This window comes from Bradyrhizobium sp. F1.4.3, assembly GCF_040548375.1.
In the GTDB taxonomy this organism is placed as follows: Bacteria; Pseudomonadota; Alphaproteobacteria; order Rhizobiales; family Xanthobacteraceae; genus Bradyrhizobium.
Genome location: NZ_JBEPRN010000021.1, coordinates 1 through 115343 on the forward strand (window position 1 = coordinate 1; position 115343 = coordinate 115343).

Genomic DNA, 115343 nt, shown 5'->3' on the forward strand with positions numbered 1-115343 from the left:
GCCAATCCATCATCGCCAGAGAATCACATTCCACCAGCATTCGGACAGATTTACCTGGCACGCTGCCAAAAAAATCACACGCTCTGAGGTGCGAGGTCGGCGGCGACTTGCGCCGCCGAGCGAGCCTCGAAGGATAGGCCGCGGGCGCTACTTCGGCCACGGACATCACTCCGCCACCAGCGCATTCATGTGCTCGACGGCTTCGGCAAACTCTTCCTTGAATTCCTGCACCACGGCACCCGCCGACTTGACGCTGTCGATCAGGCCGACGCCCTGGCCGACGAAATAGCTGACGAGGTCGCGCGCTTTGGCGTTGCCGCTCGCCGCCGCGCGGTCGATCGAATTGAAGGCGTCGCGGCTGATGATGCTTTGCAGCGGCATCGGCAACGCGCCCGGGCTTTCCGGCGCACGGTCCCAGGCATCGGTCCAGACCGAGCGAAGCTGCCGCGCCGGCTTTCCGGTGCGGCCCTTGGAGCGGATCGCGTCACGCGAGGAGGCCGCAATCATTTTCTCGCGAAAGATCTCCGTGGTCTCGGCTTCTACTGTCGCGAGCCACACCGAGCCCGTCCAGGCGCCGGCCGCGCCCATCGCCATGCAGGCGGCCATCTGCCGCCCCGTCATGATGCCGCCGGCCGCCAGCACCGGCACGTCGCGGATCGGCTTGATCGCCTTGATCACCTCCGGCACCAGCACCATGGTCGAGACCTCGCCGCAATGGCCGCCAGCTTCGGTGCCCTGCACCACGAGGATGTCGACGCCGGCCGCGACCTGGCGCAGCGCATGCTCCTTGGCGCCGACAAGGGCTGCGACCGGCACGCCGTGCGTCTTGCCCATCTCGATCATCGCTTTCGGCGGCACGCCCAGCGCATTCGCGATCAGCCGGATCGGATGATTGAAGGAGACCTCCAGCAGCTCCAGCGCGGTCTTCGCGTCAAACGGCTGCGGCTGGTTGTCGGCGACGTTGGTCGTCGTGAGCTCGATGTCGTACTTCTTCAGGAGATCGCGAGTGTAGTTGCGGTGCTCTTGCGGCACGCGCGCCTCCAGGCTCTTCCAGGTAACGTCCTTCTCGCCGGCGGTCGACATGTTTTCGGGAATCAGCACGTCGATGCCGTAGGGCTTGCCGTCGACGTGGTCGTCGATCCATTTCAGCTCGCGCTCGAGCGTCTCCGGCGTGTGCACGGTGGCGCCCAGCACGCCAAAGCCGCCGGCGCGGCTGACGGCGGCAACGACGTCGCGGCAATGGCTGAAGGCGAGCAGCGGGAACTCGATACCCAGCATGTCGCAGATCGGCGATCTCATGGCTCTCTCCCGGCGGCGGCCGTCGCGTTGCTGTTGTTGCTTTGCATTGTTGTTTTCTTGGCGAAGGCCGCCCGACGCTAGCCCATCGTCGCCTGCGATGCCAAGCCGGATTTGGTCGCGCATCTTGCGTGCAGGCGCCACGTGCCGCGAGGAGCCATTCCGTCGCGCAAAATAAGCGGAGCAGGGGCGGCCGATAACCTCTTGCGCTTTCGCGAGCGTCAGAGAATGTTGGTGCACAACAATAGAAAACAACGAGGGAGCGCCAGTCGATGTCGTCAGCGCAAGCGAGTCCGGCCCCAACCACGGAAGCGTACGACGTGGTCGTCGTCGGCGCAGGCTTCGCCGGCATGTACATGCTGTATCGCCTGCGCGGGCTCGGTTTTTCGGCACGCGTGTACGAACAGGGCGGCGGCGTCGGCGGCACCTGGTACTGGAACCGCTATCCTGGCGCACGCTGCGACGTCGAAAGCATGCAGTACTCCTATTCGTTCTCGGAAGAGCTCCAGCAGGAATGGGACTGGAGCGAGCGGTACGCGCCGCAGCTGGAGATTTTGAAATACGCCAACCACGTCGCCGATCGATTTGATCTGCGCCGCGACATCCAGTTCAACACCCGCGTCGAGCGCGCCGTATTTGACGAGAATGCCAATAGCTGGTCGGTGACGATCTCTGACGGCAACACGGTTCAGGCGCAATTCATTGTGCTGGCCACCGGCTGCCTGTCCAACGCGCGCAAGCCGGACATCAAGGGTCTCGAGAATTTCAAGGGGCCGATCTATCACACCGGTAACTGGCCGCATGAGCCGGTGGACTTCACGGGTTTGCGCGTCGGCCTCATCGGGACTGGGTCATCGGGCATCCAGTCGGCGCCGATCATTGCCGAGCAAGCGAATCATCTCACCGTATTTCAGCGCACCGCGAACTTCTCGATTCCCGCCCGCAACGGCGCGCTGACCGAGGAGGAGCGCAATGCGTTCCGCAAGAACTATCCGGAGATCCGCCGCTTCGCCCGTGAGGTCGCGCGCAACGGTATCTATGCCGAACAGCCCGATCGCGGCGCTCTCGACGACAGCGAGGATACCAGGCGCTCTAAATTCAAGGCGCGTTGGGATCGCGGCGGGCTCACTTTCATGTATGTCTACAACAATCTTGGTCTGGATCTGGCCGCGAATGACACCGCTGCCAACTACGTGCGCGGCAAGATCACCGAGATCGTCAGGGACTCCGCGACTGTCAAATTGCTCCAGCCGAACAGCCATCCGATCGGCACCAAGCGCATCTGCATCGATACGGATTACTTCGCGACCTTCAACCGGCCGAATGTCTCGCTGGTCGACATCAAGACCAATCCGATTGAGGAGATCACCGCGAACACCGTGCGTGTCGCGGGTACGGACCACGAGGTTGATGCGCTGGTGATGGCGACCGGCTTCGATGCCATGACCGGATCGGTCGCGAAGATCGACATTCGCGGCCGCGGCGGGCGGACGCTGAATCACAAATGGGCGGAGGGCCCGAAAACCTATCTTGGCTTGATGACCGCAGGCTTTCCAAACCTCTTTGTCATCACCGGGCCTGGCAGCCCGTCGGTGCTGTCGAACATGATCGTGTCGATCGAGCAGCATGTCGACTGGATCGCCGATTGCCTCACCCACCTGCGCCGGCACGGCCTCGCCACCATGGAGGCGGACGGGGACGCCGAAGACAAATGGGTCGCCCATGTCAACGAGGTCGCTCATGGCACGCTCTATCCGCAGGCCAATTCCTGGTACATGGGCGCCAACGTTCCGGGCAAGCCGCGCATCTTCATGCCCTATATCGGCGGCGTCGGCGTCTACCGGCGGATCTGCGACGAGGTCGCGGCGAAGGGTTATGAAGGGTTCGTGTTGGAAGCAGCAGTGCAGCCACGCAAGGTGGTGACAGGCTAGATCGCAGACACCACCGAAACGCGACCCTGGATACATCGGCAAAGCGCGCCGGCATCGATGCCGCGCGCTCAACATTTCAGCGCTCTTGTCCGGCGAAACGTAATTATTCGGTAAGCCGCCTCCATTACAACGAACGCGCGCAGGCGCGGAATGACTATCTGGAATGGAGAGTGCGATGGCTTGGTTCAACAACATGTCTGTTGGGCGCAAGCTGCTGCTTACATTTTCAGCAGTCGTGCTGCTGGTCGTGGTGCTCGGCACCTTTGCCCTGAGATCGCTGTCCGACCTGCACGGCGCGGCGCGCGAGCTGTCCGGCAACTGGCTGCCGAGCGTCGACAAGGCGCGTGGGCTGCAATACCAGATCGCCCGCATCCGGACCAACCAGCTGTCGGTCCTGATGGCGAAGGAGGGCGATCGCGAGGAGATTCGCCAGACGCTGCGCAAGATCGAGCAGACCGTGACCGACAGCCTCAAATCCTACGAGGCGTTGGTGACCTCGCCGGAGGAGCAGGCCGCGCTCAAGCGCCTCAGCGCGCACTACGCCGCCTTCCTGGAATCGGACAAGGCGCTGGATATGCTGGGCACCAATCCCGACGGCGCCAGGGACGTTTTTTTCGCCGGTAGAAATCAGTTTCGCGAGCTGCTCGAGGACGCCGACAAGCTCGTGAAGGTCAACACCGATGGCGCCGGTCGCTCGGTCGCCACTGCGGAATGGACCTACGACAATGCGCGCGCCGTCATCATGATCGTACTGCTGGTCATGATGGCGCTCGCGGCTGCGGCGGGTTTCGTGCTGCGCTCGGCGATTGCCAAGCCGCTGCTCGCGCTCGACAAGGCGATGGGGCGCCTCGCCCAGAACGATACCACGGCCGAAGTGCCCGCGACGGCGCGGCGCGACGAGGTCGGTGCCATGGCCCGCGCGGTGCTCGTGTTCAAGGAAGGTATGATCGCGGCCGATCAGATGCGCGCGCGTCAGGAGGAGGAGCGGCAGGCGAAGGAGCGGCATGCTGCCTACATCATGGAGTTGGCGCAGGAGTTCGATGCGGCGGCAAGCTCCGCCATCGGCGGCGTGGCCGATGCGGCAGGCCGCATGCAGGTGACCGCGGACGGCCTGTCGTCGACGGTCGGCCAGACCGGCCAGCAGGCCATGACGGTCGCCGCGGCCGCGCAGCAGGCCTCGGCCAATGTGCAGACAGTAGCCTCGGCGGCCGAGGAGTTGACGTCCTCGATCCACGAGATTTCCCGGCAGGTCGCGCTCGCTTCCCAGGTCAGCCACAAGGCGGTGGAGCAGGCCAACCATACCAATAACATCGTCGGTGGCCTCCAGCAGGCGGCACGCCGCATCGGCGAGGTGATCGACCTTATCAACCAGATCGCCAGCCAGACCAACCTGCTCGCCCTGAACGCGACCATCGAGGCCGCGCGGGCCGGCGACGCCGGCAAGGGTTTTGCCGTGGTCGCCAACGAGGTGAAGAGCCTTGCCGCGCAGACCTCGCGGGCGACCGACGAGATCAGCCAGCAGATCAATTCGGTGCAGCAGGCGACCGCGCAGGCGGTCGACGCGATCACCGCAATCGGCGGCACGATCCAGGAGATCAGCCAGATCTCCACTACGGTCGCCTCGGCGGTGGAAGAGCAGGGCGCGGCGACACAGGCCATTGCGCGCAGCGCCGAGCAGGCCTCCGCCGGCACCGGCACGGTGACGCAGAACATCGAAGGGGTGAGCCAGTCGGCGCGCTCCGGCGGCGGCGCTGCGCAGGAGATGCTGTCCGCGGCCACGTCGCTGTCGCGCGAGGCGCAATCGATGCGCTCGCTGGTCCAGGACTTCCTCGGCAAGGTCAAGGCTGCATGACGCCGGGCTGAGGCCCGCGCCCCGCGCAGACCGGGCGGGCCTTGTCATTGGCCGTTTGCGGGCTAATTAATGCACACGCATCTTCCCGCCGGAGCCCCTCGCATGACCGACACCCCTTACGTGCCGCCCAAGGTCTGGACCTGGAACAAGGAGAATGGCGGGCAATTCGCCAGCATCAACCGTCCGATCGCCGGCCCCACCCACGACAAGGAACTGCCGGTCGGCAAGCATCCGTTCCAGCTCTACTCGCTGGCGACGCCGAACGGCGTGAAGGTCACGGTGATGTTCGAGGAGCTACTGGCCGCCGGTCACAGCGGCGCGGAATACGACGCCTGGCTGATCAAGATCGACGGCAACCAGTTCGGCAGCGGCTTTGTCGGGGTCAATCCGAACTCGAAGATTCCGGCGCTGATGGATCGCAGCGGGCCGACGCCGATCCGGATCTTCGAGTCGGGCGCGATCCTGGTGCATCTTGCAGAAAAATTCGGCGCTTTCCTGCCGACGGGCGGCCAGGCGCGGGCGGAATGTCTGTCCTGGCTGTTCTGGCAGATGGGCAGCGCGCCGTTTCTCGGCGGCGGCTTCGGCCACTTCTATGCCTATGCGCCGACCAAGATCGAATACGCCATTAACCGCTACGCCATGGAAGTGAAACGGCAGCTCGACGTGCTCGACCGTCGTCTTGCCGATAACGAATATCTCGGAGGCTCCAACTATACGATCGCCGACATGGCGACCTGGCCCTGGTACGGTGCGCTCGCCAAGGGGCTGGTCTACGGCGCCGGCGAATTTTTGTCGGTGCAGGACTACAAGAACGTGCAGCGCTGGACCGACCAGATTGCCAAGCGTCCCGCCGTGAAGCGCGGCCGCATGGTCAACCGGGTCTCCGGCGATCCCGCCAGCCAGCTCCACGAGCGCCACGACGCCAGCGATTTCGAAACCAGGACGCAGGACAAGATCGGGGAAGCAGCCGCGTCATAGGCGGTGCCGCTTCACCTCGCCCCGCTTGCGGGGAGAGTTCGGAATTCAAGCGTAAGCTTGAATTCCGGGTCAGAGGGACTCTCCGCGCGTCCAACTGTCGCCGTCCCTGCGGAGACTCCCCCTCACCCCAACCCTCTCCCCGCAAGCGGGGCGAGGGAGCGCACCTACGCCGTGGCGCGATCTACTTTCCCTTGGCCCCTTCCGCCGCGGGAAACACCACGCGGTCATCGGTGCGGCAGTAGCGGTCGGCGAACATGCGGCCGATCGGGTGGTAGCGGTCCATGTGTACTCGCATCGCCTTGTCGTCCCACAGTTCGTCGCGGATGTAGAAGTGCAGGCCTTCGCCCATGATGAGCTGGCGGTCGCCGTTGACGTTGATGATCTTCCAGGTCTTGCACTCCATCGCCCAGGGCGTGTCGGCAAGCCGCGGCACGGCGATCGTCCTCGACGGCGCAAGTTTTAGTCCGAGATAGCCGGGCTCGCCGATCTCGGGCGGGAAGTCGCCGCTACTCTCATGCATCGCGCGCGCCAGCGGCTCGTCGGCGATGTTGACCACGAACTCGGAGGTCGCCTGGATGTTGGCGAGCGTATCCTTCTCCTCGCCGTTCGGCTTCCGGTTGACCGCGAACATGCAGAGCGGCGGATCCTCGCAGAACACGTTGAAGAAGCTGAACGGCGCGGCGTTTACCACGCCGCTCGGGCCGACCGACGTCACCCATGCGATTGGCCGCGGCAGCACAAAGGACGTCAACACCTTGTAGCGCTCGCGCGGCGTGAGGTCGCTCGGGGTGTAGTCCATGGTGACTCCTGTGAGGTCTTCGCCTTTCCCCGCCTGCGGGGAGAGGCCGACGCGCGGAACGCGCGGCGGGTGAGGGGGAGTCTCCACGAGTCCAGTTGTCACCGTCCTCGCAGAGGCTCCCCCTCATCCCGACCTTCTCCCCGCAAGTGGGGAGAAGGGGAAGAAAGACCTTACGCCATGCTCAGCTCGTGGCGACCCACCACCATCCAGTGCACCTCGTCCGGACCATCCGCAAAGCGCAGATGGCGGACGTCCTGATACATCTCCGCAAGCGGCGTCCAATGCGAGATGCCGGTGGCGCCGTGCATCTGAATCGACTGGTCGATGATCTTGCAGGCGCGCTCCGGCACCATGGCCTTGACCATGGAGACCCAGACGCGAGCTTCCTTGTTGCCGAGCACGTCCATGGCTTTCGCGGCCTTGAGCACCATCAGCCGCATCGCCTCGATCTCGCAGCGCGCCTGCGCGATGATCTGCATGTTGCCGCCGAGGTGGGCGATCTTCTTGCCGAAGGCTTCGCGGGTCAGGCCACGCTGTACCATCAGGTCGAGCGCCTTCTCGGCCTTGCCGATGGTGCGCATGCAGTGATGGATACGGCCGGGTCCAAGGCGGAGCTGCGAGATCTCGAAGCCGCGGCCTTCGCCGAGCAGCATGTTCTCCTTCGGCACGCGCACATTGTTGAATCGCATGTGCATGTGGCCGCGCGGGGCGTGGTCCTGGCCGAACACGTACATGGGGCCGAGCACCTCGACGCCGGGCGTATCGCGCGGCACCAGGATCTGAGACTGCTGCTTGCTCGGCGCCGCATCCGGATTGGTCTTCACCATCACGATGAGGATCTTGCAGCGGGGATCGCCGACGCCGGAGATGTAATACTTCTCGCCGTTGATGACCCACTCGTCACCGACGAGTTTTGCGCTCGTCGAGATGTTCTTGGCGTCGGAGGAGGCGACGTTCGGCTCGGTCATGACATAGGCCGAGCGGATCTCGCCGTTCATCAGTGGCTTCAGCCACTTCTCCTTCTGCTCCTTGGTGCCGACGCGCTCCAGCACTTCCATGTTGCCGGTGTCGGGCGCCGAGCAGTTCATGCTCTCCGATGCAAGCGGGCTCTTGCCTAGCTCGGAGGCGATATAGGCATAGTCGAGATTCTTCAGGCCCTGGCCGGTCTCGTCATCGGGCAGGAAGAAGTTCCACAAACCTTCCTGCTTGGCCTTGTTCTTGGCCTTCTCGAGCACCTCGAGCTGCTTCGGCGTGAAGCTCCAGCGGTCTTCCTTGGTCTCGCCGGCCTTGGCGAACTCGATCGACATCGGCTCGACGGTGTCGCGGATGAACTTCTTGACATGATCATAGAGCGGCCGGACCTGGTCCGACATGCGGAGGTCATTGAGCTCGTCGCCAGGATTGAGCGTGTAGTTGGTGGTGCGGGGTATGTAGGCGTGTTTCATTGTTGTTCCTCCCGTTTCGGATCAGCGGCGTTGCCGTCAAGAATAGACGCAGCGCGGTCAAAGCGCGAGCGTGCATTTTTCACGCGATCTATGCCATGCGATGGAATATCGCGAGGGCGTTTGAAATGTTGTTTGAACGGCCCGGCTGACCGCTGCAATTTCCGCTGTCATCTCCCGACTTGATCGCGCGATCCAGTACTCCGAGGCGTCAGTCCATTGAGAAGCCGTGGCGTACTGGACCCACCGCGCATCGCGGGGAATGACGGCGGTACGTGTGGCTAGTTCGACAGCCGGCGCATCGCGCAGATACCGAGGTCGCGGAGGTACGCGAGATAGAGCTTGCCGCCGGTCTATTGCTCCTCTTGCCGGTTCCGGACTGATTCAGCCTATTTCCGGGGGATATTGGGACTTTTACGTCGCGCCCTAACCGGCTAACCTGCTGCTCGCGCAAAGGGAGAGTATCCATGAGTTCTTCCGTCGTACGCGAGGTGCAGTTTCCAAAGCAGCCGGCGCTGCAATTGATCTACGACACGGCGCCGATCGGGCTTGCCTATCTCTCGCCGGACTGCCGCTATTTGCAGATCAACCAACGCCTCACCGAGATTTGCGGTATCTCGGTCGAAGGCCATCTCGGGCGTACGGTGCAGGATTGCGTGCCCGGGCTCGCGTCCGCCGTCGAGGGCATCGTTCGATCCATCATGGAAACCGGCGACCCCGTCACCGGGGTCGAGGTCTACGGCCAGCGTCCCGGCTACAACGACGAACGCTGCTGGATCACTCATTGGCATCCGCAGCGCGGACCCAATGGCAACATCGTCGGCGTCAATGTTGCGGCGGAAGAAATCACCGAACGCAAGCGCAGCGAACGGGAGCTCCGCAGCGCGCGCGACGCGGCCGAGGCGGCGTTGCAACGTCTGAAGGAGGCTCAGGATTCGCTGGTGGAGGCGGAAAAGCTTGCGGCTCTCGGACGCTTGGTGGCGGGCGTGGCACACGAGATCAACAGCCCCGTCGGCACCAGCCTGACGGTCACGTCGGCGCTCGAACGCAAGAGGGTAAAGTTTGCCGCGGAAGTCGCGCGCGGCGGCCTGAAGCGGTCAAGCTTGAATGAATTTCTCGCAGTCGTTCAGACGGCATCGTCGCATCTGGCCGACAATCTTGCCCGCGCGGCGGAACTGATCCAGTCGTTCAAGCAGGTCGCGGTCGATCAAGACTATCTCGAGCGTCGCAGCTTCGATCCGGGTGAGCTAACGCGACAGGTGGCCGCGAGCCTGCAGCCGGAATTGGGGAAGAGCGCTTTGGCGCTCAATGTCGAATGTCGGCCCGGTCTGGCAATGAACAGTTATCCCGGTCCATACGTGCAGGTGATGACCAATCTGCTCATGAACGCGGTTGTGCACGCGTTCCCGCACGGCACGAGCGGTACGATCAACGTCGAGATTCGCACCAGCGGCCAGGATGATATCGAGATCGCCATTTCCGACAATGGCTGTGGTATGAGCGAGGAGCTTCGCCGGCAAGCCTTCAATCCGTTCTTCACGACGCGTCGTAGTGAAGGCAGCATCGGCCTCGGCCTGCACATCGTCCATAACATCGTCTTCAATCGGCTGGGCGGACGTATCAGCCTCGAAAGCGCGCCGGGCGAGGGGACACGGATTTGGATGATCGTGCCGCGAGTCGCGCCTGAGGCAAGCGATACCTGATGAGCATGTTGCGCGTCGATGACCGGGACATAGGCGAGCGGAATCGACGCCGTCCTTCGGACGGCCATGCCCGGCCATGACGGCGCTGTGAGTGCTCCGCTCACACCATCCGATGCATCGCGCAAATCTTGTTGCCGTCGAGGTCGCGCAAATAGGCGAGGTAGAGCTTGCCGGCCGAGCCTTCGCGGATGCCGGGCGGGTTCTCGCAAGTCTTGCCGCCGTTGGCGAGGCCTGCCGCGTGCCACGCGTCGACCTGCTCCGGCGAGTTGCAGGCAAAGCCGATGGTGCCGCCGTTCGCTGGCGTCGCTGCTTCGCCGTTGATCGGCTTCGACACCGAGAACACGCCGGTCTTGGTAATGTAGAAAATGCGATGGCCGTCGACCCTGGCCGGCCGCACCTCGAGCGTGCTCAGCAAATTGTCGTAAAAAGCCTTGGCCTTGTTGAGGTCGTTGGTGCCGATCATGACGTGGGAAAACATCTGCCCTGTCCCCTTTTGCGCTTACGAAATCAGATATCGTAGGGTGGGCAAAGCGCAGCGTGCTCACCACGATAATCGAAAATGTCGTTGGTGGGCACGGCGCAAGAGCGCCTTTGCCCACCCTACAAAAAATCAAAACGCTGTATAGCCGCCATCGATCACGAACGTATCCGCGGTGTGATAGGACGACGCCTTGCTCATCAAATACACCGCGATGCCGCCGAAATCGCTGGCCTCGCCGAAGCGCCGCATCGGAATCCGCGGCATCACGTTGGCGACGAATTTTTCGTTGGCCATGATGCCGGCGGTCATGTCGCTCTTGATCCAGCCGGGCAGGATCGCGTTCGCAGTGACGCCGTGGCGCGCCAGTTCGACGCCGAGCGCGCGCACCAGCGCGTTGATGGCGGCCTTGGTCGCGGCATAGTGCTCGTTGCGCGCGGTGCCGAAGATCGAGGCGAGGCTCGAGGTCGCGACCAGCCTGCCGAAGGGATCGCCGGCATTGGCGCGCTCGGTCATGTGTTTCGCGGCGGCCTGGAACGCGTGGAACACGCCGTCGAGATTGGTCGCAAACATCGTGCGCCATTCTTCTTCGGTGCGCTCGATGAAGGAGCGGCGTCCGCCGCCACCGATGCCGGCATTGGCGAAGCAGCCGTCGACCCGGCCGAAAATGTCGAGCGTCGCCCTCATCGCGGCATTGACCGAGGCCGGATCGGTGACGTCGCAGACGCGGCTGTCGACCTTGCCGGGCAGGCCGGCCATGCTCGCGGCAGCGGTTCTGTTCTTGTCAGCATTGCGGCCCCAGATCGAAACATTGCACCCCTGGCCGGCGAGCGTCTGCGCGATGCCGAGCCCGATACCGCCATTGCCGCCGGTGATCACGGCGACGCGGCCGGAGAGGTCGAAAAGGTTCATGGCGCGTTTCCTGTTCTCGGCATGACGCGCGTCAGCCGGTGCGCGCAAGATCATGCGATATGGCGGTGGGGTATGCTTGCGCCACCATGGACAAGACCGCGCCAAAAATCAAATATGCGCCCCGGCAAACAAATTCCGGTCTGCGAAACTGACGCTGGCCGCAACCGACGAGGAAACGATGCAGTTCAAACACGTCACGCTCGAATTCGACGGACCGGTGGCCGTCCTCAAGCTCGACCATCAGGAGGTCATGAACGCGGTCTCGATGGACATGCTGGGCGGCCTGTCGGATGCACTCGATGCGATCGAGGACAAGCGCGACGAGGTGCGCTGCCTGGTGCTGACCGGCGCGGGGCGCGCGTTCTGCACTGGCGCCAATCTCCAGGGCCGCAACAACCAGACGTCGGGCCGCAGCAATGCCGGCCAGTCGCTGGAGATCGGGTTTCACCCGTTCCTGCGCCGCTTGCGCCGGCTGCATTGCCCGATCGTGAGCGCCGTCAATGGTCCGGCCGCCGGCGCCGGCATGAGCTTCGCGCTGATGGGCGACATGATCCTGTGCGCGCGCTCGTCCTATTTCCTGCAAGCGTTCCGCCGTATCGGCCTCGTGCCGGATTGCGGCTCGACCTGGCTGCTGCCGCGGCTGATCGGCAAGGCGCGCTCGGTCGAATTGTCGCTGATGGGTGAGCGATTGCCGGCCGAGAAGGCGCTGGAATGGGGCCTTATCAACCGCGTCCATGACGACGGCGTGCTGATGGAGGAAGCGATGAAGCTCGCGCGCGATCTCGCCAATGGTCCGACCATCGCGCTGTCGCTGATCCGCAAGCTCTATTGGGACAGCGAGGAAAATTCGTTCGAAGAACAGCTCAACCTCGAATATGAATCGCAGCGCATCGCGGGCTCGACCACGGATTTCAAGGAGGGCGTGACTGCGTTCCTGGAGAAGCGGCCGGCGCAGTTCAAAGGCAAATGATCGACGCGGAGCTTTCCCGCAGCGTCGCGCGGTGGTGCCGGGGCTCAACCGGCGTCGCCAGCACGGCAAGATTGTCGGGCGGCGCCAGCCAGGAAACCTGGCGCTTCGATATCGTGCATCCCGACGGGCCGATCGGCGCGATCCTGCGCCGCTCACCCAAGGGCTATGGCGCCGCGCCGACGCGCGCGGCGGGTCTTGCGGCTGAAGCTCAGCTGATGCAGCTCGCATACGAGGCCGGCGTGCCGTCGCCGCGTGTGATGCACGTGCTGACGGGCGAGGACGACCTCGGCACCGGCTTCATCATGCAGCGGGTCGAGGGCGAGACCATCGCCCGCAAGATCCTGCGCGACGACGAATTCGCCGCGGCGCGGCCGCATCTTGCGCGGCAGATCGGCGGCGTGCTGGCCGGCCTGCATAAGCTGCCGTTGTCGAAATTGCCCGAGCTGCGACGCATGACGGCGATAAAGGAGATCGGTGAGTTCGAGCGTGACTATCGTAGCCTGAATTGGCCAAAGCCGGTGTTCGAGCTGGCGCTGCGCTGGCTGCGCGACCATGATCCCGGCCCGTCGGTCGAGGAGACGCTGGTGCATGGCGACTTTCGCAACGGCAACCTTATCATCGGCGCCGATGGCGTGCGGGCGGTGCTGGACTGGGAGCTCGCCCATCTCGGCGATCCCATGGAGGATCTCGGCTGGGTCTGTGTCAACTCCTGGCGTTTCGGCGAGATCGACAAGCCCGTCGGCGGCTTTGGCTCGCGCGAGGAGATGTTCGCCGGCTACGAGGCCGCTGGCCGCAAGGTCGATCCGTCGCGCGTCAAATTCTGGGAAGTGATGGGGACACTGCGCTGGGGCATCATGTGCGGCGGCATGATGCAGCGTTTTCGCGAAGGGCCTGACCATTCCATGGAGCGCGCGATGATCGGCCGCCGCGCGTCCGAGACAGAGATCGATCTGCTGCGGCTGCTCGCGCCGCGCGGGAGGTGACACATGCAGGATGAACCGACCCCGACCGAATTGACCAAGTCGGTCGCCGATTTCCTCCGCAACGACATCACGCCGCTGATCTCCGGTCACCAGGCGTTCAAACTGCGCGTCGCCATCAACATCCTCGATCTCGTGACGCGGCAGTTGACGCTGGCCGAGGGGAGCGATGCGAAGGAGGTGGAACGGCTGCGTGCGTTGCTTGGCATGGATGGCTCGGTGGGAGATTTGAACGGGGCGCTGGCAGAACGCATCGCCAAGTGTGACGTCGACCTCACAACGCCGGGCCTCGCCGCACATCTCTGGCAAACCACGATGGATAAGCTCGCCGTCGATCAGCCGAACTACGCCTCCTACAAGCGCGAGCTGTCGCGAGGCGAGTAGATGCCGCCACACTGTCTGTCATGGCGAGCGCAGCGAAGCAATCCAGAGTCGTTCCGCGGGTGCAGTCTGGATTTCTTCGCTGCGCTCGCAACGACGGTGTTGAGGCAGGCGCGCTACTCTCTCCACCGTCATTCCGGGGCGTCGCGTAGCGACGAGCCCGGAATCCAATTATCCGCAGTCTCTGAAGCCCGATGGATTCTCAGATGCGCAATTGCGCATCATAGTTCGCGCCAAGTGGCGCGCCCCGGAATGACGAGGGGAGCTACTTTCCCACCCATTTCGGCGGACGCTTCTCCGAAAACGCCTTCGGGCCCTCGATGTAGTCCTGCGAGGCGACCATCGCCTTCACCGCCGGATATTCCCGTTGCTCCTCGATCGCCTGCTCGAGCGCCACGGCGAGGCCCTTCTGGATGGTCTGCTTCGATGCCCGGATCGACATCGGCGAGTTCTTGGTGATCATCTCGGCCCAGCGCAGCGCGCCTGCAAGCGCCGCGCCCTGTGGCACCACCTCGTTGACGAAGCCGAGCTCTTGGCCTTCCTTGGCGCTGACGTGGCGCGCGGTGAGGATCATGCCCATGGCCCGCTTCAACCCGATTTGCCGCGGCAGCCGGTGTAGGCCGCCGGCGAGTGCAGCGAGGCCAACGCGCGGCTCGGGCAGGGCGAAGGTCGCATTCTCCGAGGCAATGATCAGATCGCAGGCGAGCGCGATTTCGAAGCCGCCGCCCATGGCAACGCCGTTGACCGCGGCGATGATCGGCTTGTCGCAGTCGAAACGGGACGTGAGGCCGGCAAAGCCACCCTTGTCCCAGCCGCGCTTGCCGCCCGCCGCCTGCCACTTCAGGTCGTTGCCGGCGCAAAACGCCTTGTCGCCCGCGCCGGTGACGATCGCGACCCACTGCTCCGCATCGGCGGAGAAATCGTCGAACACCTTTTGGAGCTCAAAATGCGCGTCGGTGTGCAGCGCGTTGTAGACCTCGGGTCGCGACAGCGTGACGATCGTGATCGGCCCCTTGCGTTCCACCCTTGAAAATTTCAGCTCCATGGTCGCTCCCGCATTTGCTCGTGAAGGAATATTGAGGCGCATACTACCGCGCGGGCGTCGTTCAACACCATCGAATTGCGCAACGTGCCTTGCGCGCTTCACACGCCTCGGCTTGCTTGACTTGGCCGTGCTCTTCTCACCTTAATCGCGCGAAGCAAAAGCGCGCGTAGCGCCTTAACGCAAAACGATAAAATCATCCGGGAGAGACTCGTGGATTTCTCATTGCCTGCCGATCTCGTCGCCTATCTCGGAGAGCTCGACCGTTTCATCGACCGCGAGATCAAGCCGCTCGAAGCGGCCGACGACAACATCCGTTTCTTCGATCATCGCCGCGAATGGGCGCGTACTGATTTTGAGAATGGCGGCCTGCCGCGGCATGAATGGGAGGCGCTGCTGCGCAAGGCAAAGGACCTTGCCGACGCCGCTGGACATTTGCGCTTTCCGGTGCCGAAGCAATATGGCGGCAAGGACGGCTCCAACCTTTGGATGGCGGTGATCCGTGAACACTTCGCCGCAAAGGGTCTCGGCCTGCACAACGATCTCCAGAACGAGCACTCCATCGTCGGCAATTTCCCCGTCGTCACCATGCTCGACCGCTACGGCCGCGACGACCAGAGGGCGATGATCGACGGCTCGATCAAGGGCAAGTACCGCATCACCTTTGGTCTCACCGAGCCAAATCACGGCTCGGACGCGACTCACATGGAGACGCGCGCGGTGCCGGCGACCCGCGACAACGTCAAGGGCTGGATCATCAACGGTGAGAAGATGTGGACGACCGGCATGCATGTCGCCACGCATTGCGCGCTGTTCGCGCGCACCAGCGGCAATGACGGCGATGCGCGCGGCATCACCTGTTTCCTGGTGCCGGCCAAGAGCCCCGGCGTCAGGATTGAGGAATACATGTGGACCTTCAACATGCCGACCGACCATCCCCGCGTCAGTTTTACCGATGTGTTCGTGCCCGAGGATGCGCTGTTCGGCGAGGTCGGCCGAGGCCTGTCGCTCGCGCAATGCTTCGTGCACCAGAATCGCATCCGTCAGGCCGCGAGCTCGCTCGGTGCGGCCGTCTACTGCATCAACGAAAGCGTCAAATATGCGCGTGAGCGAAAACCGTTCGGCAAGGCGCTCGCCGAAAACCAGGCGATCCAGTTCCCGCTGGTCGAACTCGCCACGCAGGCCGAGATGCTGCGGTTGTTGATCCGCAAAACCGCGTGGGAGATGGACAAGCTTAACGAAGAACAGATCGAGCGCACGCTCTCCGACCGCGTCTCGATGTGCAACTACTGGGCAAACCGCCTCTGCTGCGAATCCGCCGACCGCGCCATGCAGGTCCACGGCGGCATGGGCTATTCGCGCCACAAGCCGTTCGAGCACATCTATCGCCATCACCGGCGCTATCGGATCACCGAGGGCAGCGAGGAGATCCAGATGCGGAAGGTGGCGGGGTTTTTGTTCGGCTATATGGGGCCGGGCAAGCATTGAGGAGTCGCTACGCGTTATCTCTCCCCAATGTCGTCCCGGCGAAGGCCGGGACCCATAACCACAGGGAGAAGTTATGGCGTAAGGTCGGAGTTGCTAGTCTTCGCCAAACCCAATGCTGTGGGTATGGGTCCCGGCCTTCGCCGAGACGACGATGTGGATAGGGCGCGCCTTTACCCACTCACGCCATCAATTCACCCTTCGGTCCTTCCCCGCCCAATACGGCTCGCGCAACTGCCGCCGCAAGATCTTGCCGCTTGGATTGCGCGGCAGGGCCGGCAGGAACTCCACGCTCTTCGGCGTCTTGAAGCCGGCGATGCGCTCGCGGGTGAAGTTGATGATGTCGATTGAGGTCGCCTGCTTGCCCGGCTTCATCACCACCACGGCCTTTACCGCCTCGCCCCATTTGTCGTCGGGCACGCCGATCACGGCGGCTTCGGCGACATCAGGGTGATCGCACAGCGCGCTCTCGACCTCGGCGGGATAGATGTTCTCGCCGCCGGAGATGATCATGTCCTTGATGCGGTCGTGGATGTAGAGATAACCGCCCTCGTCCATGTAGCCGGCGTCACCGGTGCGCAGCCAACCGTCGCTGCGCAGCGTCGAAGCGGTCGCCTCAGGCAGATTCCAGTAGCCCGCCATGTTGGAGCCCGAGCGCGTTGCGATCTCGCCGACCTCTCGTGGCGGCAACGGTGTGCCGTCCGCGTCCAAAATCGCGATCTCGACGCCCGGCAGCGCCTTGCCGGCCGAACGCATCCGCTCAAGCCCCTCGACGTGATCCTCCGGCGGCAAGGCGACGATCGTGCCGGTGGTCTCGGTCATGCCGTACATCTGCACGAAGCCGCATTTGAAGACCTCGATGCATTCCTTCAGCAGCGCCGCCGGGATCGGCGAGGCGCCGTAGAGCATGTATTTCAGGCGCGAGAAGTCGACCGTCTTCGCGCGCGGCTGCCGCACCACGAACTGCATCGCCGCCGGCACCATGAACAGTTTCGTGATGCCTGATAGCTCGAAGAAATCCAGCACCTTGGTCGGATCGAACTCGCGCGCGATCACGCCGCGGGCGCCGTGGTAGAGTCCCATCACGCCCCAACCGGAGCCGCCGATATGGAAGATCGGCATCGCCACCAGCGACACGTCGTTGGTCGACCACCGGTTCCAGTCCGGCTTGTCCTCGGCGTTTCCGGTCTGCACCAGGTTGAGAAAGTTCGCATGCGACAGCATCGCGCCCTTCGGCTTGCCCGTGGTGCCTGATGTGTAGAGCTGGATCGCGATGTCCTTGGTGTCGATCGGTATCCTGGGATCGTCGCCGCTCTGCGCGTCGCGCCACGCCGTAAAGTCCTGCCATTCCGGCGCACCGCCTTCGGTGGTGATGATGGTGCGGACGCCCGGAATCTGATCCTTGATCTGCTGAACCTGCGCAACGAACTCCGGCCCTACGAACAGCACCGGCGCCTTGCAATCGGCAACGATGAAGGCGACCTCGGGCCCGGCGAGCCGCCAGTTCACCGGCGCCATCACCACGCCCGCCTTCATCGCGCCCATCAAGAGCTCGAAATAGATGTCGCTGTTTTTGCCCAGATAGGCAATGCGCTCGCCCTTCTCGACGCCCATCGCGATCAGCGCATTCGCGACCTTGTTGGTGTTGACGTCGAATTCGGCAAAGCTGCTGACGCGGCCCTCGAACTCATAGGCGGTCGCGTTGCGGCGGCTCTTCGCGCGCTCGCGCACCATGTCGGCGAGGTTCGCCAACGGCTGTGTGGTGGACATGTCTCTCCCGTGGGCGTTTTGTTTTTGTGCCGCGGAGTGTGGCGTCATCCGCGGGCAAAGACAATACGAGAGGGGGACGCCGCTCTCTCAGCGCCGTCGTCCCGGCGAAGGCCGGGACCCATAACCACAGGAGCTAGTTTGACGAAGACTCGTGGTTACCTCCCTACGCCACAACTTCCCCTCGGGGTATGGGTCCCGGCCTTCGCCGGGACGACAGCAACTACCCCCGCGCAGCACGATCCTTCTCGTTCTGCGCCTTGATCGAGTCCCGTGCCTTGGTCCAGTCGTCGTCGCTCCAGTCGCGCAGCTGGTAGAAATTTCCGCCCATGGCGAGCGCCTGGGCGCCGTCCATGGCGATGGTCTCGCCGGTGATCCAGTCGCAGCCGCCGGAAATCAAAAACACCGCGAGGTTCTGCAACTCCTCCATGGTGCCGACGCGGCCCATCGGATTCATCGCCTTGGTGCGCGCGCCGGCCTCGTCGCCGGGCTTGATGCGCTTGCTCATGCCTTCGGTCGGGATCTCACCCGGTGCGATCGTGTTCAGCCGAATGCCGTAGCGGCCCCATTCGGTCGCGAGCGACATCGTCATCGCATGGATCGCCGACTTGCTCATCGCCGACGGCACGACGTAGGGCGAGCCGTTGCGCACCCAGGTCACGGTGATGGAGACGACATTGCCGGGCTGCTTCAAAGCGATCCAGCGCTTCCCCACCGCATGCGTGACATAGAACGTGCCGTGCATGACGATGTTGGCGACCGCGTCGAAGCCGCGCGGCGACAGCTCCTCGCTGCGCGAGATGAAATTGCCGGCGGCGTTGTTGATGAGGTCGGTTAGCGGCGTCTCGCGAAAGATGTTCTCGACCATCTCCTCGACCGCCAGTGCGTTGCGGATGTCGACGCCGTGGCTGGTGACGCGGCCGCCATACTGATCCATCAGCTCGGTCGCGGTCTCGTCGCAGACGATCTTGCGGCGTCCGCAGATGTGCACCTCCGCGCCGAGCTCAAGGAAGCGCGCCGCCATCGACTTGCCGAGCCCGGTCCCGCCGCCGGTGACGAGGATGTTGCGGCCGGCCAGAAGGTTTTCCTTGAACATGGCTGTTTCCTCCGCAGGGATTGTCAGTTAATTGGTCGATTGACTAAATCCGGCCGCCGTCTTCCTGTAAAGCGGCACTGAACAAGAACAGGGGAGAATTCGTCCATGGAAGAGCGCGTCTCGATCTCGATCTCGGAAGGCGTTGCCGACGTGCGCCTGGTACGCGCGGACAAGATGAATGCGCTCGATCAGGCGATGTTCGAGGCCCTTGTTGCCGCGACGGACCGGCTTTCGAAGGACAAAAGCGTGCGCGTCGTCGTCCTGTCCGGCGAGGGCCGCGCCTTCTGCGCTGGTCTCGACATGGGGCGTTTTGCCGCCATGAAAGAAAAGGGCGGCAATGGAATTCCGGCTGGCGAAAATCGTGACCTCGCGGCGCGCACGCACGGCCAGGCGAACTTTCCGCAGCAGGCGGTGTGGGGCTGGCGCCAGCTCCCGGTGCCGGTGATCGCCGCGATCCACGGCGTTGCCTTCGGCGGCGGCTTTCAGCTCGCGCTGGGTGCCGACATGCGCTTCCTCAGCTCAGATGCGCGGATGTCGGTGATGGAGATCAAATGGGGCCTCGTGCCCGACATGGCGGGCACGCCGATCCTGGCTTCGCTCGTGCGCGACGACATCTTGCGCGATCTCACTTACACCGGCCGCATCTTCTCCGCGCAGGAGGCGATGACGTACGGCCTCGCCACGCGCATCTGCGATGATCCGCGCGCCACGGCTCTCGAAGTCGCACGCGAGATCGCCGGCAAGAGCCCCGATGCGATCCGGGCCGCGAAGCGTTTGCTGAACAATCTCTCGGTCGATCCAGGGCCGGCGCTGCTCGCCGAGTCCGTCGAGCAGCAGAAGCTCATCGGCAGTGCGAACCAGACCGAAGCGGTGCGTTCCAATCTGGAGAAGCGTGCGCCGAAGTTTGCGGATTGATGTGTCTTCCGTCATGGCCGGGCTTGTCCCGGCCATCCACGTTCTTGGTCCGATGCGGCGAAGCAAGAACGTGGATCACCGGGACAAGCCCGGTGATGACGACTAATTGGCACCGTCGCTAAACAACAAAGAAAAACAACAAATGAGCGAAACGTCCCAATTCCTCGGCATTGTCTCCGGCGAGCGCCGCCGCGCCCACGCGGAGGTCGCCGGCCGTGCCGACCGCATTGCGAGTGGCCTCAGCAAGATCGGCGTCAAACAAGGCGATTGCGTCTGCATGTTGATGCGCAACGACATCGCGTTCCTGGAGGCCGCTTACGCCGCGATGCGGCTCGGGGCCTATGGCGTGCCGATCAACTGGCACTTCAAGCCGGAGGAGATCAACTACATCCTAGAGGATACCGGTACCTCCGTGCTGATTGCGCATGCCGACATGCTGCATGGCCTGCGCAATGCGATCCCTGAGGGCGTCACCGTGCTCAGCGTGCCCACGCCGCCGGAGATACTTTCCAACTACAAGATCGATCCGGATCATCTGGCGACGCCGGACTTCGCGATCAATTTCGAATCATGGCTCGCGCAACACCAGCCTTATGACGGTCCGGTCGTGCCGCAGCCCATGAACATGATCTACACCTCGGGCACGACCGGCCATCCCAAGGGCGTGCGGCGCAATGCGCCGACGCCGGACCAGCAAGCGGCCGGCGAGCGCATGCGCGCGATGATCTATGGGCTGAAACCCGGCGCCCGCGCGATCCTGCCCGGCCCGCTCTATCACTCCGCACCGAACTCGTTCGGCATCCGCGCAGGAAAACTCGATGGCGCGCTGGTGCTGATGCCGCGCTTCGAGGCTGAAGGGTTTCTCGAACTGATCGAGCGCTACAAAATCGACACCATCTTCATGGTGCCAACCATGTTCATCCGCCTAATGAAGCTGCCGGAGCTGGTACGCAAAAAATACGACGTCTCCTCGCTGCGCCACATTATCCATGCCGCCGCGCCCTGTCCGGCGGATGTCAAGCGCGCCATGATCGAATGGTGGGGGCCGGTGATCTACGAATTCTACGGCTCGACCGAATCCAGCGCCGTCACCTTCGCGACCTCGGGGGACGCGCTGAAGAAGCCCGGCACGGTCGGCAAGATTTCGCCGGGTGCGGAGCTGCGCTTCATCGGCGAGGACGGCCGCGTGCTGCCGGCGGGCGAGATCGGCGAGATCTACTCCCGCATGGCCGGGATGGCTGATTTCACCTACCACAACAAGCCGGAGAAGCGCGCCGAGATCGATCGCGGCGGCTTCATCACCTCCGGTGACGTCGGTTATATCGACGAAGATGGCTACGTATTCATCTGCGACCGCAAGCGCGACATGGTAATTTCGGGCGGCGTCAACATCTATCCCGCCGAGATCGAATCCGTGCTGCATGCCGTGCCCGGCGTCCATGATTGCGCGGTGTTCGGCATCCCCGATGCCGAGTTCGGCGAAGCGCTGATGGCGGTGGTCGAGCCGCAGGCCGGCATCACGCTCGATGCGTCCGATATCCGTGCCCGGCTGAAAAGCTCGCTCGCCGACTACAAGGTGCCCAAGCACATCGAGATCCGCACCGGGCTGCCGCGCGAGGACTCCGGAAAGATTTTCAAGCGCCGCCTGCGCGATCCCTATTGGGAGCAGGCCGGGCGGAAGATCTGATGTGAATGTAGGAGATCGAGATGGATGACCGGGCCAAGCTGACAGCGCTTCAGCGTCATTGGGATGCTTCGGACGCAAGCGATTTCGAGGTCGAGCACGAGATCTATCTCGAAGAGGCCGTGCTGGATTATCCGCAATCGGGCGAGCGGATCCGTGGCCGGCGCAATATTCAGGAGAGCCGTACCGTACAGCCAAACAAGAAGCGCTTTACGGTTCGGCGCATGATCGGCGGTGGCGATCTCTGGGTCAGTGAGCTCGTCCTGACCTATGACGGCGTCCCTTCCTACGTGGTGAGCATCATGGAGTTCCGCGGAGAGCAGGTGGCCCACGAAACGCAATATTTCGGCGATCGGTTCGACCCTGGGTCCTCGCGTGCGCATCTTGTCGAGCGAGCGGTCTAGATCGCCACGGCTCTATCCCGGCCGGCCGAATTTGGGATGCACGCTGGGGTGGCAATGATCGATCGGCTCGGCTAGATTGCCGGTCCCGCACGAGCCGCTTGCGTTCATTCATGCCATCATACCGCACCAGTTTCTTCGAAGTCCCGCATGCCGCGGTCTATGCATTGATGACGGTGACGGTTCTCGCGTCGGGACTTTGCTTCATCCAGTCCGGCGGCCCGGCGGCGCCGGCCGAGTTGCTGTATCGCTATGGCGGGATGTATTCGGGCGCGTTGCCGCGGCACGAATACTGGCGCCTGTTGGCCTATGGCTTCCTGCACGTCAATTTTGTCCACCTCACGATGAACATGTTGTGCCTCGTGCTGTGGGGCGGGCACCTCGAGAGGCGGGTCGGACCGGCCTACTTTCTCATCCTTTACCTCTGCGCCATGGTGTTCGGCGCCATCATCGGCAACGCCATCCATGCCACGCCCTATCTGACAGTCGGCGCATCCGGCGCCACGTCGGGCATCCTCGGCGCGCTGTTTTGCCTGTGGATCCTCGGCAAGCTCGATCTGAGGTTCGACTTCTTCGCCATCAACATCGGGTTGAATATCGCCTTTGCATTCGGCAATTCTCGGATCGATTGGGGCGTGCATCTCGGCGGCTTTTCCGCCGGGTTGATCGCTTGCGCGTTACTGGACCTCGTCGAGAAGGCGAATGCTTACGCGCTTCGCTGCAAGTTTCCGGAAGCCGTGAAGGTCAACCTTACCTTGCTCGGCTGTGTCGCCGCGTTGTGGGGGTGGGCCGGCCAGGCACTGGCAACCGCAGGGCTTCCCGCATGGGGTGCGGGCATCGTCTTTGCGGGCGCCTGCTGTGCCGTGGTGAAAATGGTCGACCTTGCCCTTTCCATGAAGAAGGGGCTGGCGATTGTGGTGACTGTACTGGCCGGCGCGAACGCTGCCACCGTGATACTCGGCGGTTGGGCCATAGCGTCCTCGGCTTGCGGGTCGCGCTGGCCAAGCGGGTCGATTCCGCTGGATAATTTGCTCGCTACATTCTGTTCGAATCCCGTTCTCGTGTCCGGACTGGCCGCGATTGGCGTCGCTGCGCTGACGTTGTGGCTCTGTTCGAAGGAGATGTCTCGCGGGATCGAGGATGTCGGGTTCGTCGGCGCGTCGCTGCGCGCCGAACGCAGCCGGCGCCACGGACTTTGATGCCAGGGCTGTCTTCGCAGAGACAGTTTTCGAGCTTATACAAGCTGGGTCATTGAAGGCGGAAAATCCCATGGCTCCGGTTTCCATCCTGCTCAACCTGCTCTGGATCCTCATCGGCGGTGCCTGGATGGCGTTCGGCTGGCTGGTGGCTTCCGTCATCATGGCTATCACGATCATCGGCCTGCCCTGGGCGCGGGCGGCGTTCAACATCGCCGTCTACGCCCTCCTGCCGTTCGGCTCGAAAGCGGTGCGGCGCGACGAGGTCACCGGCATGAGCGATATCGGCACCGGCCCGTTCGGGATGCTCGGCAATATCGTCTGGTTGCTGCTCGCCGGGTGGTGGCTGGCGCTCGGCCACCTCGTGACCGCGCTGGTCCTGGCCGTCACCATCATCGGCATCCCCTTCGCCTGGGCCCATCTGAAGCTCGCAGGCATCGCGCTCTGGCCGATCGGCAAGGTGATCGTGCCGGCGTAGGGCGTGGGCCTGTTAATGTTGGCTTCCGGACGTAGAGCGGAAGTCGCCCGGCTTGGCTATCATTGGCGGGTTATGACCCGAAGTCGACTCCATGTGTCCAAACTATCCTCGATCCGCGCGAACAGTTAGCCATTCATGTGTAGGCTCTAACACGCGTAGGAACTTGGGATCGTGCAGATGATACAGCATGTGGCGAAACTCTTCCCGGACCTCCAGAAGGAGATCCTCTAGCCGTTCGCCTCGCAAGGATGGATCAGCAATTTTTGGAAGCTGCTCATTCAAAAATCTTCGCAGCGATACTTCGAGATCGGTGAAAGCGTGCGCCAACGTCGCTGCTTCTGCTTGACCGTAGCGGGCGATAACCGGCGCGGAGCCGAGCCTTTCTATCAAATCACGAACGGCCTCATTTGTTTGTAAGAGACACATTGCACACCCATATCGTTGCACCGGAACCAAGTTTCAGTTTCCTTCAATCCAAATTCCAGCTTCGCTCAGGGCGTTGAGAATACGTTCGATGTCTTTGGGATCTAGTGTCCTGAACCAGAAGTTCGCAACATCGCGTCGTCTTTTGCCGGGGCATTGTATCGGCAGAAGCGTTCGATGGAAGCAAGGATGTCATCGGCGGACTTGGTCCATCGGAACGGCTTTGGATCGGCGTTGTGTCGGTCGATGAACGAAGTGATGTCAGCCCTGAGGGCGGCGACGCTACGGTAGATGCCGCGCCTGATCTTCTTATCGGTGAGGAGCGCGAAGAAGCGCTCGACCTGGTTGAGCCATGACGAGCTGGTCGGAGTCAGGTGCACGTGCCAACGTGGCCTTTTAGCCAGCCATCTTTGGATCAAAGGGGTCTTATGCGTGACGTAGTTGTCCATGACGAGATGGACGTCGAGGTCGCGCGGCACGGCGGCCTCGATCTCGTCGAGGAACTTGCGGAATTCGGCGGCACGGTGGCGCCTATAGCACTTGCCGATGACCCGTCCGGTCGCGATGTCGAGGGCGGCGAACAGCGATGTGGTGCCGTGCCTCGTGTAGTCATGGCTTCTTCGGGCCGGCTGGCCGGGACGCATCGGCAGCATCGGCTGACTGCGGTCCAGCGCCTGGATTTGGGACTTCTCGTCCACACACAGAACGATGGCGTGCTCCGGCGGCGAGACGTAAAGGCCCACGACGTCGCGCACTTTGGCCACGAAGTTTGGATCGGTTGAGAGCTTGAACGTCTCCATTCGATGCGGCTGGAGCCCGAAGGCCCTCCAGATGCGTTGCACCGTCGACACCGACAGGCCGCTGGCCTTCGCCATGCCGCGGGAACTCCAATGGGTGGCGTTCTCGGGGCAACTCTCCAACGTCCTCACGATCACGGCTTCGATGTGGGCATCGTCAACTGTACGTGGCGCCCCGGAGCGCGGCTCGTCATGCAGCCCGTCCACACGCCGCTCCACAAAACGCCGCCGCCACTTGCCGACCGTCGCCCGGTCCAGGCCCAGCTTGGCCGCCACTTCCTTGTTCTGACCGCCTTCCGCGCAGGTCAGCACGATCCGCGCTCTCAGAGCCAGCGCCTGCGCCGTCTTCCGCCGCATCGTCAGCGACTTCAGTTCGTCACGCTCTTGATCGCTCAATGTCAGGGAGGCAAGTTGCCGGACCGCCATCAGATACTCCGTCGCTGCTGCAGCCTCCATCCTTGGCACAGCGACGCGAATCTACTGCGAATCTACGATTGCGAACTTGTGACTCGGGACACTAGAACCTCACTGTCACACAGTTGATTCAATTCATCGAAGCCAATCTTGCCGTTCCGTTCACCGATTTCGATGGCTCGTCGAAGGATTTCCGGCACGCTCATGTTATCTCCATTTCAGCAGCCCTACTATACGGGGAGAGAGTCGGGTTGTGGCCCATCAGCGCAGTGGCACGCGAGCCTCAGCAGGAGGGAAAAATGAGCGATTGAAGCGATTTTGAACATTCTTAGTAGTGAGGAGATACGGCAAATCTGCTATCGTCGTCACCCCATCAGCGAGGCAGTACGCTCATGTTCAAGGTGCTGGACTGGTTTAGATCGCATCCCGTATTGATCGGCCCTGCTCTGCTGCTGACGTCAATCGCGGCGGTTCTGTATTTGTTTATTGACCCCATCACCGTCCTGTTTGTCGCGGTCATTTCTCTTACCGCTGGTTTCGCCGCGCTGGTTGACCCAAAGGCATACTCCCGTAAGCCGCCAAGATGTCAGCTTCCGAAAAGTAAGCCGCCCAACGTCATGCCAGCTAACAAGGGCAGCCATTGACCCACTTCGGACATCTCCATGTCTAATTCCGTCAGCGAACCGCGTTCACCGACCTAGCTTTTTGATGCAAATCGGTTGGCCATTAGGGACTGGGGTGCAATCCCAATCCGGACCGAAGCCGTTATTCGGCTTAGTTGGAAACCGATAGAAGCTGAAAGCGATAAGGCACAGCAGAACGACGATGAATAGAATACCCATCACATCACCGCGCCTTGGATACGGCAGAGGCCATCTCATGCCGTCCCGCTTTTCACATGCAATCTGGGGCGCTACGATGACAACCTATAGGCGAAGCGCTCTTTCACGTCACTTAAACGCTTAATTCAAATCGTGCTGATTATCGGCGACAGCTCGTAGGATGGGTAGAGCGCCAGCGAAACCCATCAAGCCGTTCGCCGATGACGAAGCATGATGGGTTTCGCAAGGGCTCAACCCATCTACGCGTGTTTGCTAATTCGCTTTGGTCAGGTCGAGAATGATGGACCCGACCGTAAATATGGCGATGGAAATGAGCGTTATCTTGTGCGCTCGGAATGCTTTCTCTCTGTATTCAAGCCCCTGAGGGGTCAGTTCGTCCTTAAAGAGCACCGCATTAAGAGGGTTAGTGTGGACGTACCAGCGCCGCGAGGGGTGGCGGCGATTTACGCTGGCGCGAATCCAAAAGTAGGACCCGACGCACATGGAGGCAAATGCCACTACCATGGCGCAACCTACACAGATTACCACCCCCGTTCTCATTACGATTCTCCAAAGGGCTGCCTCCAGTTGGTAGCCTCACTCATATCAGGCCACGCAGGGAGAGTCGCCTTCCGACCCAACAGAGACTTGCACGGCCATCGGCTTCAATGCCCCTTACAGGGCCAAAGCTGACACGAGCTCAGGCGCCTTGCGGACACAATGCCTCGCGGTGCCCGACGAGCAAAACACGCCACATGCAGGTCAAGGCATAGGCTGGCAGATATTCTGATTGACCGAATTCATGACTTCGGGTAAACCGCAGATATCCCGGCCCGCCAAAGGGGCGTTTCGCGATCGTCACGATACGCAGGCCGGGATGCGATGGACGCGGCAGCGCCGGCGCGTGACGGATGGCAGGGCGGGTAGTCCCCGTGAGTCATTGCGATCCGCGGATCGACACGGCGCGGTCACAGCGTTTCCTTTCGGCTTCGGGGCGAGCACGCGCGAGCCCTGGAATGCTCGGGGAGGGACGTCCGCGGACGGCAAAAGCGTGTGGTCCTGACGCCCGGGGTCTGTGCGTCAAGGCTTGCGGTGGTGTGAGTGCCCGACCGGGTGCGCGCATCGATCATCCGCAAGGCGACGGGGGCAATAGTGCATCGCTCCCCGGGGAGAGCGCGCCATAAGCCGTAAAACCATTGCGCAGGGAAGGCCGGGATGTCCCGGCATCACCTGCGGTCACCCCGCGTGCGTTTCTCGTATGCGGACCCTGGGTGCCAGCCGGCGCCCGGCCTTCCCTGCGCCCTTTCTTCTCGATGAGGGCGAAACGGACAGCAAAGCTCGGGCGCCTGCGCCGCGAGACGGCGACGTGTGTGCGCGGCCGGCGGCCGGGCACATTCCCGCCCATGATCCGTGACGATGCCGCATCGCCCCCAACTTCACCTTGCGCTGCGGCAAAAAACTTGCACACTCGGTTGAGCCGGGCAGCCATGCGAGCTCGAACCAGGGAGCGAGCCATGTCCCTCCAGACAATACCATCCGACGCCGCAGATCATCGTGCCAACCGCGCCGAGGACGCCCAGGCGCTGGAGGCAGATGCGCAGTTGCGCGACGACATCCGCCTGCTCGGACGTATCCTGGGCGACACGGTGCGCGACCAGGAGGGCGCCGAATTGTTCGACCTGGTCGAGCGCATCCGGCAGACCTCGATCCGGTTCCACCGCGACGAGGACCGGCTCGCCCGGCGTGAGCTCGAGCAGATCCTCGACAGCATGTCGACCTCCGAGACGGTGCGGATTGTCCGCGCCTTCAGCTATTTCTCCCACCTCGCCAACATCGCCGAGGACCAGAACAACATCCGCCAGATGCGCGCCCGCGCCGCCGCCAACAACGGCGGGTCCGGCGTGCTTGCAGAAACGCTGGCCCTCGCCAAGGGGGCGGGCATCACCGCCGACGAGCTCAGGCGCTTTTTCAAAGAGGCCCAGGTCAGCCCGGTGCTGACGGCGCACCCGACCGAGGTCCGCCGCAAGAGCACCATGGATCGCGAGATGGAGGTCGCGGCCCTGCTCGACCGCCGCGAACGGGTCACCTTGACCGAAGACGAGGCTGCGGCAAGCGACGAGCAGCTTCGCCGCGAGGTGCTCACGCTGTGGCAGACCAATCTGTTGCGCCGGACCAAGCTCACCGTGCTCGACGAGGTCGCCAACGGCCTCGCGTTCTACGACTATACTTTCCTCCGCGAGGTTCCGCGGCTGGTCAACACGCTGGAGGACCGGCTGGAGGAGGGCGGCGAGCAGGCGGCGAGCGAGCTCGCCTCGTTCCTGCGGATGGGAAGCTGGATCGGCGGCGACCGCGACGGCAACCCCTTCGTCACCGCCGACGTCATGCGCGGCACGCTGCGGCTGCAGTCGAGCCGGGTGATGCAGTTCTATCTCAACGAACTGCACGTGCTCGGCTCGGAACTGTCGATCGCGGCGCATCTCGCCGACGTCTCCGAGGAGCTGCGCACGCTGGCGGAACGCTCGCCGGACACCTCGCCGCACCGCAGCGGCGAGCCTTATCGTCTCGCGGTCTCCGGTATCTATGCGCGCCTTGCGGCGACGGCCGAAAAGCTTGAGGTCGAGATTACCCGCCGTCCCGTCGGCAAGGGCGCACCTTACGAGAGCGTCAAGGAGCTGCAGGCCGATCTCGACGTGCTCCACCGTTCGCTGATCTCGAACAATGCCCGCGTCATAGCCCGTGGACGTCTGCGGCTGCTACGGCGTGCGGTGGATTGCTTCGGCTTCCATCTGGCACGGCTCGACATCCGGCAGAATTCCGCTGTGCACGAGCGCACCATCGCCGAGCTGATGGACGCCGCGAACCCCGGCATGTCCTATCTTGCGCTCGGCGAGGAGGCGCGCATTTCGCTGCTGACCAACGAGTTGCGCAGCGCGCGCTCGCTGGTCTCGCAGTTCGTCAAATATAGCGACGAGACCATGGGCGAGCTCAACCTCTTCCATGCCGCCGCAGAGGCCCATGCGAAGTTCGGCTCGGACGCGATCCAGCAATGCATCATCTCGATGTGCAAGGGCATGTCGGACATGCTCGAAGTGGCGGTGCTGCTGAAGGAGGTGGGTCTCGTCCATCCCTCCGGGCGCAGTGCCATCAACATCGTGCCGCTGTTCGAGACCATCGAGGACTTGCAGGCCTCCAGCAGCATTATGGACCGCATGTTGTCGCTGCACGACTATCGCCGGCTGGTCGACAGCCGCGGTAGCGTGCAGGAGGTCATGCTCGGCTACTCCGACAGCAATAAGGATGGCGGCTTCGTCACCTCGGGCTGGGAGCTCTACAAGGCCGAGATCGGCCTTGTCGACGTGTTCGAACGCCACGGCGTGCGCCTGCGGCTGTTCCATGGCCGCGGCGGCTCCGTCGGCCGCGGCGGCGGCCCGAGCTATGACGCCATCATCGCGCAACCGGGCGGTGCGGTGAACGGCCAGATCCGCATCACCGAACAGGGCGAGATCATCTCGTCGAAATATTCCAATGCGGAAGTCGGCCGCAACAATCTGGAGATCCTCGCCGCCGCAACGCTGGAGGCGAGCCTGTTGCATCCGCGCCAGAGCGCGCCGCGCCGCGAATATCTGACCGCGATGGACGAATTGTCGAACCTCGCTTTCAAGGCTTATCGCGGCCTGGTCTACGAGACCGACGGCTTCGTCGATTATTTCTGGGAATCCACCGTCATCAACGAGATCGCGACGCTCAACATCGGCAGCCGCCCGGCCTCGCGCAAGAAGACACGCGCGATCGAGGACCTGCGCGCGATTCCCTGGGTGTTCTCCTGGGCGCAATGCCGCCTGATGCTGCCGGGCTGGTACGGCTTTGGCAGCGCGGTCGAGCAATGGATCGCGGAGCATCCCGACAAGGGCATGCCGTTCCTGAAAGAGCTCTACAAGGAATGGCCGTTCTTCCGCATGCTGCTGTCGAACATGGACATGGTGCTCGCGAAAAGCTCGATCGCAATCGCCTCGCGCTATGCCGAGCTGGTGCCGGACGAAGCCCTGCGCGAGAAGATTTTCGGCCGCATCCGCCGCGAATGGCATTCCTGCATCGAGACGCTGCTCGATATCATGGGCCAGGACCGGCTGTTGCAAGGCAACCCGCTGCTGGAGCGCTCGGTGCGCCACCGCTTCCCCTATCTCGATCCACTGAACCACGTGCAGGTCGAGCTGTTGAAGGAGCACCGTGCGCAGAACCCGGACGAGCAGGTGCTGCGCGGGATTCAGCTCACGATCAACGGCATCTCGGCGGGTTTGAGGAATACGGGTTGAGGCGACACAGCCAACACACACTCAGCCGTCATGCCCGGGCTTGTCCCGGGCATCCGCGTTCTTCGTATCGCGCGTCACGATGGCCGGGACGAGCCCGGCCATGACGCGTGGAGAGTGCTGAGCACTCAGCAGAAATGCGCGCCCTGCGTCTCCACATAGACCGAATAGAGCGACTGGCTCGCGGTCATGAACAGGCGGTTGCGCTTCTTGCCGCCGAAGCAGAGGTTGGCGCAGGTCTCGGGCAGCAGGATCTGGCCGATGCGTGCGCCGTCGTTGGGTGCGAACACCTGCGCGCCGTCATAGCCCGGACCGACCCACCCTGCGCCGACCCAGATGTTGCCCTCGGTGTCGACGCGCATGCCGTCGGGGAATCCGGACTTGCCGTCGAGCTTCATGTCGATCAGCCGCTTCGGGTTCGATAGTTTCTGACCGTCGAGGTCGTAGGACCACACCACGTTTTCCGCCTGCGGATAGTGCGTGATGCCGGTGTCGCAAACATAGACCTTCTTGTAGTCGTGAGAGAAGGCGATGCCGTTCGGCTTGAACGGCTCGTCGGCGACCTTCGTGAGCTGGCCGGACTGCGCGTCGAGGCGATAGACCGCTTCCTTCTGGTAGGGCTGGAGCGAGCCGGTATTGGCGAGCTTGCCCTCGTAGATGCTGATCGCGCCGTAGCCGGGATCGGTGAACCAGATCGACTTGTCGTTGGGATGCACGACCATGTCGTTCGGGCCGTTGAGCGGCTTTCCGTTCGCCTGTTCAGCCAGCGTCGTCACCGAGCCGTCGTGCTCGTAGCGGACGAGGCGCGTGCGCTCGGCGGTGATCTGGCGTCCCTCGGTGTCGAACGAATTGCCGTTGCCCTCGTTCGACGGCTTGTGGAACTGCTCGGAGATGTGGCCGTCGTCGTCGAGATAGCGAAGCTGCCGGTTGGCGGGAATATCGCTCCAGACGAGATATTGGCCTTGCGCGTTCCATGCCGGTCCCTCGGCCCAGAGGCAGCCGGTGTACAGCCGCTTGATCGAGGTGTTGCCGACCTTGGCCTTGAAGCGCTTGGGATCGATGACGATGATATCAGGATCGGGATAGCGCTGCGGCTCGGCATTGGCGCCGAAGTCGCGGGCGTCGGCTTGCGAGGCGACGACGGTGGACGCAGCGAGCGCCGCGGCGCCTTTCAAAATATCGCGGCGGCCGAGGCCGCCCGGTTCCGTTGCAGATGTGGCGTTGGGGTTGGTCAGTATTCTTGTCATGGTTTCCTCCCAAAGTTGTGTTGGGAGGCCAGTATTCGCCTGCAATCGGGCGTAAAGCAGGGCGATCTCCGACGAAGACAACCGGAGATCGCAGGGCAGGGATGCCGGAAATGCGGCTAGACGGAATCCTTACACGGGATCCCACGGGAAGATGTCGGCGGAGCGGTCGAGCTTGTAGAAGGAGCCCTTCAGCGCCGGCATGCCGTGTTCCGCGATCGATTGCGGCGTCCAGCCTTCGCTCCGATGCACCGAGCGCAGCGGACGGTTCTGGCTGAACAGGAAGAGCTCGTTCATGCGCGCGCCAAAAATCTGCCCGCTGACGTCCTTGGCGGCATCCGACAGCAGATAAGCGCAGACCGGCGCGATCTTCTCCGGTCCCATCTGCTTGATCTTCTCGACGCGCGCCTTCTCGGCTTCGGTCTCGGTCGGGATGGTGCCGATCATGCGGGTCCAGGCGAACGGCGAGACGCAATTGGAGCGGACGTTGAAGCGGCCCATGTCGAGCGCAATCGACTTCGACAGGCCGACGATGCCGAGCTTGGCGGCGGCGTAGTTGGCTTGCCCAAAGTTGCCGATCAGGCCCGACGTCGAGGTGAAGTGCACGAAGGAGCCGGCCTCCTGTTCGCGGAAAATCCGCGCGGCGGCGTGAGAGACGTAGAACGAGCCCATCAAATGCACTTTGATGACGGCCTCGAAGGCTTCCACGCTCATCTTGTGGAAGATCATGTCACGCAGGATGCCGGCATTGTTGACGACGCCGTCGAGCCGGCCAAAATGATCGGTCGCGGTCTTCACGATCTTGCTCGCCGGGATCGCTTCCGCCACCGACTCGAAATTGGCGACCGCGGCGCCGCCGCGCTTCTTGATCTCCTCGACCACCTCCTCGGCGGGAGAAGCGCTCGAGCCGGCGCCGTCGGCAGCCACGCCGGGATCGTTGACGACGACCTTGGCGCCTTCCGCAGCGCAAAGCAGCGCGATCTCGCGCCCGATGCCGCGCCCTGCGCCGGTGACGATGATGACCTTGTCTTGCAGTGATTTTGTCATGTGGGTTCTCCGCTATGCGTTCCAAATTCCATCGTCATTCCGGGATGCGCCGAAAGGCGCAGGCCCGGAATCCATACTCACGATAGTGATTATGGATTCTCAGATGCGCAATTGCGCATCATAGCTCGTCGCTTCGCGCCGCCCCGGAATGACGGGCTATTGCTTCTCGTTCGTAAACACGATCGTGCCGCTTGCGGCGAACATGCCGCCGACGCCGTGGCACACCGAAATCTTCGCATTCGGCAGCTGCGCCGGCGCGATGCCGCGCATCTGGCGCACGCTTTCCTGGAGCGCGTACATGCCGTACATGCCGGAATGCATATAGCTCAGTCCGCCGCCATTGGTGTTGAGGGGCAGCTTGCCGCCGGGGCGCGTGTTGCCGTCGGCGATGAACTTGCCCGTCTCCTCATGCGGCATGAAGCCGAGATCGCCGAGGCCGAACAGCGGCAGATGTGCAAAGGCGTCGTAGATCATGAGATGATCCACGTCCTTGTGCACGATGCCGGCCTCCTTGAACGCCAGCGGCCCCGCGGTTTTGAACGCGCGCGAGGAATTAAAAGTCTCCATCTGGCTGACCATCGGCGTCTCCACGCTCTCGCCGGTGCCCATGATGTAGACTGGCTTGCGCGGAAAATCCTTGGCGCGGTCGGCCGAGGTCAGGATCAGCGCGCCGCCGCCGTCGGTGACGAGGCAGCATTGAAGAAGACGAAATGGGTAAGCGATCATGCGCGAGTTGAGAACGTCGGCGACCGTGATCGGGTCCTTCATCATCGCGCGCGGATTCTTCGCCGCCCACTCTCGCTGCACCACCGCGACCGAGGCAAGCTGCTCATGGGTGATCCCGTAGGTCTTCATGAAGCGCAGCACGGGGATCGGGAACATGCTGGGCGGTCCGTAGACGCCGTAGGGCGCCTCGAACTGGCCTTGCAGGCTGTCGGCGGGGATCGAGCGTGGCGCCTTGCCGATCATCGACTTGCCGCTCTCGGCATGGGTGATCAGAACGGTCTTGCACAGGCCGGCCTCGATCGCCGCCGCCGCGTGCCGAACATGCAGCATGAACGAGCAGCCGCCGACCGAAGTGCCGTCCACCCAGGTCGGCTTGATGCCGAGATAGTGGCAGACCTGCTGCGGCGTCTCGACCGCGGTCGCAAAACCGTCAATGTCGGACAGCTTAAGTCCCGCATCAGCGATGGCATTGAGCGCCGCATCCGCATGAAGCTGGAGCTGCGACATGTTGGGGATGACCCCGAGCTCGGTGGTCTCGGCCGCGCCGACAACGGCAACCTGGTTTTTGCGCATGGCCTATCCCTTCGCCGGACGGAACACGGGGAGGGTGATCTTGTCGTCGAGTGTCTCGAAGGCGACCTCAAGCTTCATATCGAGTTCGAGCGCTTCCGGCGTCTGCGGACAATCGATGATGTTGCTCATCATCCGCGGCCCCTCGGCGAGCTCGACCACGGCGATCGCATAAGGCGGCGTGAAGCCGGGCGCGGCGGGACGGTGGTTGATCACGTAGCTGTAGAGGAAACCCTTGCCGCTCGCTCTGAACGTGCTGACCTTGCGCGAGGCGCAGGACGGGCAGAACGGGCGCGGCGGGAAGTAGACATGCGCGCAGGCGTCGCAACGTTGCAGGCGCAATTCGCCGGCCTTGGTGCCATCCCAGAAATGCTGGGTCTCCGGCGTCGGTTTCGGTCGCGCGCGCTGCGGTTCGGCCATGTCGGCTGGTCCTCCCAGAGAACAGGCTTTGCGCCTGCCCGTTTCGATCTTGATGCGACAATTGACTACGGCGCGTCAACGGTCCAGCAGGGAGCATGCATGCCATCATGCGCACAATGCTTGTGTCGAACTGAGGCAGCGCTATAGATTGCGCGCGACAATATTCCGTGAGACAGACATGCCCGATTTTCCGACACTGGCGAAGCTTGCCGAAGACCTCGAAAGCGGCCGCACCACCTCCCGCAGGCTGGTCGAGGCGTGCATCGCCAGGATCGCCGATCCGGCCGGCGAAGGCCAGCGCACCTTCATCCACGTTGACAAGGACGCCGCGCTCGCAGCCGCGGATGCGATGGACGGCCTGCGCAAGGTCAAGGCGGCGCCGTCGCGCTATGCCGGTATCCCGGTCTCGATCAAGGATCTCTTCGACATCAGGGGGCAGGTGACCCGCGCCGGCTCCCGCGCGCTCGATGATTCCCCGCCGGCCGAGCAGGATGCGCCAACCGTGGCGCGGCTGCGTAAGGCCGGCTTTGTCGTGATCGGGCGGACCAACATGACCGAGTTCGCCTATTCCGGCATCGGCATCAATCCGCACTATGGCACGCCGAAAGGCGCCTGGAACCGCGGCGCGGGCCATGTGCCCGGCGGCTCGTCGTCCGGCGCCGCGGTGTCGGTGATCGACGGCATGGCGCACGGCGCGCTCGGCACCGACACCGGTGGCTCCTGCCGGATTCCGGCCGCCTTCAACGGCATCGTCGGCTACAAGCCGACGCAGCGTCGCGTGCCGCTCGACGGCGCGGTGCCGCTGTCGTTCTCGCTCGACAGCATCGGGCCGCTGGCGCGATCGGTCAGTTGCTGTGCCATACTTGACGCGGTGTTGGCGAACGATCCGATCGTTGCGCTAAAGCCGCGCTCCGTAAAGGGCATGCGGTTGGCGGTACCGACCACGATCGCGCTCGACGATCTCGACACGGCAGTGGCCGAGACCTTCGAGCGCGCGCTGAAAGCGCTTTCCGATCACGGCGCGATCATCGAGCGCATCGAGATGGCCGAATTTCACGACATCGGGCCGATGAACGCCAAGGGCGGCTTTGCCGCCTCCGAAAGCTTCGCCTGGCACCGCTATCTCATCACCGCCAAGGGCGACGTCTACGACCCCCGCGTCTCCGTCCGCATCATGCGCGGTGAAGCGCAGAGCGCGGCCGACTACATCGATCTCCTCAACGAGCGCCGCTCGCTGATCGCCCGCGTCAATGCGCGCCTCGCGCCCTATGACGCGCTGGTGCTGCCGACCACCGCCAACACGCCGCCGAAAATTTCCGATCTCGCCGACGACAAGGCGTTCACCACTGAAAATCTTCGCGCGCTGCGCAATTGCACCCTGATCAACATGATCGACGGTTGCGCCATCTCGCTGCCTGCACATCGTGAGGGCGACGTCCCGGTCGGCCTGATGCTGGCGGGTAGCGGCGGATCGGACCGTCGTATCTTTGATCTTGCTGCCGGCATGGAGGCCGTGATTCGTGTTTGACCTGACTTTCACCGTCGACGCCCAGGACACCACAACGCCGCTGACGCTGGCGATCGAGCAGGCCGTCATCGCCGGCTGGACCGGCCGCGACCCCGTCGCGCGCGACAAGCACATCGCCGAGCTCGAGGCCGTCGGCATCGCCCGGCCGACCTCGACGCCGATCTACTACCGCGCCTCGGCGCGGCGGCTGACCATGGAAGACCGCATCGAATGCTGCGGGGGAGATTCCAGCGGCGAGGTCGAGTTCGTGCTGATCGGCTGGCAGGGCCGCATCTTCGTCGGCTGCGGCTCGGACCATACCGACCGCAAGGTGGAGGCCTACAGCGTCACCGTCTCCAAGCAGATGTGCGACAAGCCGATCGCCTCGGTGTTGTGGGAACTTGAGGATGTGATCGGCCATTGGGACAAGATGATCCTGCGCTCCTACGCCTGGATCAAGGGCGAGCGCGTGCTCTACCAGGAGGGCACGCTGGACGCGATGCTGCCGGTCGCCGACCTGATCGCGCGCGGCTTCCCGGACAAGAAGCTGCCCGACGGCTGCGCCATGTTCGGCGGTACCTTCGCCGCCAAGGGCGGCATCCGCCCCGCCGACCGCTTCGAGTTCGAGCTGGAAGACCCCGTGCTGAAGCGGACGATCAGGCATGGGTATGACGTGGTGACGCTGCCGGTGCTGGGCTAGGTTCCCACACGGAAATCGGGTGGTTGTTGCTGTCGAGATTTGCGACACATTCTCCGTCATTCCGGGGCGCGCCCACTTTGGCGCGCCATACTCGCGATCATGGTTATGGATTCCGGGCTCGCGACTTCGTCGCGCCCCGGAATGACGGATGTGGACAGGATGGTCGCTATGGCAATCGCGAAACGCGTTCCCGTTGCTGTCGATGATGCGGCAGATATCTCCGCCCGCGTCGATGGACTCCCTTGGGCCGAAATCACCGGCGAACTCGACTCCCAAGGCAGCGCGGTCCTGAAAGACCTGCTCACCCCCGGCGAATGCCGCGCCATCACCGCCCTCTATCCCGACGACGCAAACTTCCGCAGCCGCATCGTCATGGGCCGCCACGGTTTTGGCCGCGGCGAGTACAAATATTTCTCCTATCCGCTGCCCGACCTGATCGCGCAGTTGCGGCCGGCGCTCTACGCGCATTTGCACGGCGTCGCCAATCGCTGGAACGAGTCGATGGGGATCGACATCCGCTATCCGGCCGCGCATGCGGCGTTCCTCAAGCGCTGCCACGAGGCGGGCCAGACGCGGCCGACGCCGCTGCTGCTGCAATATGAGGCCGGCGACTTCAATTGCCTGCATCAGGACCTCTACGGCCAGCACGTGTTCCCGCTCCAGGTCGCGATCCTGCTGTCGGAACCGGGACGCGATTTCACCGGTGGCGAGTTCGTGCTGACCGAGCAGCGCCCGCGCATGCAGTCCCGCGCCGAGGTCGTGCCGCTCGCGCAGGGCGATGCGGTCGCCTTCGCCGTGCATCATCGCCCGGTGCAGGGGACACGCGGCACCTACCGCGTTAACCTGCGCCATGGCGTCAGCCGGATTCGGACGGGGCAACGCCACACGGTCGGTGTGATCTTTCATGATGCCAAATGAGTGACGATTGACGGCTGATTTGTTCGACAACGTTGCCGAGGCGCAGCCGTCGCGCGAGGACATCGCAGACGGTGCCGTGCTGCTGCGTGGCTTCGTCAAGCCGATCGAGACCGAGCTGATCGCCGCGGTGCGTGCCATCGTGGCGCAGTCGCCGTTCCGTTGCATGACCACGCCCGGCGGCTATCAGATGTCGGTCGCGATGACGAATTGCGGCGAGCGCGGCTGGATCACCGATCACACCGGTTATCGCTACGATCCGATCGATCCGCGATCCGGCGCGCCATGGCCGGCGATGCCGCTCGTGTTTAGCGATCTGGCCCGCCGCGCGGCGGAGCAGGGCGGCTTCGTTGGCTTCGCGCCCGACGCGTGCCTGGTCAATCGCTACGAGCCCGGCACGCGGCTGTCACTGCATCAGGACAAGGACGAGCTGGATTTTTCCGCGCCAATCGTCTCGGTCTCGCTCGGGCTGCCCGCAACCTTCCTGTTCGGAGGCATGGCCCGCAGCGACAAGCCGCGCCGCTTTCGTCTGGTGCATGGCGACGTCGTGGTGTGGGGCGGACCGTCCCGGCTCGCCTATCACGGCGTGGCGCCGCTCGCCGACGGCGAGCACGTGCTGCTCGGCCGTCAACGCATCAATCTGACTTTCCGCAGGACGCGCTGACCTATCCCCTCATCCTGAGGAGCGTGCTCTTCGCGCGCGTCTCGAAGGATAGAGGCCGAGCCGTAGCAGCGGGGCCTTCATGGTTCGAGACGGCGCTCGCGCGCCTCCTCACCATGAGGATTTAAGGCTTCGGCGGGTGAATGAACGCCCACGGGCTCACTTCGGAATCCCGTGTCACCTCGACCGAAATCAGATACGGCCCGCCGTGTGCAAGCGCCTTCTCCATCGCCGCCTTGAATTGATCCGGCGCGGTGACGCGCGCGGCTGCAACGCCAAAGGACTCCGCGAGTTTGACGAAGTCCGGATTGACCAGATCCGACGCCACCACGCGCCCGTCAAAGCGTTCGCGCTGGTCGCGGCGGACATTGCCATAGGCGTTGTTGTTGAACACCAGCGTCACCACGCCGATGTTGAATTGCACGGCGGTCGCAAGCTCCTGCACGCCGAACATGAAGCCGCCGTCGCCGGTGATCGCCACCACAGCCTTGTCGGGATTGGCGACCTTGGCACCGAGCGCGGTCGGAAAACCCGAGCCGAGCGTGCCCTGATAGCCCGAAGTGATGAAGGTGCGCGGCTCGTAGATCGGGAAGCCGTACCAGGAGGCGAAGCCGAACTGAGACAATTCATCGGTGACGATCGCGTTCGCCGGCAGCACCTCGCGCAGGATGTTGAGATAGGCCATCTGCGGCTGGATGCGCTGGATCTCCGCTTGCGCTGATACGGTGGCTTCGCGGATCGCGGCGCGACGGCCGGCGGGCTTGCTGTAGCCGGCCTTGCTGACCGCAGTGGCGAGATCGGCGGTCGCGGCCTTGGCGTCAGCAATGATAGCGGTGTCCGAGATGAAGCGCCGCATCTCGACGGGATCGATATCGATGCGGATGCTCTTCAGCCCATCAGGGCGGAACGGCCAGCGCGACATGGTCGGCAGCTCGAGCCGTGAGCCGATCCCGATCATGAGATCCGTCTTCGGCCACAGCTTGTAGGCGGCGGCCATGGTCAGCCCGAGCTCATGCGCATTGGAGACGATGCCGCGGCCGCTGCGAAAGGCAACCACGGGCGCGTCGATCATCTCGGCGAGTTCGAGGATCTCCTCGCGCGCCTCGATCGCGCCGCTGCCGACGAAGATCATCGGCGCCTTGCTGTTCCTGATGAGCGCGGCCGCCTGCTTGATCAGATCAGGGTCGGGCAGCGGTGCAGGCAACGGTTCCAGCACCTGTGCGACTGCCGTGTCCGCACGCTGGGTGAAGATGTCCCAGGGCATCTCGACCGAGGCAGGGCCGCGCCGTCCCGAAATCATTTCCTGAAAGGCGCGGGCTACGGTGGTCGGCGCATTGCCGGGAGTTTCGATCCGGTCCGCCCATTTCACATATGTACGCAGCGTTGCGAGCTGGTCCGGCATCTCGTGCAGATGGCCGCGGCCCTTGCCCAGAAACTGTGTCGGCACCTGGCCTGTCACGCACAGCACCGGCTCGTTGCAGCCGAACGCGGTGAGCAGCGCCGCGCTGGCGTTGAGCACGCCGGGGCCGGGCACCACGCTGAACACGCCGGGCCTGCCGCTGGAGCGCGCATAGCCGAACGCCATGTAGCCGCAGGCCTGCTCGTGTCGCGCGCCGATCACCTTGAGCTGGGCCTGGTGGAAGGCGTCGAACAGGCCGTAGACCTGCGCGCCGGGCAGGCCGAACACGGTGTCGACGCCATGGGCGACAAGGCCGCTTACGATCGCTTCGCCGCCGGTGAGGGTGGTCATTGTACTATTCCACTTTGATTGTTGGTCAGGCTTCGTCGACGACGCCGTTGCGTAAGGAGCCGATGCCTTCGGCCTCGACCTCGATGACATCGCCGGGCTTCAGGTAGCGCGGCGGATCGAACCGCGCACCTGCGCCGGTCGGCGTGCCCGTGACGATGATGTCACCGGGGACAAGCGTGGCGAAGGTCGAGATGTAGCTGATGAGATAGCGGAACGGAAACATCAGCCGGCTGGTGCGGTCGTCCTGGCGCAATTCGCCATTGACGTGCGTGGTGAGACGAATGTCCGCGATCTGCGATTCTTGCGTATACGGCACGAGCCACGGCCCGAGGCTGCCGCTGGAGTCAAAATTCTTGCCCTGCGTGACGTTGAACTTGGCGTGGCGCAGCCAGTCGCGCACCGAGCCTTCGTTGCAGAGCGTGAGCGCCGCGATGTGATCGAGCGCCGTGCTTTCCGGAATGTGCCGGCCGGCCTTGCCGATCACCAGCACGATCTCGCCTTCATAGTCGAGCTGCGCCGACGCACGCGGCCGCACCAGCGGCGTGTCGTGGCCGACGAAGGAACGCGGGCTCCGCATGAACATGCTCGGATATTTCGGCGCGTCCTGGCCGTCCTTGTACTCGGCATTGCGGTCAGGATAGTTGACGCCGATGCAGATGATTTTTTCCGGCGCCGGCACCGGCGGCAGCCAAATGATGTCGGTGATCGCGCGATCCGGCGGGCGGCCGGCAGCTTCCTCGGCAAGGCTCGCGAGCTTGCCGGCCGCGATCACTTCGCGCAGCGTGGGATAGTCCTTGGCATGGCGCGCGGAGAGGTCAACGATGCCGCCGTCCACGACGGCGCCGTAACGGGTTGCACCCTTGACGGAATAGGTTGCGAGGCGAGGGAGCGTCATTGGCAGCTCATCTTCTGTTGTCGTTCCGGCCTAGTGCGCAATTGCGCACGGGGGCCGGGACGACGGACTGCGAAGTTTGACATCGACCGGCATCAATCCGCCACCAGCACGTCGGCCACGAACTTTGGTTCGCGCACGGCTTGCCCCGCGAACGGCGAGCCCTGCTCGAACCAGGAGCGCGGGGCCGGTGCGCCCCACAGCGTCTGGCGGCGCGGATCCCGCAGCGACCAGCGCAGCGGCTCGTGGTCGTGATCCCCAGTGAAATAGTCGCTGGTGTAGAGCTCGAGACGATGGCCGTCGGGATCGCGGACGTAGAGGAAGAACGCATTCGAGATGCCGTGGCGTCCGGGGCCGCGTTCGATGTTCTTGACGAAGCCAGCGGAGGCCATCACGTCGCAGAGATGGATGATGTTCATCGCCGTCGGCGTCCAGTACGCGAAGTGGTGCAGCCGCGGACCCTTGCCGTTGGTGATGGCGAAGTCGTGGACGTTGCCCTTGCGATGCATCCAGGCGGCAGCGATGCGCCCGTTCGGTCCGTCCTCCTCGGCGTATTCGGTGAGGCGGAAGCCGAGCCGGGCGTAGAACTCCACAGTGTCCTGCACTTCGGCGGCAAAGACATTGAAATGGTCGAGCCGCTGCGGGTGGCAACCCTTGTAGAGGTCGAAGCGGCGCAACAGATGCGGCCGCCGGTCCATCGATGCATATAGCTCGATCTGGAAGCCGAAGGGATCGGTGAATTGCAGCGTGCGGCCCTGGAACGGCTGATCGACGAAGGCATAAGAGAGGCCGTTCTCGGAGAGGAACGCAGCGGCCTTGTCGAGATCCTTGTCGTTGCCGACCTTGAAGCCGAGCCGGTTGCAGGCGGGCACCGCTGCCTTGCGCAGCACCAGCGAGTGATGCTGATGCTCCTCGGCGGCGCGCAAGTAAACGACCTTGTCGTCAGCATCCTCGGCATGCAGGCCGACAATGGTCTCGTAGAACTCGCGGCTAAGCTTCAAATCGGTCACGTCGAGTACGACATGGCTCGAGCGGATGATGTTGAAGGGCGGCTCGAAGATATGTTGCGGTACGGGCATTGCGTTTCCCCTCTCGGCGCGTCATTCCGGGCTCGCGACGTCCTCGCGCGCCCGGAACGACCGTTTCCTCAGATCCCCAGTTTCTGAATCTTGTGCGTGCCTCGCGCCAGCGAGACGTGTTTGGTTTCCATGTAGAAGTCGAACGAGTAGTCGCCGCCGTCGCGACCGATGCCTGAGGCCTTCATGCCGCCGAACGGCGTCGGCAGATGACGGACGTTTTCCGAGTTGAGCCAGATCATGCCGGCTTCGAGCGCGTCGGCGACGCGCAACGCGCGGCCCACATCGTTGGTCCAGACATAGCCGGTGAGGCCATAGCGGATGTCGTTGGCGATTTCGATGGCGTCAGTCTCGTCCTTGAAGGGCAGCACGGTGAGGAAGGGGCCGAACACCTCCTCCTGCGCGACGCGCATCTTGCCGTTGGCGCCGGTGACCAGCGTCGGCTCGACATAGTGACCACCGCCCGGACCGTCATAGGCCTTGCCGCCCACCGCGATCACCGCGCCGTCCTGGCGCGCGACATCGAAATAGGAGCAGACTTTTGCCAGATGCCGCTCGTGGATCAGCGGTCCGATTTCGGTCGCGGGATCGAGGGGATGGCCGACCTTCAGCGCCTTCACACGCGCGGTCAGCTTCTCGATGAATTTCTCCGCGATGCTCGCCTGGATCAGCAGACGGCTGGACGACGTGCAGCGCTCGCCATTGAGCGAGTAGATCATGAACACGACGGCGTCGAGCGCGCGGTTGAGATCGGCGTCGTCGAACACGATCACCGGATTCTTGCCGCCGAGCTCGAAATGCACGCGCTTCAGCGTCGGCGCGCCCTGTGTCATGATCGCAGAGCCTGTCGCGCTCTCGCCGACGAAGCCGATCGCTTTGATCGCAGGGTGCTCGGTCAAAGCCTTGCCGGCCTCTTCGCCAAAACCGTGCACGGTGTTGAGCACGCCGTCGGGAACGCCGGCTTCCTTGACAAGCTTCGCCAGAATGGCGGCCGTCACGGGCGACCATTCGGCCGGCTTGTGCACGACGGTACAGCCGGCGGCCAGCGCAGGCGCGATCTTCCAGGTCGAGAGCATGAACGGCGTATTCCACGGCGTGATCACACCGACGGGGCCGATCGGCACGCGCGTCGAGATATTCCAGTGCTCATCGCTCGGTGTGTTCTGGCCGTCGCGCGCCTCCGCAGATTTGTCGGCGAAGAAGCGGAAGTTTTCGGCGGCGCGGATCGCGGCCTTTGCCATGAAGCGATAGGCCTGGCCAGTGTCAATGCATTCGAGCAGGGCGATATCTTCGGCATTGTCCTCGATGGCATCAGCCACCCGATGCAGCAGCTTCTTCCGGATCGCGGGGCCCATGTCGCGCCAGGACTTGAAGGCCAGCGCAGAGGCGGTCGCGGCGGCGTCGATATCCTCGGCATTGCCGCGGGCGACGCTTGCGAGCGCCGTACCATCGACCGGCGACTTCGTTTCAAAGGTGTCGCCGGTGATCGAGGCGACGATCTTGCCGTCGATCATGTGGCCGATGCCGTCGGCACGCAGCTTCTTCAGCAGCGGCGCGACGCGGTCGCGGTTGGCCTGGAACACATCGGCTTTCGGCGTAGGTTTATCCATGGGCGGCCTCCACTTTCACGGCGTCGTGGATGTTGTTGCGCTTCCAGCTCGTGTCCTTGTCGTTGATCTGCATGTCGAACGACAACGCGAATTTGCTGGCAGCGAAGACGGGATCGAGATGCCTGGAGAGCGCCAGGAAGACGTGCTCGCCTGCTTTCTTGCGGGTCGGAAGGTCGCGGCCTTCGCCGATGCGTAGCACCATGTCGAGAAAGCCATAGCCCTGCCGGGCGTCCGCGATCGCATAGTGCTCGCAGCGGATGGCGCGGACGCGGATGCCGCCGAGCGGGAAGATGCCGGTCTCGACCGCCGCCTTGCGCACGACCTCGCACACCGCGCCGATGTCGAGGTGGCCATCGAGATTGGCCGAATATTCGATCGTGAAATGCGGCATGGCGGTTTCACTCCCTGTGTTTTCTTGTTGTCAGGCGAAGTAGCAGCTCACCGAGCCGTAGGCGCCATAATCGGCCTGAATTGTGTCGCCCTTGCGGGTCTCGATCGGACGGATGAAGGAGCCGGCGAGCACCACCTGGCCGGGCTCCAGTGAGAGTCCCAGCGGGGCGATCTTGTTGGCGAGCCAGGCAACGGCGGTGGCGGGATGATTGAGCACGCCGGCAGCGAGCCCGGTTTCCTCGAGCTGACCGTTCTTGAAGCACAGCGCGCCGATCCAGCGCAGGTCGGCTTCCAGCGGGCGGATCGGCCGGCCGCCGAGCACGATGCCGGCATTCGCCGCGTTGTCTGCGATGGTGTCAAAGATCTTTCGCGTCGCCTTGGTCCTGGGATCGACGCGTTCGATCCGCGTATCCAGGATCTCCAGCGCCGGCACCACGAAGTCGGTGGCGTTGAGCACGTCGAACATCGTGCAGTTGGGACCTGAGAGGTGCTTGCTCATGATGAAGGCGAGTTCGGCCTCCACGCGTGTGGCGATGAAGCGCTCCGTCGGCACCAGCCCGCCATCGGCGAAGAACATGTCGTCGAGCAGCACGCCGGAATCCGGCTCGTCGATGTTGAGTGCGCTCTGCATCGCCTTCGAGGTCAGGCCAATCTTGTGACCCTTGACGATGCGCCCCTCGGCGATCTTGACGTCGACCCAGGTCTTCTGAATCGCGTAGGCATCGGCGATGGTGATGTCTGGAAAATCCTGCGAGAGCTGCCGGATCTGCGTGCGGGTCTTCTCCGCCTGGTGCAGACGGCTCGCGCAAGCTTGGATATCTTGGTGTGAGAGCGCCATGCGCAGTCTCTGAAATGTGGATGCCGGGAGATAATTAACATGTTAAGTGAATTCGTCAAACCCCATTCCGGCATGCTGCAGTGCAAACATTTTTGGGTTTGAGGACAGGGCGTCATGGCGAAGAGACCGACTGATCCGAACGCAAGCGCGCCTGCCGCCCGGCAGGTGCCGATGCGCGACTTCTCGCGCTCGCTCCCAATGTCGCTGTTGCGGGCGCGCGAGGCGGTGATGCGGCAGTTTCGTCCCGCGCTGCGCGAGCACGGCCTGACCGAGCAGCAATGGCGCATCCTGCGCGCGCTCGCTGCCATCGAAGCCGCCGAGGTTACGGAACTCGCGCGCACCGCGTTTCTTCTTGGACCGAGCTTGTCGCGCATCCTGCGTGACCTCGAGGCGCGCAATTTAATCGAGCGCAAGACCGCGAAAGCCGACCAGCGCCGCAGCATGGTCTCGATCTCGAAAGAGGGCGTGAAGCTGATGGCCTCAGTCGCGCCGTCCTCGGAAGCGATCTATGCGGAGATCACGCGGCGCTTTGGCGCACGCAAGCTCGTCGAGTTGCAGGAGATGCTCGGACAATTGGAGGTATGTCTCGCCTCCGTCGATGCGCGTGACGAGATCACGGATGATGCGTGACGGCAAATTTGCATGATGACTTGTCCGTCACGCATGACTGTCATCATTGCTTAGCGCTTGGGCAGCCCAGGCGAAGCGAAACGCGCGAAAAGCCCGGGAAAAATCGCTGAGAATAGATGGCCGTCGCGGGTGTTAGTCATCTTTGGGTGCGCGCTCTGCGCACTTAGTCGATGATCGCGCAATATCAATTTACTCGTATCGGGAGAATTCGTAAGTAGCATCCGGCTCTGTATTCAGCGATAGAGCCAAGACAAAGAAGGGCCGACAAGGATGCCCGGCCCCAGGGAGGAATGAATGAGACTGACGAGACGCGATTTTGCTGCCGGAATTGCTGCCGGTATTGCCGCGCCATACCTCATCAAGAGCGCAAATGCGCAAGGCGCCACCATCAAGATCGGCATGTGCGCGCCCGTCACGGGGCCCGCCGCTGAATCCGGCGGTTACGCCATCAAGGGCGCCAAGCTCGCGCTCGAAGCCGTCAACAAGGCTGGCGGCATTCTCGGAAAGCAGGGCGAATTGATCGTCGAGGACGATCAGACCACCAATCCCGGCATCGTGCTCGCCTTCTCCAAGCTTGCCTCTCAACCGGACATCGTCGGTTTCCTCGGCTCGATCCGTTCGACCCAGGTGCATGCGATGGCGCCCGACGTCATCAAGCTCGGCAAGCCCGTGATGATCGGCGGCACCGATCCGAACCTCACCCATATGGGCAATCAATGGCTGTTCCGCTGCCGTCCCAATGACAGCTATTCTGGCCGCGTCATCGCCGAATACGGCGTCAGCACGCTGGGCAAGAAGAAGTGGGCCGTGCTGCACTCCACCGATGCGTTCGGCACCGCAGGCGGCAAGGCGCTGACGGAAGCGCTGACCAAGGCCGGCGCACCGCCGGTGCTGGATCAGGGCTACGCCAACCAGAGCCAGGATTTCACGCCGGTCGTGCTCGCGATCAAGCAGTCTGGCGCCGATATCCTCGGCTCCTACTTCACCTTCGAGAACGATCTCGGCATCTTTGCCCGCCAGTTGCGCCAGCTCGGCGTCAACATTCCCTGGGTCGGCTCACCCTCGATCGTCAACATCACCGCGCTGAAGCTTGCAGGTCCCGCGCTCTACAATACGTATGGCGTCGCCGACTACGCGGAGAATTCCAGCGAAGGTTCGAAGGCATTCGGCAAGATCTACCGCGATGCGGTCAAGGTCGCGCCCGACAACCAGAGCTCCTGGACCTTCGACGCCATCAATGTGCTGTCGGCGGCGATCAACAAGGCCGGCTCCACCGATCCGGGCAAGATTCGCGAAGCCATCCTCGCGATCAAGAAGTTCCCTGGTGCCGAAGGCGAATATAATTTCGACCAGAACGGCGACGGACTTCACGGCTACAACATCGTGAAGAACGAGAAGGGTAACATCGTCTTCGACAAGCACATCGAGTTCAACGACTGACGTTGACGCGACCTTCCCGATGACGATCGGGGAGGTCGCTGCGTCTTTCGGCGAACGCATCCGACCTCCAACAGAACGCTTGTGATGGATCTCGCCCTACAATTGCTCTTTACCGGCATCGGCATCGGCGCCGTCTACGCGCTCGTTGCGCTCGGCTTCGTGCTGATCTTCCGTGCAACCAATGTCGTGAATTTTGCCCAGGGCGAATTCTCCATGGTCGCGGCCTATCTGATGGTCGTCGCGGTCGAAGCCGGTCTGCCCTATTGGGCGGCCTTCATCGTCGCGCTCCTCGGCATGGCGCTGCTCGGTGTCGTCTTCAATCTCGGCGTCTATTATCCGCTGCGCCACCGCACCTATCTGCCGGTGATCATCGCCACGATCGGCGCCTCGATCCTGCTCGCCAATTCGGTGCTCGCGATCTACGGTCCGCAGCCGCAGGTGCTGGAAGGCTGGTTCGAAACGCCCGGCATCCAGGTCGGCCCTGTCTATCTCGACAGCCAGTATCTCCTGATCATCGGCGTCACCATCTGCCTCGTGATCTTCAATTTCTGGTTCTTCGAGAAGACGCTGCTCGGCAAGAAGCTGCAGGCGACCTCGCAGGACAAGGAGATGGCCTCGCTGCTCGGCATTTCCGTCTCGACGATGATCATGATCACCTTCATCTATTCGGCGGTGCTCGGCGGCCTTGCCGGCATCCTGGTCGCGCCGGTGCTGTTCGTCTCGATCCAGATGGGCTCGACTATCGCGCTGAAGGCGTTCGCGGCAACCATTATCGGCGGCTTCGGTGATGTCGCTGGCGCCATTATCGGCGGGCTCGCGCTCGGCGTGATCGAGACTTTTGGCGCAGCCTATATCTCGGTGCCCTACAAGGACGGCTTCGCCTTCCTGGTTCTGATCGCCTTCCTGATATTCCGGCCGCAAGGTATCTTCGGCGAACGCGTGGCGGAGAAGGCATGAGCGCACCCAGCGACAACATGCCGATTCCGGCGCCCGCCATCCACTCGAAGCCGCTGCTCGTCCGGCACCTGCCGTACTTCATCGGCGCGGCGATCCTAGTCGCGCTCGCGGCCAACATGCGCTTCGACGGATATGTTCACAACATCCTGCTCCAGGCCACGACGTTCGCGATCGCGGTGTTCGGGCTCTCCGTCGTGCTCGGCTTGTGCGGCCAGATCAATTTGGCGCAAGCCGCGTTCTTCGGCCTCGGCGCCTACGCGGTGGGGATCGGCACCACGGATTTGCAGGTGAGCTTCTGGCTCTGCCTCGTCGGTGGTTGCGTGATCTCGCTGCTGGCCGGCGCCTTCCTGGGCATGTCGACCTTGCGGCTCGGCGGCCACTACCTTGCGATGGTCACGATCTCATTCCAGCAAATCGTCACGCTGGTGATGATCAACGCGATCTGGCTGACCCACGGGCCCGACGGGGTCTCCAACATCAAGCGTCCCGACCTGTTCCAGACATCGCAAAGCTATCTCGCGTTCTGTGTCGCGATGCTGGCGATCGTCGGCTATCTGGTCTGGCATCTCTCCGACACCAAGCTCGGCCGCGCCATGCGCGCGGTGCGCGACAACGAGCTTGCTGCGGGCGTCAACGGCATCGACGTCTTCCGCACCAAGATCTACGCGTTCGCGCTGTGCGCTCTTCTCGGCGGGCTCGCAGGCGGCCTGTTCGCCGGTGGCTTCGCCTATGTCAGCCCCGATCAGTTCTCCTTCGCGGAATCGATCGTGTTCCTGACCATGTCGCTGCTCGGCGGCGTGGCCTCGCCGATCGGCTCGACGATCGGCACGGGTCTTCTGATCCTGATCCCGGAATGGCTACGCTTCCTCAAGAGCGTGCCGGGGCTTTATCTGGCGATCTACGGCCTGTTCGTGATCCTGATCATCCGTTTCATGCCGGACGGAATCTGGGGCTTTGTCGCGGACGCGTTCACGCGCTGGCGCGCCAAGACCAAGGCGCCGCCGGTCGCGGGCGCCTTGCACTTGAAGCCGGCGACGATCGGCGGCGACACGGTGCTGGAAGTCACGGGTCTCTCGAAGTATTTCGGTGGCCTCAAGGCCGTCGACGGCGTCGATATCGCGGTGAAGCGCGGCGGCGTGCATGCGTTGATCGGGCCGAACGGTTCCGGCAAGACCACCACGCTCAACGTACTCTCGGGCCTGTACGTGGCGACGGCCGGCAAGATCGTGCTCGACGGCACGGACATCACCCACATGCCGCCGCATCAGCGCACGGCTGCGGGTCTCGGACGCACCTTCCAGAACATCCGCCTGTTCCGTTCGATGACGGCGCTGGAGAATGTCGAGATCGGCGCCGAGCGGCCCGGCAACACCATGGTCGGGAAGGGCGACGACGCCCTGACCGAGCGCGCGATGGAGGCGTTGACCTTCGTCGGCCTTGGCAGCCGCGCCAACCAGCTGATATCGAGCTTCTCCTACGGCCATCAGCGGCTGATCGAGATCGCGCGCGCGCTCGCCTCGAACCCGACGCTGCTGCTGCTCGACGAGCCCGCGGCCGGCCTCAACTCGACCGAGAAGCTGGAGCTGCACGAGTTGCTCAAGCGCATCGCTGCCCAAGGGCTGACCATCCTGATCATCGATCACGACATGACGCTGGTCTCGGAAGCGGCTCAGCACATCACTGTGCTCAACTTCGGACGCCGCATCGCGGACGGCGAATCCATGGCCGTGCTGCGTCATCCCGACGTCGTCTCCGCCTATCTCGGGAGCGAATGATGCCATTGCTCGAAATCCGCAATCTGGTGGTGCGTTACGGCGAGATCGAAGCGCTGCGCGGCATCACCTGCGCCGTGGAGCAGGGGCAGGTGGTGACGCTGCTCGGCGCCAACGGCGCCGGCAAGTCGACGACCTTGCGCGCCATCTCCGGACTCGCCAAGCCGACCTCCGGCGAGATCCTGTTCGACGGCACATCGATCGCAGGACTTGGCCCGGAAGCGATCGTCCGCATGGGCATCTCGCACGTGCCGGAAGGCCGCCGCGTCTTTCCGGGGCTGACGGTGAAGGAGAACATCATGCTCGGCGCGTCCAATCGCCGGGCCGCGACCTCGGAGATTTCGCGCGAGGCGGATGCGATGTTCGACCTGTTCCCGGACATCCGGAAGTTCACCAACGCGCTGGGCTGGACGCTGTCCGGTGGCCAATTGCAGATGGTCGCGGTCGCACGCGGGCTGATGGCCAGGCCGCGGCTGCTGTTGTTGGACGAGCCGTCGCTCGGCCTTGCGCCCGTGATCGTGCAGGCCGTGTTCAAAATCATTTCCGAGATACGGCGCAACACGACGGTCCTGCTTGTCGAGCAGAACGCGCGCATGGGCCTGTCGGTGGCCGATTACGGCTACGTGCTGGAGACCGGCCGTATCGTGCTCGGCGGCAAGCCCGACGAGCTCTGGGGCAACGAGGCGATCCGCGCCGCCTATCTCGGCGGCCACGCCAAGGTGAGTGCGTAACCGGAGGGTTCCGTCATAGGGATGCTAATTCCGGGCGCAAAGCCCGGGTCGAACGCATTGAAGGCATCCCCTTGCCGGATGACACCCGGGCGGCGATAGTGGACGCCGCCCGCGAAGCCACCATCTATGGGGCGACCGCATAGGTCTTGCGTCATTGCAAGCGTAGCGCGGCGACGCGGTTCGCGGTAACAGCGAGGGTGCGGCGCTCGGCGTGGTGACGACGGTCCAAACAACAAAGAAGGAAGGCAACGTGGCGAACAAGGTCAAGGAAATCTGGAAGTCGGGCAAGGCCGTGGTCAACGCGTGGCTGGCGATTCCCTCCGGCTTCTCGGCCGAGATGATCGCGCAATGCGGTTTCGACAGCGTCACCGTCGACATGCAGCATGGCGTGCAGGACTATCTGTCGATGGTGCAGTGCTTCCAGGCCATGGACAAGCATCCGGTTACGCCGATGGTGCGCGTGCCCTGGAACGAGCCCGGCATTATCGGCAAGGTGCTCGACGGCGGCGCCTATGGCGTGATCTGCCCGATGGTCAACACGCCGCAGGAAGCCAAGAACCTGGTTTCCTATTCCAAATATCCGCCGAAGGGCGTGCGCTCCAACGGTCCGATCCGCGCCGGCATGTACGGCACCGCGGGTTCCTACCAAAAGACGGCGAATGACGACATCGTCCTGCTGCCGATGATGGAGACCCGGACCGCGGTCGAGAACATGGAAGCGATCTTCGATGTCGAGGGCATCGACGGCGTCTATATCGGCCCGTCCGATCTCGGCTTCTCCTACGGCCTCGAGCCCAAGCTCGACCGTACCGAGCCCGAGATCCTCGCAATTTACGACAAGATCATCAAGGAATGCAGCAAGCGCGGTCTCAACCCGGGCATCCATTGCAGCGGCGCCGAAGGTGCGGCGCGCGCCATCAACATGGGCTTCAAGCTGGTGACTCTGTCGAACGAGGTCGGGCTGATGTCGACCTACGCCAAGATGCAGGTCAACGCGACCCGGAAGGATTCCGCCGGCAAGGCTTGAACTCGTGTCCCGGACGCGATGCGGCGCGTAGCGCCGCTTCGCAGAGCCGGGACCCAGTTGCCAAAGTCAAGTGTGCGCCCCGGATCAGCAGCGCACCGCTTCGCGCTGCGCAGCATCCGGGGCACGATAGTTTCGATACAGGAGACATCCATGACCATCAGCCCCGTCATCCGCCTCCATCCCGATGATGGCGTGCTGATCGCGCGCGCCAGCCTGCCGCCGGGAACGGCGGTGGCCGACGGCGTGACCACGGTCGAGCGCATTCCCTCCGGCCACAAGGTCGCGATCAAGCCGATCGCGGTGGGCGAGCCGATCAAGCGCTACGGCCAGATCATCGGCTTTGCGACCACGCCGATTGCGCCGGGCCAGCACGTGCACACGCAGAACTGCGGCATGGGCGATTTCGCCAAAGACTACGCCTATTGCGCCGACGTCAAGCCGACGCCGAACTTCGACCTGCCGGCGACCTTCGAAGGCATCCGTCGTCCGGACGGCCGCGTCGCCACGCGCAACTATATCGGCATTCTCACCTCGGTGAATTGCAGCGCGCATGTCGCTGGTCTCGTCGCCGACGTCTTCAAGAAGAATCCCTTCACCGGCGACAATCCGCTGGCCGATTTTCCGAATGTCGACGGCGTGGTCGCGCTGACCCACAAGACCGGCTGCGGCATGACGCAGAACGAGCCGCTCGCCTTGCTCCGCCGTACGCTCGGTGGATATGCGCGGCATGTCAATTTCTCCCACGTCATCGTGCTCGGCCTCGGCTGCGAGGTGAACCAGATCGGCGGCCTGATGGAGGAGCAGAAGCTCGCCGGCCGTCTGCGCGCGATGGACATCCAGGAGGTCGGCGGCACTCGCAAGACGGTGGAAGCGGGCATTGCCTTCGTGCGTGAAGCTCTCGCTGACGCCAACAAGGTCAAGCGCGAGAGCGTCGCTGTGAGCGAATTGACCGTGGCGCTGCAATGCGGAGGCTCCGACGGCTATTCCGGTGTGTCCGCCAACCCCGCGCTTGGCGCGGCCAGCGACCTCATTGTGCGTCATGGCGGCACCGTGATCCTGTCGGAAACGCCGGAGACCTACGGCGCCGAGCATCTGCTCACGCGCCGCGCGGTGAGCCGCGAGGTCGGCGAGAAGCTGGTCGATCTCATGCGCTGGTGGGACGAATACACCGAGCGCGAAGGCGCCGAGATGAACGCCAATCCGAGCCCCGGCAACAAGGCCGGCGGCCTCACCACCATTCTCGAAAAATCGCTCGGCGCGATGGCCAAGGCCGGCACCACCAATCTCGTCGACGTGCTGCGCTATGCCGAGCCGGTGACCAAGAAGGGTTTTGTGTTCATGGACACGCCCGGCTACGATCCCGTCGCCGCCACCGGTCAGGTCGCCGGCGGCGCCAATCTGGTCTGCTTCACCACCGGCCGCGGCAGCGTGTTCGGCTGCAAGCCCGCGCCGTCGATCAAGCTCGCGACCAACACGCCCATGTACAAGCGCATGGAGGACGACATGGACGTCAATTGCGGCACCATCCTCGAAGGCGAGGAGAGCGTCCAGCAATGCGGCCAGCGCATCTTCGATCTCATCCTGAAGACCGCCTCCGGCCAGCCGACCAAGAGCGAAAGTTTCGATTTTGGCGGCGCCGAGTTCGCGCCCTGGGTGCTAGGGGCGACGATGTGATAGGGGGCGAATAGCGAATAGGGAGTAGCGAATAGAGCGATCCTTTGGCAGTTCGCCATTCGCTACTCACCATTCGCCCGTGCCGTAGGCACCCTTTGCCCGTTGTTAGTGCTTGATCGTTATGACGTCAGGTGTTCTGCTCAAAAAAGCTGCTGGAGCACCGCATCAGTGTCGATCTACGTCGCATTACACCACGTCACGCACTACAAATACGACCGTCCGATCGATCTTGGTCCGCAGACCATCCGCCTGCGGCCGGCGCCACACACGCGTACGCCGATCCTGAGCTATTCGCTCAAGGTCACGCCCTCAAATCATTTCGTGAACTGGCAGCAGGATCCGCAAGGAAACTGGCTGGCGCGCTACGTCTTTGCTGAGAAGACCACCGAGCTGAAGATCGAGGTCGATTTCACGGCGCAGATGACCGTGGTCAATCCGTTCGACTTCTTCGTCGAGCCCTATGCCGACAGCTTTCCGTTCGAGTATCCGCAGGATCTGAAGACGGAGCTCGCGCCCTATCTCGAGACCATCAAGCCCGATCGCCTGTTCGCGAAATATCTCGATACGATCCCGCACGAAGCCCCGAACACCGTCAACTTCCTGGTCGATCTGAACAGGGAGCTCCAGGAGAGGATTCGCTACGTCATCCGCATGGAACCGGGCGTGCAGACGCCGGAGGAGACGCTCTCCTCTCAGGCGGGCTCGTGTCGCGACTCCGCCTGGCTTCTGATCCAGACCTTCCGCCATCTTGGCTTGGCTGCCCGTTTCGTCTCCGGCTATCTGATCCAGATCCGACCCGATATCGATCCGATCGAGGGACCGCCTGAAGTCGAGAACGATTTCACCGATCTGCACGCCTGGGCCGAGGTTTATCTGCCGGGCGCCGGCTGGATCGGTTTCGACGCGACATCCGGAATGCTCGCGGGCGAGGGGCACATCCCGGTTGCTGCCACGCCGCATTATCGCTCGGCGGCCCCAATCTCCGGCGGCGCCGGCTTTGCCGAGGTCGAGTTCGCTTTCGACATGAGCGTCAAGCGCATCCGCGAGGCGCCGCGCATCACCAAACCGTTCTCGGATGAAGCCTGGACGCGGCTCAACGATCTCGGCGAGCAGGTCGACGGCGATCTTGCGGCGCAGGACGTGCGGCTCACCATGGGCGGCGAACCGACCTTCGTCTCCGTCGATGATCTGGAAGCGGCGGAATGGAATACGGAAGCCGTTGGTCCCACCAAGCGCGCGCTCGCCGACGATCTGATCCGCCGCCTGCGCTCGCGTTTCGGGCCGGGTGGCCTGCTGCATTTCGGCCAGGGCAAATGGTATCCCGGCGAGAGCCTGCCGCGTTGGGCGTTTGGCCTGTACTGGCGCAAGGACGGCGTGCCGATCTGGAAGAATGCCGACCTCATTGCCAGCATTGAAAATCCTCGGCGCGCCGAGGCCAAGGACGCCAAACCGTTCGTGGAAGGCGCGGCGTTGCGGCTCGGGCTTGATCCCGGCTACATCATGCCGGCCTACGAGGACACCGCGCTTTGGCTTCAGAAGGAAGCCGAGCTTCCCTTCAACGTCGATCCGTCCGACTCCAAATTGTCCGATCCGGAGGCCCGTGCGCGCATAGCGCGGGTGTTCGAGCAGGGCCTCGACACCCCTCGCGGCTTTGTGCTGCCGGTGCAGCGCTGGAACGCGCCACCGCGCTGGCGCAGCGAGCGATGGACCCTCCGGCGCAATCATCTGTTTCTGACGCCGGGCGATTCACCGCTCGGTCTGCGCCTGCCGCTCGACTCGCTCGGCTACGTCCCGCCAAATCAGTATCCCTACATCGTCGAGCGGGATCCGATGGAGGCCCGCGGCAAGCTGCCGGTGTTCAGCCTCCCTGCGCGTCCGGAATCGCCGGAGCGGGTCGCACCCGAGCAGCTCAATACGTCCGTCCCGGTCCGCACCGCGATGTCGGTCGAAGTCCGCGACGGCGTGCTCTGCGCCTTCATGCCGCCGGTCGAGCAGATCGAGGATTATCTTGAGCTGGTCGCAGCACTTGAAGCGACCGCCGAGGAGATGCAGCTCCAGGTTCATGTCGAGGGTTATCCGCCGCCGTTCGATCCGCGCGTCGACGTCATCAAGGTGACGCCTGACCCCGGCGTGATCGAGGTCAACGTCCAGCCGGCAAGGAATTGGCGCGAGGCGGTCGACATCACCGTCGGGCTCTATGAGGACGCCGGCAAGATACGCCTCGGCGCCAACCGCTTCCTGGTCGACGGCCGCCACACCGGCACTGGCGGCGGCAATCACGTCGTGGTCGGCGGCTCGAGCCCGGAGGACTCGCCGTTCCTGCGCCGGCCCGATCTGTTGAAGAGCCTGGTGCTGTACTGGCAGCGCCATCCGTCGCTCTCCTATTTCTTCTCGGGTCTCTTCATCGGCCCTACCAGCCAGGCGCCACGCATCGACGAGGCCCGCCACGACAGCATCTACGAGCTCGAGATCGCGCTCTCGCACGTGCCGCCCCCGGGTTACCAGGCGCCGCTATGGCTGGTCGACCGGCTCTTCCGGCATTTGCTTGTCGACATCACCGGCAACACCCATCGCGCCGAGATCTGCATCGACAAACTCTATTCGCCGGACGGTCCCACGGGGCGACTTGGCCTCGTTGAATTCCGCGCGCTCGAAATGCCGCCGGATCCGCGCATGTCGCTGGCGCAGCAGCTCCTGATCCGCGCGCTGATTGCAAAGTTCTGGCGCGAGCCGCAAGCCGGCAAATTCGTGCGCTGGGGCACGGCGCTGCATGACCGCTACATGCTGCCGCATTTCATCTGGGAAGACTTTCTGGATGTGCTCTCCGAGCTGAAGCAGTCCGGCTATCCGTTCGAGCCGGAATGGTATCTGGCGCAGCTCGAATTCCGCTTCCCCGCCTTCGGCCGCGTCCACCATGGCGGTGTGACGCTTGAGCTGCGCCAGGCGCTGGAGCCCTGGCACGTGTTGGGCGAGGAGGGCTCGGCCGGCGGCACCGTGCGCTATGTCGACAGCTCCGTCGAGCGGCTCCAGGTCAAGGCGGAGGGGTTTGTCGAAGGCCGCCACATCGTGACCTGCAATGGCCGCCGCCTGCCGATGACCTCGACCGGTCGCTCGGGCGAGGCCGTGGCGGGCGTCCGTTTCAAGGCTTGGCAGCCAGCTTCCGGCCTGCACCCGACCATTCCGGTCCACGCGCCCTTGACCTTTGACCTCATCGACACCTGGAACGGCCGCTCGCTCGGCGGCTTCGTCTACCACGTCGCCCATCCCGGCGGGCGCAGCTACGACACCAAGCCCGTCAACACCTATGAAGCCGAGGCGCGGCGGCTGGCGCGCTTCCAGGACCACGGCCATACGCCGGGTCCGATGCAGCCGCCGCCCGAGGAACGCACAAATGAGTTTCCGCTGACCCTCGACTTGCGGACCCCGCTCCTGCAATGAGTATGAGGGTGGGGCAGGGAGAGGCGCATGGGCGAGGGCGCAGCCGAAGAGGACGACAAGGGTAGGGCATCCGGCCAGCGCCGCCTCGCGCAATGGGTCCGCGACTATAGCCGCCTGCCCGGCATCCCCGACGAGTTTCTCGGCCCGGACGGCAAGCCCCGCGCGGTCTGGAGCAGCTTCTTCGATGCCTTCGGCGCGCTCGCGCCCGACGAGATCGAGCGGCGCTTTGGCATGGCCGACCGCCACCTGCGCGAGGCCGGCGTTACCTACCGCGCGCCCGGCGACAGCGCCGATCGGCCGTGGTCGCTCAGCCATCTGCCGCTGCTGATCGACGAGGCCGACTGGAAGCAGCTGTCCGCCGGCATCACGCAGCGCGCCGAACTGCTCGAGCTCGTGTTGCGCGACATCTATGGCGAGGGCCGCCTCGTCGCCGAGGGCGCGTTGCCGGCGGCCGCGATTGCCGGCAGTCCTGAATATCTCCGTCCGGTCTGCGGCGTGTCGCCGCCGGGTGGGCGCTATCTTTCGCTCTATGCCGCCGATGTCGGGCGCGGCCCTGACGGCCGCTGGTGGGTGCTCGGCGATCGCACGCAGGCGCCGTCGGGCGCGGGCTACGCGCTGGAGAACCGCCTGGTGCTCTCGCGCGCCTTCTCCGATCTCTACAAGTCGATGAACGTCCCGCGCGTCGCGCCGTTCTTCGAGGCGTTCCGCGACAGCCTTCGCGCGCGCGCCGATCGCGACGAGCCGCGGATCGGCGTGCTCTCGCCGGGCAGTTTCAGCGAAACCTATTTCGAGCACGCGACGCTGGCGCGCTATCTCGGCTTCCTGCTGGTCGAGGGCGACGATCTCGCCGTCAGCGACAACCGTATCCACATCCGTACAGTTGCGGGGTTGAAGCGGCTCGACGTGCTGCTCCGCCGCGTTGATTCCAATTCGCTCGACCCGCTCGAGCTCGACGCCTCCTCGCGCTTGGGTGTGCCCGGCCTGATCGACGTGCTGCGCAAGGACGGTGTCGTCGTTGCCAACATGCCGGGCTCCGGTGTGCTGGAGGCGAGGGCGATGCTCGGCTTCCTGCCGGCCTTGAGCCGCCGCCTGCTCGGCGAAGAGCTGAAGATGCCGCACATCGCGACCTGGTGGTGCGGCCAGCGTTCGGCGCGCGACGAGGTGTTGTCGCGGCTCGACGAGGTCGCGATCGAAGGCGCCTACCAGCGCGGAGTTCCCGGCTTCGACAGCAATGGCCCGGTGCTCGCGAGCGAGCTCGACGCATCCGGACGCCGGCGCCTGACCGACGCCATCGCTGCGCGCGGCATGGACTATGTCGGCCAGGAGGTGGTGCGGCTCTCGACCATGCCGGTGTGGGAGCAGGGACAGATCACGCCGCGTCCCTTCGTGCTGCGCGTGTTCGCGGCCGCCACGTCCGACGGCTGGGCCATCATGCCCGGCGGCTTCTGCCGGATCGCCGAACAGGCGGATGCGCGCGCGGTGTCGATGGGCGACGGCGCACGCGCCGCCGACGTCTGGGTCGTCTCGGAGAAGAAGGTCTCGACCGCGTCGTTGCTGCCGGCGACCGACAAGGTGCGCATCCGCCGCATCGCGGGCGTGCTGCCGAGCCGCGCCGCCGACAATCTGTTCTGGCTCGGCCGCTATCTCGAGCGCGCCGAAGCAACCCTGCGGCTGGTCCGCGCGCTTGGCTCGCCGAGCGGGCCCAACAAGGGCACCTCCGCCTCGCTGCAATCCGCCGAACGGATCCAGCGCCTGCTGGTGGCCTGGGGCGCGATCTCGCAAGCCTCGCGTGCTACGCCCGGGCGCATCACCGCCGAAGCGCTGCAGAGCGCGGAGCGTTTCGGCTCGGCACTGTCGCTGGTCCGCGCGGCCCAGCGCACGGCGACCTCCTTGCGCGAGCGGCTCTCGCCCGATGCCTGGCAGGTCATCATCGAGATGGCCGAGCGGCTGGCCTACGAGGTCGAGGGCGACGACAGTGTGCTGAGTGCTGCCGAGCTGACCTTGCAGGAGCTCGCGAGCTTCGCAGGCCTTGCGCAGGAGAACATGAACCGCGCCGCCGGCTGGCGCTTCCTCGATATTGGCCGACGCACCGAGCGCGCCATCAACACCGCGCGTTTCGCGCGCCAGTTCGCCTATGACGAGGCCGGCGACGAGGATCTCGACATCCTGCTGACGCTGGTGGATTCCCAGATCACCTATCGCTCGCGCTATTTGCTGGCGCCAATCCTGGCGCCGGTGCGCGACCTCGCCGTGCTCGACAGCTACAATCCGCGTTCGGTGGCATTTCAGGTGACGACACTGAACGAGCACATCGCGGCGCTCCCGAGCCTGAAGGAGCACGGCCTGATCGAGCAGCCGCAGCGGCTCGCGGTCGCGGTGCAGGCGATGCTGGCGACCGCCGAGGCCGAGAAGCTCGAAGTCAAGAATTTGTTCGCGCTGGAGCAGGATTTGCTCAGGCTCGCCGAGGCGATCGGGCTGCATTACTTCCCGCACGGTCCCAATGCCAGCCGGCCTGAAAAGCTGACGGGGCTGGCGTGATCTTCGACATCCGGCACGTCACCACCTATGAATACGAGAGCGCGGTCAGCTTCGCCCGCTGCACGCTGCGGCTGGAGCCGCGGAGCGGAGGCGGCCAGGAGTTGATCTCGCACAGCGTCGAGATCCGTCCGCGCCCGGCCGAGCGCAATGTCCGGCGCGACTTTTTCGGCACGCTGACCGAGAGCGTCGTGATCGAAGCCGCGCATCGCAATTTGCGGATCGACTCCCGCTCGCGCGTCTCCGTCTCGCGCCGGCCGCCGGCGCGCGATGCCTTGAGCCCGTCGTGGGAGAGCGTCCGCGACATCGCGTTCGAGGCAACCAGCCTCGGACCGTCCTCGCCCGTGGGCTATGTCTTTGCGAGCCCGCTGGTGCCGGTGCTGCGTCCCGTCAGCGCCTATGCGGCGGAGAGCTTCGCGCCTGACACGGGCATCCTCGCCGGCGCAGTCGATCTGATGCACCGCATCCGCACCGGGTTTCGCTACGACCCCAAGGCAACGGTGATCTCGACGCCGCTCAACGAGGTCTTCGACAAGCGCCACGGCGTCTGCCAGGATTTTGCCCATGTCATGATCGCAGGGCTTCGCGGGCTCGGCCTGCCGGCGGCCTATGTCAGCGGCTATTTGCGTACCATCCCGCCGGCGGGAAAGCCGCGTTTGCAGGGCGCCGACGCCACCCACGCCTGGGTGTCGCTGTGGTGCGGGGCGGAGCTCGGCTGGATCGACTTCGATCCGACCAACGATCTCCTGGTTGCCAACGACCACATCGTGCTCGCAGTCGGTCGTGACTTCTCCGATGTCTCCCCGGTGGACGGCATCATCGTCGGCTCACCGAAGCAGAAGCTCGGCGTGGCCGTGGACGTGCTGCTGGTGGAATGACCGTAGTTTCACCGCCTCGCACCGTGAAGAAATGCGTCTGAGTGCGGGAAATTTGTTTCGATGTATTTCCTGATGCGGCGAACGGCCGTTCATTAATACGCTGTTAACGCTGCCCCGCGACATTTTCGCCCACTTTCATCCTTGCTGAAGCGAAACCCATGGTCGAGGGCCTTGTATTGCTGACTGACACCGCCGAGCAGGTCGCGCTGTCACGAATCTTGCGAAGTTTCAGGCCGGATCTCGCGATTTGGCCCGCGTCCGGCATCGCGGAGCTTCGCGGCATCGAGACGTCGTTTCTCCGTAACGCCCGGTTGGTTTCCTTTGCGTCCGGCGCCATCGTGCCGTCGGACCTGATCGCGGGCCTGGGCTATGGCGCCTACAATTTTCATCCGGGGCCTCCGAACTATCCGGGCTGGGCTCCGGCTCACTTTGCCCTCTATGACTGCGCAGACATGTTCGGCGTGACCTTTCACGTCATGGCGGAGCGCGTCGATTCCGGCACGATCCTCGACGTCGTCTCGTTCTCGATTCCGCAGGCCTGCACCCTCCTGGGGCTCGGCGAGCTGGCCTATGCGCACCTGCTGCAACTGTTCGAAGTGTGGGCGGAGCCATTGGCAACGGAAGTGTCGCTGGTGCCGCGGTGCACGCTGCCATGGAGCGGCCGCACCAACACGCGCCGCAGCTACAAGGATGCTTGCGACATCCCGCTGGATATTTCCAGGGAAGAGTTGTGGCGCCGCATGCGCGCCTTCGGCGGCAATCACTACGGCATCGCACCGGCCATCAATCTGCACGGCGTCACCTTCACGGCGACGTTTCCGGAGACCACATGATTTCATCATCGACGGCCCTCGCGCCGCCTGTCACCGACACGCCGGGCATATCCGAACTGCTGCGCATGGGGCGCGAGCACTACCGGCGCGGTGAGATCAGGCACGCGATCGCGGTCTTTCAGGTCGGGCTCGCCCGCGCGGCCACTGTGTCGATCGGTGTGGCGGTCGATTGTGTTGCCGATCTGCACGCCGCTCTCGCCAACGCCTTCATGCTCTGCGACGACATCGCGTCAGCGGCCGAGCACTACAAGGCCGCCTTGCGCCTTGCCCCGCATCTCGTCGCCTGCTGGTGCAATCTCGGCATCGTCCATCAGCGCAGTGGCATGACGCAGGACGCGATCGCGCTTTACCTGGAGGCGCTCCGGCGCAATCCGGGCCATCGGCCGTCGCGGACGAATCTGGTCCAGGCGCTGGTCGCAACCAGGCAATTCGCGATCGCCCGGACGCTGCTGCTCGAACTGCTCGAGGAGACGCCCGGCGACGCGGACCTTTGCAGCCAGCTCGGCAAGGTCTGCTTCGAGCTCGGCGAGAGCGGCGAGGCTATCGCTCATTTCGAGCGGGCCGTTGCACTCGCGCCCGAGCAGGCCGAGAACTTTTACTGGATTGGGGCGATCCGTCAGGCGCGCGGCGAGCTAGAGCCGGCGCGGGCCGCCTACGCCCACGCCGTTCAGGTGCACCCGATCCTGCGCAGGCCCGCGATCAAGTCGCCGCCTGCGTTCCGGACGCTGGCGCTGTTTGCGCCCTTCGTCGGCAACACGCCGGTCCAATTCCTTTTCAAGGACTGCGCCTACCAGACCAGCATCCTGCCGCTGTTGCCCGGCAGCCAGCCGGATATCGCGTTGCTTGCGCGCGAGGCCGAAGTCGTCGTCAACCTCGTCTCCGACGCCGATCAGGGCGCGGAGGTTCTTCCTCTTGCCGCGGCCATCGCACGAAGCCTCGGCAAGCCGGTCGTCAACGATCCCGCAAAAATCCAGAACACGACACGCGACGCCACGGCCGTAGCACTCGCCGGCATCGATGGCTGCCGCGTGCCGCGCACGGTCCGTATCGCTACCGGCGACGGGCTTCCGGCCGGCCTCGACCTCGCCTTTCCGTTGCTGGCGCGGCAGGCCGGGATGCATGGCGGCGACGTCTTCGAGAAGTTCGACGATGCCGCGGCGCTGACCGCGTTCCTTGCTGCGCATGCGGACCATGACCGCTACGTGATCGACTATATCGACTATTGCTCCGTCGACGGCTTCTTCCGCAAGTACAGGTTCTTGTTCATCGGCGAACAGATCCTGCCCTATCATCTGGCGATCGGAGACGACTGGAAGCTCCATCGCGACAGCACCGAGATGGAGCGTCACGTCTGGATGCAGGACGAGGAGGAGCGCTTTCTGCGTGCTCCCGAGCAGGTCTTCGGCGCGTCCCACGATGAGGCGTTGCGGGTCATCCGCGCCCGCATCGGTCTCGACTATTTCGGCATCGATTGCGGGCTCGACCGCGACGGCAACCTCGTCGTGTTCGAGGTCAACGCCTCCATGCTGGTGCACGACCAGAACCTGGAGTTTCCTTACAAGGACCTGTACATCCGCAGGATCAAGGTCGCGTTCGATGCCATGCTCGGGCGTATTGCACGGGGGAATTGACGCCGTCGTTCGCAGAAAGGTGCAGGCGGCGGCGCCGGACCGCGGTGTACCTGCGGCTCTCTTCGTCCGTCCGATAAAAATCCGATAAAGCGAATTCCTTTGCCGCCGTTGTCCGTTGAATCCCGGCATGGCCTTGGGCCGCCGGGTGTATCGAACTGTGACCGCAACCGTGATGTGCGAGGCGGGACTGCAACATATTTCCGTATTTTCGTTTCGAGGTTTGGTCAGCCGGCCCAGATTGGGCTATGCTGACCTTGCGTCGAGGACGAGAATGAGACGTCGGGAGTTGGCGTGGGACACCACCGACAGACGGGGCTGTATCCATGATGACGTTACCGAGACTGGCGGCCGAAACCCTGGAGAAGATGCTGGGCTCGTTCATGCGTCGAAGGTACGACGAGTCCTATGCCAGGGTGCTGGAGGGCTCGACGCGCACGGCGCTGGAATGCATCGGCAACAGCGATGCGCTCTACCACAACATCGAGCATACGATGCTGGTGACGCTGGCCGCCCAGGCGATCCTCATGGGACGTAATCTGCACACGCACCTTGCGGCGGAAGATTACATCCACATCCTGATCGCCTGCCTTGCCCATGATATCGGCTATGTCCGCGGTCTCTTTCCGGAGGACGACGAAGATGGTTTCGTGATCGACGAGGCCGGGACCAAGGTGTCGCTGCCGCGCGGCGCATCCGATGCGAGTCTCATGATGTATCACGTTGATCGCTCGAAACTTTTTGTGAGGCGGCGGCTGCCGCCGATCCGCGGCCTCGACAGCGAGCGCGTCGCTCGCGCCATCGAGGGGACGCGGTTTCCGGCCCGGGAGGGCCAGGAGTACGACGACGATGCCTCGATCCTGCGGGCCGCCGATTTCATCGGCCAGCTCGGTGATCCCAACTATCTGCGCAAGGCCAATGCGCTCTACTACGAGTTCGAGGAGGTCGGGATCAACCGCCAGCTCGGCTACGACTCGCCCGCCGACATCGTGAACCGCTATCCGCAATTCTATTGGAACAGCGTCGCGCCTCACATCCAGACCGAGATCGGCTATCTCAACAAGACCGAGATCGGCCGGCAGTGGATCGCCAATCTCTACAGCAACGTGTTCCGCGCCGAACGCGACATCTCGCTGTCCGGGCCGCAGAAGTAGGTCGGGCCATTGTAGCGAGTTCGTTCGCAGAGGGCTGTCGCAAGAATGCAACCAAAAACAGTCACGACCGAAATCCTCGACATCGCCTACCTTGATTACGGTGCGTCCGATGGCTGGCCCTGCATCATGGGCCATGGCTTTCCCTATGACGTGAATGCCTATGCGGAGACCGCGCCGATCCTCGCGCAAGCGGGCGCGCGGGTGCTGGTGCCCTGGCTGCGTGGTTACGGCCCGACCCGTTTTCGCTCCACGCGGACGCTGCGGTCCGGCGAGCAGGCGGCGCTGGGGGCCGATCTGCTCGCCTTCATGGATGCGCTTGGGATCGCGCGCGCCGTCGTCGGCGGCTACGATTGGGGCGGGCGCGCTGCCTGCGTGGTCTCGGTGCTGCATCCGGAACGCGTGGTCGGGCTCGTCTCCGGCAATTCCTACAACATCCAGAACATCGCCCGCGCCATGGAGCCGGCTTCGCCGCCGGAGGAGGCGGCACTCTGGTATCAATATCTCTTCCACAACGAACGTGGCCGCCGTGCACTGGAGCGCAACCGGCGCGGCTTTGCCCGCCAGCTCTGGTCGATGTGGTCGCCGCGATGGGCCTTTGACGACGCGACGTTCGAGCGGAGCGCCGCGTCCTTCGACAATCCTGATTTCATCGACGTGGTGATCCACTCCTACCGCCACCGCTACGCGCTGGTCGCAGGTGATCCCGCCTATGCCGGGATCGAGGCGAAGCTTGCAGCCCAGCCGCCGGTCCGCGTCCCCACGATCGCGATCGACGGCGACAGCGACGGCGTCAATCCCGGCACCGCCCATCATGCGCGCAAGTTCGAGGGCTTTTTCGAGCGGCGCGTTTTTGCAGGCACCGGCCACAACCTGCCGCAAGAGCGTCCCGCTGAATGGGCGCAAGCCGTGCTTGATGTGCGCAGGGCTGCGGAGTGAATCTGAATTTTGGCGGCCGCGAGGAACTTTTCGCTAGGAGCGCCGTCCAAATCCTGAGCTGAGCGTGAGTTGCGAGGGAGATGACCATGAGCGAGGAGAGCAAGCCGAGCGGGCCCGACCTGACCAAGGGCGTGTCGCCGACCGAATTCAAGGACGGCAAGCTGCTCGGCCATGTCGGCGAGGAGGATGTCCTGCTGGTGCAGGCCGGCAGCGAGGTCTTTGCGATCGAGCCCGCTTGCAGTCACTATCACGGCCCGCTCGCCGAAGGGTTGGTGGTCGGCGACACCATCCGCTGTCCCTGGCACCATGCCTGCTTCTCCTTGCGCACCGGCGAGGCCACGCGACCGCCGGCGCTGAATGCGCTCGCGGTGTGGGAGGTTGCCCGCGATCAGGACAGGATCCTGGTTCAGCGCAAGCGCGAGATGCCGAAACCATCAACCTCGCACCGCGCGGCGGCGGCGCCCGAAAAATTCGTCATCGTCATCGTCGGCGGCGGCGCGGCCGGCTTCACGGCGGCCGAGACGCTTCGTCGGGAGGGCTTTGCCGGCGCCACCACCATGCTCAGCAATGATGGCGCGATGCCGGTCGACCGGCCGAACCTCTCCAAGGACTATCTCGCCGGCAGCGCGCCTGAGGATTGGCTGCCGTTGCGGCCCGAGGACTACTATCGGGACGCCGGCATCGATCTCAGGCTCAACACCAACGTTTCCGCGATCGACCCGAAGGCGCGCAGCTTGATGCTGGGCAATGGCGACAAGATGCCGTTCGACCGGCTGCTGCTTGCGACCGGCGCAGAGCCGGCGAAGCTCCAGATCCCCGGCGCCGGCCAGCCTCATGTCCATACCTTACGTTCCGTGGCCGACAGTCGCGCCATCATCAAGGCGGCGGGCAGCGCGAAGCGCGCGCTTGTGATCGGCGCCAGCTTCATCGGCCTTGAAGTCGCAGCCTCCTTGCGGGCGCGCAAGCTCGAGGTACACGTGGTCGCGCCGGAGGAGCGGCCGATGGAGCGCGTGCTCGGACCTGAGATGGGCGACTTCGTTCGCGCGCTTCATGAAGAGAACGGCGTCAACTTCCACCTCAAGGACACCGTGGAGAGGATCGACGGGCACCGCGCGACGCTGAAGAGCGGCGGTGTCATCGAGGCCGACCTCGTCGTGATCGGCATCGGTGTCAAGCCGCGCCTTGCACTCGCCGAGCAGGCGGGGCTGGCAACCGATCGCGGCGTCAGCGTGAACGAATATCTCGAGACCAGCGCGCCAGGCATCTTCGCCGCCGGCGATATCGCGCGCTGGCCAGATCCGCATTCGAGGCAAAACATCCGCGTCGAGCATTGGGTGGTGGCGGAGCGGCAGGGCCAGACCGCGGCGCGCAACATGCTCGGCCGGCAGGAGCGATTCGACGCCGTGCCGTTCTTTTGGTCGCAGCACTACGACGTGCCGATCAATTATGTCGGCCATGCGGAGAGCTTTGACGACATCGCGGTCGACGGCAGCATCTCCGGCAAGGACTGCCTGCTGAAGTACCGCAGCGGCGGCCGCGTGCTCGCGGTCGCTTCAATTTATCGCGATCTCGACAATCTCAAGGCTGAGCTGGACATGGAGCGGTCGCGGGCGTGAGGAGCCCGACCCTTGACTTGCGTCAATGTCGGCTCCCGCGGGCGCTGCTCTGCTGGCTGTCGTCCCGGCGCGGCTCGTGCTATCCTGAGCTGTGCTCTGGGCTTCGCATGCAGGAGTAGCCGTCATGACAAGTGCTTCGGATACGTCTCCAAACCTGGGCCTGGGATCAGGCATTGCCGCGCTGCACGCCAAGTGGGGCTGGATCGTCGCGCTGGGCGTCGTTTATCTCATCGCCGGCTTCGTCGCGCTCGGCAGCATGGTGATGGCGACGGTGGCGAGCGTGATCGTGGTTGGCGCGATGATGATCGTCGCCGGGGTCACCGAGGTGATCGGCGCATTCCAGATGAAGAGCTGGGGCAAGTTCGTGATCTGGGCCTTGCTCGGCGTGCTCTACATCATCGCAGGCTTTCTGACCTTCGAGAACCCGCTGTTTGCTGCAGCGCTGCTGACCTTGTTCCTCGGCGCGTCGCTGCTTGCCTCCGGTGCGGTCCGGCTGTTTCTCGCCTTCAGCATGAAGCGCGAAAGCCCGTGGGTCTGGGTGGCGCTGTCTGCCGTCATCACGCTGCTGCTCGGGCTCTTGATCCTGGCGCGCTGGCCGGTCAACAGCGTCTATATTCTCGGCCTGTTCCTCGGCATCGACCTGATCATGGCGGGGGCGGGCTGGGTCAGCTTGGGCTTCAGCCTGCGGCGACGCGGCTAGGCACTGTCAAGGATCTGTCTGGTAACGGCGTCCGCATCGCCGGAGGGGATCATTCATGCGTTGGGTTCATCTCGCCGTCATCGTGGTGCTCGCCGCCGTGACATTGATTTTTGCCGCACAGAATCTCGAGACGGTCACGATCTCGTTCTTCAAGATGAACGTCAGCCTGCCGCTCGCGGTCCACACCATCGTGGTCTATCTGCTTGGCGCGGTAACTGGCGGCAGCCTGTTCGCGTTGCTGCGGCGCTCCTACGCAGGTTCGAAACGGAGCGTCGGGTAAACCAGCAACTCGACGCAAGACCGTCTTGCGGAACTCCGCTGATCTGACGCGCCGATAAAAGCGGCACGCTGCGCGTTCGCTTCGCCGCGCGGATGATAATCACTGGGGAGAAACCATGAAAGCCGCTTTGGCCCTGGCCGCAGCGCTGGCTGTCGCCTGTCTATCGACGCCCGTCTCCGCGCAAAAATCCTACGGTCCCGGCGTCAGCGACACCGAGATCAAGATCGGCAATACCATGCCCTATAGCGGCCCCGCGTCGCCGCTCGGCATCACCGGCCGGGTGCTCACGGCCTATTTCGACGAGATCAACGAGAAGGGCGGCGTCAACGGCCGCAAGCTCAATTTGCTGTCCCTTGATGACGCGTTCTCGCCGCCGAAGACGATGGAAGCCGCACGGCGTCTGGTCGAAGGCGACGGCGTCGCCTTCATCTTCGCGACCATGGGCACCGCGCCGAGCTCGGCGATCGCAAAATATCTCAACAGCAATAAGGTGCCGCAGCTCTTTCTGATCAGCTCGGCCTCGAAGTGGAACGACCCCGCCAACATGCCCTGGTCGATGGCGCTGCCCTGGGCGCCGAACTACACCAGCGAGGCTGCGATCGATGTCGCCTATGCCCGCGCCAAAAACCCGAACGCGCGGTTTGCGGTACTCTACCAGAATGACGACGCCGGCAAGGAATATTTCCGCGGCGTCAAGGAAGCGCTCGGCGCCGATGCCGACAAGGCGATCGCGATGGCCTCGAGCTTCGAGGTTACAGATCCCACCGTCGATTCCCAGGTGCTGACGCTCGCCAACACCAAGGCCGACGTCTTCATGATTTACTCGGTGACGCCGCGCGCCTGCGCGCAGGCGATCCGGAAAGCCCATGAGGTCGGTTGGCAAGCGACGCGCTTCCTCGCCTCGGGCTGCGCCAACAAGGCGACCGTGATGGCGCCGGCGGGCCTCGATGCCGGCAACGGCGTCCTGTCGCTTGGCTCGCTCAAGCCGTTCACGGCTGAGCCAAAGGACGATCCGGCTATGTCGACCTATATCGACTTCATGAAGCGGCGCCTGCCCAATGCCGACATCAACAACGTCGCCGCGCTCTACGGCTATACCGTCGCCGAAGCGCTGGTGGTGGTGCTGAAGCAGTGCAAGGACAATCTGACGCGTGAGAACATCATGGCGCAGGCCTCCAACCTGAAGAACGTGCCGCTGTCGCTGCTCTTGCCCGGCATCACGCTCAACACCACGCCACAGGATTTCCGCCCGATCAAGGACGGGTATATGCTCCAGTTCGACGGCAACGACTGGATCGTGGCGAGCGAGCTGCTGCGCGGCACCTGACGCGCGGGACGAGCGACCGGGAGACGACAATGGACTTTCAACACTCCGAACGTTCGCTGGAGCTCCAGGAGCGCGTTCGCCAGTTCATGCGGACGCATGTCGAGCCGGTCGAGGAGCTCTATTACGAGCAGGTGAAGCCGGAAGCCGTACGCTACCGGACACCGCAAGTCTTGCAGGACCTGAAGCGGCTGGCGCGTGAGCAGGGGCTCTGGAACCTGTTTCTCTCCGGCGAGCACGGCCCAGATCTTACCAACCCAAGGCTGACCAACCTCGAATATGCGCCGGTGAAGGAGATCATGGGCCGCATCCTCTGGGCGCCCGAGGTCTTCAATTGCTCGGCGCCCGATGTCGGCAACATGGAGGTGCTTAGCCATTACGGCACGTCCGCGCAGCAGGAGCGCTGGCTGAAACCGCTATTGGATGGGCGCATCCGCTCCGGCTTCTCGATGACGGAGCCGCAGGTCGCCTCCAGCGATGCCACCAACATCCAGTGCGAGATCAGGCGCGACGGCCGCGACTACGTCATCAACGGCCGCAAATGGTTCACCTCCGGCGCAATGAACGAGGATTGCGAGATCCTGATCGTGATGGGCAAGACCGCGCCCGATCATCCCGACCGGCACCGCCAGCAATCCATGATCCTGGTGCCGAAGGCGACGCTAGGGGTGCGCATCGTCCGCGACATGCTCACCTACGGCTATGACGACGCACCGGTCGGCCATCCCGAGATCGTCTACGAGAACGTCCGCGTGCCCGCGGAAAACATCCTGCTTGGCGAGGGGCGCGGCTTCGAGATCGCGCAGGGACGGCTCGGCCCCGGCCGTATCCATCACTGCATGCGGCTGATCGGCTGCGCCCAGCGTGCGCTGGAATTGATGTGCCAGCGCGCGGTGTCGCGCACGGCCTTCGGCAAGCCGCTGGCCGAGCAGGGCTCGGTGAAGGAGGACATCGCGCACTCCTTCTGCGAGATCGCGCAGGCGCGGCTATTGACGCTGCAAGCCGCCGACAAGATGGACCGCGAAGGCAACAAGTCCGCGCGCGACCTGATCGCCGCGGCCAAGATCGTGGTGCCCAGCATGGCCGCCCGTGTCATCGACCGCGCCATCCAGATTCACGGTGCTGCCGGCGTCTCGCAAGACACGTTCCTGGCGCGCGCCTATGTCTACGCCCGCTTCATCCGCATCGGTGACGGACCGGACCAGGTGCATCTGGCCGCGATGGGGAAGGAGTTGATCAGGCGCGGCGGGGTGATGGCCGGATAGGCAGTGACATGCTTCGCCGCCTTGTCGCCGAAATCACGCAGACGCAGGTTCACGGCATCAAGGTGGCCGACGCGGCGGATCAGGTGCGGGGCGTTTGGGTGCCGCGAAAAATCCGGAGAGACATGAGGACAGCCCCAGTTGGCGGCCTCTTCAGCGCACAAGCGACTTCCGCTCAGGGGCCTCTTTCGGACCAGCCGATTCTTTCGCCAGATGTGGCAATGAGACGCAGCGGGCGGACAGCCTATTTCGGCCGCGACCGACCCACGGCTGGCCTCCGGTGTTGAGCCGACGTAACGTTGGTGCTATTTTTCAACTGCATCATTCCCAATTTGGTCTGATGAGGCGGGCGGGTGATCAGGCTTACGGACTGCCGCCGGCCATTTTTGAAATTGGAATACTTGAAGCCATAGGCCCCGCTTTCGGACGCATTTCAAAGTCGGCCGGGCAGTTTTGATTGACGTTAGTGCCCTCCGTTCTTCCCATTGACTCGGAGGCGGGCTTTTTTCTGTCGCGCGTTATCGAAAAGCGATTTCGCCATGTTTATTCTGACAAGCCGAGCCGATTGCGCGGCAGGTAAAGCTCGTTCCAGCGCAGCATCAGTTGGCCTTTACTTCATAGCATTCATGCTATGTGCAGCTAGCGTTGTTCAATTCGCCGATACCACGTGGGCTCAATGCGCGGCCCGGGATGTCTTGCGCAACCAGCTCAAGCTCAAGACACGTACCGCCCAACCTTCCCAGCTGCCTATCAACTCCGCCCGCGATGTTGCGACATGGAAGACGATTGCGATTGGCACATTTGCCGGGTCGATTACGCTGCGCAACGAGCTGGATAGTATGGGCTGCAATGTCGGGGGACAGGCCTCTGAAATTCTTGCTCGACCGGCATTCGCTGTTGGCTCTCGCAAGACAGACGTGGAGCTTGTCGTCGTAACGCCAGCCCAGCTTGGGTTCACGTCCGATACGGTGAGCCTGGCCGACGTTTACGCGCGCGCTCGACAGCTCGGCTTTGAACTTGCCGCGGCCGAGGTCGGCCCGCAATTGCGCATCCAGTATTTCGACCAGCCTATGGGCGAATTTCTCATCATCGGAATGGAGCCGATCAAGACCTGGAGCGGCGAGCCAATCATTCTGAATGTGGCAAATGGCGGAGCCGGATTGATCCTGATCGGTCAGGACGGCAGAGCCGGGGCCGAAATACCCGCGACATCCCGGTTCGTCTTTGCGCGGTCGCATCAATCCGCACCCGGCGCCGAACTCATCGACCAGACAGCAGCAATTCTGCCACCGTGAACGGGAACGACGGCAACGCTGGCGCACGCAGTCACTGGCGGCCTGCAATTTGGCTGCGTTTTTCGCGGCGCGGAGAGCTGCGATGGATCCGGGACGACTATCCCAATCGCTCTCCGATTTCGACCTGATCGGCCGATGGCGGGGGGGCGCCTTCGGGCTTGATCTGAGTCAAGGTTCGCTCGCTCAATGCGACCAATCTTGTGAGATTGCGAGACCTTTATCGGCGAAGTTGCCACGGGTGTCCGCGGGGCTGGTGTCGCGCCGCGGCGCGGGCGCAGAACAAGATGCTCGACCGCGGTATTGCCGTCCTGTTCATGATTTCCCGAGGTGCCTTCGCCCTCGCGCTCATCGAACTCGCACGGGAAGTGCGAATTGCCTTGAGCGAATTCGATCACGACGCGGAGAGCCAAGTATCCCTGCTTAGCTATTGCACATCCAGATTTGGAGAGGACGGGAAGATGAATGGAGCGATAATCCTTGTCGTGACTTGGGCGGTGACATGCCCAATGACTGCTTCTGCGCAGGCCGCGGATACGATGCGTACGCAGATCAACGATGTTCGGAGAAGTTCACCGCCGACAATTGTGCCTCACAGAGGCAATTTTATTTTGCGACAAGACTTGGTTGATCCAAATAATCCGAGCAATCTGCGATCGGATTGGCCCCGACCAAGCGGCCTTCCGGGACCGGGCCACTGAAGACGAGCACGGCAGGTCGAGGGGTTGCAGCCCGTAGGATGGATTGAGCGCTTGCGAAACCCAGCGCGTCCTCGGCGGACGCGGTCTCTGGTATTGTCAGCTCGATCCGATTGTGAGGATGAAGCTTGATGGGTTTCGCTTCGCTCTACCCATCCTACGAACTCGATGAAGGCTTAAATGGCATTTCGTGTCTTGATCATCGGCGGCACCGGACAGGTCGGAGATGCGGTGGTGCGTGCACTCGCGGCGGAGCCGTCGTGCGCCGAGGTCGTGATGGTCAATCGCAGGGCGGCATCACCGAATGCCAATTCCCGCGTGCGACAGGTGATCCTGGATACGGCATCTCCTCAGTTTCCGGCGGACGTGACCACGCTTGCGCAGGCTATGTTCGCGCTAGGTGATTCCGTCTACGGAGCATCCTGTGTCGGCGTCGGCAAAGGCAGCACGAAGTGGAGCGAGGAAGAACTGGCGGCCCTCGAAATTGGCGTCGTCGGCGGCTTTGCGCGCGGTTGTCATGCCGGCGGCATCACACGCTTTTCACTGCTCTCGGCAGCGGGAAGCACCTCGAAAAGCAGGATCCGCTATGCGCGGGTCATGGGCCTGAAGGAAGAGACAGTCCAGAAGATAGGCTTCCAACGCCTCGCGATTTTTCGTCCAGGAATTATCGCAGGCAATGTTCACACCCCGGGCTACCTGGCCTGGTTAGGGCGACTTATTCCGGGATCTTTTGGCACGATCGAGCAGGACGATATCGGGCGCGCCTTTGTGGCTGAATTCATCGACAACTCGGCCCCGGACGGGATCGTCCAGTTCGAAAACGAAGCGATGAGGCGAAGGTCTCGCGCTTTGAAGGTCAATCAGCCGACATTATGAACCGTGGGATCGAGATCATCTGGTGCTCGATACCGCCAGTGATTCGATTGATCGTCTGCTCGAACGGGTGGAGGTCTATGTTCGTGACGAGATCGGGTGATTCTCTGTTGGTTTGCCCGTGCCGACGAGGTGATCGAATCGCGGATGCTTGCCGCTGTTTGGTTCCGGCGCACCGCGACATTCTGTGGGCAAAAACCCCGTCATCATCCGTTCAAAATCCGTTGCTAGTCTTCCGCTCGACGATTGGCTCGCCGGATGTACGCGGGCTGCATCGCAAGCCTCGGCTCCCGTGCCGGGGCTTTTCGTTGTCGAAGCACGCAAGGATGGGGCAGGTTTTACAAAGCCCGTCCTTGAGTCATCGCTGCGTAGGCGGACGCAGCAGGCTCGGGCCGGCACTTCGCCTTTTGCCCCGCTTGCAACATTCCAGTCGGATGGAAGCGGCATGACTAGCCCGTATAGTACATCGCCAGATAGAAGCTTCCGATGAAATGCTGGATGTTCGATCGGACGCCATCCTCACCTTCACGATCCCCCAGCCTTTGATTGTGCTGTCGCCGACCATTCAGGTCGATGTCCTCGGCAAGGCGCTGACGCAGGTCGAAAATGCCTGATGGTTGGTGTCCCTGCGCAATCCGGCCATCATCTGCATGCCGCTGTCGTTCGGTATCGCGATCGTGGTCTCGCTGATGACGACCGAGACAAATGCGGATGCGACCTTTGCGGCAATGCAGGAGCGCATCCTGTTTCGACGACGCCCGGCACGGCAGGAATAGGCCGAAGAGCGGGCGAAAGCGCCTGCGTCGAAGCGCCATCCTCCGCCGCATGCGGTTGACTGGCTGCACCCGGCGCACGCTGGAATAGATGTGACGGTGCGCGGTCTCCCGCATATCCTTCGGCAAGCCGCTCGCCGAACAGGGCTCGGTGGGAGGAGATCGAATCGTTGGTGAGATCGCGCAGGCGCGGCCGTTCCTCCTTCGAGCCTGTACTCATAGATGGCAATCTCCCGGCTACGAGCCGCGTTTTCCTTGCCGTATTTCATGATGCCGCAGCGCGTCGACAATCACTTTGAATGCAGCCGAGTTCTGGCGCGAGGTTGGATAATAGACATAGTAGCCATCGAACTTCGGCGACCAGTCGTCGAGCAAGATGACGAGTTCTCCGGACCTGACGTGCTGCGCCACCATGTCTTCGGGGACATAGGCGATGCCGAAGCCCTTCACGGCGGCATCGATCATCGCGCGTGAATCGTTGAAGGTCACTTGCCCCTCGACCCGTACCCGCAAGTCAGGACCGTTCTTGGCGAATTCCCACACATAATGGCCGCCGGCCGCCTCACGCCGCTTGATGCAGATGTGATTCAAGAGATCCTGCGGATGCTTTGGTTTGGGATGCTCGCTCAGATATGCGGGCGAGGCGACCGCGACAAGCCGCCAATCCGGGCCGATGCGCACGGCGATCATATCTTTCTCGAGGCTCTCCCCAAGGCGGATGCCTGCATCGAAACCGTCTTCGACGATGTTGCGGAAGGCCGTGTCGAGGCTGAACTCGACCTTGAGATCGGGGTATTTTTTCAGCACCGGCGACAGCTTTGGCCAGACGACCGTGTCAAGCGCATGATCCGAGAGCGTGATCCGGACGGTGCCCGACGGCTTGTCGCGCAGGGACATCAGCGCCGCGATATCGCGCTCGATTTCTTCGATGCGGGGCGCAACCGACGCCTGAAGCCGCTCGCCCGCTTCGGTCAGGCCGACGCTCCGGGTCGTACGCGTGAGGAGACGCAGGCCCATCTGCGATTCCAGGCGCTTGATGGTATGGCTGAGCGTCGACTGCACGACGCCCAGTTTCGCGGCGGCCTTCGTAAAGCTGCGCTCGCGGGCGACGGCTACGAAAGCCAGCAAATCGTTGAAATCCTGGGTTGCCATGCTTCTACTATTCATGGCCCAGATCGATCAATGCAAGCAAATTATGTCGGCTAATCGAACGCCGCCCCCGGCCCTATGTGTTGCCATGAACAGCGCCAATTTGGGCGCTTCTCGACACATGGATACCCGATGGAAGTCACGACCAATCAGAAGGCCACGCAGCCAATGGCCGCGTGGAGTGCGGTTTTCGCGCTGTCGCTTTGCGCCTCGACGCTCGTCGCGTCCGAGTTCATGCCAGTCAGTCTGCTCACGCCGATCGCCAGCGGCCTTCACCTGACGGAAGGACAGGCAGGACAGGCAATTTCCGTTTCGGGGCTGTTTGCCGTTCTGGCCAGTCTGCTTATTTCAGCGGCGACGTCTGGTTTCGATCGTCGCTCGCTCTTGCTGTGGCTGACCGGCCTGATGCTAGTGTCCGGCGTCATCGTAGCCTTTGCTCCCAATTATCCTGTCTTCATCGCCGGACGGGCGCTTGTCGGGGTCACGATTGGCGGTTTCTGGTCGCTGTCCGCCGCGACGATGATCCGCCTGGTCCCGACCACCGATGTGCCGCGCGCTCTTGCAGTTCTGAATGGCGGCAATGCGCTCGCGACCACGATTGCCGCGCCGCTCGGCAGCTTTCTCGGTCAGTACATCGGCTGGCGCGGTGCGTTCTTCTGTGTTGTTCCCGTCGCCGCGCTGACCTTTGTCTGGCAATTCCTCACGCTGCCCAAAATGCCGATCCAGAAGCGGGGCAGTGCGACGGCAGCGTTCAAGGTCTTGCGCCGCCCGCAAGTGCCTTACGGCATGCTCGCAGCGGCGCTGTTCTTCCTCGGACAGTTCGCACTCTTCACGTATTTGCGGCCGTTCCTCGAAACGGTGACGCGCGTCGATGTCACCACGATCTCGGCGCTTCTTCTCCTCATGGGCGTTGCGGGCCTCATCGGCACGTCGATCATCGGGTTCGTCATCCGCGAACGTCTCTACGCGTCCCTCATTGTCATGCCGCTCGCGATGGCTCTGGTTGCCGTCGCAGTGACGGCATTCGGCTCGTCACCGATTGCAATTGCCCCGCTGATGTTCCTGTGGGGCTTCATTGGGACGGCGGCGCCCGTGGGCTGGTGGACATGGGTCAGCAAGGCGCTGCCCGATGATGCGGAAGCAGGCGGCGGCCTGATGGTGGCGGTGGTGCAACTGGCCATTACCACGGGAGCGGCCGGCGGCGGCGTGCTGTTCGATAGCAGCGGCTATCGGGCCACTTTCCTGTTCAGCGCCGTCATCCTCGCTCTCTCGTCTTCCGTCATCCTGATCGGAGCGCTTCGCCGCAAGGCAAAGCTTGACTTGCAATGCACTCCTTGTCCGTCGGCAAGCTCGGCCCTGTGACGAAACTCTCGGGAGGTTCTTCACAATGTCGAAAACAGGCGCGCCTTAGGTCACTGGCACGCGTTGTAGCGACGACCTCAAGGAGGCATTAGATGCAAATAAAGCAAGCAGGCTCTCAACCTTCAGCCCGGGGCCCGGCGGAGTATTTCACCGGCGCGGTCCGCGTTGATCCTTTGTTTCAGGCCGTCGATCCTTCTCGTGTTTCCGGCGCCCACGTCACCTTTGAGCCCGGCGCGCGGACGGCGTGGCACTCGCACCCGTTTGGCCAAGCGCTCAGTGTCACTTCCGGCCTTGGCTGCGTGCAGCGGTGGGGCGGTCCGATCGTGGAGATCCGCCCGGGCGACGTGGTGACGTTCGAGCCAGGCGAAAAACACTGGCACGGCGCGTCTGCAAACACGGCCATGGGCCATATCGCCATTCAGGAGGCGCTCGGCGGCAGCCCGGTCGCGTGGATGGAGAAGGTAAGCGACGAACAGTACGGCGACCACGCCGGAAAAGGAGAATAGCAATGAAAGCAACCGTCCTCTACGGACCCGGCGATGTCCGTTACGAAACCGTCGACGATCCCAGAATCATCAACCCGACCGACGCCATCATCAAGCTGTCGGCAACCTGCATCTGCGGCTCAGACCTCTGGCCCTATCGCGGGCTTCAGCCGAATGAAGGTCCTGCGCACATGGGTCACGAATATTGCGGCGTCGTCGTCGAAGTCGGTAGCGCGGTGCGGACCATCAGGCCCGGCCAGTTCGTCGTCGGCTCGTTCTGCCTTTCGGACAATACCTGCCCGCATTGCAAGTTCGGTTTTCAGTCGTCATGTGAACAGCGCGAGTTCATGTCGGGCGCGCAGGCGCCTTACGCACGTGTACCGCTTGCGGACGGCACGCTCGTCGCGACGAGGGAGGTGCCGGGAAGCGAACTCATCCCACATCTGCTCGCGACCTCTGACGTGCTCGGGACCGGCTGGTACGCAGCGGACGCTGCAAACGTGAAAGAAGGCTCAACGGTCGTGGTGGTCGGCGACGGGGCGGTCGGCCTCATGGGCGTGCTCGCGGCGAAAGAACTGGGCGCGGAGCGCATCATCGCCATGAGCCGCCACAAGACGCGGCAGCGTCTGGCCAAAGATTTCGGCGCGACCGATATTGTGGTCGAGCGCGGCGCCGAAGGCATCGCGCGCGTCAAGGAGCTGACCCGGGGCGTCGGCGCCGACTCGGTGCTCGAATGCGTCGGCACCCAGGAAGCCATGTCGCAGGCTCTCGAATGCGCGCGTCCGGGCGGCAGCATCGGCTATGTCGGCGTTCCCCATGGCGTGACTTTCGAAGGCCAAGCTTTGTTTTTCGGGCAGCGCCGGATGTTGGGCGGCCCGGCTCCGGTGCGGCGGTTCTTGCCCGATCTGATGGACCGGGTGATCAAAGGACGCATTCAGCCGGGCAAGGTGTTCGATCTCACGCTGCCGATCGACAAGGTCGCAGAAGGCTACAAGGCGATGGACCAGCGCCGCGCGATCAAGACGCTTCTGACGGTGTGAGGGCGGGGCTTGTTAGGGTGGGACGGCGACACCGCCATGATGCGATCATGCCGGTGTTTTGCCCGACGAGTCAAACGCATTTCGTAAAATCAGCAGCTGTCGCATCGGCAGTCAAGCCATTGATAAAGCTGACACCGGCTACTGTGCATGGGGTTGTTTTCGAGTTTTTTTGTCAGAGCATGCCCGCCGCCGGCTTCGACAGCGGTGGATGCGCCGTCACCCCGCCTTGGCGGCGCGGTTGTCCGACCGCAAGTTCTGGAAGAACTTCTCGACCTCGCGCGACAGCGTCTCCGCCGTCGCGGTCAGGCTGCTCGCCGCCGTCAGCACGGAGGATGCCGCCGTATCGGTCTCGCCGATGGCGTCGCGCAGCGAGGTGATGTTGGCGACCAGCGTCTCGTTGCCTTGAGCTGCCGATTGCGCGTTGGAGGAAATCTCGCGCGTGGCGGCGTCCTGCTGGCCGACGGCGCCGGCAATCGCCGACGTCACCTCGTTGATCTCGCGCACCGCGCCGCCGATCTCGCGCACGGCGTCGACCGCGTTGCGGGTGGAGGCCTGGATCATGGCGACATTCTCGCTGATGTCGGCGGTCGCCTTGGCGGTCTGCCCTGCCAGCGCCTTCACTTCATGGGCGACGACGGCAAAGCCGCGGCCGGCGTCGCCGGCGCGTGCAGCCTCGATGGTGGCATTGAGCGCGAGCAAATTGGTCTGCTCGGCGATCGCCTGGATGAGATTGAGCACGCCGTCGATGCGCTGGGTTGCTGCGGCAAGGCTCTCGATCTCGGTGATCGATTTCTCGGTGCGCTGGCCGGTTTGCTCGACCGCGCCGGCGCTCTGCCGCACCTGGCGGCCGATCTCTTCGACTGACGCGGACAACTCCTCCGCAGCGCTGGCCACTGCGGTGACGTTGCGCGAGGCCTGTTCGGTGGCGTTCGCCGCGGTGCCAGCGCGGCTATTGGCATCCGCGGTGACGCGCGTGATGGTCTGCGCGGTCTCGCGCATGACCGAAGCGTTGTTGGTGAGGCCGCGCATGACCGCGCCGATCGCATCGCGAAACTCTTCGACGGAGCTTTCGATGTGGCGGGCGCGCTGTTCGCGTGAAGCTGAGTCCTGCGAGACCTGCGAGGCGAGGTTGCGGTTGCGCCCCATCGCGTCCTGGAAGACCTGGATAGCGCGGGCGAGCGCGCCGATCTCGTCGGCTCGGCCGCAGTGCGGCACCACGACATTCTCGGCGCCGTCGGCAACCTGCTTGATGGTTGCGGTGATCGCGGCGAGCGGCCGCGCGATCGAACGGGCGATGATGACGATGCCGATGACGACGAGAGCCAGCGCGACGCCGCCGAGGCAGGTCAGCACCAGCGACAGGATGCGGTTGGTCTCGGTCTGCTGCGCGATCTGCCTGGCGCGCTCGGCATAGACCTTGGACAGCGCCTCGAGATCCTTGTTCAGCGCCGAACGCACGGCGCGGTTGGCGTCGTTGTCGCCCCATTCGCGGCCCGCGGCCGGGCCGATCTCGATGCCGCGGCGGACCAGCTCCTTGCGGAAGTCGACGAACTGCTCGATGCGCTTCTTGAAGGTGGCGAACTGCTCGGCATCGTCGGTTTTGACAATGGCTTCCCAGCGCTTCACGACGTCGAGGATCTGCGCGTTGAACTTGAGCAGGCCCTCGCCGTATTTCTTCACGACGGCCGGCTCGGTCGACATGTAGACGCCGCGCGACTCCATCACGACCGCATAGACCAGCGAGTTGACGCGCTCGACGTTCAGCGCGGCCGCGTTCGCCGTCTCGATCGCGGCGGTCAGCTCGGCGCTGCGGCGGCTGTTGTAGTCGGACAGCATCGCGATCGCCGCCGTGAGCAGAGCAAACAGCGCGAAGATCGCGTAGAGCTTGGTGGCAAGCGTGAAACGGCCTGCCAGGCCGGTGGCATTCCCAGATCGGTCGGTTGTCATGGTGTTCGGGGCCCGAATGGCCGGAAGCGGCCGGAGAGCGCGGTCGTGTAAAATTGATGTAAAACTATGCAGAATGAAGATGGACGTCGCGTTAACGCGCAAGCCTGGGGTGCACGTCCCCCGGCCGAGGGAAATACGTGCTATCTCAGTAATCTGGAGTGATCTTATCGGTTTCCGGCAGATCGACCCGGGGATCGCCCGGAATGCCCCAAACATCGGCGTGCACGGAAGCCGCCAAGCGCGTATTCCCTGACGTCAGGGCCGCCTCTAAAATCGATCTGGAGTCGGTCATTGGCCGACGAACCTGCGGAGGTGCCTTTGGTCTACCGCCACACCATCGACGCCACGACCTACACATTCCCCGATCTGCGCGACCTCCTCGCCAAGGCGACGCCACCGCGCTCCGGCGATCGGCTGGCCGGCATTGCGGCCGCGAGTGCCGAGCAGATGATCGCGGCGCGGATGGCGCTCGCCGACGTCCCGCTCGGGCAATTCTTGCAGGAAGCCGTCATCCCCTATGAGGTCGACGAGGTCACCCGCCTGGTCATCGACAGCCATGACGTGAAGGCCTTCGCGCCGGTCGCCTCGCTGACGGTCGGCGGCTTTCGCGATTGGCTGTTGTCGGATGCCGCGACGCCCGAAGTGCTGCGCAAGCTGGCGCGGGGCGTCACCCCGGAAATGGCCGCTGCGGTCTCGAAGCTGATGCGCAACCAGGACCTGATCCTGGCGGCGCGCAAATGCGAGGTGATCACCGCCTTCCGCAACACCATCGGCCTGAAGGGTCGGATGAGCACGCGGCTCCAGCCCAATCATCCCTTCGACGATGCCAGGGGCATCACGGCCTCGATCCTCGACGGCCTCCTGCTTGGCGCCGGTGACGCCTGCATCGGCATCAATCCGGCGAGCGACGACCCCGCCGTGATCACCCAATTGTTGCGGCTGCTCGACGAGATCATCGCGCGGCTGGAGATTCCGACCCAGGGCTGCGTGCTGACCCATGTCACGACGACGCTGTCGCTGATCGGGCAGGGCGTGCCGGTCGATCTCGTCTTCCAGTCGGTCGCCGGCACCGAGGCCGCCAATCGCAGTTTTGGCATCGACCTCGCTCTGCTGAAGGAGGCGCAGGCGGCCGGACTGTCGCAAAAGCGCGGCACGGTCGGGCAGAACGTGATGTATTTCGAGACCGGGCAGGGCTCGGCGCTGTCGGCCAATGCGCATCATGGCGTCGACCAGCAGACCTGCGAGGCACGCGCCTATGCTGTCGCCCGGGCCTTTGCCCCGCTGCTGGTCAACAGCGTGGTCGGCTTCATCGGCCCCGAATACCTCTATGACGGCAAGGAGATCATCCGGGCGGGGCTCGAGGATCACTTTTGCGGAAAGCTGCTCGGCCTGCCGCTCGGGATCGACATCTGCTACACCAACCATGCCGAGGCGGACCAGGACGACATGGACAATCTCCTGACGCTGCTCGCTGCTGCCGGCGTCACCTTCATCATGGGGGTGCCGGGCGCCGACGACGTCATGCTGAACTACCAGTCGACGTCTTTTCACGACGCGCTCTATGTCCGCGACGTGTTCGGTGCGGCCCGCGCGCCGGAGTTCGACGACTGGCTGGCGCAAACAGGCATTGCGGGGACCGATTTCCGGCTTGCCGGCGACGCGGGCCTGTTGCCCGATTTCGCCTCGCGGCTGATCGCGTAAGGCCGCGAAATCTTCCACATACCGACGTGAACCGATGAAACCATTGGTACGTCTCACGAATTGGAGCAACGTCACAATATTGAAGAATTTGGGGATCAGCGTTACGCTATGTGTCAGGATGTCTCCTCTCTATCGTCTGTAGAATGTCGTTGAGGGAAGTTCGATGAGAGCTGAAAGCAACGGAACGGTGCGGCGTATCCTCTGCGTCTTCCCCCGTTACACGTCGTCCTTCGGTACATTCGAACACTCCTATCCTTTGACCGATGGCGTCCGCGCCTTTATGCCACCGCAGGGATTGCTGCTGCTCGCGGCCTATCTGCCGGAGGAATGGCAGGTCAAATTCGTCGACGAGAACCTCCGTCGTACGACCCGGGAAGAGTTCGAGTGGGCGGAGGCGGTCTTCGTCAGCGGCATGCACATCCAGCGCCAGCAGATGAATGACATCTGTCATCGCGCTCATGACTTCGATCTTCCGGTCGCGCTCGGCGGCCCCTCGGTCAGCGCCTGCCCGGACTACTATCCATCCTTTGACTATCTCCATGTCGGCGAGCTCGGCGACGCCACCAACGAGTTGATCGAGATCCTTTCACACGATACCTCGCGCCCCGAGCGGCAGGTGGTGCTGAACACCAGGGATCGCATTCCGATGACGGAATTTCCGATCCCGGCTTATGAACTTGCCGACGTGAAGAAGTACTTCCTCGGCAGCATCCAGTATTCCAGCGGCTGTCCCTATCAGTGCGAGTTCTGCGACATCCCCGGCCTCTACGGCCGCAATCCGCGCATCAAGTCGCCCGAGCAGATCATCGCAGAGCTCGACCGCCTGCGCGAATGCGGCATGACGGACACGGTCTATTTCGTCGACGACAATTTCATCGGCAACCGCAAGGCGGCGATGGACTTGCTGCCGCATCTGATCGAATGGCAAAAGAAGACCGGCTACGTGGTGCGGCTCGCTTGCGAAGCGACGCTCAACATCGCCAAGCGGCCCGAGATTCTGGAGAAGATGCGTGAGGCCTATTTCATCACCATCTTCTGCGGCATCGAGACGCCCGATCCCGACGCGCTGAAGGCGATGCACAAGGACCACAACATGATGGTCCCGATCCTTGAGGGCGTGCGCACCATCAATTCCTACGGCATGGAAGTCGTGTCCGGCATCATCATGGGCCTCGACACCGACAAGCCGAATACATCGGACGCGCTGCTTAGGTTCGTTGAAGAATCCCAGATTCCATTGCTCACCATCAATCTGCTCCAGGCGCTACCGAAGACACCGCTGTGGGACCGGCTGGAGCGCGAGGGGCGGCTGGTCCAGGACGACGACGGACGGGATTCCAATGTCGACTTCCTGCTGCCTTATGATCAGGTCGTTTCGTCATGGAAGCAGTGCATGGGTAGCGCCTACGAGCCCGAAAAGGTTTATGCGCGATTCCAATATCAATGTGACCACACCTATCCTAACCGCATGAAGATGCCGGTACCGGACGAGATGAAGACCTGGCCCAACATCAGGCGGGGCCTGATCATGCTGCGGAACATCTTCTGGAAGGTTGGTGTGCTCGGCGACTACAGACGCGTGTTCTGGAAGTTCGCGCTGGGTCGCATCCGGCGCGGCGACATCGAAGGCTTGATCGGCTGCACCTTGATTGCGCATCACCTGATCAAGTTCGCGCGTGCGGCCTCGAGCGGCCAGCAGAACGCATCGAACTATTCGATCCGGCTGCGCGAGGCCTCCGTTCCTGCCGAATGATGCGACATGTCTGATCCGGCCGTCCCGCGCCGCTCGACCCTCGATCTGCGGTCGTTCACGCCCGCGCGCGTCGCGCTCGGGCGCAGCGGGTCGAGCCTGCCGACAAAAGCCCTGCTCGATTTCACCCTGGATCATGCCCGTGCTCGTGATGCCGTGCATGCAGCGTTCGATACGCCGCTTCTGGTCGCAGGCCTCGGCGAACTCGGCTTTGCCGCTACCGAGGCTAAGAGCCGGGCGGCCGACCGCAGGGATTATCTGCGCCGGCCGGACCTCGGGCGGCAGCTCGATGCCGGCTCGGCCGAGGCGCTGGCGCACGGCGCCAGCGCGCCGTGCCAACTCGCGCTCGTCATCGGCGACGGATTATCGGCGGCGGCGGTCCATCTGCACGCGGTCGCGCTGGTGAAGAGTCTCTTGGCCCCGCTCGCGGCGAACAGCGGCGTCGCGATCGGCCATGTCGTCGTCGCCTCAGGCGCACGTGTCGCGCTCGGCGACGAGATCGGCGCCATTCTCGGCGCGCGCATGGTCGTGATGCTGATCGGCGAGCGGCCGGGCCTGTCCGCGCCCGATAGCCTCGGCGCCTATCTGACCTTCGCCCCGAAGCCGGGCCTGACCGATGCCGAGCGCAACTGCGTCTCGAACATCCACCACGCAGGGTTGAGCTATGACGAGGCGGCCTTCAAGATCGCCTGGCTCGTCCGCGAGGGACTGGCGCGGGAAGTCACCGGCGTGGCGCTCAAGGACGAGAGCGGTGATCCCCCGGCTCGAATCGGGACGATCCCGCCGGAATGACCGATATCAAGGGCCGAAATCGCCGCATGTTGATCCAATTTGTGCGCTTGCGCGCGCTTGCGAGAGGGCGTTTGGACCTGCTAAACCCGTCGCGGCGATTTCCCGCGCTTTTTCAAAGGGCAAGCCTCCCATCTGTATGGCGTTTTCAAGCCGATATGCGGGGCGCATAAGCTCACTGACCGAACCGATTTAGGAACTGGACAAGGCATGCTCGAAAAGCACAGCGAGAGTGAGGTTCATGTCGACAAGGTCGAGCAGGGGCCTACGTCCTCCATCGCCTTCGGGCTGGAGCGCATCGGGCTGATCGCCGTCCGCGCGCCGGTCGTCTCCTGCATCATCCTGCTCGCGCTGATCGTCGGCGCCGTGTTCGGCATCGAGCGGATCAAGATCGACGATTCGCTGTCGCAGCTGTTCCGTTCCAATTCCCGCGAATTCCACCAGTATGAAGAGGTCACGAAGAAGTTCCCGGCCGAAGAATTCGACGTCCTCGTCGTGGTCGAGGGCAAGACCCTGCTGGCGCGGAACAACCTCGAGAAGCTGCGTGACTTCGTCACCGACTTGCAACTGGTCGAGGGCACGCGCGGGCTGGTCTCGCTGTTCTCCGCGCGCCAGGCGCCGGCGCCGGGCAAGCTGCCTGCCGCCCTGTTCCCGGGCGAGCTGCCCGAGGGCGCGGCCTATGACAAGTTCATCGAGACCGTCAAAGCCAACGAGATCATCCGCGGCAAGCTGTTGTCGGAGGACGGCACGCTCGCGCTGATCGTGCTGTCGCTCGATCCGGAGGTGGTCGCCTCCAGCAAGCTCACCAAGACCGTCGGCGCCATTCGCGCGCTGATGAAGGAGGATCTCGGCGACACCGGGCTCAGCGTACAGCTCTCCGGCGTGCCGGTGATGCAACTCGAGATCCGCAACGCGGTCGAGCGCGACGGGCTCACCTACAACATCCTCGGCATTCTCGCCGGCTGCGTCATCGCCATCGTCTTCTTCCGAAAGATCTCCTTCATGGTGGTGGCGGCGTTCCCGCCCATGATCGCGATCCTGCTGGCGCTCGGCGCACTCGGCTGGGCCAACTTCAACCTCAACATGTTCCTGAACGTGATGACGCCGCTCATCATGGTCATCAGCTTCTCGGACTCGATGCAGCTCACCTTCGCCGCACGCGACCGGCTGATCGCGGGACAGGACAAGTTCACCGCGTTCAAGAACGCGGTGCTGGTGGTCGGGCCGGCCTGCGTGCTGACGCATGGCACCGCCGGCATTTCCTTTATCGCGCTCCAGTTCTCCGACTCGGACTTGATCCGCAAGTTCGGCGAGGCGGGCCTTGCCGCCACCATCATTGCGCTGGTCGCAGTGCTGTCGCTAGTGCCGGTGTTTGGTGTGCTGTTGGTGCGCAACGAGAAAGTCTTTGCGACCAAGTTCCAGAGTGCGGATGCCGGCGTGCAGGCACTGCGCAATTTCTGCTACTGGATCGCGGTGCGCATGGTGGGCCGTCCCGGCCTGTTCAGCCTGATCGCGGTGCTGTTCGTCGCCAGCCTCGGCGTCGTCTACGCCAATCTTCAGCCGCGCTACCGGCTTGCAGACCAGGTGCCGGACAAGCGCCAGGCCGTGGCCGCCAGCAACCGGCTCGACGCCAAATTGACCGGCGCCAATCCGGTCAACGTCCTGATCCAGTTCCCCAAGGGTGAGTCGCTCTACTCGCCGGAGACCCTGCAAACCATCGCGGACGTTCACGCGACCGTGGAGAAGGCAGCCGGCGTCGGTAACGTCTGGTCGCTCGAAACCCTGCGCCGCTGGCTTGCGGAAAAGGCCGGCAGCGGCGACGTCGCAACGCTCAAGGAGTATGTCAGCCTCATTCCCGAGCATCTGGTGCGGCGCTTCATCGATGCCGACCAGGATGCCGTCGTGGTCGCAGGCCGCGTGCCCGACATCGACTCCAGCCAGCTCTTGCCGGTCGTGGACAAGCTCGATGCCGAGCTCGACGCCGTCCGCAAGAAGCATCCCGGCTATGAAGTGGCGGTCACCGGTCTTGCCGCGATTGCTGCGCGCAACTCGGCCGGCATGATCGAGAAGCTCAACCGCGGGCTCACCGTCGAATTCGCGCTGGTCGCGATCTTCATCGGGCTTGCCTTCCGCTCCTGGGTTGTGATGTTCGCCTGCATCCTGCCGGGCATCTTCCCGGTGGTGATGTCGGGAACGGTGCTGTGGGCGATGGGCGAGGGGCTGCAATTCGCCAGCGTCGTGGCGCTGACCGTTTCGTTCGGCCTGGGCTTGAGCGCCACCATCCACTTCCTCAACCGCCTCAGGCTGGAGAGCAAGCCAGGCGTCGGCTCGGCGCTCGCGGTCGAGCGTGCAACCGTGCTGGTCGGCCCGGCGTTGATCCTGACCACGCTGGTGCTGGCCTGCGGCCTCGTCGTCACGGTGTTCTCCGACCTGCCGTCGCTCCGGCTGTTCGGCTGGCTCAGCGCCTTCTCGATGGTGTCGGCCCTGGTGGCGGACCTCTTCATCCTGCGGCCGACGGCGATGTGGCTGATCAATCTGCACGCCAGGCTTCAGGGCCCCGACAAGCCCGCGATCTAAGCGGGCGGCCAAGAGCCGCCTCACGCTCACGCCTCGACGCGGACGATCCCGTAAGGGTTGAATTTGAAGTCGTCCTCGGCGTAGTCCGATTGTCGTGAGAGGCTGAGCCTGCGATCAGTCAACGTCGCATCGACTGACGGTTGATCATTGGCGAGGCGCGATTGGCCGCGAATAGCCCGATTGCCGTGAGCAGGTTTCTGCGAATGTGGTCCATGTCAGCAAAAAGCCCCGGCTCGCGAGAACCCGGGGCGTGTTTCTTTCGAAGCGGGAAGGGCGTCAGCCCTTCGTCATCGTGATGTTGACGCCGCGGATCTCTCCCTTGGAGGAGATCTGCACCGTCTGCTTGGTGCCGTTGGTGCGCAGCGTCAGGTTGGCGGCAAAGCCGTTGGCCTCGACAAACACGTCGATCTGGCCGCCGCCGGCGGTGCCCTGGAGGTTGCCGAAGATGTTGCGGCTGGACTCGCTCCAATTGCCGGAGATGCGGTCGCCCTGGCTCGTCACGTCGCTGGTGAGGTCGAATTTGTAGCTGTCGCTGGCGCAGTGCAGGGCCTGTTTCAGGTTGAGGCCGGCGCCGCCCACCTTGTAGTCCGCCTTGCAGCGAATGCGCTCGGTCGAGCCGTCGGACAGCGACACCGTGCCGGTGCCGGTCCACGCGCCATCGAAACCGGCGAACGGTCCGGACGACTGAGCATGGCTTGCCGAAACCGAGAAGAGCAGTGCAGCGCCAATACCGGCCGCCTTGATCGCCTGTCCAGATCGCCCAAAGAAATTCATCGCCAATATCCCGTTTTGGAACCACGTCCGCTTATGACAGGACGTCTCGCCACATCGAAAGTTTAGTGTTCCGAGCCTGTGTCAGGTTCAAAGCCTAACCGTCCACGATGTCAGGCTCGCAAAGCGCTCTTGCCATGGTCTGCGCCCTGATTCCCCGTGTTTCTGTGTGTTTCTGGCAGAAAAAGCGGATGGGACAGATGCAGCTCTGCAACAGGTGTCCAGCAAAACGCGACATGCCCGAATTATGACGTAGTATCAAGCTCTTACATCTGCCAATGAAGATCGAGGGAAGACCTGTTCTGATAGGCGTGGCGCCAATTTGGCCGCATTTACCAGCGCTTGTGCCTTCTCCGGTGCCGCTCTCTCCGCGGCAACTTGCCATCAGAACAATCCGTTCCCGTCGTCCGCCGTCTGCTGTCCGGGACCGGTGCGATTCTGCCGTCAGAATGAAGGAATACAATGCGTAAGCTTCTCGTCGCTCTCACCCTGCTGTCGGCCTCCCTTTCTACGGCCGCGTTCGCCCAGCAAGGGCGTGGCACGGACGCCGAGCAGAAGGCCTGCACGCGCGATGTGCAGAAGTTCTGCCGTCCGGTCATCGACCAGGGCGATTTCACCGTCCTGGCCTGCCTCAAGGAGAACCGGGCCAAGATCTCGCAGGCCTGCGACCAGGTCCTGAAGAACCACAACCAGTAAGCTCGCCCGCTGGCCCACAAGGCGGATCCTGGACCGCCTTTTCGGGCCGGATCCGCAGGGCAGCCATCGAGAGACAGGATTGGTTTTGCGGCCGTATTCCCCTATATGGGGGCCGCGGCGGCACCGCCGGCGCGAGCCCGTGCGGGCGAAAAAAGCCTTCCTGTCCAAACGATTGTTGACCAGCCCTCGATGACCTCTGCGAGCGAATTGCGATCCGGCAAAGGTGACCGCGACGAGAATTTTCCCGTCGCGTCCTGGATCATTCATCCCCGTCATCGCGCGCTGATCCTGGCGTATTACAATTTCGTCCGCACGGCCGACGACATCGCCGACCACGCGACGCTGCCACCTGACCAGAAGCTGGCTTATCTCGACCTGTTCGAGGCGGAACTGCTCGGCAAGGGCGATACCCAGGCCGAAGCCGTCGCCCTGCGGCGCGCGCTCGCCGAACGCGGCATGGCGCCGCGCCATGCGCTCGATGTGCTCGTCGCGTTCCGCATGGACGTGACCAAGCTGCGTTACGAGACCTGGGACGAAGTCATCCACTATTGCCGTTATTCGGCGATGCCGGTCGGCCGCTTCATGCTCGACGTTCACGGCGAGAGCACCTCGACCTGGGCCGCGTCGGATGCACTCTGCGCCGGCCTTCAGATCAACAACCACCTCCAGGACTGCGGCAAGGATTTTCGCGAGCTCAACCGCGTCTATCTGCCGCGCGATGCGCTGGCTGCATGCGGCGCGTCGGTCGAGCAACTCGGGCTGACCTACTCGCCGCCGGCGATGCTGGCCTGCCTTCAGGCGCTCGCCGTGCGCAACGAAGCGCTCCTCAACGAGGGCAAGTCGCTGACCGCGGAGATCAGGGATGTCCGCCTCGGCGTCGACGTCGCGGTGATCCAGGCCTATGCGGACCGCATCGTGCGCCTGTTGAAGGTGCGCGATCCCCTGCGCGAGCGGGTGCATCTGAACAAGTTTGAGCTCCTCACCTTCAGCCTCGCCGGAATGATCGGCGAAGTCGGCCGCCGCGCGATCGGCCGCAAGGCCGTTTCCAGACCGGGGACTGCCCATGACGCTTGAGGCGACCACGCCCGGCGCCAGTTATGGCTCGACCGCATCCGGCAGCTCGTTCTATGCCGCGATGCGCATCCTGCCGCGTGACCAGCGCGAGGCGATGTTCCAGATCTACAGCTTCTGCCGCCAGGTCGACGACATCGCCGATTCCGACGGCCCGCGCGACGAGCGGCTCGCCGCGCTCCAGGTTTGGCGCAACGACATCGATGCGCTCTATCAGGGCCACCCGCCGGCGCGGTTGAAAGACTACGTCGCCTCTGTGAGGACCTTCGGGCTGAAGCGCGAGGATTTCCTCGCCATCGTCGACGGCATGGAGATGGACGTGCCGCAGGACATCCGCGCGCCCGACATGGCGACGCTCGATCTCTATTGCGATCGGGTGGCGAGCGCCGTGGGGCGGCTGTCGGTGCGGGTGTTCGGCCTGCCGGAAGAGGACGGCATTTTGCTTGCCCATCATCTCGGCCGCGCGCTCCAGCTCACCAACATCCTGCGTGACATCGACGAGGACGCCGGTCTCGGTCGGCTCTATCTGCCGCGCGAGGCGCTGCTGCACGCCGGCATCACCTCAACCGATCCGAACCGCGTGATCGTCGAGCGCGCGCTGCCGAAGGTCTGCCTGCCGCTGGCGCAGCGCGCGAAAGCGCATTTCGAGCAGTCGGACGAGATCATGAACCGCAACAGGCGCCGCGCCGTGCGCGCACCGCGGATCATGTCGAAATACTACCATGCCATTCTGGACCTCCTGATCGCGCGCGGCTTCAACGCGCCGCGCGAGCCGGTGCGTGTGTCGAAGGTCACACGCTTCGCGATCCTGCTCCGTTACGCTTTTTTCTGATGCAAAACACAGCTCACATCATCGGCGCTGGAATTTCCGGCCTCTCCGCCGCTGTGCGGCTCGCCAATGCCGGCTTCAAGGTCGCCGTGCACGAGGCGACGCACCAGGCTGGCGGCCGCTGCCGTTCCTATTTCGACGGCGCCACCAATCTCACCATCGACAACGGCAATCATCTGCTGCTGTCGGGCAACAGCCATGCGCGGGCCTATGCGCGCGCGATCGGTACCGAGGCCGGCCTGGTCGGGCCGGAGCGCGCGCAGTTTCCGTTCGTCGATATTGCGACCGGGCAGCGCTGGCAGATCGATCTCGGCGACGGCCGGTGGCCCGCCTGGGTGCTCGACGAGAGCCGCCGCGTTCCCGACACCGGCTTGATGGACTACCTCAAGCTGGCGCCGCTGATCTGGGCGTCGGAACAGACGCTGGTCGGCAAATCCATTCCTTGCGAGGGCACGCTCTATCAACGTCTGGTGCAGCCGCTGCTGCTTGCTGCGCTCAACGTCGATCCGCCCGAGGGGTCTGCCGGGCTTGCCGGCGCGATCGTGCGCGAGACGCTGCTTGCCGGCGGCCAGGCCTGCCGTCCCCTGATCGCGCGCGACGGCCTCAGCGCCGTGCTGATCGAGCCCGCCGTAAAATTTTTGCAGGAGCGCGGCCACTCGGTTCAGCTCGGCCATGAGCTGCGTTCCTTCGTCACCAGTGACGGCAAGGTCGGCGCGCTGAATTTCGGCGGCGAGGATTTGATCCAGCTTGGTGCTGGCGACGTGATCGTGATGGCGGTGCCGCCGCGCGCGGCTGCGAGCCTGCTGCCGGGTCTGAAGACCCCGACCGAATTCCGCGCCATCGTCAACGCGCATTTCCGCGTCGAACCGCCGCCGGGCGCGGCTCCGATCCTGGGCGTGATCGGCGGGACCGTCGAATGGCTGTTTGCGTTCCCGAACCGGCTTTCGGTGACGATCAGCAATGGCGACCGTCTGGTCGACATGCCGCGCGAGGAACTCGCGCAGGTGATCTGGAACGACGTCTGCAAGGCGGGTGGCGTGTCCGGTGAGTTGCCGTCTCAATTGCCCCCTTGGCAGATCGTGCGCGAGCGCCGTGCTACTTTTGCCGCAACGCCGGCGCAGAATGCCCTGCGTCCCGGGCCGGTCACCGCGCTGAAAAACCTGTTCCTGGCCGGCGATTGGACTGCTACGGGATTGCCTGCAACCATCGAGGGATCGGTCCGGTCCGGTGATCGCGCCGCCGATCTGGTTTTGGCCGCCAAAGGATCCTGAAAAGCGGCCCTGACGGGCATTTGTCCCGGTCAATTGCAATCAACTATCGGAGTAATCGAGCGAGATGGATTCCGTGAACGCGACCGCCCGCGAAACTTTGGAATCGAAAATATTGGAATCGAGCATTGCGTCGGCCACGCAAGGCGTCCTCGGCTTTCAGCAACCCGACGGCCATTGGGTGTTCGAGCTCGAGGCCGATTGCACCATTCCGGCCGAATATATCCTGCTGCGCCACTATCTCGCCGAGCCGGTCGATAGCGTGCTCGAAGCCAAGATCGGCAACTATCTTCGCCGTGTGCAGGGCGCCCATGGCGGCTGGCCGCTGGTGCACGACGGCGCGTTCGACATGAGCGCCAGCGTGAAGGCCTATTTCGCGCTGAAGATGATCGGCGATTCCACGGACGCGCCGCACATGGTGCGCGCGCGCGAGGCGATCCACGCCCGCGGCGGCGCCATTCACAGCAACGTCTTCACCCGCTTCATGCTCGCAATGTTCGGCGTCATGACCTGGCGCGCGGTGCCGGTGCTGCCGATCGAGATCATGCTGCTGCCGTTCTGGTCGCCATTCCACATCAACAAGATCTCCTACTGGGCGCGCACCACCATGGTGCCGTTGATGGTGCTCGCCGCGCTCAAGCCGCGCGCGAAGAATCCGAAGGGCGTCGGTATCGACGAGCTCTTTCTCGGGGATCCGCGCTCGATCGGCATGACCGCGAAGGCACCGCACCAGAGCATGGCCTGGTTCGTGCTGTTCCGCGCGCTCGACGGCATCTTGCGCGTGGTCGAGCCGATGTTCCCGAAGAGCCTGCGCAAGCGCGCCATCGACGCGGCGCTCGCCTTCACGGAGGAGCGGCTCAACGGCGAGGACGGTATGGGTGCGATCTATCCGCCGATGGCCAACATCGTCATGATGTACGACGCGCTCGGCAAGGACGAGAATTATCCACCGCGCGCGACCACGCGCCGCGGCCTCGACAAGCTGCTCGTGATCCGTGACGACGAGGCCTATTGCCAGCCCTGCGTCTCGCCGATCTGGGACACAACGCTGACCGCCCACGCATTGCTTGAAGCCGGCGGCGACAAGGCGGTGCCTGCGGCCCGGCAGGGCCTCGACTGGTTGATCCCGAAGCAGGAGCTGGAGGTCAAGGGCGACTGGGCGGTGAAACGGCCCGGGACCCGGCCTGGCGGCTGGGCTTTCCAGTACAACAACGCGCACTATCCCGATCTCGACGACACCGCCGTGGTGGTGATGTCGATGGACCGCATGCGCCGGGAGCACGGCGTTGCCGGCTATGACGCGGCGATCGACCGCGGCCGGGAGTGGATCGAGGGCATGCAGAGCGACGATGGCGGCTGGGCCGCCTTCGACGTCAACAATCTCGAATACTACCTCAACAACATCCCGTTCTCCGATCATGGCGCGTTGCTCGATCCACCGACCGAGGACGTCACCGCGCGCTGCGTCTCGATGCTGACTCAACTCGGCGAGACCGCGAAGACCAGCAAGCACGTCGCCGACGGGGTCGCCTATCTCAGGAAGACCCAGCACCCGGAGGGATCCTGGTACGGCCGCTGGGGCATGAACTTCATCTACGGAACCTGGTCGGTGCTCTGCGCCCTCAATATGGCTGGGGTTCCCCACACCGACCCGATGATGCGCAAGGCGGCCGGCTGGCTGGCCTCGATCCAGAACAAGGACGGCGGCTGGGGCGAGGACGCGGTCAGCTACCGCCTGGACTACAAGGGATGGGAGGCTTCCTCCTCGACCGCCTCGCAAACGGCATGGGCCTTGCTTGCCCTGATGGCGGCTGGCGAGGTTGATCACCCGGCCGTCGCCCGCGGGGTGGAGTACCTGATTGCAACACAGAACGAAAAAGGACTCTGGGACGAGCAGCGCTATACCGCCACAGGCTTTCCCCGCGTATTCTATCTGCGGTACCATGGTTACCCGAAGTTCTTCCCGCTGTGGGCGCTGGCGCGGTATCGGAACTTGCGGAACACCAACAGCAGGGTGGTAGGGGTCGGAATGTGACTTTGGGGATGGGGGACTATGTTACCGCGGGTCATGCCATCGACCCGCGGCCGATATTGATCGTGACCGGTCTGGTTCAGGAGGCCCGCATTGCGGCCGGGCCCGGAATGGCGGTCATCTGTTCGTCCAGCAGCCCGACCCAGTTGCGGGCGCTGCTGACGGTGCTGGATCCCGGGACGATTCGCGGCGTCATCTCGTTCGGCGTGGCCGGCGGGCTCGACCCGACGCTGCGCTCCGGCGACGTCGTGGTGGCGACCGAGGTGCTCGCGGGCGACACCCGCTGGGCGGCCGGCCTGTCGCTCGGCGACGACCTCATCGACCGCCTGACATCGGGCCGCCGCCGCGTCGTGCGCGGCAGCCTTGCCGGCGCCGAGGAAGTGGTCACCGGGCGCTCCTGCAAGGCGGCGCTGCATTCGGAGACCGGCGCCTCTGCCGTCGACATGGAAAGCCACATCGCAGCGGCCTACGCCGCTGAGGCGGGCTTACCGTTCGCCGCGGTCCGCGTCATCAGCGACCCCGCCCATCGCGCGCTGCCCGCGCTCGCCCGCGCCGCGATCAAGCCGAACGGCCAGATCGACCTCGCCGCGGTCCTGCGCGGCATCGTGCGCAATCCGGCGACGCTGCATGCGCTGGTCTCGACCGGCCTCGACTTCAACCGCGCGCTGCGCTCACTTCGCGGCTGCCGCGACTATTTGATCGGGACGGAGCTCATCGAGAGCGAGGCCTTGGTGTCGAAGGCGGCCTGAGCGGGGTAGTCTGTTAAAAGAAAAGGCCCGGTCGCCATTGGCGATCGGGCCTTTTCTTTTGGGTGTCCCTAGCGACTTGTCCGCCGAAGCTAAGAGCGAAGGCGCAATCTGAGTTCGTCCAAGCAGCGCACGCTTTTCAGGATTCTCGCACTACCAATCTTACTGCGTCGGCAGTGTCCCGTGCTCATGGTGACGATAATCGCCTGAAGGAAGACGGCGAGGCGGTTGAGGCTTGCCAAGCCTCTGGCGACTACCGGGCTGCCCCGGCTGGCGCGGGCACATTGCGAATGCCCAGACGGTTCGTACCTGGAGTGTTTGTTTCTGTCAGGCTAAAATCCGTTCCTCATAATCTGGTCTCTTCCAGGCTCGTATAAATGTAAAACGGACCATGTCGAAGGCAAGGGACGTGAGCAGCCACAAGCCCGATATGACCTGCGCAGGTCCAAATGATCCTCTGAGATAGAATCCAGCAAGATCCCGTTTAGCGAACAGATGCCCCCTGCCGGTCGCAACTTTAAGTAGCCGCACACACTCTTCGTGATTCTTGGCTGTCCCCAAACCGTTCTCGTATGATTTGGCGAGTCGATATATCGCGGGCAGATAATTCTTTTGAGAACCTCGCGAAAAGGCTTTGAACGCCGCTTCATGCTCACTAGACGATTCCAAGGCTCGACCGAGAAGGTAGGACGCGGGCGTCCAGCCAGCTTCTTCTGCACGTGAATACCAGAGTTCCGCCTTGCCAAGATCTTTGGCAATACTTCTCCCGTAAGAATAAGCGTCCCCCAGATACCACATGCTCGCAATCGATCCGGATTCGGCTAGTTCTTGTAGCTCAGAGACAGCCCTTGTTGGATCGGTTTCAAGCAGGTCAAATGACCGCTGCAGCCGCTCGATATCGGGTTCGCGTTTCCAATCAAGTCCGTGCACGATGACATCCCCTTGCTCACCTGTTCATAGAGCTAACGTTTATCTATCGGCATCACTATGCACTGTTCGGGCTTCAATGGCTTGGGTGGTGGGTCAGGAAATCTTTTACAGGCAATGATCGTGTAGCAAATTTGCCCCCACTGACGCCAGGTGAGTTCTCCTGTTGGATCAGTTAAACTTACCGGATTGGAATCCGCGTAGGTATAGAGATTAGTCCCTTCTCTAACCGGAGGCGAGTTTGGCCAGGCCCATTCAAGACCATAGTAGAGGGCTGGATCTAGCCTAGCCCCGGCGGTTTTGAGTCCTAGAACGTCCAACTCGCTTGTCACTGCAACACCGCGTGGCTGGGCAGTGTAAGGCGCCTGCTGAACCGCAAGAGCGTCCGTGGTTGCGGAATTCAATCTAAGTGTATCCGTCGCGGCCTCTCCGAGAGGGTCTCGCGATAGCCAGCGCGTCGCAATTGGATCATAGGCGCGATACCACGTCAGATACAGCCCGCTATCCGCATCGTAAAACATCCCCGCATAGTTGAAATCGGTCAGCGGCGCCGTGGCTTGCAACGCGCGGCCGTAGGGATCGTAGCCATAGGCCGGTGCGCTGGTGGTGCTGGCGAACACCCGCCGTGTCGAGCCGATTTGATCGGGTCCGTAATAGTAGGTTTGCGGCGTCGCGCCCGGCACGATCTCGCCTTCGGCATAATAGCCACGGATGGTGGCATTGCCGGCGTTGCGCGCCTGGCAGATGCTGCTGCCGCACCAGAGATATGACGTGGTCGTGGCGCTGCCGCCGCCTGCGGGCGTGCTGGCGGTCGCGGTACGGCGGCTCAGTCCGTCATAGGCGAATGCGGTCTGCTTGCCCGTCTGTCCGGGATAGGTGATGCCGACCAGCCGGTTTTCCGCATCCCAACTGTAGCTGCGCTGGCCGTCCGCCAGGAGGTTGCCATTGGCGTCGAAGGCGAGGCTCTGGCCTGACAGATTGGTAAGCTGGTTGAGATTGTTGTAACTCGCCGTCTGCGTCACCGTTCCGGGATAGACGGCAGCGGCGTCGCTGGTCTCGGTGATGGCACTGATGAAATTCTCGGGCGTGGTCGAATAAGCGTATGTCGAGACCTGCGTCGGCGAGAGGCCGGTATTGGAGATGCCCGCAAGCCGCCGGTCGCCGCTGTTCGGCAGATAGGTCCAGGCCGTGGAGAGCGTGCTGCTTGCGCGTTGCCGCTGCGCCATCTGGCCGGTCTGGCCGAGATAGCTCAGCGTGAACGCGCCGAGGTCGCTGGCGTGGCTCGTCAGACGATCGATCGCGTCGTAACCAAAGCAATTACGGTGACAGTGCACAAAATTGACGCCGCCCGCTTTCGCGGGCATGATGCGGCATGGCTCGTCTTGCTCGTGTCGTCATCCCCGGCCATCCCCACCATGTCACCCAGCGCGGCAATGGCCGGGCGCGCACGTTCTTCGAGGACAGCGACTATGCGCTGTATCGCGACCTGCTTGCTGAAAATTGCAAAGCCGCCGGCGTCGAGGTGTGGGCCTGGTGTTTGATGCCGAACCACGTTCACCTCATCCTGGTGCCGTCCGATTCCGACGGGTTGCGCCGTGCGCTGGCCCGCGTGCATCGCAGCTATGCCGGAACCGTCCAGGCGCGACGCAAGCGCACCGGTCATTTCTGGCAGGGGCGGTTCGGCGCCGTTGCCATGGACGAAAATCATCTCGCGGCGGCGCTTCGCTACGTGTCGCTCAACCCGGTGCGGGCGCGTCTGGTGCAGCGGGCGCAGGATTGGCGCTGGTCGAGCACGCGCGCACATTTGCGCGGGAAGGACGATGGCCTGACGTCGCGGGCGCCGGTCCGCGATCGCTTTCCGAACTTCGCCGATTTGCTGGCAACCGAACCGGAGGCGGATCTGTTCGGCGCACTGCGTGCCGCAGAGAGCATCGGCCGTCCGCTGGGAGACGACCGCTTCGTCGCCCGCATCGAGCGCCAAACCGGGCGCGTCCTAAAGCCCGGCAAGCGCGGACCCAAGCCATCCGCATCGGAGGACAAGTGATCTCTGGGAGCATTAAGTGCACTGTCACCGTAATACCAGTTATATTTCCGTGAGGCCAGCTTGAGGAAGGCTACTGCCTATCTGAGGCGCAACAGAGTCATCATCTGTCCGGTCTCGGATACCACGAATGGAGTGGGAGTGATTTCTGCGCCCGTCTTCGATCTTGAAGCGAACAATGTGTCGGGCTTAGGAGAAGCAACACTACAAGCTTTGCAGCTTTCAAAAGAAGGGATTCCGCACCCTGCGCCCGAGGAATGGAGCAAGCTATTTGAGCCCATTCTAAATGCCGCGCGAGTCAGATCGTGGAATACGTTCGTTCGATCTACAAAAGATGTTATCGTTAGATTTGAGACGAACCGTGTTGTTTACGTTCCCACCCGAAATCTTGGTCCAAGGAATGGCTTCGCTCCCATCCCGGAAAGGGAGCGATCGAGTGCTCCGACGGTTGCAGAAGCTGGAGCGGCGTTGCTGGCTGCATTCGGTGACGCTGAATAGCGTCCAGTTCGTAGGATTGCTAACCCTGCGTCGTGAGTACGATGCCTGCGAGCCTGAAGATCAGCGCCGCGATCTGCCCTCTGTCTCGGTGGAATTACGAAACTGAGGGATCATTCATTGACTGCATTGGACTGCACGCCGTAAGTGAGACACGCTAACTTCTGTGACAGGTTTGGACTGTACCCCTGAATTACGGTGACAGTGCTGGACTGCACCCCTTGGGTGAGACACGATAATTACCGTGACAGTCCTGGACTGTCGCCGAAATTGCCGGCCCCGCAATCACGAAGGATCTGGTTCAGCATGGAATGAGGATCGCTCGTTCGTTGGATTTCGAAGGCCGAGACTTCGTGCGTCGCGTACGGCGACTGGCTGGTGCCGCTTTCGAATGGGCCACGATGGCATAGTGCCACTGTTTTGCCCGACGCATCAAACTAAATTCGTAAAACACGAAATTTGTGCTTGCCTTCGATTGCGCTCAAACTGACGGCGCGCCTCGAATTGCGGTGCAGCACTGCGGAATCCCCGATCATTGCCCGTTTGCCGCTGATTTGTCCGACGCGGCAAAGGCTTAACCGAACGGACAATGCACCGTTCGGCTGGCGTGTTTCTACTTTGCATGGGGTTGTTTTTCACTTTTTTGCAGCAGAACGAACCGGCCCGACCCAGCAAGGAGGGGAGGGAGCCCAGCCCACGCATTGACTCCGCCCTCTTCGCCTGGGCTGGAGCTGAACAAAAGAAAAGGCCCGGTCGCGATGGCGACCGGGCCTTTTTCGTTCGGACCGACTTCGCGCGCTTACGCGGCGGTCGAAGCCTTCCGAGCGGCCTTTTGCTCGGCGGCGAGCGCCTCGTCGCGGCGGATATCCGACAGCTTCTTCTGGACCTGCTCCGAGAAGATGTACTGCGCCGGACGCTGCTTGCTCATGTCAATCTCGGGCGCCATCGGGCCCGAAGTCCTGATGCCGCGCAGCGACACCCACATCGCCTTGATCGGGTTGTTGAGCGCTGCCGTTGCGGCCGTCGGCTCGTAGCCGCAATGGGCCATACAGTCGGCGCACTTTTCGTATTTGCCGGTGCCGTAGGTCTCCCAGTCGGTGGTGTCCATCAGCTCCTTGAAGGTTTTTGCGTAGCCTTCACCGAGCAGGTAGCAGGGCTTCTGCCAACCAAAAATGTTGCGCGCGGGCATGCCCCACGGCGTGCACTCGTATTCCTGGTTGCCGGCGAGGAAGTCGAGGAACAGGCCGGAATGCATGAAATTCCACTTCTTGCCCTTGCCCATCGCAAAGACGTCGCGGAACAGCTTCTTGGTCTTGGTGCGGTTGAGGAAGTGCTCCTGGTCCGGCGCACGCTCATAGGCGTAGCCCGGCGACATCGAGACGCCGACGCCGAGTTCGACGGTGAGGTCGAGGAACTTTGCGATTTCCTCGGCCGGATGGCCGTCGAAGATGGTGGCGTTGACGTTGACGGTGAAGCCGCGCGCCTTGGCCGCCTTGATCGCGGACACGGCGCGATCGAACACGCCCTTCTGCGACACAGCCTTGTCGTGGTGCTCCTTCAGGCCGTCGAGATGCACGGAGAAGAACAGATAGGGCGAGGGCTCGAACAGATCGAGCTTCTTCTCGAGCAGCAGCGCGTTGGTGCAGAGCGAGACGAACTTCTTGCGCGCCACGAGGCCGCGCACGATCTCGCCGATCTCCTTGTGGATCAGCGGCTCGCCGCCGGGAATCGCCACCATCGGCGCGCCGCATTCGTCAGCCGCGTCCCAGCACTCCTGCGCCGTCATGCGGCGGTTGAGGATCGCGTCCGGATAGTCGATCTTGCCGCAGCCGACGCAGGCGAGGTTGCAGCGAAACAGCGGCTCCAGCATCAACACGAGCGGATAGCGTTTGCGGCCAAGCATCTTCTGCTTGAGCAGGTAGCCGCCGATACGCATTTCCTTGAAGAAGGGTATAGCCATTACGTTTCTTTCTGGGATTGGAATTCGGGTAGGTCAGCTCGCAGCCAGTTGGGCCGGAAGCCGGAATTCGATGTTTTCCTCGCGACCCGGGAGCACCGAGACCGTCACCGGTCCGATCCGCCGCAGCGCTTCGATCACGTCCTCCACGAGCACCTCGGGTGCCGAGGCGCCGGCCGTAAGGCCGACAGTCCTGGCACCTTTCAACCACTCCGGATTGAGCTTGCTGCCATCGGCGATCAGATAACTCGCGACGCCGGCTTCGGTGCCGATTTCGCGGAGCCGGTTCGAATTCGAGCTATTGGCAGCGCCCACCACCAAGATCACGTCGACCAGCTTACTCAAGTCCCTTACCGCAGATTGGCGGTTTTGTGTCGCATAGCAGATATCCCGGATGTCCGGGCCTTGAATGTCTGTAAATCTGGCCTCAAGGGCCCCAATAATGTCCCTGGTGTCGTCGACCGACAGCGTGGTCTGGGTGATGTAGGCCACTGGCGTATCCGCGGGCAGCGTCAGCGCCTTAACTTCTTCGACGCTCTGGACCAACAGCACAGGGCCGGGAACCTGGCCCATTGTGCCCTCGACCTCGGGATGCCCGGCATGGCCGATCAGGATCAGGGTGCGGCCCTTGGTGATGTAGCGCTTCCCCTGATTGTGAACTTTCGTGACCAGGGGGCAGGTGGCATTCAGCACGGGAAGGTCGCGCGCGGCGGCCTCTTCCTCGACGCTGCGGGCGACGCCATGGGCGCTGAAAACGGTCACTGCCTTCGGTGGAACCTCGGACAGCTCTTCGACGAAGATCGCGCCCTTGTTCTTCAGGCTCTCGACGACGTATTTGTTGTGCACGATCTCGTGGCGCACGTAGACGGGCGGGCCATACTTCTCCAGCGCCCGTTCCACGATCTCGATCGCACGCACCACGCCGGCGCAAAAGCCGCGCGGCTGCGCTAGATAAACTTCCATTGGACGCCCATCACGCAAGTTGCACCAATCCGCTCAATTGTCCCCGGCGGCACCCCGATACTGACCAATGCTGCAATATCCGCACCATTGGTTCCGCGACCGCGGGAGCCACCCACCCCATCTGGACCCCGGCGCATGCAGGGCACAGCAATTTGTGTCAAAAAATCGGCAGCAAGGAAAGGTGGAATGAGCCTTGGGTTCCCAATAAGGCGGATTTTGCGGTATTATAGTGCTGTACCGCGTGTGGGCAGAAATGGCGACATTTGTGCTCACCCCTTCGTCACTTTACCGCCTCAACTCCCCGGCTATACCGGCCGCCCCGCATGATTTTGCCATGGTCTCCCGGCGTTTACTTCGAACCTTGTTCCGGCGAGCACCACTCAAAACAGCAATAGGTTTCGCCCGGGAACTCCGATAAACAGCGGGCGTTTCCGGCAAGCTGTTAACACTAGAAAGAGAAGATGTGCTGCAAAGCGTAGTCGTTGCCATCGTCAGGGCCTGCACCCGGTTTGCCCCCCTCGTCGTCGTTCTCGGGCTCCTGCTGGCGGTGGGGGCTGGCTATTACACGTCTCAGCACTTCGCCATCAACACCGACATCAATTCGCTGATTGCCCAGAATCTGGACTGGCGCCAGCGCGACCAGCAGTTCGACCGCGCCTTCGACCGCGATGCGACGATTCTTGCGGTCGTCGAGGCGAAGACGCCGGAGATGGCGACGGCGGCTTCGGACGCGCTCTACGCCAAGCTGAAGGACAACAAGACCGACTTCCAGTCGATGCAGCAGCTCGGCACCGGCGAGTTCTTCGAAAAGAACGGCCTGTTGTTCCTGCCGACGGAGGAGGTCGCCAAGACCACCGGCCAGTTTGAGTCCGCAGCACCGCTGATCGAGATCATGGCCGGCGACCCCTCGATCCGCGGCCTCACCGGCGCGCTGGAGACGGGACTTGCCGGCGTCAAGCGCGGCCAGGTCAAGCTCGACAACACCGAGCGGCCCTTCAACCAGATCGCGCAGACGGTCGAGACCGTGCTCCGCAAGGGCAATGCGAGCTTTTCCTGGCGCGAGCTCGTCAGCGACGAGCCGCTGTCGGATTCGGACAAGCGTGCCTTCATCGAGTTCAAGCCGGTCCTCGATTACAACGCGCTGGAGCCCGGCAAGGGCGCCACCGACGCGATCCGCAAGGCCGCCACCGATCTGGATTTTCCGACCAAATATCAGGCGCGGGTGCGGCTGACCGGTCCGGTCCCGATTGCCAACGAGGAATACGCCACAGTCCAGGAAGGCGCCGTCGTCAACGGCATCGGCACCGTGGTCGTCGTGCTCTTGATCCTGTGGCTTGCGCTGCATTCCTCGAAGATCATCTTTGCGGTGTTCGTCAATCTCTTCGTCGGCCTTGCGCTGACAACCGCCGCCGGCCTGATGATGGTCGGCTCGCTGAACCTGCTGTCGATTGCGTTCGCGGTGCTGTTCGTCGGCCTGGGCGTGGATTTCGGCATCCAATACAGCGTTCGCTACCGCTCGGAGCGCTACAAGCACAACGATCTCACCGGCGCGCTGGTGCTCGCGGCGAAACGCTCGGCGGTGCCGCTGTCGCTGGCGGCGATGGCGACCGCGGCCGGTTTCCTCTGTTTCATGCCGACCGACTACAAGGGCATCTCCGAGCTGGGCCAGATCGCCGGCGTTGGCATGCTGGTGGCGTTCGTCTCCTCGATCACCATGCTGCCGGCGCTGTTGAAGCTTCTGAACCCGCCCGGCGAAAAGGAGCCGGTCGGTTACGCCTTCCTGGCGCCGCTCGATCATTTCCTGGAGAAGCACCGCGTGCTGGTCGTCGGAGGCACGCTGCTGCTGGCGGTCGCCGGCCTGCCGTTGCTCTACTTCATGAAGTTCGACTTCAACCCGATGAACCTGCGCAATCCGAAGGCCGAATCGATCGCGACCTTCCTCGACTTGCGCAACGATCCCAACACCGGGGCCAATGCCATCAACGTGATGACGACATCGGAAGCGCAGGCGAAACAGGTCGAGGCCAGGCTGGAGAAGGTGCCGGAAGTGCTGCGGGTGATGTCGCTCGACAGCTTCGTGCCGGAGGACCAGCAGCCGAAGCTCAAGTTGATCGCGCAGGGCGCCAAGGTGCTGAACCCCGCGCTCAATCCGGACCAGATCGACGCGGCACCGTCCGACCAGGAGAACGTCGAGTCGCTGAAATCATCGGTCGACAATCTGCGCAGGACCGCCGGTGACGCCAAGGGCCCCGGCGCAGTCGCCTCGCGCCGGCTCGCGGACGCGCTGGAGAAGCTCGCCAATGCCGACGAGGCGACCCGCAACAAGGCGCAGGACGTGTTCGTGACGCCGATGAAGATCGTGTTCGACCAGCTCAGGAATGCGATGCAGGCCGAGCCGGTCAGCCTGAAGTCACTGCCGCCCGACCTTGTGAATGCCTGGAAGAGCAAGGACGGCATCATCCGCGTCGAGGCACTGCCGAAGGGCGATCCCAACGACAACGACACGCTGCGCAAGTTTGCGGCAGCGGTGCTCGCGGCCGAGCCGACTGCGATCGGCGGACCTGTCTCGATCCTGAAGTCCGGCGACACCGTGGTGAACGCCTTCATCCACGCGGGCATCTACGCGCTGCTGGTGATCGGCCTGTTGCTATGGGTCACGCTGCGGCGGATCACCGACGTGCTGATGACGCTGGTGCCGCTTCTGGTTGCCGGCGCTGTGACGCTCGAGATCTGCGTGTTGATCGGTCTGCCGCTCAACTTCGCCAACATCGTCGCGTTCCCGCTGCTGCTCGGCGTCGGCGTTGCCTTCAAGATCTATTATGTCGTGGCCTGGCGCTCGGGCAGGACAAACCTGCTTCAGACCAGCCTCACTCGTGCGATCTTTTTCAGCGCACTGACGACGGCGACCGCGTTCGGGAGCCTGTGGCTGTCGAGCCATCCCGGCACGTCCAGCATGGGCAAGCTGCTGGCGCTCTCGCTGGTGACGACGCTCGCCGCCGTGCTGTTGTTTCAGCCGGCCCTAATGGGCAAACCCCGCAATCTCAGGGAGTAGGCAGATGTCGCCGACGGGGTCGGCCACATTTTTCTGACCGGGCTTGGCCGCGGCGGCGCTCTTCGGGGCTCCGGCCGCCGGCGCCGCGGCACCCGGCGTTGGTGCGGCCCTGGGCGCCGCGCCGGTGGTTTTCGGCGTACCCTTGGCCATGGCATTGGCGGTGCTCGAGGGGATCGGCGGACCTACCCGGGTCCAGGTTTCTCCGCCGCAAAGGAAACCCAGCACGCAGCCCTTGATCTCGAGTTGGTCGGCGCCAACCGGAGTGATGGTCGCGCTGTACATCTGACCATCCTTTGCATTGTAGACCTGACCTTCCCACTGCTCGGCGCCGGGACTCTTCTTCATATCGATCAGGGTCGGCATGCCCAGCGTAGGCCTGTTCTTTTTTGAGACATCCGGGTTGTTCTCGTCGCGGCCGCCGGGCTGCTTTTCCCAGGAAACCGCGCCCCACACGCTGCCATTGCATTGGGCGACGCGGATGTTGGCAACGCCGTCGGCGACCCGCCAGTCGCCGGTCGGATCGGCGGCGAGCGCTGGAGTCAGGCAGGCGTAACCACCAGCCAGTATTATTCCGGTGTAAATGGCCAAACGCATGAGTGTTCCTTGGCAGTGCAACATGGTTTAAAGCTGTGCTTGCGAAGATGGTCCGAAAAAGGGCAAAAGGCCGCACAGACCCTTTTCCGTTTGCTGACCGTTTTCAGTTGACGAAGCGGCCCTCAACCGAAGTATGTAGCGGATGAACAGTCCAAATCCAGACATGTCTCAGCTATTCGCGGACCGTCAGGCCCAGCGCAGCGCCCTGCATAATCGGTACCTGAACGAGCAGTTCGTCCGGGTTCTCAAGACCATCGGCTACGATGTCGGCTTCCAGAAGGGGCAGGGGCAGTACCTCTACGATCGCGACGGTGCGCGCTATCTCGACCTTTTGTCCGGCTTTGGCGTGTTCGCGATCGGGCGCAATCATCCGGTGATGCGCGAGGCGCTGAAAAGCGTGCTCGATGCCGATCTGCCCAATCTCGTCCAGTTCGACGTCTCGGTGCTCGCCGGCGTGCTCGCCGAGCGGCTTTTGAAATACGTTCCCTATCTCGACAAGGTGTTCTTCGCCAATTCCGGCGCCGAATGCGTCGAGGCGGCAATCAAGTTCGCGCGCGGCGCTACCGGCCGCCCGGGCATCGTCTATTGCGCCCACGGCTATCACGGCCTGACCTATGGCGCGCTGTCGCTGACGGGCGATTCGAACTTTCGCACCGGCTTCGAGCCGCTGCTGCCGGGCTGCACCTCGGTCCCGTTCAACGATCTTGCCGCGCTGGAAAAGGCGCTGGCCTCGCGCGAGGTTGCGGCCTTCGTGGTCGAGCCGATCCAGGGCAAGGGCGTCAACATGCCCTCCGACGAGTTCCTGCCGGGTGCGGCAGCGCTCTGCAAGAAATACGGTACGCTGTTCGTCGCCGACGAGATCCAGACCGGCATGGGCCGCACCGGGCGCTTCCTTGCGGTCGAGCACTGGAACGTCGAGCCCGACATGGTGCTGCTGTCGAAGTCGCTGTCGGGCGGCCACGTGCCGGTCGGCGCCGTGCTGACGCGCAAGAGCATCTTCGACAAGATCTTTAACCAGATGGACCGTGCGGTGGTGCACGGTTCGACCTTCTCCAAGAACGATCTCGCGATGGCTGCGGGCATTGCCACGCTCGACGTCATGGAGTCGGAGAAGCTGATCGAGTCCGCCGCCAAGCGCGGCGCCGAGCTTCGTCTCGCGCTGACGCGCATGGTGCCCGGCTACGAGCTGCTGAAGGAAGTGCGTGGCAAGGGCCTGATGATCGGCATCGAGTTCGGCCCGCCGAAATCGCTGCGGCTCCGGGCCTCCTGGAACGTGCTGGAGGCGGCCAACAAGGGCCTGTTCTGCCAGCTCATCACCGTGCCGCTGTTCAAGGATCACAAGATCCTGACCCAGGTCGCAGGTCACGGCAGCCACACCATCAAGCTGTTGCCGCCGCTTACCATCACCGAAGAAGACTGCAACTGGATCGAGCGCGCCTTCGACGACGTCATCGCCGGCAGCCACAAGGTCCCCGGCGCGATCTGGTCGCTCGGCAAGACGCTGGTAGATAATGCGGTGAGAAGGTCGGCTTAGGCGGATCCGTCAGGCCGCTTTCGGCTTGTTCAGCGTTTCGATACGATCGAGAGCTTTGCCGAGATCGCGTTTGGCGATCTGGATGTCGTAATCATTCTGAAGATTGAGCCAAAGCTCGGCTGTGGTGCCGAGCGCTTTGGCCAGCCGAAGTGCGGTGTCGGCGGTGATCCCGGTCTGCTCATTCGTGATCCGCTCGATTCGCGTGCGAGGTAGGCCGCACGCCTTGGCGAGGACGCCGGCGGACATCTCCAGCGGGACCAGGAATTCCTCCCGCAGAACTTCACCAGGATGCATGGGCTTGAGCTTTTTGGCCATCGTCGCGTTCTCCTAGTGATAGTCAACGATCTGGACGTCAGTGGGCCCTTGTGCCGTCCAGATGAAGCACACTCGAAACTGATCGTTGATCCTGATCGAGTGCTGTCCCTTGCGATCGCCCGCCAGGGCCTCAAGACGGTTGCCAGGGGGCGCTCTTAAGTCGCCGAGTTCGCCCGCCGCGTGCAGATAACGCAGTTTCCGGCGTGCAACCTTGACCAGATCGGCTGGAAAGCCCTTGGGACTTTCGCCGTTAAAGACAGCCTCAGTTGTCTTGTCCCGAAACGTCTTGATCACGCGCGCAATGTATCATCATCTGATACAAACGCAAGGTTTGTGTATCGCTGCATGATACACCCTCAGGCGTCTACCCCTCCACATTCGCCTTCATCGCCGCCTCGAACTTGTCGACGAACTCGGTGAGCTCGTCGGCGCCGATGTCGCTGACCGCCCAGAAATTCAGGCCGCGCTCGCCCCAGCGGCGGCAATTGAAGCCCTGCATGGTCTGCGTCTTCGGCGGCCGATGCTCGATGCTGGCGGTCTGCGACACGAACAGGTTGATGATGTGCTGCCGGCGCCGGTAGACGACGGCACCGATCGCGCGCGCATCAACATAGTCGAGCCGGCCACCGACCAGCGTAAAGCCCTGCGCGGTGAGATCGATCACCGGTGGGGCAACGTCGAGCTTGCCGTTGAACCACGGCTTGACGGTGTGCTGATCGGTCGAGACCACGTCGATGAGGTGGCCGGCCTGGAGCGAGCGCAAATGGGCGGAGACGACCTCCGAGAGGATGCGTTGCTGGTCGTCCTGGCGCAGCACGACAGCGACGACGCCGGAGGCTGCGAGCGCAGAGACGGCAGAACCCATCGCAAAGCCGCGCAGCACCGAGCGCCGGCTGGGCTGGAGCCGTGGCTGCGGCAGCGACGCCTCGATACGGGCGCGCAGGCTGGCTGGCGCGGTATAGTGCAACTTCGTATCGGCAAGCACGCGCTTTATCTCGCGTTGCGCGGCAAGCTCGGCCGTGCAGGACGCGCAGCTTGCGATGTGTGCTTCGACCTCGCGCGCATGGCCGGCATCGAGCTCGTTGTCGAGCAGCGCGTGAAGCAGGATCTTTGCTTCGTCGCAGGTCATTTCGAGTGCTCCTCTTCCGCCATCCAGGCCGCGCGCAGCATGGCGCGGGCGCGGGCGAGGCGGGACATCACGGTGCCGACGGGGGCGCCGACGGTTTCGGCGATTTCACGATAAGACAGGTTGTTGATCTCCCGCAGCACGAAAGTTTCCTTGAACGGTTCGGCGAGCGCGTCGATCAGCTTGCGAATGGCGCCGGCGTCGCGGCTGCGCAACACTTCCGTCTCGGGGCTTGCCTCGGTCTCCTGCCACATCGGCGTCTGGTCGGCGGCGCCGGGCGTGTCCTCGATTCCGGCGTGCGAATGTGCGCGCCTTGCATATTCTGCGTTGCAGACGTTGCGCAGGATCGCAAACAGCCAGGGCTTCATCGCCGGTCCGCGATAGCTGTCAAAGTGCTTCAGCGCGCGCAGATAGCACTCCTGCACCGCGTCCTCGGCGTCGGAGGCGTCGCGCAGCAGGTAGCGGGCGAGCGTGTAGACGTCGTCGAGATAGGGCAGCGCCGCCTCGCGGAAGCGCTGCGCCTTCTGAAAATCGTCGCTGACGGGCATCGCCTCTCGCTTTGCCTCTTGCTGCGTTTCGTATCTCGTTTCGTACGTCGTTCCGTACCTGGCTTCGTCTTTGGGCCTGACCGAAGGCAGGCGAGCCCGGCCGGCGTGGGACCACCGGCCGGGCAAGACAGAGATGCCTTGGTTCGAGATGTTACTCAACCTTGATCATCCCGGTCATGTGCGGGTGCAACGAACAAAAATATTTGTAGTCGCCCGCGTTGGTGAAGGTGAACGTGAACTTGTCGTCGGTATCCAGGGCCTTGGACCTGAACTTGCCGGCCGACACCACGGTGTGGGGGATGTCGTCCCGGTTGGTCCAGGTCACTGTCGTGCCGACCTTGATCTTGAGCTCGGGCGGCTGGAAGACGAAATTGTCGATATGCACCTCCATATTGTCGTCGGCACGGGCGGTTGTGACAGGCAGCAGGATGGCCGCGGCCACGGCGACACCGAAGTCGCGGCGATTGAGTGTCTTCATTGTCAGCTTCCGTTCAACCTTGGATTAGCCTTGGAGCGGCGTGTCGATGATCGCGAGCCGCTGCTCGTTCTGCTTGAAGTTGACGCTGGCGACCCCGAGCATGGAGCGGAGCTTGGCGTCCTCGACCTTCATCGGTCCGGGCGAGGAGGCGGCTCCCGGCGCCGGTTGCGGGAAAGCGGTCGAGCGCGCGGTATGGAAGGTGACGTTGCCCTCGACCTTCTGCATCACCTGGTGGATGTGGCCGTTCAGCACGGTGACCGAGCCAAATCCCTTGACGTATTCGAGCGCGCGGCCGCCGTCCTCGGTGCCCCAGCCCCATTCCGGATAGACGGTCCAGAGCGGGATGTGGGCGAACAGCACGACCGGGGTTGATTTCGACTTGCCGCGGAGATCGTCCTCGAGCCAGGCGAGCTGCTCGGCACCGAGATTGCCGAGGCCGCCGGCCTTGAGGTCGACGACGTTGACGAGGCCGATGAAATGTACGCCGCCAGCGTCGAAGGAGTACCAGCCCGCGCCCTTGGTGCCGCGGCCGTAACGCTCGCGATAGAACTTCATCTCCTCGTCGAGGAAATCATGCTCGCCCGGGACGTAATGCACGTCGAGCTTGGACTGCGAGATGATGCGGTCGGCATTGTCGAACTCGGCGGCCTTGGACAGGTGGGTGATGTCGCCGGTGTGGATCATGAACGACGGCTTGACCGGCATCGCATTGATCTTGTTGACGGCCTCTTCGAGCGTGCCCAGCGCATTGGGATTGGCCGGCTTGTCGAAGCCGACATGACTGTCGCTGATCTGGAGGAAGGTCATGCCGGGCGCGGCCGCGGTCGCGGCTTGCGCGGAATCGATGATGCCGAGCGAGCGCGGCACGCCGCCCGTGATGGTCCAGAGCACCCCGGTGCCGGCCCAGGTCATGCATTCCAGCACCTTGCGGCGGCTGACGCCGTCTTCCCCGTGATCGTGTCCGCTCATCGCGCATCTCCTCTCGCCCAGAATTGGGCTTCGGGGAGGTGATTGGAGGAAGGGCGGGCTTATTCGCGGGAGAGCGATGACGTTTTCGTGATGTTCGTCAGGCGCGCGTCAGGAGGCCGACCAGCGCCTCGGACACCCATATCTTCCTGGCATAGAAAATCTAAGTCAAGACACCAGAACATCTGGTTTGATCCATGGGTGTACGCATGAAACAACTCAGGAAATCCATGGAGGCGACCGACGATGGTGGAAGCGAACGAAGTTGCTATCAGTCACTTGCAGCGCCGGAAGATCGAGGGGCGCGTGCTCATCCCTTTCATTCAGGTGTTGCGCGACAGGTTCGGCGAGGACGCGATGCGTGACGTCGTCGACGAGACAATTCGCCGGCTCGCAGCCGAGGATGGCGCGAGATGGGCGGCGACCTACGGACAGACGACGTCATCGCTGCGAGCCGTGGCGCAGGAGGTTTGGGCGGGCGGGGGCGGGTTGGATGTCCAGCTCGTCGGCGAATCCGAGGATCATCTCGATTTCAACGTCACGCGCTGTCGATATGCCGAGTTCTATAAGGAGCTGGGCCTTGCCAATCTCGGCGTTCACGTCCACTGCAATCGTGATCGTGCCATGCTGGCCGGCTTCAACGACGAACTCGAACTGTCCCGAAGCCAGACGATCATGGAGGGCGGAGCCTGCTGCGATTTCAGGTTTCGCAAGCGGCCGTAGCGTCGTCTACTTCGCATCCTCCAGGATCATCGTAGCCCCTTTCTCTGCGATCATCGCCGTCGGTGTGTTGGTGTTGCCTGAGGTGATGGTCGGCATGATCGAAGCATCGACAATGCGCAAATTGTCTAATCCGTAGAAGCGCAGGCGCTCGTCGACCACCGCCATCGGATCGTTCGCCGCGCCCATCTTCGCCGTACCGACGGGATGGAAGATCGTGGTGCCGATATCGCCGGCGGCTTTGGCGAGCGAGGCGTCGTCGTCGCCAACGGAGGGGCCGGGCAAATATTCGCTCGGGCGATACTTTGCGAGCGCCTTCTGCTGCATCAGGCGGCGGGTGGTACGGATGGCGTCGGCGCCGACCTGGCGATCGTCGTCGGTCGACAGATAGTTCGGCGCGATGATCGGCTTCTCCTCAGGCGTTGCCGCGCGCAAGCGCACGGTGCCGCGCGAAGTCGGCTGGAGATTGCAGGCGCTCACGGTGATTGCCGGGAAGCGATGCAGGGGATCGCCGAACTTGTCGAGCGACAGCGGCTGCACGTGGAACTGGATGTTGGCGCGTGCGCGCGTCGCATCGGAGCGCGTGAAGATGCCGAGCTGCGACGGCGCCATGGTCAGGGGCCCGCGGCGGCGGAACGCGTAGTCGAGCCCCATCAGGGCGCGCCGGAACAGATTGTAATAGGTCTCGTTCAGCGTGCGCACGCCTTCGACCTTGTAGATCGCGCGCTGCTGGAGATGGTCCTGGAGATTGCGGCCGACGCCCGGCTTGTCCATCACGATGTCGATGCCGAGCGGCGACAGCCAGTCGGCGGGCCCGATGCCGGAGCGATGCAACACCTGCACCGAGCCGATGGAGCCTGCCGAGAGGATCACCTCACGCTTGGCGCGCGCCTCGATGATCTCGCCGTTCTGGATGAAGCGTACGCCGACGGCGCGGCCCTGCTCGATGATGAGACGGTCGACCAGCACCTGCTTCTCGAGCCGCAGATTGGGGCGGTTCAGTGCGGGCTTGAGAAAGCCGCGCGCCGACGACCAGCGCCGGCCGCGCTTCTGGTTGACATGGAAATAGCTCGTGCCTTCGTTGTCGCCGGTGTTGAAATCCGCAATGCGCTTGATGCCCATCTCCTCGGCGGCGTCGCCCACCGCGTCGAGGACGTCCCACGACAACCGCGGCGCCTCGATGCGCCAGCCGCCGCCGGCGCCGTGATGCTCGCCGGCGCCGAGGAAGTGGTCCTCGAGCCGCTTGAACAGCGGCAGCACGTCGTCATAGCCCCAGCCGGTCATGCCAAGCTGGCGCCAATGATCGTAGTCGGCGGCCTGTCCGCGCATCGAGATCATGGCGTTGATCGCCGAGCTACCGCCGATGACCTTGCCGCGGGGATAGGCGAGCGCGCGGCCGTTCAGCCCGGGCTCGGCCTCGGTCTTGAACATCCAGTCCGAGCGCGGATTGCCGATCGCGAATAGATAGCCGACGGGGATGTGGAACCAGATCCAGTTGTCATCGCCGCCAGCCTCCAGGATCAGGACGCGGTTCCTGGGGTCGGCCGATAGTCGGTTGGCAACGATGCAGCCCGCTGTGCCGGCCCCGACCACGACATAGTCAAACTCACCTTCGAGCCGCCTTGGCATTATGCTGCTTCCACCCGGATGGTCACTTACGTTCCATCCTAATAGGCAGACCCGGCGGATCGGGACAAGCCCGGCCATGCCGGGCAGGCAGGGCTAGGCCCCGGCTTGAGGCAGTTGGGTGGACTGGCGCTTGCATGCTAGACAGTCCCGAACTTCCAACAGAGTTTGAGACCATCCATGCCCATCGTGAACCGCGTCGCCGACCTTCAACCCGACATCCAGGCCTGGCGGCGAGACATCCACCAGCACCCCGAGCTGCTGTACGACGTTCACCGCACCGCAGCATTCGTCGCGGACCGTCTGCGCGAGTTCGGCTGCGACGAGGTCGCGACCGGCATCGGCCAGACCGGCGTGGTCGGGGTGATCAAGGGCAATAAGCCCGCGGGTGAAGGGCTCAAGGTGATCGGCATGCGTGCCGACATGGACGCGCTGCCTGTCGATGAGCAGACCAACCTGCCTTACGCCTCGAAGACTCCCGGCAAGATGCACGCCTGCGGCCATGACGGCCACACCGCGATGCTGCTGGGCGCCGCGCGCTACCTCGCCGAGACCCGCAATTTTGCCGGCGATGCGGTCGTGATCTTCCAACCGGCCGAGGAGGGCGGCGCCGGCGGCGCGGCCATGGTCAACGACGGAATGATGGAGCGTTTCGGCATCGAGCAGGTCTACGGCATGCACAATGGCCCCGGCATTCCGATCGGCTCGTTCGCGATCCGCCCGGGCCCGATCATGGCGGCGACGGACGAAGTCGACATCAAGATCGAAGGCCTCGGCGGCCACGCCGCGCGTCCGCACAAATGCGTGGATTCGGTGCTGGTCGGCGCGCAGCTGATCACGGCGTTGCAGTCGATCGTCGCGCGCAGCATCGATCCGCTGGAATCGGCCGTCATCTCGATCTGCGAGTTCCACGCCGGCAATGCCCGCAACGTCATCCCGCAGACCGCGGAGCTTCGCGGCACCATCCGCACGCTGACGCCCGAGGTGCGCAAGCTCGTCGAGAAGCGCGTGCGCGAGGTTGTTGCTGGCGTGGCGCAGATCACCGGCGCCACGATCGACCTGCACTACAAGCGCAATTATCCGGTGGTGGTCAATCACGCCGCGGAGACCGTGGTGGCGACGCGCATTGCGAAGCAGGTCGCTGGCGACGCCAACGTGCTCGAGATGGCGCCGCTGATGGGCGGGGAGGACTTTGCCTACATGCTGGAAGCGCGACCCGGCGCCTTCATCTTCTGCGGCAACGGCGACAGCGCCGGCCTGCATCATCCCGCGTACAATTTCAACGACGAGGCGATCGTCTTCGGCACGTCCTACTGGGTCAAGCTGGTCGAGGAGTCGCTCGCGGCGTCCTGAGCCGCGATGCCGGGATGGAAACGATAAAGGGCCCGTGCACCGCACGGACCCTTTGACGTCGGCGAGCGGCGATCTCTCAGAAGACGTGAGAGAAGAAATAGTACAACGAGCCCGAGATGATCATCGCGGCCGGCAGGGTCAGCACCCAGGCCATGGCGATGTTGCGGATCGTGGCCCATTGCAGGCCCGAACCGTTGGCGGCCATCGTGCCGGCGATGCCTGACGACAGCACGTGGGTGGTCGACACCGGCAGGCCGTAGATGTCGGCGGCGGCGATGGTGGCAGCCGCCGTGATCTCGGCGCAGGCGCCTTGCGCGTAGGTCAGGTGCGTCTTGCCGATCTTCTCGCCGACCGTGACCACGATGCGCTTCCAGCCGACCATGGTGCCCAGCCCAAGCGCGATGGCGACCGCGATTTTCACCCAGCCGGGGATGAACTTCGTGGCGCTGTCGAGCGAACCCTTATAGGCGTTGAGCACAGCGACGTCGGTGGCGTTAAGCTCGGCTTCCTTGTCCTTCATCAGGAAGCGGAGCGCTTCCGAGGCAAGGTACATGTCGTTGCGGGTGTTGCCGACGACATCCGCCGGAACCTTCGCCAGCGATCCGTAGGTCGTAACCTGCTTGGCGATATCGCGCACGAGCACGGCGAGCGACGGGAAGGTGCCGCCGTTGACTTCGCGCGTGGCGACGTAGCTGGTCACCGCGGGCCGCGGATTGCCGAGCACGTTGTAACCGGCAGCCTTGCCCTCGATGATCTTGCTGGCCGCGTCCGAGTTCGTGACGAAATGTTCGATCTCGGTCGCCGGCAGCGCGCGGTTGAGCGCATAGGCCGTCGGCACGGTGCCGATCAGGATCAGCATGATCAGGCCCATGCCCTTCTGGCCGTCGTTGGAGCCATGGAAGAAGCTCACCAGCGTGCAGGTAAGGATCAGGATGCCTCGGATCCACCACGGCGGCGGCTGGTCACCCTTCGGCTCGCCAAACAGGGCCGGCGTCGCGCGCAGCAGCACGCTGCGCAGGATGTACAGCAGGATCGCGGCGAGCGCGAAGCCGAACAGCGGTGACAGCAACAGGGCCTTGCCGATGTTGGTCGCCTGCGACCAGTCAACGCCCGAGGTCCCGCTGCGGCCATGCAGGACCGCGTTCATGATGCCGACGCCCATGATCGAGCCGATCAGCGTGTGCGAGCTCGACGCGGGCAGGCCGAAATACCAGGTGCCGACGTTCCAGATGATGGCGGCGATCAGAAGCGCGAACACCATCGCGAAGCCGGCGCTGGAGCCGACCTGAAGGATCAGCTCGACCGGCAGCAGCGAGACGATGCCGAACGCCACTGCGCCCGAGGACAGCAGCACGCCGAACAGGTTGAACATGCCGGACCACACCACGGCGATGTTAGCGGGCAGGGAGCGGGTGTAGATGACGGTCGCGACCGCATTGGCGGTGTCGTGGAAGCCATTCACGAACTCGAAGCCGAGCGCGATCAAAAGCGCGACAAAGAGCATGAGGAAGGGGGCGATGCTCTTGACCTGCGTGCCGGTCGCATCGACGTCGACCCAGATGCTGTAGGCGACGAAGAGCAGTGCGGCGGCGATGACCCCCATATAGATGATGCCAGTCAGCGGATGGAATCCGCCTTCGAGGTCGGGGCCCTTACGCAAGGCTGGCTCGATGGAGCCGGGTAAAGCAACGTCACTCATCGGAATTCTCCTGTCCCAATGCCCTGATTTTGCGCGCGGCATGTGACAGCCAGTTGAAATGGTTGAAAAACTATTGATAAGGTGGAACCTTTCCACCGCCTGTTGCGGAGTGTGTCAGGCGGCGTGGGCGGATTTGCTCTGCAAGCCGGCGGCGATCTTCAGATCTTCGACAAAGCGCTGATATTCCAAAATTTTGGCCTCGGGATCGGGCAGCCGGAGCAAATAGGAGGGATGGACGGTCACGAGCGCCTTGCGGCCGTCAGGAAGATCGATCAGCCGGCCGCGGGTTTTGCCGATGGGCGTGATCTTGCCGAACACGCTTTGTGCGGCGGTGGCGCCCATCGCCACGATGAGATCAGGCTGGATTGCCGAAACTTCCCGCTCATACCATTGCCGGCACGCCCGGATCTCCGGCGTCGCAGGCTTTTGGTGCAGCCGGATTTTTCCGCGCGGCAGAAATTTGAAGTGTTTGACCGCGTTGGTGACGTAGACCTTCTTGCGGTCGACGCCGGCCTCCTCCAGCGCGCGGTCGAGCATCTGGCCGGCCGGGCCGACGAAGGGATGGCCGGCGAGGTCTTCCTTGTCGCCGGGCTGCTCGCCGACCAGCATGATGGTGGCGTCCTTTGGACCTTCGCCGAATACGGTCTGGGTCGCGTCCTTGTAGAGCGGGCAGGCGCGGCAATGGGCGGCCTCCTCGCGGAGCGCTTCGAGATCGTCGGCGGCGGTCTTGCGTGTCATCGGAGCCTCCGGCCGCGGGGAAATCCGTCCGCCGGTCCAGCGTTCGGCATCAGCGAGCAGAGGTCCAAGTATCGACGCGTCCTGGAGGTTCCTCCGGCGCTTCACCGGCGCGTCAGTCGTCGTCAGCCGGTCGGGCTGGAAATGGCGCCGCCAGGTTTCCTCCAAGCGGCCTGGGGCAGGCCACTCCGTCCGGCTGATCCCAGGCGTGAAGGAGATCGCGTGACCGTCCCAATGGGCACAAACGTCAGGTGTGAGGATCGACCAGGGCATATCGGCAAAACGACGCGCGAAGAACGGCGCGGCGAATGCGACGATGTGATGCTCCGGCTCGAACCAGGCGGCGTAATGCGCCTTCTGCTCGCGCCCGATCTCGCGGAAGCGGATGAGGTCGCGCATCCGCTGCGCATCGCTCTGCACCGCGCCTGCCATAGCGGTTGCCTGTGCCACGTCGGGATCGGTCATCGTTGCGAGCAGGTCGTGATCGGCCTTCAACCGCCAGAGCAGGCGATAGACCAGTGCAAAGCGCGCGCCGTCACGATGCAGGATCGCGATGCGGGCAAGCTCGATGAAATTGGCCGGCACGGTGAACGTGCTCTCGGTCTCGATCGGCGGGAGGCTCGGCGCTTCGGACAGGCCGGGCGGTGCCTGGT

The 115343-nt window shown here is 63.5% G+C and carries 99 protein-coding genes (1 of these 99 running past the window's edge); 61 read left to right on the forward strand and 38 right to left on the reverse strand.

The annotated features are described in order from the left end of the window. Nucleotides 1–165: 165 nt before the first annotated feature. The gene (locus ABIB73_RS33020; RefSeq protein WP_354231035.1) at nucleotides 166–1299 is read right to left on the reverse strand and encodes a nitronate monooxygenase; all 1134 of its coding nucleotides are present in this window, start codon (nucleotides 1297–1299) and stop codon (nucleotides 166–168) included. A gap of 269 nt (nucleotides 1300–1568) precedes the next feature. On the opposite strand from ABIB73_RS33020, the gene ABIB73_RS33025 reads away from it, so the two are divergent. The 3 genes from ABIB73_RS33025 (at nucleotide 1569) to yghU (ending at nucleotide 6057) form a co-directional block, all read left to right on the forward strand. Then, nucleotides 1569–3227 carry a flavin-containing monooxygenase gene (locus tag ABIB73_RS33025; RefSeq protein WP_354231037.1) on the forward strand — a complete coding sequence of 553 codons (1659 nt, stop codon included), beginning with the start codon at nucleotides 1569–1571 and terminating at the stop codon, nucleotides 3225–3227. A 175-nt stretch (nucleotides 3228–3402) separates the two neighbouring features. Continuing rightward, nucleotides 3403–5079, forward strand: a complete 1677-nt coding sequence (locus ABIB73_RS33030; RefSeq protein ID WP_354231039.1) for a methyl-accepting chemotaxis protein — start codon at nucleotides 3403–3405, stop codon at nucleotides 5077–5079. Nucleotides 5080–5181: 102 nt separating this feature from the next. Next, the gene (gene yghU / locus ABIB73_RS33035; RefSeq protein WP_354231041.1) at nucleotides 5182–6057 is read left to right on the forward strand and encodes a glutathione-dependent disulfide-bond oxidoreductase; all 876 of its coding nucleotides are present in this window, start codon (nucleotides 5182–5184) and stop codon (nucleotides 6055–6057) included. Nucleotides 6058–6238: 181 nt separating this feature from the next. Here the strand turns inward: yghU and ABIB73_RS33040 are convergent, their stop codons facing one another. Both ABIB73_RS33040 and ABIB73_RS33045 read right to left on the reverse strand, forming a co-directional pair. After that, complete coding sequence (locus ABIB73_RS33040; RefSeq protein WP_354231043.1) at nucleotides 6239–6856, reverse strand: flavin reductase family protein; 618 nt, start codon at nucleotides 6854–6856, stop codon at nucleotides 6239–6241. Nucleotides 6857–7026: 170 nt separating this feature from the next. Then, nucleotides 7027–8301, reverse strand: a complete 1275-nt coding sequence (locus ABIB73_RS33045) for an acyl-CoA dehydrogenase family protein (RefSeq protein WP_354231045.1) — start codon at nucleotides 8299–8301, stop codon at nucleotides 7027–7029. 464 nt (nucleotides 8302–8765) lie between these two features. Here ABIB73_RS33045 and ABIB73_RS33050 point away from each other — a divergent pair, with 464 nt between their 5' ends. Further along, nucleotides 8766–10001, forward strand: a complete 1236-nt coding sequence (locus tag ABIB73_RS33050; protein ID WP_354231047.1) for an ATP-binding protein — start codon at nucleotides 8766–8768, stop codon at nucleotides 9999–10001. A 100-nt stretch (nucleotides 10002–10101) separates the two neighbouring features. On the opposite strand, the gene ABIB73_RS33055 is transcribed toward ABIB73_RS33050, so the two are convergent. Both ABIB73_RS33055 and ABIB73_RS33060 read right to left on the reverse strand, forming a co-directional pair. Beyond that, nucleotides 10102–10479 carry a VOC family protein gene (locus tag ABIB73_RS33055; RefSeq protein ID WP_354231049.1) on the reverse strand — a complete coding sequence of 126 codons (378 nt, stop codon included), beginning with the start codon at nucleotides 10477–10479 and terminating at the stop codon, nucleotides 10102–10104. 132 nt (nucleotides 10480–10611) lie between these two features. Continuing rightward, a complete protein-coding gene (locus ABIB73_RS33060) occupies nucleotides 10612–11391 on the reverse strand; it encodes an SDR family NAD(P)-dependent oxidoreductase (protein ID WP_354231051.1) in 780 nt (259 codons plus the stop codon). A 178-nt stretch (nucleotides 11392–11569) separates the two neighbouring features. Between ABIB73_RS33060 and ABIB73_RS33065 the strand changes: the two genes are divergently transcribed. From ABIB73_RS33065 to ABIB73_RS33075, 3 genes are read left to right on the forward strand one after another with little or no spacing between them, the layout of a single operon-like run. Beyond that, complete coding sequence (locus tag ABIB73_RS33065) at nucleotides 11570–12361, forward strand: enoyl-CoA hydratase/isomerase (protein WP_354231053.1); 792 nt, start codon at nucleotides 11570–11572, stop codon at nucleotides 12359–12361. Next, the gene (locus ABIB73_RS33070) at nucleotides 12358–13344 is read left to right on the forward strand and encodes a phosphotransferase family protein (RefSeq protein ID WP_354231055.1); all 987 of its coding nucleotides are present in this window, start codon (nucleotides 12358–12360) and stop codon (nucleotides 13342–13344) included. The genes ABIB73_RS33065 and ABIB73_RS33070 overlap by 4 nt, the downstream gene beginning before the upstream one ends. A gap of 3 nt (nucleotides 13345–13347) precedes the next feature. After that, complete coding sequence (locus tag ABIB73_RS33075; protein WP_354231057.1) at nucleotides 13348–13725, forward strand: DUF6285 domain-containing protein; 378 nt, start codon at nucleotides 13348–13350, stop codon at nucleotides 13723–13725. Between the two features lie 262 nt (nucleotides 13726–13987). Here the strand turns inward: ABIB73_RS33075 and ABIB73_RS33080 are convergent, their stop codons facing one another. Then, entirely contained in the window at nucleotides 13988–14767 is a 780-nt protein-coding gene (locus ABIB73_RS33080; RefSeq protein WP_354231059.1) for an enoyl-CoA hydratase-related protein, read from the reverse strand. Between the two features lie 210 nt (nucleotides 14768–14977). On the opposite strand from ABIB73_RS33080, the gene ABIB73_RS33085 reads away from it, so the two are divergent. After that, nucleotides 14978–16252: an acyl-CoA dehydrogenase family protein gene (locus tag ABIB73_RS33085; RefSeq protein ID WP_354231061.1), complete on the forward strand. Its 1275-nt coding sequence runs from the start codon at nucleotides 14978–14980 to the stop codon at nucleotides 16250–16252. Between the two features lie 186 nt (nucleotides 16253–16438). Here ABIB73_RS33085 and ABIB73_RS33090 read toward each other — a convergent pair whose 3' ends face one another. Together ABIB73_RS33090 and ABIB73_RS33095 are read right to left on the reverse strand one after the other, a co-directional pair. Beyond that, nucleotides 16439–18019: a fatty acid--CoA ligase gene (locus tag ABIB73_RS33090; RefSeq protein ID WP_354231063.1), complete on the reverse strand. Its 1581-nt coding sequence runs from the start codon at nucleotides 18017–18019 to the stop codon at nucleotides 16439–16441. Between the two features lie 220 nt (nucleotides 18020–18239). Beyond that, nucleotides 18240–19112: an SDR family oxidoreductase gene (locus ABIB73_RS33095; RefSeq protein WP_354231065.1), complete on the reverse strand. Its 873-nt coding sequence runs from the start codon at nucleotides 19110–19112 to the stop codon at nucleotides 18240–18242. A gap of 105 nt (nucleotides 19113–19217) precedes the next feature. Here ABIB73_RS33095 and ABIB73_RS33100 point away from each other — a divergent pair, with 105 nt between their 5' ends. From ABIB73_RS33100 to ABIB73_RS33120, 5 genes are all read left to right on the forward strand, one after another. Beyond that, nucleotides 19218–20027, forward strand: a complete 810-nt coding sequence (locus ABIB73_RS33100) for a crotonase/enoyl-CoA hydratase family protein (RefSeq protein WP_354231067.1) — start codon at nucleotides 19218–19220, stop codon at nucleotides 20025–20027. Nucleotides 20028–20169: 142 nt separating this feature from the next. After that, the gene (locus ABIB73_RS33105) at nucleotides 20170–21714 is read left to right on the forward strand and encodes an acyl-CoA synthetase (RefSeq protein ID WP_354231069.1); all 1545 of its coding nucleotides are present in this window, start codon (nucleotides 20170–20172) and stop codon (nucleotides 21712–21714) included. 20 nt (nucleotides 21715–21734) lie between these two features. After that, nucleotides 21735–22115, forward strand: coding sequence for a nuclear transport factor 2 family protein (locus ABIB73_RS33110; RefSeq protein WP_354231071.1), 381 nt, complete (start codon nucleotides 21735–21737; stop codon nucleotides 22113–22115). 110 nt (nucleotides 22116–22225) lie between these two features. Continuing rightward, nucleotides 22226–23311: a rhomboid family intramembrane serine protease gene (locus tag ABIB73_RS33115; protein WP_354231073.1), complete on the forward strand. Its 1086-nt coding sequence runs from the start codon at nucleotides 22226–22228 to the stop codon at nucleotides 23309–23311. Nucleotides 23312–23381: 70 nt separating this feature from the next. Further along, nucleotides 23382–23786 (forward strand): YccF domain-containing protein, encoded by a 405-nt coding sequence (locus ABIB73_RS33120; protein ID WP_354231075.1) that lies wholly within the window; start codon nucleotides 23382–23384, stop codon nucleotides 23784–23786. Nucleotides 23787–23888: 102 nt separating this feature from the next. Here ABIB73_RS33120 and ABIB73_RS33125 read toward each other — a convergent pair whose 3' ends face one another. Together ABIB73_RS33125 and ABIB73_RS33130 are read right to left on the reverse strand one after the other, a co-directional pair. Beyond that, entirely contained in the window at nucleotides 23889–24242 is a 354-nt protein-coding gene (locus ABIB73_RS33125) for a hypothetical protein (RefSeq protein WP_354231077.1), read from the reverse strand. Between the two features lie 71 nt (nucleotides 24243–24313). Beyond that, nucleotides 24314–25432 (reverse strand): IS630 family transposase, encoded by a 1119-nt coding sequence (locus ABIB73_RS33130; protein ID WP_354231079.1) that lies wholly within the window; start codon nucleotides 25430–25432, stop codon nucleotides 24314–24316. A 380-nt stretch (nucleotides 25433–25812) separates the two neighbouring features. Between ABIB73_RS33130 and ABIB73_RS33135 the strand changes: the two genes are divergently transcribed. Next, nucleotides 25813–26064 (forward strand): hypothetical protein, encoded by a 252-nt coding sequence (locus ABIB73_RS33135; RefSeq protein ID WP_354231081.1) that lies wholly within the window; start codon nucleotides 25813–25815, stop codon nucleotides 26062–26064. A 1691-nt stretch (nucleotides 26065–27755) separates the two neighbouring features. Further along, entirely contained in the window at nucleotides 27756–30554 is a 2799-nt protein-coding gene (ppc, locus tag ABIB73_RS33140) for a phosphoenolpyruvate carboxylase (protein ID WP_354231083.1), read from the forward strand. Between the two features lie 125 nt (nucleotides 30555–30679). On the opposite strand, the gene ABIB73_RS33145 is transcribed toward ppc, so the two are convergent. The 4 genes from ABIB73_RS33145 to ABIB73_RS33160 form a co-directional block, all read right to left on the reverse strand. After that, entirely contained in the window at nucleotides 30680–31798 is a 1119-nt protein-coding gene (locus ABIB73_RS33145; protein WP_354231085.1) for an SMP-30/gluconolactonase/LRE family protein, read from the reverse strand. 129 nt (nucleotides 31799–31927) lie between these two features. Then, entirely contained in the window at nucleotides 31928–32842 is a 915-nt protein-coding gene (locus tag ABIB73_RS33150) for an SDR family oxidoreductase (RefSeq protein ID WP_354231087.1), read from the reverse strand. Nucleotides 32843–32998: 156 nt separating this feature from the next. Continuing rightward, nucleotides 32999–34141 (reverse strand): thiolase C-terminal domain-containing protein, encoded by a 1143-nt coding sequence (locus tag ABIB73_RS33155; RefSeq protein ID WP_354231089.1) that lies wholly within the window; start codon nucleotides 34139–34141, stop codon nucleotides 32999–33001. A gap of 3 nt (nucleotides 34142–34144) precedes the next feature. Continuing rightward, complete coding sequence (locus ABIB73_RS33160) at nucleotides 34145–34558, reverse strand: Zn-ribbon domain-containing OB-fold protein (protein WP_354231091.1); 414 nt, start codon at nucleotides 34556–34558, stop codon at nucleotides 34145–34147. Nucleotides 34559–34736: 178 nt separating this feature from the next. Between ABIB73_RS33160 and ABIB73_RS33165 the strand changes: the two genes are divergently transcribed. The 4 genes from ABIB73_RS33165 (at nucleotide 34737) to alkB (ending at nucleotide 38344) form a co-directional block, all read left to right on the forward strand. Beyond that, nucleotides 34737–36086 (forward strand): amidase, encoded by a 1350-nt coding sequence (locus tag ABIB73_RS33165; RefSeq protein WP_354231093.1) that lies wholly within the window; start codon nucleotides 34737–34739, stop codon nucleotides 36084–36086. Continuing rightward, nucleotides 36079–36765: a DUF2848 domain-containing protein gene (locus ABIB73_RS33170; RefSeq protein ID WP_354231095.1), complete on the forward strand. Its 687-nt coding sequence runs from the start codon at nucleotides 36079–36081 to the stop codon at nucleotides 36763–36765. Before ABIB73_RS33165 ends, ABIB73_RS33170 begins: the two co-directional genes overlap by 8 nt. 168 nt (nucleotides 36766–36933) lie before the next feature. After that, nucleotides 36934–37683, forward strand: a complete 750-nt coding sequence (locus tag ABIB73_RS33175) for a 2OG-Fe(II) oxygenase (RefSeq protein WP_354231097.1) — start codon at nucleotides 36934–36936, stop codon at nucleotides 37681–37683. A gap of 7 nt (nucleotides 37684–37690) precedes the next feature. Continuing rightward, complete coding sequence (alkB, locus tag ABIB73_RS33180) at nucleotides 37691–38344, forward strand: DNA oxidative demethylase AlkB (RefSeq protein WP_354231099.1); 654 nt, start codon at nucleotides 37691–37693, stop codon at nucleotides 38342–38344. A 121-nt stretch (nucleotides 38345–38465) separates the two neighbouring features. On the opposite strand, the gene ABIB73_RS33185 is transcribed toward alkB, so the two are convergent. The 6 genes from ABIB73_RS33185 to hpaH all read right to left on the reverse strand — a co-directional run bounded on the left by ABIB73_RS33185 (nucleotide 38466) and on the right by hpaH (nucleotide 44897). Then, nucleotides 38466–40091 (reverse strand): thiamine pyrophosphate-dependent enzyme, encoded by a 1626-nt coding sequence (locus ABIB73_RS33185; protein WP_354231101.1) that lies wholly within the window; start codon nucleotides 40089–40091, stop codon nucleotides 38466–38468. Between the two features lie 25 nt (nucleotides 40092–40116). Next, a complete protein-coding gene (locus ABIB73_RS33190) occupies nucleotides 40117–40986 on the reverse strand; it encodes a fumarylacetoacetate hydrolase family protein (RefSeq protein WP_354231103.1) in 870 nt (289 codons plus the stop codon). A gap of 92 nt (nucleotides 40987–41078) precedes the next feature. Continuing rightward, on the reverse strand, nucleotides 41079–42062 hold the full coding sequence (gene hpaD / locus ABIB73_RS33195; protein ID WP_354231105.1) for a 3,4-dihydroxyphenylacetate 2,3-dioxygenase: 984 nt from the start codon (nucleotides 42060–42062) through the stop codon (nucleotides 41079–41081). A gap of 68 nt (nucleotides 42063–42130) precedes the next feature. Then, complete coding sequence (gene hpaE / locus ABIB73_RS33200) at nucleotides 42131–43669, reverse strand: 5-carboxymethyl-2-hydroxymuconate semialdehyde dehydrogenase (protein ID WP_354231107.1); 1539 nt, start codon at nucleotides 43667–43669, stop codon at nucleotides 42131–42133. Further along, nucleotides 43662–44060 carry a 5-carboxymethyl-2-hydroxymuconate Delta-isomerase gene (locus ABIB73_RS33205; protein WP_354231109.1) on the reverse strand — a complete coding sequence of 133 codons (399 nt, stop codon included), beginning with the start codon at nucleotides 44058–44060 and terminating at the stop codon, nucleotides 43662–43664. The genes hpaE and ABIB73_RS33205 overlap by 8 nt, the downstream gene beginning before the upstream one ends. A 30-nt stretch (nucleotides 44061–44090) precedes the next feature. Continuing rightward, complete coding sequence (gene hpaH / locus ABIB73_RS33210; RefSeq protein ID WP_354231111.1) at nucleotides 44091–44897, reverse strand: 2-oxo-hept-4-ene-1,7-dioate hydratase; 807 nt, start codon at nucleotides 44895–44897, stop codon at nucleotides 44091–44093. Nucleotides 44898–45011: 114 nt separating this feature from the next. Here hpaH and hpaR point away from each other — a divergent pair, with 114 nt between their 5' ends. From hpaR to ABIB73_RS33325, 23 genes are all read left to right on the forward strand, one after another. Then, the gene (gene hpaR / locus ABIB73_RS33215) at nucleotides 45012–45527 is read left to right on the forward strand and encodes a homoprotocatechuate degradation operon regulator HpaR (RefSeq protein WP_354231113.1); all 516 of its coding nucleotides are present in this window, start codon (nucleotides 45012–45014) and stop codon (nucleotides 45525–45527) included. Between the two features lie 294 nt (nucleotides 45528–45821). Beyond that, nucleotides 45822–46967, forward strand: a complete 1146-nt coding sequence (locus tag ABIB73_RS33220; RefSeq protein ID WP_354231115.1) for an ABC transporter substrate-binding protein — start codon at nucleotides 45822–45824, stop codon at nucleotides 46965–46967. A gap of 84 nt (nucleotides 46968–47051) precedes the next feature. After that, nucleotides 47052–47924 carry a branched-chain amino acid ABC transporter permease gene (locus ABIB73_RS33225; protein WP_354231117.1) on the forward strand — a complete coding sequence of 291 codons (873 nt, stop codon included), beginning with the start codon at nucleotides 47052–47054 and terminating at the stop codon, nucleotides 47922–47924. Further along, a complete protein-coding gene (locus ABIB73_RS33230) occupies nucleotides 47921–49699 on the forward strand; it encodes a branched-chain amino acid ABC transporter ATP-binding protein/permease (protein ID WP_354231119.1) in 1779 nt (592 codons plus the stop codon). Before ABIB73_RS33225 ends, ABIB73_RS33230 begins: the two co-directional genes overlap by 4 nt. Next, nucleotides 49699–50427, forward strand: coding sequence for an ABC transporter ATP-binding protein (locus tag ABIB73_RS33235; RefSeq protein ID WP_354231121.1), 729 nt, complete (start codon nucleotides 49699–49701; stop codon nucleotides 50425–50427). Before ABIB73_RS33230 ends, ABIB73_RS33235 begins: the two co-directional genes overlap by 1 nt. A 250-nt stretch (nucleotides 50428–50677) precedes the next feature. Continuing rightward, nucleotides 50678–51454: an HpcH/HpaI aldolase family protein gene (locus ABIB73_RS33240; protein ID WP_354231123.1), complete on the forward strand. Its 777-nt coding sequence runs from the start codon at nucleotides 50678–50680 to the stop codon at nucleotides 51452–51454. A gap of 150 nt (nucleotides 51455–51604) precedes the next feature. Continuing rightward, on the forward strand, nucleotides 51605–53128 hold the full coding sequence (locus ABIB73_RS33245; RefSeq protein ID WP_354231124.1) for a UxaA family hydrolase: 1524 nt from the start codon (nucleotides 51605–51607) through the stop codon (nucleotides 53126–53128). A 168-nt stretch (nucleotides 53129–53296) separates the two neighbouring features. Then, on the forward strand, nucleotides 53297–56566 hold the full coding sequence (locus tag ABIB73_RS33250) for a transglutaminase family protein (protein ID WP_354231126.1): 3270 nt from the start codon (nucleotides 53297–53299) through the stop codon (nucleotides 56564–56566). Nucleotides 56567–56593: 27 nt separating this feature from the next. Then, nucleotides 56594–59104, forward strand: a complete 2511-nt coding sequence (locus tag ABIB73_RS33255) for a circularly permuted type 2 ATP-grasp protein (RefSeq protein ID WP_354231128.1) — start codon at nucleotides 56594–56596, stop codon at nucleotides 59102–59104. After that, on the forward strand, nucleotides 59101–59979 hold the full coding sequence (locus tag ABIB73_RS33260) for a transglutaminase family protein (RefSeq protein ID WP_354231129.1): 879 nt from the start codon (nucleotides 59101–59103) through the stop codon (nucleotides 59977–59979). The genes ABIB73_RS33255 and ABIB73_RS33260 overlap by 4 nt, the downstream gene beginning before the upstream one ends. A gap of 158 nt (nucleotides 59980–60137) precedes the next feature. Next, entirely contained in the window at nucleotides 60138–60812 is a 675-nt protein-coding gene (locus tag ABIB73_RS33265; RefSeq protein WP_354231131.1) for a formyltransferase family protein, read from the forward strand. Continuing rightward, the gene (locus ABIB73_RS33270; RefSeq protein ID WP_354231133.1) at nucleotides 60809–62443 is read left to right on the forward strand and encodes a tetratricopeptide repeat protein; all 1635 of its coding nucleotides are present in this window, start codon (nucleotides 60809–60811) and stop codon (nucleotides 62441–62443) included. The genes ABIB73_RS33265 and ABIB73_RS33270 overlap by 4 nt, the downstream gene beginning before the upstream one ends. A 323-nt stretch (nucleotides 62444–62766) precedes the next feature. Beyond that, nucleotides 62767–63594: an HD domain-containing protein gene (locus ABIB73_RS33275; RefSeq protein WP_354231135.1), complete on the forward strand. Its 828-nt coding sequence runs from the start codon at nucleotides 62767–62769 to the stop codon at nucleotides 63592–63594. Nucleotides 63595–63639: 45 nt separating this feature from the next. Beyond that, nucleotides 63640–64530, forward strand: coding sequence for an alpha/beta fold hydrolase (locus tag ABIB73_RS33280; protein WP_354231137.1), 891 nt, complete (start codon nucleotides 63640–63642; stop codon nucleotides 64528–64530). Nucleotides 64531–64616: 86 nt separating this feature from the next. Beyond that, entirely contained in the window at nucleotides 64617–66146 is a 1530-nt protein-coding gene (locus tag ABIB73_RS33285) for an FAD-dependent oxidoreductase (protein WP_354231139.1), read from the forward strand. Nucleotides 66147–66270: 124 nt separating this feature from the next. Beyond that, nucleotides 66271–66846 carry an HdeD family acid-resistance protein gene (locus ABIB73_RS33290; RefSeq protein WP_354231141.1) on the forward strand — a complete coding sequence of 192 codons (576 nt, stop codon included), beginning with the start codon at nucleotides 66271–66273 and terminating at the stop codon, nucleotides 66844–66846. 55 nt (nucleotides 66847–66901) lie between these two features. Next, entirely contained in the window at nucleotides 66902–67126 is a 225-nt protein-coding gene (locus ABIB73_RS33295; RefSeq protein ID WP_354231143.1) for a LapA family protein, read from the forward strand. A gap of 115 nt (nucleotides 67127–67241) precedes the next feature. Further along, the gene (locus ABIB73_RS33300; RefSeq protein ID WP_354231145.1) at nucleotides 67242–68453 is read left to right on the forward strand and encodes an ABC transporter substrate-binding protein; all 1212 of its coding nucleotides are present in this window, start codon (nucleotides 67242–67244) and stop codon (nucleotides 68451–68453) included. 29 nt (nucleotides 68454–68482) lie between these two features. Continuing rightward, nucleotides 68483–69715: an acyl-CoA dehydrogenase family protein gene (locus ABIB73_RS33305; RefSeq protein WP_354231147.1), complete on the forward strand. Its 1233-nt coding sequence runs from the start codon at nucleotides 68483–68485 to the stop codon at nucleotides 69713–69715. A gap of 536 nt (nucleotides 69716–70251) precedes the next feature. Continuing rightward, complete coding sequence (locus tag ABIB73_RS33310) at nucleotides 70252–71007, forward strand: hypothetical protein (RefSeq protein ID WP_502918477.1); 756 nt, start codon at nucleotides 70252–70254, stop codon at nucleotides 71005–71007. A gap of 875 nt (nucleotides 71008–71882) precedes the next feature. Continuing rightward, on the forward strand, nucleotides 71883–72578 hold the full coding sequence (locus ABIB73_RS33315) for an NAD-dependent epimerase/dehydratase family protein (protein ID WP_354231149.1): 696 nt from the start codon (nucleotides 71883–71885) through the stop codon (nucleotides 72576–72578). Nucleotides 72579–73066: 488 nt separating this feature from the next. Then, nucleotides 73067–73189, forward strand: coding sequence for a hypothetical protein (locus ABIB73_RS33320; protein ID WP_354231151.1), 123 nt, complete (start codon nucleotides 73067–73069; stop codon nucleotides 73187–73189). A 6-nt stretch (nucleotides 73190–73195) separates the two neighbouring features. Beyond that, a complete protein-coding gene (locus ABIB73_RS33325; RefSeq protein ID WP_354231153.1) occupies nucleotides 73196–73351 on the forward strand; it encodes a hypothetical protein in 156 nt (51 codons plus the stop codon). 234 nt (nucleotides 73352–73585) lie between these two features. Here the strand turns inward: ABIB73_RS33325 and ABIB73_RS33330 are convergent, their stop codons facing one another. Then, complete coding sequence (locus ABIB73_RS33330) at nucleotides 73586–74500, reverse strand: LysR family transcriptional regulator (RefSeq protein WP_354231155.1); 915 nt, start codon at nucleotides 74498–74500, stop codon at nucleotides 73586–73588. A gap of 129 nt (nucleotides 74501–74629) precedes the next feature. Here ABIB73_RS33330 and ABIB73_RS33335 point away from each other — a divergent pair, with 129 nt between their 5' ends. The 3 genes from ABIB73_RS33335 (at nucleotide 74630) to ABIB73_RS33345 (ending at nucleotide 77384) form a co-directional block, all read left to right on the forward strand. Next, a complete protein-coding gene (locus tag ABIB73_RS33335) occupies nucleotides 74630–75859 on the forward strand; it encodes an MFS transporter (RefSeq protein WP_354231157.1) in 1230 nt (409 codons plus the stop codon). Nucleotides 75860–75951: 92 nt separating this feature from the next. Next, nucleotides 75952–76365: a (R)-mandelonitrile lyase gene (locus tag ABIB73_RS33340; RefSeq protein WP_354231159.1), complete on the forward strand. Its 414-nt coding sequence runs from the start codon at nucleotides 75952–75954 to the stop codon at nucleotides 76363–76365. Nucleotides 76366–76367: 2 nt separating this feature from the next. Continuing rightward, nucleotides 76368–77384 carry a zinc-dependent alcohol dehydrogenase family protein gene (locus ABIB73_RS33345; protein ID WP_354231235.1) on the forward strand — a complete coding sequence of 339 codons (1017 nt, stop codon included), beginning with the start codon at nucleotides 76368–76370 and terminating at the stop codon, nucleotides 77382–77384. A gap of 216 nt (nucleotides 77385–77600) precedes the next feature. Here ABIB73_RS33345 and ABIB73_RS33350 read toward each other — a convergent pair whose 3' ends face one another. Both ABIB73_RS33350 and ABIB73_RS33355 read right to left on the reverse strand, forming a co-directional pair. Next, nucleotides 77601–79331 carry a methyl-accepting chemotaxis protein gene (locus ABIB73_RS33350; RefSeq protein ID WP_354231161.1) on the reverse strand — a complete coding sequence of 577 codons (1731 nt, stop codon included), beginning with the start codon at nucleotides 79329–79331 and terminating at the stop codon, nucleotides 77601–77603. 145 nt (nucleotides 79332–79476) lie between these two features. Then, nucleotides 79477–79623 (reverse strand): hypothetical protein, encoded by a 147-nt coding sequence (locus ABIB73_RS33355; RefSeq protein WP_354231163.1) that lies wholly within the window; start codon nucleotides 79621–79623, stop codon nucleotides 79477–79479. Between the two features lie 26 nt (nucleotides 79624–79649). Between ABIB73_RS33355 and ABIB73_RS33360 the strand changes: the two genes are divergently transcribed. The 4 genes from ABIB73_RS33360 (at nucleotide 79650) to ABIB73_RS33375 (ending at nucleotide 86148) form a co-directional block, all read left to right on the forward strand. Beyond that, entirely contained in the window at nucleotides 79650–81032 is a 1383-nt protein-coding gene (locus tag ABIB73_RS33360; protein ID WP_354231237.1) for an ethanolamine ammonia-lyase subunit EutB, read from the forward strand. A 163-nt stretch (nucleotides 81033–81195) separates the two neighbouring features. Then, the gene (locus ABIB73_RS33365) at nucleotides 81196–82785 is read left to right on the forward strand and encodes a B12-binding domain-containing radical SAM protein (protein WP_354231164.1); all 1590 of its coding nucleotides are present in this window, start codon (nucleotides 81196–81198) and stop codon (nucleotides 82783–82785) included. 6 nt (nucleotides 82786–82791) lie between these two features. Further along, nucleotides 82792–83574, forward strand: a complete 783-nt coding sequence (gene eutC, locus ABIB73_RS33370) for an ethanolamine ammonia-lyase subunit EutC (RefSeq protein WP_354231166.1) — start codon at nucleotides 82792–82794, stop codon at nucleotides 83572–83574. Nucleotides 83575–83781: 207 nt separating this feature from the next. Next, nucleotides 83782–86148 carry an efflux RND transporter permease subunit gene (locus tag ABIB73_RS33375; RefSeq protein WP_354231168.1) on the forward strand — a complete coding sequence of 789 codons (2367 nt, stop codon included), beginning with the start codon at nucleotides 83782–83784 and terminating at the stop codon, nucleotides 86146–86148. Nucleotides 86149–86424: 276 nt separating this feature from the next. Here the strand turns inward: ABIB73_RS33375 and ABIB73_RS33380 are convergent, their stop codons facing one another. Beyond that, nucleotides 86425–86922, reverse strand: coding sequence for a hypothetical protein (locus ABIB73_RS33380; RefSeq protein ID WP_354231170.1), 498 nt, complete (start codon nucleotides 86920–86922; stop codon nucleotides 86425–86427). Nucleotides 86923–87381: 459 nt separating this feature from the next. On the opposite strand from ABIB73_RS33380, the gene ABIB73_RS33385 reads away from it, so the two are divergent. The 6 genes from ABIB73_RS33385 (at nucleotide 87382) to ABIB73_RS33410 (ending at nucleotide 93564) form a co-directional block, all read left to right on the forward strand. Then, a complete protein-coding gene (locus ABIB73_RS33385; protein WP_166817451.1) occupies nucleotides 87382–87615 on the forward strand; it encodes a hypothetical protein in 234 nt (77 codons plus the stop codon). Nucleotides 87616–87804: 189 nt separating this feature from the next. After that, the gene (hpnC, locus tag ABIB73_RS33390) at nucleotides 87805–88689 is read left to right on the forward strand and encodes a squalene synthase HpnC (protein WP_354231173.1); all 885 of its coding nucleotides are present in this window, start codon (nucleotides 87805–87807) and stop codon (nucleotides 88687–88689) included. Continuing rightward, nucleotides 88679–89518 (forward strand): presqualene diphosphate synthase HpnD, encoded by an 840-nt coding sequence (gene hpnD, locus ABIB73_RS33395; RefSeq protein WP_354231174.1) that lies wholly within the window; start codon nucleotides 88679–88681, stop codon nucleotides 89516–89518. The genes hpnC and hpnD overlap by 11 nt, the downstream gene beginning before the upstream one ends. Then, a complete protein-coding gene (gene hpnE, locus ABIB73_RS33400) occupies nucleotides 89518–90786 on the forward strand; it encodes a hydroxysqualene dehydroxylase HpnE (protein ID WP_354231176.1) in 1269 nt (422 codons plus the stop codon). Before hpnD ends, hpnE begins: the two co-directional genes overlap by 1 nt. Before the next feature lie 64 nt (nucleotides 90787–90850). Further along, nucleotides 90851–92818, forward strand: a complete 1968-nt coding sequence (gene shc / locus ABIB73_RS33405) for a squalene--hopene cyclase (RefSeq protein WP_354231178.1) — start codon at nucleotides 90851–90853, stop codon at nucleotides 92816–92818. Then, a complete protein-coding gene (locus ABIB73_RS33410; protein ID WP_354231180.1) occupies nucleotides 92815–93564 on the forward strand; it encodes a phosphorylase in 750 nt (249 codons plus the stop codon). The genes shc and ABIB73_RS33410 overlap by 4 nt, the downstream gene beginning before the upstream one ends. Before the next feature lie 324 nt (nucleotides 93565–93888). On the opposite strand, the gene ABIB73_RS33415 is transcribed toward ABIB73_RS33410, so the two are convergent. Both ABIB73_RS33415 and ABIB73_RS33420 read right to left on the reverse strand, forming a co-directional pair. Then, nucleotides 93889–94491: a tetratricopeptide repeat protein gene (locus tag ABIB73_RS33415; RefSeq protein ID WP_354231182.1), complete on the reverse strand. Its 603-nt coding sequence runs from the start codon at nucleotides 94489–94491 to the stop codon at nucleotides 93889–93891. A 32-nt stretch (nucleotides 94492–94523) separates the two neighbouring features. Further along, complete coding sequence (locus ABIB73_RS33420) at nucleotides 94524–95852, reverse strand: RHS repeat-associated core domain-containing protein (RefSeq protein ID WP_354231184.1); 1329 nt, start codon at nucleotides 95850–95852, stop codon at nucleotides 94524–94526. Between the two features lie 8 nt (nucleotides 95853–95860). Here ABIB73_RS33420 and ABIB73_RS33425 point away from each other — a divergent pair, with 8 nt between their 5' ends. Beyond that, on the forward strand, nucleotides 95861–96532 hold the full coding sequence (locus tag ABIB73_RS33425; protein WP_354231186.1) for a transposase: 672 nt from the start codon (nucleotides 95861–95863) through the stop codon (nucleotides 96530–96532). Between the two features lie 138 nt (nucleotides 96533–96670). Next, nucleotides 96671–97027 carry a hypothetical protein gene (locus tag ABIB73_RS33430; protein ID WP_354231187.1) on the forward strand — a complete coding sequence of 119 codons (357 nt, stop codon included), beginning with the start codon at nucleotides 96671–96673 and terminating at the stop codon, nucleotides 97025–97027. A gap of 796 nt (nucleotides 97028–97823) precedes the next feature. Here ABIB73_RS33430 and hpnH read toward each other — a convergent pair. Further along, entirely contained in the window at nucleotides 97824–98984 is a 1161-nt protein-coding gene (gene hpnH, locus ABIB73_RS33435; RefSeq protein ID WP_354231188.1) for an adenosyl-hopene transferase HpnH, read from the reverse strand. 33 nt (nucleotides 98985–99017) lie between these two features. After that, nucleotides 99018–99944 (reverse strand): 4-hydroxy-3-methylbut-2-enyl diphosphate reductase, encoded by a 927-nt coding sequence (ispH, locus tag ABIB73_RS33440; protein ID WP_354231189.1) that lies wholly within the window; start codon nucleotides 99942–99944, stop codon nucleotides 99018–99020. 463 nt (nucleotides 99945–100407) lie between these two features. Here ispH and hpnN point away from each other — a divergent pair, with 463 nt between their 5' ends. Beyond that, nucleotides 100408–102996, forward strand: a complete 2589-nt coding sequence (gene hpnN, locus ABIB73_RS33445) for a hopanoid transporter HpnN (protein WP_354231190.1) — start codon at nucleotides 100408–100410, stop codon at nucleotides 102994–102996. Here the strand turns inward: hpnN and ABIB73_RS33450 are convergent. Next, nucleotides 102964–103590 (reverse strand): DUF2147 domain-containing protein, encoded by a 627-nt coding sequence (locus tag ABIB73_RS33450; RefSeq protein WP_354231191.1) that lies wholly within the window; start codon nucleotides 103588–103590, stop codon nucleotides 102964–102966. The genes hpnN and ABIB73_RS33450 overlap by 33 nt on opposite strands. A gap of 142 nt (nucleotides 103591–103732) precedes the next feature. Here ABIB73_RS33450 and hpnO point away from each other — a divergent pair, with 142 nt between their 5' ends. Next, the gene (hpnO, locus tag ABIB73_RS33455; protein ID WP_354231193.1) at nucleotides 103733–105124 is read left to right on the forward strand and encodes an aminobacteriohopanetriol synthase HpnO; all 1392 of its coding nucleotides are present in this window, start codon (nucleotides 103733–103735) and stop codon (nucleotides 105122–105124) included. Nucleotides 105125–105133: 9 nt separating this feature from the next. Here the strand turns inward: hpnO and ABIB73_RS33460 are convergent, their stop codons facing one another. From ABIB73_RS33460 to ABIB73_RS33485, 6 genes are all read right to left on the reverse strand, one after another. Then, complete coding sequence (locus tag ABIB73_RS33460; RefSeq protein WP_354231195.1) at nucleotides 105134–105439, reverse strand: HigA family addiction module antitoxin; 306 nt, start codon at nucleotides 105437–105439, stop codon at nucleotides 105134–105136. Nucleotides 105440–105451: 12 nt separating this feature from the next. Continuing rightward, entirely contained in the window at nucleotides 105452–105733 is a 282-nt protein-coding gene (locus tag ABIB73_RS33465; protein ID WP_354231197.1) for a type II toxin-antitoxin system RelE/ParE family toxin, read from the reverse strand. Between the two features lie 70 nt (nucleotides 105734–105803). Continuing rightward, nucleotides 105804–106568, reverse strand: coding sequence for an anti-sigma factor family protein (locus ABIB73_RS33470; protein WP_354231199.1), 765 nt, complete (start codon nucleotides 106566–106568; stop codon nucleotides 105804–105806). Next, nucleotides 106565–107113, reverse strand: a complete 549-nt coding sequence (locus ABIB73_RS33475; RefSeq protein ID WP_354231201.1) for a sigma-70 family RNA polymerase sigma factor — start codon at nucleotides 107111–107113, stop codon at nucleotides 106565–106567. The genes ABIB73_RS33470 and ABIB73_RS33475 overlap by 4 nt, the downstream gene beginning before the upstream one ends. Before the next feature lie 151 nt (nucleotides 107114–107264). Continuing rightward, nucleotides 107265–107591: a cupredoxin domain-containing protein gene (locus ABIB73_RS33480; protein ID WP_354231203.1), complete on the reverse strand. Its 327-nt coding sequence runs from the start codon at nucleotides 107589–107591 to the stop codon at nucleotides 107265–107267. Nucleotides 107592–107615: 24 nt separating this feature from the next. After that, on the reverse strand, nucleotides 107616–108560 hold the full coding sequence (locus tag ABIB73_RS33485) for a metallophosphoesterase family protein (protein WP_354231205.1): 945 nt from the start codon (nucleotides 108558–108560) through the stop codon (nucleotides 107616–107618). Between the two features lie 243 nt (nucleotides 108561–108803). Here ABIB73_RS33485 and ABIB73_RS33490 point away from each other — a divergent pair, with 243 nt between their 5' ends. Then, nucleotides 108804–109280: an L-2-amino-thiazoline-4-carboxylic acid hydrolase gene (locus ABIB73_RS33490; protein WP_354231207.1), complete on the forward strand. Its 477-nt coding sequence runs from the start codon at nucleotides 108804–108806 to the stop codon at nucleotides 109278–109280. A gap of 6 nt (nucleotides 109281–109286) precedes the next feature. Here the strand turns inward: ABIB73_RS33490 and ABIB73_RS33495 are convergent, their stop codons facing one another. Further along, complete coding sequence (locus ABIB73_RS33495) at nucleotides 109287–110906, reverse strand: GMC family oxidoreductase (RefSeq protein ID WP_354231209.1); 1620 nt, start codon at nucleotides 110904–110906, stop codon at nucleotides 109287–109289. Nucleotides 110907–111083: 177 nt separating this feature from the next. Here ABIB73_RS33495 and ABIB73_RS33500 point away from each other — a divergent pair, with 177 nt between their 5' ends. Beyond that, complete coding sequence (locus tag ABIB73_RS33500) at nucleotides 111084–112256, forward strand: M20 aminoacylase family protein (RefSeq protein WP_354231211.1); 1173 nt, start codon at nucleotides 111084–111086, stop codon at nucleotides 112254–112256. 76 nt (nucleotides 112257–112332) lie between these two features. On the opposite strand, the gene ABIB73_RS33505 is transcribed toward ABIB73_RS33500, so the two are convergent. Next, complete coding sequence (locus tag ABIB73_RS33505) at nucleotides 112333–113955, reverse strand: inorganic phosphate transporter (RefSeq protein ID WP_354231213.1); 1623 nt, start codon at nucleotides 113953–113955, stop codon at nucleotides 112333–112335. A 114-nt stretch (nucleotides 113956–114069) separates the two neighbouring features. After that, nucleotides 114070–115343 carry the 3' portion of a UdgX family uracil-DNA binding protein gene (locus ABIB73_RS33510; protein ID WP_354231215.1) on the reverse strand. 124 nt of this gene lie beyond the right edge of the window, so the window shows 1274 of its 1398 coding nt (coding positions 125–1398); its start codon lies beyond the right edge, outside the window; it ends in the stop codon at nucleotides 114070–114072.

Excerpts from the sequence above, each read along its gene's own strand:
- ABIB73_RS33020 (WP_354231035.1), bottom strand. The coding sequence starts at position 1,299 with ATGAGATCGCCGATCTGCGACATGCTGGGTATCGAGTTCCCGCTGCTC.
- ABIB73_RS33025 (WP_354231037.1), top strand. The coding sequence starts at position 1,569 with ATGTCGTCAGCGCAAGCGAGTCCGGCCCCAACCACGGAAGCGTACGAC.
- ABIB73_RS33030 (WP_354231039.1), top strand. The coding sequence starts at position 3,403 with ATGGCTTGGTTCAACAACATGTCTGTTGGGCGCAAGCTGCTGCTTACA.
- yghU (WP_354231041.1), top strand. The coding sequence starts at position 5,182 with ATGACCGACACCCCTTACGTGCCGCCCAAGGTCTGGACCTGGAACAAG.
- ABIB73_RS33040 (WP_354231043.1), bottom strand. The coding sequence starts at position 6,856 with ATGGACTACACCCCGAGCGACCTCACGCCGCGCGAGCGCTACAAGGTG.
- ABIB73_RS33045 (WP_354231045.1), bottom strand. The coding sequence starts at position 8,301 with ATGAAACACGCCTACATACCCCGCACCACCAACTACACGCTCAATCCT.
- ABIB73_RS33050 (WP_354231047.1), top strand. The coding sequence starts at position 8,766 with ATGAGTTCTTCCGTCGTACGCGAGGTGCAGTTTCCAAAGCAGCCGGCG.
- ABIB73_RS33055 (WP_354231049.1), bottom strand. The coding sequence starts at position 10,479 with ATGTTTTCCCACGTCATGATCGGCACCAACGACCTCAACAAGGCCAAG.
- ABIB73_RS33060 (WP_354231051.1), bottom strand. The coding sequence starts at position 11,391 with ATGAACCTTTTCGACCTCTCCGGCCGCGTCGCCGTGATCACCGGCGGC.
- ABIB73_RS33065 (WP_354231053.1), top strand. The coding sequence starts at position 11,570 with ATGCAGTTCAAACACGTCACGCTCGAATTCGACGGACCGGTGGCCGTC.
- ABIB73_RS33070 (WP_354231055.1), top strand. The coding sequence starts at position 12,358 with ATGATCGACGCGGAGCTTTCCCGCAGCGTCGCGCGGTGGTGCCGGGGC.
- ABIB73_RS33075 (WP_354231057.1), top strand. The coding sequence starts at position 13,348 with ATGCAGGATGAACCGACCCCGACCGAATTGACCAAGTCGGTCGCCGAT.
- ABIB73_RS33080 (WP_354231059.1), bottom strand. The coding sequence starts at position 14,767 with ATGGAGCTGAAATTTTCAAGGGTGGAACGCAAGGGGCCGATCACGATC.
- ABIB73_RS33090 (WP_354231063.1), bottom strand. The coding sequence starts at position 18,019 with ATGTCCACCACACAGCCGTTGGCGAACCTCGCCGACATGGTGCGCGAG.
- ABIB73_RS33095 (WP_354231065.1), bottom strand. The coding sequence starts at position 19,112 with ATGTTCAAGGAAAACCTTCTGGCCGGCCGCAACATCCTCGTCACCGGC.
- ABIB73_RS33100 (WP_354231067.1), top strand. The coding sequence starts at position 19,218 with ATGGAAGAGCGCGTCTCGATCTCGATCTCGGAAGGCGTTGCCGACGTG.
- ABIB73_RS33105 (WP_354231069.1), top strand. The coding sequence starts at position 20,170 with ATGAGCGAAACGTCCCAATTCCTCGGCATTGTCTCCGGCGAGCGCCGC.
- ABIB73_RS33110 (WP_354231071.1), top strand. The coding sequence starts at position 21,735 with ATGGATGACCGGGCCAAGCTGACAGCGCTTCAGCGTCATTGGGATGCT.
- ABIB73_RS33115 (WP_354231073.1), top strand. The coding sequence starts at position 22,226 with ATGCCATCATACCGCACCAGTTTCTTCGAAGTCCCGCATGCCGCGGTC.
- ABIB73_RS33120 (WP_354231075.1), top strand. The coding sequence starts at position 23,382 with ATGGCTCCGGTTTCCATCCTGCTCAACCTGCTCTGGATCCTCATCGGC.
- ABIB73_RS33130 (WP_354231079.1), bottom strand. The coding sequence starts at position 25,432 with ATGGCGGTCCGGCAACTTGCCTCCCTGACATTGAGCGATCAAGAGCGT.
- ABIB73_RS33135 (WP_354231081.1), top strand. The coding sequence starts at position 25,813 with ATGTTCAAGGTGCTGGACTGGTTTAGATCGCATCCCGTATTGATCGGC.
- ppc (WP_354231083.1), top strand. The coding sequence starts at position 27,756 with ATGTCCCTCCAGACAATACCATCCGACGCCGCAGATCATCGTGCCAAC.
- ABIB73_RS33145 (WP_354231085.1), bottom strand. The coding sequence starts at position 31,798 with ATGACAAGAATACTGACCAACCCCAACGCCACATCTGCAACGGAACCG.
- ABIB73_RS33150 (WP_354231087.1), bottom strand. The coding sequence starts at position 32,842 with ATGACAAAATCACTGCAAGACAAGGTCATCATCGTCACCGGCGCAGGG.
- ABIB73_RS33155 (WP_354231089.1), bottom strand. The coding sequence starts at position 34,141 with ATGCGCAAAAACCAGGTTGCCGTTGTCGGCGCGGCCGAGACCACCGAG.
- ABIB73_RS33160 (WP_354231091.1), bottom strand. The coding sequence starts at position 34,558 with ATGGCCGAACCGCAGCGCGCGCGACCGAAACCGACGCCGGAGACCCAG.
- ABIB73_RS33165 (WP_354231093.1), top strand. The coding sequence starts at position 34,737 with ATGCCCGATTTTCCGACACTGGCGAAGCTTGCCGAAGACCTCGAAAGC.
- ABIB73_RS33175 (WP_354231097.1), top strand. The coding sequence starts at position 36,934 with ATGGCAATCGCGAAACGCGTTCCCGTTGCTGTCGATGATGCGGCAGAT.
- ABIB73_RS33185 (WP_354231101.1), bottom strand. The coding sequence starts at position 40,091 with ATGACCACCCTCACCGGCGGCGAAGCGATCGTAAGCGGCCTTGTCGCC.
- ABIB73_RS33190 (WP_354231103.1), bottom strand. The coding sequence starts at position 40,986 with ATGACGCTCCCTCGCCTCGCAACCTATTCCGTCAAGGGTGCAACCCGT.
- hpaD (WP_354231105.1), bottom strand. The coding sequence starts at position 42,062 with ATGCCCGTACCGCAACATATCTTCGAGCCGCCCTTCAACATCATCCGC.
- hpaE (WP_354231107.1), bottom strand. The coding sequence starts at position 43,669 with ATGGATAAACCTACGCCGAAAGCCGATGTGTTCCAGGCCAACCGCGAC.
- ABIB73_RS33205 (WP_354231109.1), bottom strand. The coding sequence starts at position 44,060 with ATGCCGCATTTCACGATCGAATATTCGGCCAATCTCGATGGCCACCTC.
- hpaH (WP_354231111.1), bottom strand. The coding sequence starts at position 44,897 with ATGGCGCTCTCACACCAAGATATCCAAGCTTGCGCGAGCCGTCTGCAC.
- hpaR (WP_354231113.1), top strand. The coding sequence starts at position 45,012 with ATGGCGAAGAGACCGACTGATCCGAACGCAAGCGCGCCTGCCGCCCGG.
- ABIB73_RS33220 (WP_354231115.1), top strand. The coding sequence starts at position 45,822 with ATGAGACTGACGAGACGCGATTTTGCTGCCGGAATTGCTGCCGGTATT.
- ABIB73_RS33225 (WP_354231117.1), top strand. The coding sequence starts at position 47,052 with ATGGATCTCGCCCTACAATTGCTCTTTACCGGCATCGGCATCGGCGCC.
- ABIB73_RS33230 (WP_354231119.1), top strand. The coding sequence starts at position 47,921 with ATGAGCGCACCCAGCGACAACATGCCGATTCCGGCGCCCGCCATCCAC.
- ABIB73_RS33235 (WP_354231121.1), top strand. The coding sequence starts at position 49,699 with ATGCCATTGCTCGAAATCCGCAATCTGGTGGTGCGTTACGGCGAGATC.
- ABIB73_RS33245 (WP_354231124.1), top strand. The coding sequence starts at position 51,605 with ATGACCATCAGCCCCGTCATCCGCCTCCATCCCGATGATGGCGTGCTG.
- ABIB73_RS33255 (WP_354231128.1), top strand. The coding sequence starts at position 56,594 with ATGGGCGAGGGCGCAGCCGAAGAGGACGACAAGGGTAGGGCATCCGGC.
- ABIB73_RS33265 (WP_354231131.1), top strand. The coding sequence starts at position 60,138 with ATGGTCGAGGGCCTTGTATTGCTGACTGACACCGCCGAGCAGGTCGCG.
- ABIB73_RS33270 (WP_354231133.1), top strand. The coding sequence starts at position 60,809 with ATGATTTCATCATCGACGGCCCTCGCGCCGCCTGTCACCGACACGCCG.
- ABIB73_RS33275 (WP_354231135.1), top strand. The coding sequence starts at position 62,767 with ATGATGACGTTACCGAGACTGGCGGCCGAAACCCTGGAGAAGATGCTG.
- ABIB73_RS33280 (WP_354231137.1), top strand. The coding sequence starts at position 63,640 with ATGCAACCAAAAACAGTCACGACCGAAATCCTCGACATCGCCTACCTT.
- ABIB73_RS33285 (WP_354231139.1), top strand. The coding sequence starts at position 64,617 with ATGAGCGAGGAGAGCAAGCCGAGCGGGCCCGACCTGACCAAGGGCGTG.
- ABIB73_RS33290 (WP_354231141.1), top strand. The coding sequence starts at position 66,271 with ATGACAAGTGCTTCGGATACGTCTCCAAACCTGGGCCTGGGATCAGGC.
- ABIB73_RS33295 (WP_354231143.1), top strand. The coding sequence starts at position 66,902 with ATGCGTTGGGTTCATCTCGCCGTCATCGTGGTGCTCGCCGCCGTGACA.
- ABIB73_RS33300 (WP_354231145.1), top strand. The coding sequence starts at position 67,242 with ATGAAAGCCGCTTTGGCCCTGGCCGCAGCGCTGGCTGTCGCCTGTCTA.
- ABIB73_RS33305 (WP_354231147.1), top strand. The coding sequence starts at position 68,483 with ATGGACTTTCAACACTCCGAACGTTCGCTGGAGCTCCAGGAGCGCGTT.
- ABIB73_RS33310 (WP_502918477.1), top strand. The coding sequence starts at position 70,252 with ATGTTTATTCTGACAAGCCGAGCCGATTGCGCGGCAGGTAAAGCTCGT.
- ABIB73_RS33315 (WP_354231149.1), top strand. The coding sequence starts at position 71,883 with ATGGCATTTCGTGTCTTGATCATCGGCGGCACCGGACAGGTCGGAGAT.
- ABIB73_RS33320 (WP_354231151.1), top strand. The coding sequence starts at position 73,067 with ATGCTGGATGTTCGATCGGACGCCATCCTCACCTTCACGATCCCCCAG.
- ABIB73_RS33330 (WP_354231155.1), bottom strand. The coding sequence starts at position 74,500 with ATGGCAACCCAGGATTTCAACGATTTGCTGGCTTTCGTAGCCGTCGCC.
- ABIB73_RS33335 (WP_354231157.1), top strand. The coding sequence starts at position 74,630 with ATGGAAGTCACGACCAATCAGAAGGCCACGCAGCCAATGGCCGCGTGG.
- ABIB73_RS33340 (WP_354231159.1), top strand. The coding sequence starts at position 75,952 with ATGCAAATAAAGCAAGCAGGCTCTCAACCTTCAGCCCGGGGCCCGGCG.
- ABIB73_RS33345 (WP_354231235.1), top strand. The coding sequence starts at position 76,368 with ATGAAAGCAACCGTCCTCTACGGACCCGGCGATGTCCGTTACGAAACC.
- ABIB73_RS33350 (WP_354231161.1), bottom strand. The coding sequence starts at position 79,331 with ATGACAACCGACCGATCTGGGAATGCCACCGGCCTGGCAGGCCGTTTC.
- ABIB73_RS33355 (WP_354231163.1), bottom strand. The coding sequence starts at position 79,623 with ATGACCGACTCCAGATCGATTTTAGAGGCGGCCCTGACGTCAGGGAAT.
- ABIB73_RS33365 (WP_354231164.1), top strand. The coding sequence starts at position 81,196 with ATGAGAGCTGAAAGCAACGGAACGGTGCGGCGTATCCTCTGCGTCTTC.
- eutC (WP_354231166.1), top strand. The coding sequence starts at position 82,792 with ATGTCTGATCCGGCCGTCCCGCGCCGCTCGACCCTCGATCTGCGGTCG.
- ABIB73_RS33375 (WP_354231168.1), top strand. The coding sequence starts at position 83,782 with ATGCTCGAAAAGCACAGCGAGAGTGAGGTTCATGTCGACAAGGTCGAG.
- ABIB73_RS33380 (WP_354231170.1), bottom strand. The coding sequence starts at position 86,922 with ATGAATTTCTTTGGGCGATCTGGACAGGCGATCAAGGCGGCCGGTATT.
- ABIB73_RS33385 (WP_166817451.1), top strand. The coding sequence starts at position 87,382 with ATGCGTAAGCTTCTCGTCGCTCTCACCCTGCTGTCGGCCTCCCTTTCT.
- hpnC (WP_354231173.1), top strand. The coding sequence starts at position 87,805 with ATGACCTCTGCGAGCGAATTGCGATCCGGCAAAGGTGACCGCGACGAG.
- hpnD (WP_354231174.1), top strand. The coding sequence starts at position 88,679 with ATGACGCTTGAGGCGACCACGCCCGGCGCCAGTTATGGCTCGACCGCA.
- hpnE (WP_354231176.1), top strand. The coding sequence starts at position 89,518 with ATGCAAAACACAGCTCACATCATCGGCGCTGGAATTTCCGGCCTCTCC.
- shc (WP_354231178.1), top strand. The coding sequence starts at position 90,851 with ATGGATTCCGTGAACGCGACCGCCCGCGAAACTTTGGAATCGAAAATA.
- ABIB73_RS33420 (WP_354231184.1), bottom strand. The coding sequence starts at position 95,852 with ATGCCCGCGAAAGCGGGCGGCGTCAATTTTGTGCACTGTCACCGTAAT.
- ABIB73_RS33425 (WP_354231186.1), top strand. The coding sequence starts at position 95,861 with ATGGCTCGTCTTGCTCGTGTCGTCATCCCCGGCCATCCCCACCATGTC.
- hpnH (WP_354231188.1), bottom strand. The coding sequence starts at position 98,984 with ATGGCTATACCCTTCTTCAAGGAAATGCGTATCGGCGGCTACCTGCTC.
- ispH (WP_354231189.1), bottom strand. The coding sequence starts at position 99,944 with ATGGAAGTTTATCTAGCGCAGCCGCGCGGCTTTTGCGCCGGCGTGGTG.
- ABIB73_RS33450 (WP_354231191.1), bottom strand. The coding sequence starts at position 103,590 with ATGCGTTTGGCCATTTACACCGGAATAATACTGGCTGGTGGTTACGCC.
- hpnO (WP_354231193.1), top strand. The coding sequence starts at position 103,733 with ATGAACAGTCCAAATCCAGACATGTCTCAGCTATTCGCGGACCGTCAG.
- ABIB73_RS33460 (WP_354231195.1), bottom strand. The coding sequence starts at position 105,439 with ATGGCCAAAAAGCTCAAGCCCATGCATCCTGGTGAAGTTCTGCGGGAG.
- ABIB73_RS33470 (WP_354231199.1), bottom strand. The coding sequence starts at position 106,568 with ATGACCTGCGACGAAGCAAAGATCCTGCTTCACGCGCTGCTCGACAAC.
- ABIB73_RS33475 (WP_354231201.1), bottom strand. The coding sequence starts at position 107,113 with ATGCCCGTCAGCGACGATTTTCAGAAGGCGCAGCGCTTCCGCGAGGCG.
- ABIB73_RS33480 (WP_354231203.1), bottom strand. The coding sequence starts at position 107,591 with ATGAAGACACTCAATCGCCGCGACTTCGGTGTCGCCGTGGCCGCGGCC.
- ABIB73_RS33485 (WP_354231205.1), bottom strand. The coding sequence starts at position 108,560 with ATGAGCGGACACGATCACGGGGAAGACGGCGTCAGCCGCCGCAAGGTG.
- ABIB73_RS33490 (WP_354231207.1), top strand. The coding sequence starts at position 108,804 with ATGGTGGAAGCGAACGAAGTTGCTATCAGTCACTTGCAGCGCCGGAAG.
- ABIB73_RS33495 (WP_354231209.1), bottom strand. The coding sequence starts at position 110,906 with ATGCCAAGGCGGCTCGAAGGTGAGTTTGACTATGTCGTGGTCGGGGCC.
- ABIB73_RS33500 (WP_354231211.1), top strand. The coding sequence starts at position 111,084 with ATGCCCATCGTGAACCGCGTCGCCGACCTTCAACCCGACATCCAGGCC.
- ABIB73_RS33505 (WP_354231213.1), bottom strand. The coding sequence starts at position 113,955 with ATGAGTGACGTTGCTTTACCCGGCTCCATCGAGCCAGCCTTGCGTAAG.